Origin of the sequence: Herbaspirillum sp. NPDC101397 (genome assembly GCF_044767325.1) — a bacterium.
Classification (GTDB): domain Bacteria; phylum Pseudomonadota; class Gammaproteobacteria; order Burkholderiales; family Burkholderiaceae_D; genus Herbaspirillum.
The window spans coordinates 284,574-399,916 of sequence record NZ_JBIWNS010000002.1; the positions used below are offsets into that span (position 1 = coordinate 284,574).

Here is a 115,343-nt window from a genome sequence, read left to right on the forward strand (position 1 = left end):
TCGCCGACGATTTCGCTCAGGCTGAGCGCCGCCCTGCCGGCGCCGACGTTGAAGACTTCGGTGAGCGCGTCGAGCTGGATCTCGGAGAGAACCTTCGCCTTCATGCATTCCTCGCGAAATGGCCGAGCGCCTGGGCGATAGATTTTTCCGTCACCGGCTTGGCGACGAACAAGGCGCCCAATTGCTGTGCGCGCGATTGGGCGGCTTCCTGGATATTGGCCGAGAAAATCACCACGCGCAGTTGCGGATGTTTGGCGAGGATGATTTCGGCGGCGTCGGTGCCGAGCATGCCCGGCATGTTGATGTCCATCGTGCAGTAATCGGGCAGGTCGCGCTCGACCGCGCCGATTGCCTCGTCGCCGCTGGCTGCCTCCTGCACACTCCATTCAGGATAGGCGGCGAGGATGTGCGCCTTGATGACCATGCGCGAGACTTTACTGTCGTCGACGATCAGGACTTTCTTTGGAGTGGGGATGGCGGACATGTCGGCATTCATGGATAAAGTTGTCTTTTTTTCTACATTCTACTATTTTTGAATCGAATATTTTCAAGTGTTACAGAAACGGAGACAAAATCAACGTCGATTTTTTTCACGAAATCTTGCCTTAAAACAATGACTTGCCGTAAATCATCTGCGCCATTGTCGGCATCCCGTCTGTGACGCGGCTCTTCACGCATTCACATGAGAAAGGAAACCCTCGGCCTTGCTTGAAATGTGGGTGCTGACCAGCCTCCCATCCGCCCCTTGCCGCCACAATGCGCTTCCTGGCGTTGATGGAAGAACGCCTCGCAGCTCATCGCCCGGCATCAGGATTGATCGCCTTCGAGAACCGCCACAAGCGGAGCATGCAGACTGCTACGTATAACTACGTAATAAGGGTTAGGTAGAATGCGCGACATGAACTTACGTCACAAGATCATTTTCCTCGCCATCGTGCCGCTAGCGCTGGCCTTGTCCGCGATTGCGCTGGTGGTGCGCCACCAGGCGGTGACGCTCGGCCAGCAGCAACGCGCATCGGTACAGGCCGCCTATCTGGCGAGCAAGGATGCCGAGCTCAAGCACTACGTCGATCTCGCCACGCGCGCGATTGCGCACCTGTATGAATCAGGCCGCAGCGATGCCGCCGTGCAGGAAGAAGCCAAGCGGATTCTCGAGCGCCTGGATTTCAGCGACGACGGTTATTTTTACGTCTATGACCAGCACGGCAAGAACCTGGTCCATCCGCGCCAGCCCGAGCTGGTCGGCAGCGAGATGTGGGACTGGCGCGACGCCAGCGGCAGCCCGACCATCCAGCTGCTGATCGCGCGCGCCAACGAGGGCGGCGGCTATGTCCGCTACCTGTGGGAGAAGCCGTCCAGCCGTACGGTCGCGCCCAAGCTCGGCTATGTGGTGGCGATACCGAACTGGGGCTGGGTGGTCGGCACCGGCATCTACCTCGACGACGTTGATGCCGCGCTGGAAAAGATCGACACCCAGGTCTCCGGCCATATCCACGAGACCATGCTGCTGATCGCCGGCATTGCGATCCTGAGCGCGCTGGTGGTGGCGCTGTCGGGTCTGCTGCTCAACGTCAGCGAACATCGCGTCGCCGACGCCAAGCTCAAGCAACTGGCGCAGCGCGTGGTGCGCTCGCAGGAAGAGGAACGTGCGCGGCTATCGCGCGACCTGCATGACGGCATCAGCCAGTGGCTGGTGTCGATCAAGCTGCAGATCGAAGCGGCCGTGATCCGATTGTCCGGCACCCCCGACCAGGCTGCGGCCGCCAAACTCAGCGTCGAACGCACCGCCACCCAGATCACTGACGTGCTGGCCGAAGTGCGCCGCATTTCACACGACTTGCGCCCCGCCATCCTCGACGATCTGGGCTTGGCCGCCGCGCTGGAACATCTGTGCCAGGAATGGAGCAGCACCGCATCAACACCGATCGCTTTCCATGCAGGCACCCAGGTCGACACCTTGTCAGGCGGCGCCAATACCGTGCTGTTCCGCATCGCGCAGGAAGCGCTGACCAATATCGCGCGCCACGCCCAGGCCACGCAGATCGACATGCAGCTGCACGCCGACGCCGGCCACGTCACGCTGGAGATCGGCGACAACGGCATCGGCTTCAACCTCGACCAGATCGACGACCATCCCAAGCGCGGCATCGGCCTGCGCAACATGGTCGAGCGCCTGGAAGCCGTGGGAGGCAGCTTCTCACTGCGCTCATCGTCGGAAGGCACGGTCGTGACCGCCCGCATTCCCCACTCAACCGCACCGGTATATCCCTATGTCTGAGTCCGCATCCGCCCCCCGTGTTACCCGCATCATGCTGGTCGACGATCATCCGCTGGTGCGTGACGGTTTGCGCGCGCGACTGGAGACTGCCGCAAACCTGCATGTGGTGGCGGAAGCCGGCGGCGCCGACGAAGCGCTGAAACTGGCGACGCTGCATGAAATCGACCTGGTGCTGATGGACATCAACATGCGCGGCATGAACGGTATCGACCTGACGGCCGAATTCCACGCGCGCTTTCCGGAGATCGCGGTGCTGATCCTGAGCATGCACGACAAGAGCGAATACGTGATGCAGTCGATCCAGGCCGGCGCGCGCGGCTATGTACTCAAGGACGCGCCGGGCCAGGACATTATCCGGGCCATCGAGACGGTGATATCGGGAGGAATCTATTACAGCGCCGCGCTGGCCAGGAAGCTGTCGCAGCCGCTGGCGGCGGGCGACCTGCTGACCTCGCGCGAGCGCCAGGTGCTGCAGCACATCGCCAACGGTGAATCGAACAAGCAGATCGCGCGTGACTTGGACCTGAGTGTGCGCACGGTGGAAACACATCGCCTGAACATCAAACGCAAGCTCGGCATCGATGGCCAGGCGGAGCTGATCAAATTTGCGGTGGAACAGCGCTACGAGTAAAGAGAAATCGGCAGAAAAATCAGAACAATAAAATCAAGCGCACGGATGAAAGCCGTGCGTTTTTTGTTTTTACAGCTTCAGCGTCAGCACTTCGCCGAACGCAATCGCATGTGCATTGACTGCTGCATGCTCGGCCATCTTGGTGACCGCCAGACCGAGTGCGCGCGCCTGCAACAGGCGGATCGTGCCGGCGTGGCAGACCACGATGGCCTGGCTCTGCCCGCGCTGCTGCAGATCGCTGCAAAAAGCGTCGACGCGTTGCGCCACGTTGAGGACATTCTCTCCGCCGCCAGGACGATAGCCGACCACATCACTGGCCCAGGCATCGATTTCCGCTCGCGGCAAATCATCCCAGGCGCGCTGCTCCCAAGTGCCGAAATGCATTTCCATCAGGCGCGGATCGTAGCGCACCGGACCCGCATTGAGCGCCGTGGCCAGCGGTTCGGCCAAGAAGACGCAGCGTTGCAGTGGACTCGAGTACACCGGCACGTGCGGCGGCAGTGCAGGTTTGACCTGCTCAAGCACCTTGACGCATTCTTCTTCGGTCACGGCCAGGTCGCTGCTGCCGTAGCAAAGGCCTTTATCGATAACGGGTTGGGGATGGCGGATGAGATGCAGCAACATGGTCGACCTTTCTGTTTATGTAGGTAAAGCCGGCGACATTGACGCTGCGGCCAGCAGGCCCAGGTAGATCGCGACTTCACTGAATTGTTGAACGGCGCCGAGGCAGTCGCCGGTATAGCCGCCGATGCGGCGCTGAAATTTTCGCGCGAGGAACCAGGCAGCTGCGGCGCCGAGCAACATGGCCGGCAGCAACGCCTGCAGCACCAGCCACCCTGCTGCGACACACACGACCAGCGGCAGCGCGGCGGTAATCGCGGCGACGGCAAATTCGCCATTGCTCATGTTTTGCGCCAGCGGCTTGACCTTGCCCTCTTCGCGCACATACGGCATGCGCCAGATCAGTGCTGCGGCGAAGCAGCGCGACAAGGGATGCGCAATCAGCAAAGCAGGCATCACCTGCAGGACGGGCAGCGACGCCAGGCCGACGATCTTGGTCGCCAGCAGCAGCACGATACCGATCACGCCGTACGCGCCGACGCGCGAGTCACGCATGATCTCAAGCACACGCGACGCTTGCATGCCGCCGCCAAAACCATCGCAGACGTCGGCAAAACCGTCTTCATGGAACGCGCCCGTGAGGTAAATTCCGGCTGCGGTCGACAACAACACCGCCACCACTTGCGGCAGCCACAGCGCCGTCAGCCAGTAGACGGCGGCGCATGCCAGCGAAACAAGGATCCCGATCGCCGGGAAGTAACGCGCTGCATGCTGCAACCAGGCAGCGTCGAAACCGACCCAGCCCGGCGCCGGCAGGCGTGTGAAAAATTGCAGCGCCGTGAAGAACAGCTGCAGCTGATAGCGCAAGCCGGTGGCGGGTGTCGGCGTGGGCGCGGCAGCCATATCAGGCGCTCTTCTCACTGACCTGCGCAGAGGAAAACGTCGCCATCTGCGCCAGGAAGTTGACCGCTGCATGCAGCAACGGCAAGGCCAGGGCGCTGCCGGTGCCTTCACCCAGCCGCAGATCGAGTTGCATCAGCGGCCGTGCGTCGAGATGTTGCAACATGCGACGGTGGCCATGTTCGTCGGAACAATGCGAGAACAGGCAATAGTCGAGGATGTCCGGCTGCAGTTTTGCCGCCACCAGCAAGGCCGAGGTCACGATGAAACCGTCGATCAGCAACACCATGCGGCGCTCCGCAGCCTCGAGCATGGCGCCGGCGATCATGGCGATTTCAAAACCGCCGAAGGTACGCAATATGTCCAACGGATCCTCGACGCCGGCATGCAGCGCGACCGCCTGCTCGATCACCTGCTGCTTGTGGCGGATGCCATCGGCGGCCAGGCCGGTGCCGGCACCGACGCATTCTGCGACGGCGATGCCGGTGATCTTGTGCATGATGGCCGCAGCCGCAGTGGTGTTGCCGATGCCCATTTCGCCGAAACCGAGGACATCCACCGACATCGCCGCTACCAGGTCCATGCCGTGCTGCAGCGCTTGTTCGCACTGTGCCGCACTCATGGCCGGCTCTTTCGCGAAGTTGCGCGTACCGGGCCCCAGCTTGCGCGAGATCAGCCCTTCGCGCTCACCGAACTCATGGTTCACTCCGGCATCGACGATGTGCAGCGCGCAATCGTTCTGGCGCGCAAACACGTTGATTGCGGCACCTTGCTGTAGGAAATTTTCCACCATCTGCCAGGTCACGCTTTGCGGATAGGCCGAAATGTTTTCCGCCACCACGCCATGGTCGGCCGCAAACACCACGACGGCGGTACGGTCGATGCGCGGCGTGTGCGATTGCTGGATGAGGCCGATGCGGTGCGCGACGAACTCCAGCACGCCGAGGCTGCCGTGCGGCTTGGTCTTGTTGTCGATCGCTGCTTGCAAGGCCGAAGCCAGCGCAGCGTCTTGCGTAGGAGCTAACTGTGGAATGCGCATAGCAGGATCACGATGCCGCGACCGGAAAGTGGGAACAGGTTTGAAAGGACGTCAGTATAAGAGATAGCGGCGTTCTGCGAGCAAATGTGCCGCGATGAAGTCCCGATCTTTACATTTCGATGTGCCTGGGCACATTCAATTGCGTTTAATTGCGGTCATCGGATATCACCAGTCGGAAACACGACAGGACGCCCGTCATTCAGGATATTGGCGTCCGTGATCCATTGCTGGTGGTGCGCACGGTCCTCGTAGGAACTGATGCATTGCACGCGCGCGCCCTCGGGCACGTCGATGGCGACCTTGCCAACCATGGCGATGCCGGCCTCGGTCCATTCCAGAGATTCGCCGGGCACCATGCCGCGCCGGATCACTTTGCCCTTGAGCAAGATGCGATAACCCAGCCGCAGGCGATATTTGTCCATCGATTTTGCCGTCCACAGGCCCAGGCTGGCGCTGGTGCCGATGAGGGTCGAACCCGCGAACACCTGCACCGGCGTCTGCGCAATCACTTCCAGCCGGCTCTTGCCTTGCGCCATGCCTTCCAGTCCATAGTCATGGCATAACTCCTCGACGGTATCGTAAGGCAGCTCGCCGCCTTTAAGGATCCAGTCGCTTTCCGGCTGCGGCAGAAATTTCTCGCGACTGCCGCCGTTGATTTCCAGCCCGACCAGTCGATGGGATTGCGCCGTCATTTCCGGCACCAGCAGGAGCGGATCCGATACCAGCACTTCGCCGCCGTCGCCGGGCGCCATGCGCAGGATGCCGTGGCCGTCGAGCTGGCAGCCCTGCGGCGACAACAGGCCCCCGATCAGTTGCTCCACGCTCATCGATGAGGACGAGATATCCCACTGCCCGGCCTGGATGGCGCCGGCACGATAGGGTTCGGGAATCAATATACTGGGAGAAACGTCGAGGAAAATCCGCGCCGAGACGACGTTGAAACGACCGTCTTCATATTTCGCCAGGTAATACAGGCAAGCGCTGTGATAGGCCTTGCGCCAACCGGCAATCAACTCGAAAAACGCGTCGATCTTGCGTAAAGAGGATTCTTTCATGGAATCGCCATTGGTGATGGTTCACTTCCCCCGCCCGCACCGGCGCTGTCGATACGTCGACATTCTTGAACACGACAGCTTCCGGTGCAATATCCGGCGCTCCTGGACATTGCCTGTTTTTGCTTGTACTTTGCAGCCTGTTGCATGCGCGAACCGCAGCGGCATGGCCGTCCGGTCGCTTATCCATTGTAGACAGATTACGGAGAATGGCAAAAATGCCGCTCGTCATCTGCATGCAGGACAAACGGCATTTCGTTTCTACTTGCGGCGACCTGGCTCCAGGCGCCGCAGCTGACAATTTATTTGGCCAGCGCCTTGATGAGGGCGGCAGTCAGATCTTCGATGACGAACTTCGCCACATAACCGTCGGCGCCGATGTTCTTGACGTGATCTTCGTTAGCCGAGCCGGACAGCGATGAGTGAATCACCACCGGGATGATTTTGAGACCGTCGTCGCGCTTGATGTTGCGCGTGAGCGTAAAGCCGTCCATCTCCGGCATTTCCAGGTCGGTCAGCACCATCGCCACGCGATCGGTGATGGGCACGCCCTGGGACTTGGTTTCCTTGTAGATGTCCTGCAGCTTTTCCCAGGCTTCCTTGCCGGTCTTGCACATCACAAATGGCAGACCGAGCGCCTTGAGACCGCTCTCAACCAGCGAACGGGCGACCTTGGAATCGTCCGCCGCGAGGATGACTGAACCCGGCTTGAGTTTGATATGTTCCAGACCGGTCATGTCCATGTCGCGCTCGGTCGGCATGATTTCATGCAGGATCTGTTCGACGTCGAGCACCTGTGCAAGACGGCTGCTGCTGACGTCGTCGTCGAGGCGCGCGATGCTGGTGACGAAGTTGCCTCCGGCCTTGGATTCGGCCGACAAGACCTGGCTCCATTCCAGCCGCACGATTTCATCGACCGACTCCACCGCAAACGCTTGTGTGCTGCGCGCGTACTCGGTGACCAGCAGGATGTTGAGGCCGCTCTTGGGCACACAGCCGACTACTGCCGGCAAATCGATCACGGAAATGATCTGGCCGCGGATGTTGACCATGCCGAGCAGCGGCGAACGCGTACCGGCGGCCTTGGTGATCTCCTGCATCGGGACGATTTCGCGAATCTTGAATACATTGATGCCGAACAGCTCGGAACGAACACCGTACGGGTCCGTGCCCAGGCGGAACAGCAGCAGTTCGAACTTGTTGGAACTCGTGAGATTGGTTCTCTCGTCGATTTCTTTTTGAAATGCATCCATTTCCCTATCCCCCGTTTGTTATGAACCACCCTCGTCGACCGGAATACCAATGTAGAGTGTAATTGCTTAAAAAACAATTACATCCAACGAAATGCGACATAAAAGTAACGATGCGCTGATGATGCCTGCACTGTGCGGGTGCAGCACGGTGCAGATGCAGCAGGGCGTGGGACCGGAAGATGAAATGGGGTAACTATGGACGGCAGGAAAAAAGCGAGCCAAAAATGAGCCGGAAAAGAAAAAAGGAAGCTCATTGCTGAGCTTCCTTTTTAATTTGGAGCGGGAGAAGAGGCTCGAACTCTCGACCTATACCTTGGCAAGGTATCGCTCTACCAACTGAGCTACTCCCGCATGGAGTGTTTGGAGGCGGGGGTCGGGATCGAACCGGCGTAAACGGCTTTGCAGGCCGCTGCATAACCACTTTGCTACCCCGCCAGGGGACACTGAAACTGCTGTCAATTGCGATGTATTGTCAACCGGCTTCCGAGGAAGTTGTTCCGACTGATGGCCAAACTCTCACAATGAAAAAAGGAAGCGTTTTGCGCTTCCTTTAGTAATTCTGGAGCGGGAGAAGAGGCTCGAACTCTCGACCTATACCTTGGCAAGGTATCGCTCTACCAACTGAGCTACTCCCGCATCAACAACAGAACGCTATTATAGAGCTTCCATAGGAGAAGTCAAGCGCCACTTTTACTTTCCTGCACTTTTTTAATGAGCGGCCAGGCCTTGCGCAGGTAGTAAAGCATCGACCAAACCGTCAGCACCGCAGCGATCAGCAACAGCCAGTGGCCCCACTCACGTGTGTCGATGATGCCGAACAGATCCGAGTAGAACAGCAACATCGGAATGGCGATCATCTGCGCGGTGGTTTTGATTTTCCCGAGCGAACTGACTGCCACCGATTTGGAGGCGCCGAGTTGCGCCATCCATTCGCGCAGCGCGGAAATGGCGATCTCGCGACCGATGATGATGAAGGCCGTGATGGGATGCACACGGTCCAGATGCACCAGCACCAGCAGCGCGCCGGTGACCATGAGCTTGTCGGCTACAGGGTCGAGGAAGGCACCAAAGGCGGAGGTCTGGTTCCAGCGCCGGGCGAGGAAGCCGTCGAACCAGTCGGTGGCGGCGGCGACGACAAATATGGCGGTCGACGCCACGCCTTGTTCGAAGCGCGACAGGCCGAGTTCAGGCACATAAAACACGCCGACCACCAGCGGAATCAGGGCGACACGCAACCAGGTGAGCAAGATGGGGAAATTGAATGGCATACGTTTATTTGTTGTCGTCGACGGGTGCGCGGATTGAAATTTACCGAGATAGTATCAGAGCCGCCTCTTAAAACCTGTTACTGGCGGAAATGACGCGCCCGCATCGCACTTGCAGGCGAAGCAAAAGAAATCAATAGTTCAATGCAATTGGCGATAGATTTCTTCGGCCAACGTGTGAGAGATCCCCTCCACCGAGGCCAATTCGTCAATGCTCGCATCAGCCACGCCGCGCAAGCCGCCGAAGCGCGCCAGCAATTTTTGCCGACGCTTGGCGCCGATGCCTTCGATCTCTTCCAGCCGCGAAGTCTGGCGCGCCTTGGCGCGCTTGGCGCGCATGCCGGTGATGGCGAAGCGGTGCGCTTCGTCGCGGATTTGCGCGATCAGCATCAGCGCTGCGGACTCCTTGCCGAGTTCTTGCGGCGCGCGGCCGTCGACGAAGACCAATGTCTCAAGGCCGACCTTGCGCCCTTCCCCTTTCGCCACGCCCACGATGAGGCTGATGTCGAGACCGAGTTCGGTAAAGACCTGGCGCGCGATTTCGACCTGGCCCTTGCCGCCGTCGATCAGCACGATGTCGGGCATGGTGCCGTCGCCGTTGGCGACTTTTTCATAACGGCGCGTGAGCACCTGGCGCATCGCCGCGTAATCGTCGCCAGGCGTGATGTCGTTGATGTTGTAACGGCGGTATTCGCCGTTCTGCATGGCGTGGTGATGGAACACTACGCACGAAGCCTGGGTCGCTTCGCCTTGCGTGTGGCTGATGTCGAAACACTCCACACGCAGGGCTTCAATATCTTCCACTTCTGTGCCGAGCGCTTCCACCAGGGCGCGTGTACGCGCCTGCTGCGAGCCCTGCTCGGACAACAAGCGCGCCAGCGCGATCTCGCCGCCCTTGTGCGCCATCTCCAGCCATTGGCGGCGCTGGCCCTGCGGCTGCAGCGTGAGCGTGATGCGGTGGCCGCATTGCTCCATCAGCGCCAGCATCAACGCAGGGTCGTCGAACTCGGTATTGACGATCAGGTTGCCGGGAATGAATTTCTCGATGTAGTGCTGGGCGATGAAGGCCTTCAGCACTTCGGCCTCGATCGACTCTTCACCGTCGGGAATCGCGCCGTCGACATGCGTCGGGAAATACGCGCGGTCGCCCAGGTGGCGGCCGCCGCGCACCATCGCCAGGTTGACGCAGGCGCGGCCGCCCTGCACGATCACGGCGATGATGTCGATGTCGGCGTCGCCGCCGGTTTCCATGGTCTGCTGATGCAGCACGCTGGAGAGCGAGGTGATCTGGTTACGCACCGCCGCGGCCTGTTCGAACTTGAGCTCGCCGGCGTAGGCGTGCATTTTTTTTTCCAGCACGTCGAGCACTTCGCTCTGGCGGCCGCGCAGGAATTTGGAGGCATTCTCGACGTCGAGCGCATAGTCTTCGGTGCTGATCAGCTTCACGCACGGGCCGCTGCAACGATGGATCTGATGCAGCAGGCAAGGACGGGTACGGTTGGCGTAGACCGTGTCTTCGCAGGTGCGCAGCAGGAACACCTTCTGCAGGATCTGGATTGATTCCTTGACTGCCCAGGCATTCGGAAACGGACCGAAATACTGGTTCTTCTTGTCCACTGCGCCGCGGTAGTAGGCCATGCGCGGATAAGCATGGCCGGTGATCTTCAGGTACGGATAGGACTTGTCGTCGCGGAACAGGATGTTGAAGCGCGGCCGCAGCGTCTTGATCAGGTTGTTTTCCAGCAGCAGCGCTTCGGCTTCGCTGCGCGTCACGGTCGTCTCGAGTCGCGCGATCCGTTCAACCATCATGGCGATGCGCGGGCTGCTCAGCGTCTTCTGGAAATAACTCGACACACGTTTCTTGAGGTCGCGCGCCTTGCCGACGTAGAGCACGTTGTCTTCCGCATCGAAATAGCGATACACGCCGGGCAGGTGCGGCAGCTTGGCGACTGTCTCGAGGACGATCTCGCGCGGATCAGGCGGCGAAGGCGGCTGGATATCGGACATTGCTGTGGAGTCAGTCAATCACGCGAGCGTCTGCAGCAGCTTTTTCGCCGCGCGGAAGCGCTCATCCTGTTGCAGCGCATCCCATTCCGGCGCCGCGCCTTGCGGCACCAGTGCAGCGATGCGGGCAGCCGAGGCCGGAGATACCTCGACTCGCAAACCGCTCAGCAACTGATCGGCCTTGTCCGGTGAATTGCACATCAGCACCATGTCGCAGCCCGCCTGCAATGCAGCGTTTGCACCGTCGAGCGCACCGCCGGCAACGCTGGCGCCATGCATGCTGAGGTCGTCGCTGAAGATCACGCCCTGGAAGCCGAGGTCCTTGCGCAGGATGCCCAGCCACTTCTTCGAGAAACCGGCCGGATGCTTGTCCACCTTGGGATAAATCACGTGCGCCGGCATCACCGCAGTCAGGCTCATGCCGAGCCAGTCATAAGGCGAGGCGTCGTCGCCGAGGATGTCCTTGAGCGGGCGCTCGTCCACCGGCAGGTCGACGTGCGAATCGGCCGTGACGTAACCATGGCCGGGGAAATGCTTGCCGCAATTGGCCATGCCGGCCAGCGCAAGGCCATGGTTGAGGCTCTTGGCCAGCAGTGTGACGACGCGCGGATCGCGATGGAAAGAACGCGTGCCGATCACCGACGAGCCGCCGAAATCGAGGTCCAGCACCGGCGTAAACGATAAATCGACGCCGCAGGCGCGCAGCTCGGACGCCAGCACATAGCCGGCGGCAGTGGCCAGCTTGGTCGCCTGCAGCACGTCGCGGTCCCACAATTCGCCGAGCGTGCGCATAGCCGGCAGATGCGTGAAGCCATCAGTGCGGAAGCGCTGCACGCGACCGCCTTCGTGGTCGACGGCGATCAGCACGCCGGGACGTGCGGCATGGATGCCCTGCGTCAGCGTCACCAGCTGCTTGCGATTTTCATAATTGCGCGCGAACAGGATCACGCCGCCGGTCAGCGGATGCTGAATACGGCGGATATCTTCCGCCGTGAGCGTGGTGCCGACCACGTCGAGCATGACGGGACCAAGCGGTTGGCGTGATGGACGTTGTTGAATGGATGCTTGCGCCTGACCTGCTGCCTTCATGTTTTCTCCGCGATGACAAATGCGACCGCATAGTCCACCTCGTCGGTGATCGAGACTTGCGCGGTCAATCCTTTTTCTTCCATCCAGGCCTTGAGTGCCCCGCTGCAGACCACGACCGGCTTGCCGCTCGGCGCGTTGAGCGTCTGCATCGACCGCCACGTCATCGGCATGCGCATGCCCAGGCCGATCGCCTTGGAAAACGCCTCCTTGGCAGCGAAACGCGTGGCCAGGAAACTGATGCCGCGCGCTTCGACCTTGGCCTTGCGGCTCAGGTACTTGACCATTTCTTCCGGGCCGAGAATCTTTTCAGCGAAGCGGTCGCCGCGCCGCGCAAGCGTCGCCCTGAGGCGTGAAATCTGCAGGATATCGGTGCCGATGCCGTAGATCATGATCCGATTTTTCCGGCCGCATCGAGACGCGCCTTGAGCATGATCGCCTTCATGTCGCTGACCGCCTTGTGCCAGCCCACAAACACGGCGTGCGCGACGATGGCGTGGCCGATGTTGAGTTCGGCGATATCGGGAATCGCGGCGATGGCTTGCACGTTGGTGTAATGCAGGCCGTGACCGGCATTGACCTTGAGGCCGCGACGAATGCCTTCGCGCACGCTTGCGCGCACGCGCTCCAGTTCCTTCTCCATCTCGGTCTGGTCATGCGCTTCGGCGTAACGGCCGGTATGCAATTCGATCACCGGTGCGCCGGTTTCGGCGGCAGCCTTGATTTGCTCGTCGTCAGGATCGATGAACAGGCTGACGCGAATGCCTTCGGCCTGCAATTGCTTCACGGCGGCCTGCACTTGGGCGAAATGGGTGACGACGTCGAGGCCGCCTTCGGTGGTGATTTCAGTGCGTTTCTCGGGCACCAGGCAGGAATCCTGCGGCTTGATGCGGCAGGAAAAATCGATCATTTCGCTGGTCACCGCCGCTTCCAGATTCATGCGCGTGCGCAGCAGCGGACGGATCGCTTCGACGTCGGCGTCGCGGATGTGGCGACGGTCTTCGCGCAGATGCAGCGTGATCGCATCGGCGCCGGCCTCTTCCGCCTGCAACGCAGCCTGGATCGGATCGGGATACGTGGTGCCGCGCGCGTTGCGCAAAGTGGCGACGTGGTCGATATTGATGCCCAGCTCGATGGCGGGACCGACGGGATTCAGGAAGCTCATGGGATTATCGCGATGTACTTGGAGTAGATGAAGTGGACGACGCACGTGTTTCCTTGGCGTCATTCGCGTCGTTGGTATTGATGGCGGCGCCCTGCTTCCAGTGCCAGTTGAACACCAGCAGCGCCAGGCCGCCGGCGACCAGGCCCCAGAAGGCCGTGCCGATGCCGAACAGCGATACGCCTGAGGCAGTCACGAGGAAGGTGATCAGCGCCGCTTCGCGCTGCTTTTCATTGGCCATGGCTACCGTCAGGCCGTTGGCAATGGTGCCGAACAGCGCCAGGCCGGCGATCGCCATGATCAGTGCCTTGGGGAAAGCCGCAAACAAGGCCACCACGGTGGCGCCGGACACGCCGGCGATCAGGTAGAACACACCGGCGGCGACACTGGCCATGTAGCGCCGGGAGGGGTCTTCATGCGCTTCCTTGCCCATGCAGATGGCAGCGGTAATCGCGGCCAGGCAGATCGAGAAACAGCCGAACGGCGCCAACACCAGCGTGGTCAATCCGGTCCAGGTCATGAGCGGCGACACCGGCGTGTTGTAGCCGGAGGCGCGCATGATGGCCACGCCGGGCGCGTTCTGCGACGCCATGGTGACGACGAACAAGGGAATCCCGACGCCCAGCAGGCTGGTCAGCGTGAACTCGGGCATGACGAATTCAGGTGTGGCGAGAGCAAGGTGGAAGCTGTCGAATTTCAGCAGACCTTGCGTACCGGCGAAGGCGGTGCCGAGCGCCAGCACCAGGATGATGGCGTAGCGCGGCAACCAGCGCTTGCCGAACAGATAGGCTGCAAACATCAGCAGCACCAGACCGAATTCGAGCTTCATGGCGACGAACACGTCCATGCCGAAACGCGCCAGGATGCCGGCCAGCATGGCGGCGGCGATGGAAATGGGAATGCGGTTCATCGCCCGCGCGAACAGTCCGGTCACGCCGCAGATCGTCACCAGCGCAGCGGAGAACATAAACACGCCGATGACCTGCGGCATGCTCAGGCCGGCCAGGCCGGTGATCAGCAAGGCCGCACCGGGCGTCGACCAAGCGGTGACGACCGGGGTGCGGTAATACAGCGACAGGCCGATACAGGTCACGCCCATGCCCACGCCGAGCGCGAAAATCCACGAGCTGATCTGGCCGGGGGTGGCGCCGGCGGCAGCGGCGGCCTGGAAGATGATGGCGGCGGAACTGGTGAAACCGATCAGCACGGCGACAAAACCCGCCGCCACGCCAGACCAGGAAAAGTCTTTGAACACGTGAATTCCCGAACTCAGAGTTGCGACAGATCGATCAGAATCTGACGCGTGTTCAGTTGGGCGCCGCCGAGGTGGTGCGACAGCAGCGAGCGCATCAGCAACTTGCTTTGGCTCTGTGTGGTGGCGTCGCTGTAGTCTTCTTTTTCCATGTCGAGCAAAGTCTTGCCGGACACTTTCGGTCCGGTATCGGACAGCCGTGGAAAACGCACACCGTGCTCCGGATCGACAACGTAGGTGTCATCCGGAGCGACCGGCTTGCCATTGGTGACGCAGACGGTCCAGTCGCCGGCCACGCCGGTTTCCTTGAGCAGTGCGCGCTCGAACTTGCGCAGCACGATCGGCGCCGATTCGCCGTGCGCCAGTTGATTCAGCGTCGAGACGTAATGGTCGAACAGCGCCGGATGCGCATCCTCGCGCGCCAGCAATTTGACCAGCAATTCATTGATATAGAAGCCACACAGCAGGGCCGATTTTTCCAGCGGCAGCAGCCCGCCGACCCATTCGGCCGCCGTCAGCGTGCGCACTTCGGATTTGCCGCTCCAACTCACCGACAGCGGCTGGAAGGTCTGCAGCACGCCGCGCAGCTTGGAGTGCGGACGTTTGGCGCCCTTCGCGACCAAGGCCACACGACCGTGATCGCGCGAGAAGACGTCGACGATCAGGCTGGTTTCCTTGTAGGGATAGCTGTGCAGCACGAAACCGGGCTGGGCCTGGACGCGCGTGTCTTTTTCAGGGACCTTGGGACGGCGTGGAGCACTCGTTGCACGCGTGCTGCGCTTGGGTGCAGCGGAATTTTTGGCGTTGGCCAGCGCAGACTCGGCAGCCGCAGCGCTCAGGGCTTCGGCATCCAGTGTTTGAGTTTGACCAACAGCAGAATCAGCGATGATCGCAGCCATAGAGTATGTGTTTGCTATTCGTAGCCGTAGGCGCGCAATCCGGCTTCGTTATCAGCCCAGCCGGATTTGACCTTGACCCAGATTTCCAGATAGACCGGACCGCCGAACAGGCGCTCCATGTCCAGGCGCGCCTGCGTGGAAATTTCTTTCAGGCGCGCGCCCTTGTTGCCGATCACCATGGACTTGTGGCCGTCGCGTTCGACCAGGATGGCGGCGAATACGCGGCGCAGGTTGCCTTCCTGTTCAAACTTCTCGATCAGGACGGTACTGGTGTATGGCAGTTCTTCACCGACAAAACGGAACACCTTCTCACGCACGATTTCCGACGCCAGGAATTTTTCACTGCGATCGGTGATGTCGTCTTCGTCGAACATCGGCGGATTGACCGGCAGCAGCTTGCGAATTTCATCCTGCAGGGCATCCAGCTGGAAACGCTGCTTGGCCGACACCGGCACCACAGAGGCGAAATTGTGCTGCGATGCGACTTCCTGCGCAAACGGCATCAGCACCGATTTATCCTTGCTGCGGTCGGACTTGTTCATCACCAGGATGCACGGCACGTTGGCCGGCAACAGCGCCATGACCTGCTTGTCAGCCGGTCCGAACGTGCCCGCTTCGATCACGTACAAAATCACATCGGCGGCAGTCAGTGTGGAGGTGACGGTGCGGTTCAGGGTCTTGTTCAGGGCGTTGCTGTGACGCGTCTGAAAACCCGGCGTATCGACGTAGACAAACTGTGTGTTGTTTATCGTCTGGATGCCGGTGATGCGGTGACGCGTGGTCTGAGCCTTGCGCGACGTAATACTGACTTTGGCGCCGATCAGTGCATTCATCAAGGTCGATTTGCCGACGTTCGGACGGCCGACAATGGCAATGTAACCGCATCGATAATCGGTCGAGGCGTCAGGCGAAGCGTCGGAAGGGGCGTTAAATTCTGTCATGCAGTTTTGCTTTGTGTTACTGAAGGCGCCGGAGCTGCGGGCACCTCGGTGCGGGAATCGTTCAGATCGGCGGTGGCCGTCTGGGCCTTGCTGTCGCTTTTTCCGTCGGTCGTTTTGGGTTCGGCTTTGTGGTCTGCTTTGGGATCGGCGGCTTTTGCCTCTGCCTTGCTTTCCGCTTTCAGATCAGCCTTGGCGTCGCTTTTGGCGGCCTTGACGACCACCGGTTTCTCCAACTTTTCCGGCTTGGCGGCAGGCGCCTCGGCAGCCAGCGGCAATTCTTCGTTGGGTGCATCCGGCTGAATCGTGGCTATCCCGGCCAGCTTGAGTTGCGTGGTGCGCGCACGCGGTTTGCGCGTTGCGGCGGGAGTCTTGACCAGGGCGGCCTGTACTGCTTCCAACGCCAATTTGGCGGCCGCCTGCTCGCCCGCGCGACGACTGCCGCCGGTGCCGAAGACCTGGATTTCCAGCTTGGGCACCAGACATTCGATTTCGAACTCCTGGTTGTGCGCCGCGCCGTGCGTGGCCACCACATTGTATTGCGGCAGCGGGATTTTCTTGCCCTGCAGATATTCCTGCAGCAGCGTTTTGGCATCTTTGCCGAGCGTCTTCGGATCGACGGTGTCGAGAATCGGGATGTACAGCGAGCGAATCACATCGCGTGCGGCATCGAAACCGGCGTCGAGGAAAATCGCGCCGAACAGCGCTTCCAGCGTGTCGGCCAGGATCGACGGACGGCGGAAACCACCCGACTTCAGCTCACCTTCGCCGAGCCTGAGGAACTGCGACAGGTCGAGGCGCTGGGCGATTTCGTACAGCGATTGCTGCTTGACGAGGTTGGCGCGCAGACGCGACAAGTCTCCCTCGTCGATTTTGTTGTAACGGTCGAAAAGGAGTGAGGCGACGACGCAGTTGAGGATAGAGTCGCCGAGGAATTCGAGGCGTTCGTTATGCAAGCTGCTATGGCTACGATGCGTCAAGGCCTGCTGCAGTAATGTAGCGTCCTTGAAGTTGTGCCCTAGCCGATTTTGCAATACTAATGGATCCATTTATTCATCCGTCGCTTAGAGATGCGAACCTGGCTGCGCTGTCCTGCCGCCTTTCGCATACCTCCCAGGCCATCCGGCCCGTTACCTGCAACCTGCCGTCGTCACTACGAAATACGCCGGCAGGCTGGCTGTTGGATTTTCCTGGAACAGAGAAAAACACCGGGAAAATACCGTGTTCCGCCTCCGAAGAATTAATGCCTGACAGCAACTTAATGAAAACTGCCGATACGCTTCAAATTACCCAGATTCATCCAGACAAAAAATGCTTTTCCGACAATGTTCTGATCCGGCACAAAGCCCCAATAGCGGCTGTCCAGGCTGTTGTCGCGGTTATCGCCCATCATGAAGTACTGGCCGGCGGGCACGGTGCAGGCAAAGCCTTCCGTGTTGTAGCTGCACAGCTCATGCTGAGGAAAAGCGTCCGGATTCGGTACGAAATTGGGGGCGCGCTCATCCGTCAGTATCTTGTGGCCGACGCCGGTCAGGTCTTCCTGCCACTGCTTATAGTACGTCAGATTCTCATCATCCAGATAATCTGGCAATGGCTTGTAAGAAACTTCTTTACCATTTACGGTTAGGTGCTTGTTTTTATAGACAATTTTATCACCAGGCACGCCTACAACGCGCTTGATGTAGTCAACCGTCGTATCCTTCGGATATTTGAACACCATCACGTCGCCGCGCTGCGGATCGTTGATGCTGATGATCTTTTTATTCACGATCGGCAGGCGGATGCCGTAGGTATATTTGTTCACCAGGATCAGATCGCCGACGAGCAAGGTCGGCACCATCGAGCTTGATGGAATCTTGAATGGCTCATACAGGAACGAGCGCAAGAAAAACACCAGCGCGATGACCGGGAAGAAGCTGCCCGAATATTCGATCCAGGTCGGCTGACGCAACAGGTCGGCCTCGATCTTGGCGCGACTGGAGGTATCGCTCTTGACGCCGTCGCTGGCGTTCTTGGCGATGCGCGCATCGAACTCGGCCAATGCGGCGTCGGCCTTCGCACGTCGCTGCTTGGACCAGAAATAGGTATCCAGGAACCAGATGACGCCTGTCAGCACCATCAACACAAACAGAATCAATGCGAAATTGCCTAAGAGAGCCTGCAGGTTCATTTGTCGTCCACTTGTAAGATTGCCAGGAATGCTTCCTGTGGAATTTCCACCGAGCCGACCTGTTTCATGCGCTTCTTGCCGGCCTTCTGCTTCTCGAGCAGCTTGCGCTTGCGGCTGATGTCGCCGCCGTAGCATTTGGCCAGCACGTTCTTGCGCAACGCCTTGACGTTTTCACGCGAGATGATGGTCGCGCCGATGGCCGCCTGGATCGCCACGTCGAACATCTGGCGCGGGATCAGTTCACGCATCTTGGCCGCCACGGCACGGCCGCGGAACTGGCTGTTGGCACGGTGCACGATGATGGCCAGGGCATCGACCTTTTCGCTGTTGATCAGCATATCGACTTTGACCACGTCGGCCGAACGGTATTCCTTGAACTCGTAGTCCATCGACGCGTAACCGCGCGAGGTCGACTTCAGGCGATCGAAGAAGTCGAGCACGATTTCGGCCATCGGCATTTCGTAGGTCAGTTGCACCTGCTTGCCGTGATAGCTCATGTTGGTCTGCACGCCGCGCTTTTGCGTACACAGCGTGATGACCGAGCCGACGTATTCCTGCGGCATGTACAGATTGACCGTGACGATAGGTTCGCGCACTTCTTCGATCCGGGACGGTTCCGGCATCTTCGACGGATTGTCGACCATCAGGATGGTGCCTTCGCCATCGCGCAGCACGACTTCGTACACCACCGTCGGTGCGGTCGTGATGAGGTCCATGTCGAACTCGCGCTCGAGACGTTCCTGCACGATTTCCATGTGCAGCAAACCGAGGAAGCCGCAGCGGAAGCCGAAGCCCAGCGCTTGCGAAACTTCCGGTTCGTATTGCAGGGCGGCGTCGTTGAGCTTCAGTTTTTCGAGCGAGTCGCGCAGTGCGTCGTATTGATTCGCCTCGACCGGGAACAGGCCGGCAAACACTTGCGGCTGCACTTCCTTGAAGCCCGGCAGCGGCTCGGCGGCCTTGTTCGCAGCCAAGGTGACGGTGTCGCCGACCTTGGCCGCCTTCAATTCCTTGATGCCGGCGATAATGAAGCCGACCTGCCCTGCCGACAGCGTTTCGCGCGATTGCGACTTGGGCGTGAAGACGCCGATGCTTTCAGTCAGGTGAGTCGACTCGGTCGCCATCAGGAAGATTTTTTCCTTCGGACGCAAGGTGCCGTTGACAATGCGCACCAGCATGACCACGCCGACGTAATTGTCGAACCAGGAATCGATGATCAGCGCCTGCAGCGGTGCATCCGGATCACCCTTCGGCGCCGGCACTTTGGCGATCATCGCTTCGATGACGTCTTCCACGCCCAGGCCGGTTTTGGCCGAACACGGCGTGGCGTCGGAGGCATCGATGCCGATGACTTCTTCGATCTCGCTCTTGGCGTTGTCGGGGTCGGCCGATGGCAAGTCGATCTTGTTCAGTACGGGGACCACTTCCACGCCCAGCTCCAGCGCCGTGTAGCAATTGGCCACGGTCTGCGCTTCCACACCTTGCGATGCGTCGACGACCAGCAGCGCACCTTCGCATGCCGACAGCGAGCGGCTGACTTCATAGCTGAAGTCGACGTGGCCCGGCGTATCGATCAGGTTGAGGTTGTAGATCTGGCCGTCCCGCGCCTTGTAATGCAACGCTGCGGTTTGCGCCTTGATCGTGATGCCGCGCTCGCGCTCGATGTCCATCGAGTCGAGCACCTGAGCTTCCATCTCGCGGTTGGAAAGGCCGCCGCACAACTGGATGATGCGATCGGCGAGCGTGGATTTGCCATGGTCAATATGGGCAATGATCGAAAAATTACGGATATTGTTCATTAAATTGCAGAAAACGATGAAAAAAGGCGCTCCAGAATGGGAGCGTCTCCCAATTGAGCGCCTTTACAACAGCTTTTGTTCAACCCGTCATTCTACCGGATTTCAGAGGGTAAAACCCGAATAAGCCATTGACGGCTTGCGGTCCGGAGCGATTCTGTGGCCTTGCGATTGCCAAGCCGGTGAAATATCGAATCAATTACTTTAAAGCAAGAATTTTTCAACGCCCGCGACATCCAGAAAATAATGGCACAGCTGCACTGGAGGCTGTCCTTGCCGTTGTCCCACGAGCACCGGTACAAGCTCGTCGTAGCGCTGCACCAGCGCTTCGTCGGCGTCAACGTCGATGATCTCCACGGTGAATTCATGCACCGGGCGGAATTTTTCCAGCGCGAGCAGCATGTCCTCGCACAAATGGCAGTAGGAACGGGAATACAGGATGAAATGGGCAGAGGACATCGGACGTTCCGGTTCAGTCGCGAAGATCACAAAACAAAGGCTGCAACCCGTGGGTATGCAGCCTTCATGCTGAAAGAATGACGCGGGCGCGGGCTTGCGCCCGGCATTCTCAGTTGCCGCTGGCGCTTGGACGCAGAGGCACGAACTGTGACGAGTCGCCGCGACGCACCAGCACTGCCGCGCGCTTCTTCGGATCCAGCTTGGCCACCAGGCCGTTGAATTGCTTGGCGTCCTTGATATCGACGTCGTTCAGGCGCTGGACCACGTCACCGGCTCGCAACCCGGCTGCTGCCGCCACGCCGACTGCAGATTCCACCAGCACGCCGCTGTCGACCTTGAGTTCTTTTTTCTGCGCATCAGTCAGATCGCTGACCACCAGGCCCAGGGAATTCGGCGTGACTTCCTGCTTCGGCTTCTTCTCTTCCGCCTTGGCCGGCTTGTCGGCTTCGATCTCCACCACGGTCACGGCGATATCACGGGCACTGCCCTTGCGCCAGATGTTGACCGTCGCACGCGAACCCGGCTTGGTGCCGCCGACCATGCGGGGCAGATCGCTCGGCCTCTCAATGGCGGTGCCATTGAATTTCAGGATGATGTCGCCGGCTTCCAGGCCGCCCTTTTCTGCCGGGCCACCTGGCTCAATACGCTGCACCAGGGCACCTTGCGCCTTGGCCAGACCCAGCGATTCGGCCACATCCTTGGTCACTTCACCGATTTGGACACCGATACGACCGCGCGTCACGCGACCGGAAGCCTTCAGCTGATCGGACACGCGCAGCGCTTCATCGATGGGCACTGCAAAAGAGATGCCCATGAAGCCGCCGGAACGACTGTAAATCTGTGAATTGATGCCGATCACTTCGCCCTTCAGGTTGATCAGCGGGCCACCCGAATTACCGGGATTGACCGCGACGTCAGTCTGAATCAGCGGCAGGTAATCGCCGGTGTCGCGCGCCTTGGCGGAAATGATGCCGGCGGTCACGGTGTTTTCCAGGCCGAACGGCGAGCCGATCGCCAGCACCCATTCACCGGCGCGGATCTTGTCCGAGTCGCCGATCACCAGGCGCGGCAGGCTGTTGCCGTCAATCTTGAGCAACGCCACATCGGTGCGTGTGTCGGAACCGATGATCTTGGCCTTGAACTCGCGCTTGTCGGTCAGGGTTACGTAGACGTCGCTGGCGCCTTCAACCACGTGGGCGTTGGTCATGATGTAACCGTCTGCCGAAATGATGAAACCGGAACCGACGCCGCGCGGCACTTCTTCCTGCTGAGCGCTGCCGCCCTTGCGGTTAGGATTGGGACGCGGTGTGTTTGGCGTATTGGGTTGCTGCTGGCGCGGCATCGGCACGCCGAAGAAGCGACGGAAAAATTCCTGCATCTCTTCGTCGTCGGCACCGGCTTGCGGCTGGCCGGTCTTGACGCGTTCGGTAGTCCGGATGTTGACCACGCCCGGACCGGTGCGATCGACGATATCCGCGAAGTCAGGCAGGCCGGCGACGGCAGGCGCTGCGACTGCGGCACTCAAACCAGTCAGCGCCGGCGCCAAGGCGAGAGCGGAAGCGCTTAGCAGCGACGACAACAAGATTTTCTTGGCGGGAATCATCATTGGTATTTTTCGTATTATTTGGATTTGAATTCTATGGAATTCGACACTTGCCGAATCGCCGGACCCGGCACTTCACCGACCACGGTGAGCCAGTAATCGCCTTGACGGCGGCCCACGATATTCATTGCGCCCTGCTGCATGGAGCCTTCGGTACGGCTCTGCGAACCCGGCTCGATAAATACGGAAATCGCCGCCAACCCGTCTGAAAACACGATCTGCGACACTTCGCGCTGTGTCGTCACGCCATGCTGCGTTGCGGACGCGCCGGTATTTTGCGTATCGGAAATGAGGCGTTTGACTTCCTGGATCTTCTTGAACCCCGGCGGCGGCGTGACCGACCAGCCCGACAGGTTGACCTGGCTCATGACCGAATTTTCGATGTGCCAGCCATTGGTGTTGGTGATGCTCGGCTTGACGCGGTTGTGGTCGATATTGCCGATTTCGATCTGGGTAAAGGAAATCTGCTCCACCACATCGTTCTTGGCGTCAAAAGTCTGCGCACGCAACAGCAAGCCGGTCGCCTTGTCGGCCCATAGCTTGTAGCCGTAACGCAATTTATCCTTGGGCTCCAGGATCACTGCCTGGCAATCGTGACCGGCGACGCGGCCGGTCTCACCCATTTTGACGCTGTAGTAATCCACCAGGTCGGTGGGATTGGCTGCAAGGATGGCGGGGAAGACGTCGCGCGTGACCCGCTTTTCGATCAGGACGGTTTTCGCCTCGGGAACGTAACAGGCCACATCGTCATTGTTGCGGATATATTCACGCGGCTTGCCATCGAGGACTTCCAATTTCTCGATTTCGTTTTTGCCGGACAAAATGTGGGTGATGCGCGAAGTGCGCATCTGATTGGACTGCTGGTAGACGAACGTACCTGAATAGTTGAGCCGCTGCGCTGCGGATTGTATTTTTTTTAGTAAGACCTGCGCATCCTGATTGTTGTTTACTTTTGTCGGCAATGCATTCTCCGCCTGGGCGGAGAATGCTACAAATGCCGAAATAAAAAGAACGACCCGGAGCAAACCTTGTGTCTGCCGCATATTATTTATCTGAGTCAATTGCGAAAGCCGCCGAACGGGCGTATTGGGCCGAACTGTACATCGAAGGCGAGAAGCGCTGATGCGCCAGCAGATAGTCGTCGATACGCGCATCGCGTGCGACTTCACCCTGTTGCGCCAGACTGTTAATCGACGCCACACCTTGCGGTACGGACGACGTTGCAGCCACAGTCGTGATCGCCGACGGCACAGTGGCCGTCGCTGCCGTCGACACAACCGGCGCCGGAGCGCTGGCCAATGTCGTCGACTGCTGCTGTCCCGTCACCAGGACAACCGCGACAATCGCTGCCGCTGCAGCAGCGCCCGGCATCACGAAACGGCGCACGAAACGCTTGCGCGCCGGCACCAGCGACACGACATTCGAAGCCGTCGCGTCATTCACCGCCACCGGAACGATGATCTGTTCGGCAGTGGTGGTCATCAACTGTGGGGCGATGATCGTCGGTTCGGCGTCAAGGCGCGCACTCATTTTGGCGGCAAAGCCGTCGCTGAGCGAAAACGCCATTTCCTCCGAACGCATGACATCGCCGATCTGATGGTACAGATCCCACGTCACCTGCTCTTCCGGCTGGCGTAAAACGGCGAGAGCCATGCTGACATGTGCGTCAACCAGCTCGCCGTCGGCCAATGCCGAAATTTTTTCTCTGCTAATTTCTTTGGTATCCATAAGTAGTCACCCGGCCACAAAATTTCAGTTCCATCACCCGCTCTTATTTTTATGTCTTTTACTGACGTCTACGACGTCATATAACGCATAACTCCCGTGCTTCAAGTACAGCTTACAAATACAGCTTACAAATGCAGCTTAAAAACAGCCTACCAGCGCTTGTCCAGCGCCGTTCCAAGCAGCGGCCGCAGCTTTTCCGCGATCGCCTCGCGCGCCCGGAAAATCCGGCTGCGCACCGTACCGATGGGGCAACCCATGGCGTCGGCGATCTCGTCGTAGCTCAAACCCTCTATTTCGCGCAGGGTAATCGCGGTCCGCAATTCTTCGGGCAAGGCTTCCATCGCAACGTTGACCGTTTGGGCAATCTGCTTGGTCGCCAGCATCGACTCGGGAGTATTGATGTCTCTTAGGTGCTCTCCGTCGTCAAAAGTTTCAGCCTCTTCTGCATCTGCTTCAGTTGACGTCGGCGCCCTTCTGCCCATGGTCACAAGGTAGTTCTTGGCCGTGTTGATACCGATCCGGTACAACCAGGTATAGAACGCCGAATCGCCACGGAATTGCGGCAGCGCGCGGTAAGCCTTGATGAAAGCTTCCTGCACGACATCTTCCGCTTCCGCCTGATCGCGCACCAGGCGCGATACGAGCCGCATCAGTTTCCGTTGATATTTGGCAACTAATAGCTCGAACGCCTTCTTATCGCCACGCTGTACACGCTCGACAAGCAGTTGATCAATTTCGCGTTCCGTCGTCAAATCCAGTTTCCTTGTTTTTTTATCATTTCTGCGCAAACCGAACCATTGATCCATTTCGAAGCAATAAATTCAGTAAGCGTACTATCTTTTCGATTTTTTTGTAGAGGGCATGCCATCAGGCGTCGTTATTATGACTTGCAACCCATCGACAAGCCACTTGCAGCGCCCGAAAAGTTTCTTGGGGAACAGAGTCGGGCAATACCGGAATAGTCCGGACCCGGCCATTTTCCAGCCTTAACCGCAACAACAGCAGGTTCGGCCAGACGGTTGATCCGGCCAGCAACTGCGCCAGTCCCCCGCTCATGACTTGCGAACCTGGTTTGACGCGCACCACCGCGTGATGCTCGACCAGCCGGATCTGCCCGGTGCCGGAAATATGCAACCAAACCGTCTTGCGGTTCTTCAGCACCAGCCAGAACACAAGGATTGCCGCGACGATACATGCCCCGGCAAGCGACATCCTGAACACGAAAGACAATTGCCCGACCAGGGCGAAAGCAAAAATAACGCCGATGAGGGCAACAGCGACAGCCGCAGCCGCCATCATGATCAAAAGCAGACGGGAAGGTTTGATATCCGCAGAGACTGCTATCGACATAGGAATGGAGGGGGAGTGGAAAAGCAAAACCCGGCTTTCTTTCGAAAGCCGGGCCAGGTTCTTATACCTTGCCGAACACCAAAGTGCCGTTGGTGCCGCCGAATCCGAACGAATTCTTGACGGCGATATCGATCTTCATGTCGCGCGCCTGGTTGGCGCAGTAGTCAAGATCGCACTCCGGATCCTGATTGAAGATGTTGATCGTCGGAGGAGAGATCTGATTGTGCAATGCCAGCACGGTGAACACCGATTCCAGCCCGCCCGCACCGCCCAAAAGATGGCCGGTCATGGACTTGGTGGAATTGACGACCATCTTGTAAGCATGCTCGCCGAAGGCAGCCTTGATTGCATCGGTTTCATTCTTGTCGCCCAGAGGCGTGGATGTACCGTGTGCGTTCAGATACTGGACTTCGTCAGCATTTACGCCGGCATCGCGCAAGGCCGACACCACGCAACGGCGCGGGCCGTCCAGGCTCGGAGCAGTCATGTGGTAAGCGTCGCCGCTCATGCCAAAACCCAGCACTTCTGCATAGATCTTGGCGCCGCGCGCCTTGGCGTGCTCGTACTCTTCCAGCACCATGACGCCTGCGCCTTCACCCAGCACGAAACCGTCGCGATCCTTGTCCCATGGACGGGACGCAGTCGCCGGATCGTCGTTGCGGGTAGACAGCGCGCGCGCCGAAGCGAAGCCGCCGATACCCAGCGGCGAAACGCTGGACTCGGCGCCGCCGGCAATCATCACGTCGGCATCGCCGTACTGAATCATGCGGCTGGCGGAGCCGATGCAATGCAAACCTGTCGTGCAAGCTGTCACGATGGCCAGATTAGGGCCCTTCAGACCGTACTTGATGGACAAGTTGCCGGAAATCATATTGATGATCGAAGCCGGGATGAAGAACGGGCTGATGCGGCGCGGGCCGCGATTGGTCAGCTCTTCATGGGTCTGCTCGATCAGCGGCAAGCCACCGATACCGGAACCGATGATGACGCCGATACGCTCGGCGTTTTCATCGGTGACTACCAGGCCGCTGTCCTGAAAGGCCTGCATGCCCGCCGCCATGCCGAAATGGATAAACGTATCCATGTGGCGCGCTTCTTTGGCGGGGATGTAATCTTCGATGTTGAAGCCCTTCACTTCTCCCGCAAAATGCGTAGAAAAAGGAGTGGCGTCAAACTTGGTGATGGTGGCAATGCCCGACTTACCTTCCTTGACTGCGCCCCACGCGTCGGCAATCGAATTGCCAACGGGTGAAATGCAACCGAGACCGGTAATGACTACACGACGTTCACGTGAGCGGCTCAAGCAATTCTCCTAGAGTCGTTCAAAACCAGCTTAGGCCTTGACGTGTGCCTTGGCGTAATCGATCGCCTGTTGCACGGTTGTAATCTTTTCAGCTTGTTCGTCAGGGATTTCCATTTCGAACTCATCTTCCAGCGCCATGACCAGTTCGACTGTGTCGAGCGAGTCAGCGCCCAGATCGTCCACGAACGACGATTCTGTCTTGATGTCTGCTTCTGCGACGCCCAGTTGTTCAGCGACGATCTTTTTAACGCGTTGTTCGATATCGGACATAAATGCCTCCAGTGGATAGGTTACAAAAGTGCGCGCATTTTATCAGGTTTGCACGCTAAAAATTTACTTTTAAGTATTCTCGACAAGAATAAGTAAGTTGCTGCGATCTGCGTCCAAAGACGCTTAATTCATGTACATGCCGCCATTGACATGCAAGGTCGTGCCGGTAATGTAGGCCGCTTGCGGCGATGCCAGGAATGCCACCGCCGCTGCGATGTCCTCCGGGGCACCCAGGCGACCCAGTGGAATCTGCTGCAGCAAGGCGGCGGTCTGCTGCTCGCCCAGCACCTTGGTCATGTCGGTATCGATGAAACCCGGCGCGATGCAGTTGACGGTAATGTTGCGGCTGCCGATTTCACGCGCCAGCGCACGGCTCATGCCTGCCACCCCGGCCTTCGCCGCAGCGTAGTTCATTTGTCCCGAGTTGCCCGCCGAACCGACCACCGACGTGATGTTGATGATACGGCCGTTGCGCGCCTTCATCATGCCGCGCAAGACTGCACGCGACAGACGTCCGACCGCGGTCAGGTTGGTCGCAATGACATTATCCCACTCTTCGTCTTTCATGCGCATGGCCAGTTGGTCTTGCGTGATGCCGGCATTGTTGACCAGGATCGAGAGACCGCCGAATTCTTTTTGCACGTCGTCAATGACGGCGATGCAGGCAGCGGCGTCATTGACGTTGAGGACCACGCCCTTGCCGCAACCAGGCTGCGCCTGCTCGAGGTATTCGCTGATGGCCGCAGCGCCGGCGGCCGAGGTTGCCGTGCCGACGACTTTCGCGCCCTGGCGCACCAGCTCCAGCGCAATGGCGCGTCCGATGCCGCGGGAAGCGCCGGTCACCAGCGCGATTTGATTTTGCAAATTTTGGGAATTTTGTTCACTCACTTGAGCAGCTCCAGTACTTTGTCCAGGGACACCTGATCAACGATTGCCTCGCCGACCAGATCTCCGTTGATACGCTTGGTCAAACCGGCCAATACCTTGCCGGGACCGCATTCGACCACGTGGGTGATGCCTTCCGTCGACATCTTTTGCACGGTCTCGACCCAACGCACGGCGCTGGCCGCCTGACGCACCAGCGCATCCTTGATGCCGGCAGGATCGTTGACGATGGCGACGTCGACATTGTTGATCAGCGGAATCTGCGGCGCCGAGAACGGCACACCGGCGAGGTATTCCTGCAGACGATCCGAGGCCGGCTTGAGCAGCGACGAATGGAACGGCGCCGAAACCGGCAACACCAGCGCGCGCTTGGCGCCCTTGGTCTTGGCGATTTCGCAGGCGCGCTCAACTGCGGCCTTGCTGCCGGCGATCACTACTTGCGCCGGTGAATTGTAATTGACGGCTTCGACCACGTCGCCCTGCGCAGCTTCGGCGCAGGCGGCGCGCACGTCATCGTCCGACAGGCCGAGGATCGCCGCCATGCCGCCCTGCCCGACCGGCACGGCTTCCTGCATGGCTTGCGCACGGAAACGCACCAGCGGCACGGCGTCCTTGAACGCGATCACACCGGCCGCCACGAGAGCGGAATATTCGCCCAGGCTGTGGCCGGCGACCAGCGCCGGGGCCTTGCCGCCGGCAGCGAGCCAGGCGCGGTAGAACGCCACCGCCGCAGTCAGCATGACTGGCTGGGTATTGGTGGTCAGGTCGAGATCCTCTTTCGGACCTTCGGCGATCAGCTTGCCGAGATCGAATTGCAGCGCGTCGGAAGCTTCCGCAACGGTCGCTTTGACCACTTCATTGTCGGCAAATCCATTCAGCATTCCGATGGCCTGGGAACCTTGGCCCGGAAAAACAAAAGCAAATGTTGTCATGCTCTATTTTGTCGTTGAAAAATCAGTTCAAAGCCGGCTGCAGCCGGCTTACATGCGCGCCAGCACGGCGCCCCAGGTGAAACCGCCGCCGACGCCTTCCATCATGACGTTCTGGCCCGGCTTGACGCGACCGTCGCGCACCGCCTGGTCCAACGCAAGCGGAATCGAGGCGGCCGATGTGTTGCCGTGCTCGTCGACGGTCACCACCATTTTTTCCAGCGGCAGGCCGAGTTTCTTGGCCGTGCCCTGCATGATGCGAATATTGGCCTGATGCGGAATCAGCCAGTCGATTTCTTTCGCATCCACCTTGGCGATCTCCAGCACTTCACGCGCCACCTTGTCCAACACCGACACCGCCAGCTTGAACACTGCAGGGCCGTCCATGTACAGATAGGCATTGCCGGCGACTGCGCCGTCATTGACGTTGCCCGGCACGCACAGGATGTGGCCGTGGCTGCCATCGGCATGCAATTTCGCCGCGAGAATACCGGGCTCTTTTGACGCCGTCATGACGATCGCGCCGGCGCCGTCGCCGAACAGCACGCAGGTGGTGCGGTCTTCAAAATTCAGGATGCGCGAAAACACTTCCGCGCCGATCACCAGCACGTTCTTGTGCATGCCGGTCTTGATGAAGCTGTCCGCCACCGACATCGCGTACACGAAGCCGCTGCATACCGCCTGCACGTCCATCGCAGCGCCGCCGTTATTGATGCCCAGCTTGCGCTGCACGACACAAGCCGTGCTTGGAAAACCGCCTAGATGGTCCGGCGTCGATGTCGCCAGGATAATCAGGTCGATGTCATTGGCTTGCAAACCGGCTGCTTCCAGCGCACGCTGCGAGGCCGCCACGGCGAGGTCGCTCGAGAGCACGTCGGCTTCGGCGTAGTGGCGCGCGGAAATGCCGCTACGCGAAAAAATCCATTCGTCGGAAGTCTCGATGCCCTTCTTTGCAAGCTCCTGCGCCAACTCGTCGTTGGTCACGCGCTTGGGTGGCAGGTAACTGCCGGTGCCGACAATTTTGCTATAAAGAGTCATACCGTTTTCTGTTCTGTTAGATCGGTTGATGGTGTGATTGCATTAACGCGCTCGACTGCACCTTCCGCCTGTGGAATCAGCTCGGCGATAGTGGTCGTGATGCGCGACAGCACGTCATATTTGGCTGCATCGTAGGCACGTTGAATTGCCCATTCAAAAGCATACGCATCGGCGCCGCCATGGCTCTTGAACACCAGGCCGCGCAAGCCGAGCAGGCTGGCGCCATTGTAGCGGGATGGATTGAGACGACGCGACAGCGCCTTGATGGCGCCGTAAGCAATCAGGGCGCCGAGCTTATTGAAGAAGCCTTTTTTGAATTCCGTAGTGAGCACGATCTTGACGAAACGCCCCAGGCCTTCGGAGGCCTTCAGCGTGACGTTGCCGACAAAGCCGTCGCACACCACGATGTCGGTGGTGCCTTCGAAGATATCATTGCCTTCGACGTTGCCGTAGAAATTGATCAGACCTTTTTCGTGATCCGCATGGAGCAACTCGGCAGTCTGCTTGACCACTTCATTGCCCTTGATTTCTTCTTCGCCGACGTTGAGCAGACCGACCGTAGGGCGCGGCTTGCCTTCCATGGCCGACACCAGCGCAGAACCCATCAGCGCGAACTGATGCAAATGCTGCGGCTCGCAATCGACGTTGGCGCCGAGGTCGAGCATGTAGGTCGGACCGTCCTTCTGATTGGGGAGAATCGTGCAGATCGCCGGACGATCAACGCCCGGGATAGTTTTCAGCACGTAACGCGAGACCGCCATCAGCGCACCGGTATTGCCGGCGGAAACAGCCGCGCTGGCCTGCCCTTCCTTGACCAGGTTGACCGCGACGCGCATGGACGAATCCTTCTTGCGGCGCAGGGCAACCTCGATCGAGTCGTCCATGGTGACGACTTCGGCGGCGTGCTGAACGTGTATGCGTGAAATATCGCCTTGCTTGTGCTTGCGCAAAGCGGCGCGCAGCGCTTCTTCCTGGCCGACCAATATCAACTCGGCGTCAGGCTCGCGCTGCAAAAACGAAATGGCGGCTGGGATAGTGACTGAAGGGCCGTGATCGCCGCCCATGCAGTCAATGGAAATTTTGATGGTCATTGTTTTGATTCAGAGCCTTGCCAACCCGCATTATGGGGCAGATTTGGCGCGATTCAAAATGACGCGCTAAGCTGAAGCAGCATATAAAAAGCGGCGCCAATTGAAAAATTCATTGCGCCGCATTTTGCCTTAACAGCAATTTCCGATTACTCGTCGTTCTTGGTCTTCAGGACCTTGCGACCACGGTAGAAACCATTCGGGCTGATGTGGTGACGCAGATGCGTTTCACCAGTTGTCGGCTCGACTGCCAGCGGTGGCGCTGTCAGGAAATCGTGTGCACGATGCATACCGCGCTTCGATGGGGTCTTTTTGTTTTGCTGAACAGCCATGATAACTCCTGAATCTTAAGTTCTAAAATTTTAACATATCCGGCCAGCAAACTCACTGCCCAACCGAGAATCCTTACATCCGGCAGAAACATCCCGCCACCTTCTTTTACTGCTTCAAATTCTTCAATACCGAAAACGGCGATACCTTCTCGGTCGCTGCCGCCCCCGACTCCGCCATCGCTTGCGCAGGACAGACATCGTGCTTGGGCGCTACCGGCAAGGCAAGCAAAGCCTCATCCTCAACCAGATAACTGACGTTGAACTCGGCCTCGCCGACAATCACGTCAATTGATTCGTCGTCGAGCACTTCTTCGATGGCGTCGGCTGATTCTTCATCCTTGGCCAATACCAGCACCGACTCGGACGACAGTTCGAAAGACATCGCAGTCAGGCATCGCTGGCACACCAGGTTGACCTGGCCGGAGACGGAAAGCTTCAATTGCGGGTGACCGAGCTTGTCGGCACCGCCGCTCAGCGCCCATTCAATGACGCCGGCACGATCGACCGTTTCGCTCGCCAGGCGCGCCATATCGGCCACCGCGAGTTCGCCTTCGGCCTGCTCTTTGAGCCGACTAAATTGAAATGCGTCGATCACAAAAGCACTCATGGCGAAAGCTGAATCCGGAAAACCTGCGATAATAACAGCGTTTTCCCTTATTCGTCAAAGTGTTAGCGTATTTTTCGCCAACGCCGCCACCTTGCTGTCGCATAATGCCCAAAACCCTCCCCCTGCCCCGCCTCATCCTGGCCTCCAGCTCGATCTACCGGCGCGAGCTGTTGTCTCGTTTGCAATTGCCTTTTGAGGTCATTGCGCCCGACATCGACGAAACCCCCGCAGCAGGCGAAAGCCCGGAAAGCACCGCCCTGCGCCTGGCCCGTCAGAAAGGCGACGCGATCGCGCAACACCATCCTGACGCGCTGATCATCAGCTCGGACCAGGTCGCTACGCTGGACGGCGAACAGATCGGCAAACCCGGCAACCATGCCAATGCCTTGCAGCAACTCCTCAAGATGCGCGGCCGCCGCGTGATTTTCCATACGGCGCTGTGCCTGTCGGATCACCGTCGCCCCGAAGCCCCAGTCATTCAGATCGAGAATATCCAGACCTTCGTCACTTTCCGCGATCTGCCGGATGCCGAGCTGGACGCCTACCTGCGCATCGAACAGCCTTACGATTGCGCCGGCAGCGCCAAGAACGAGGGACTTGGGATCGCCATCCTGGAAAGGATCGACAGCACCGATCCTACCGCCCTGACCGGATTGCCGATGATCGCGCTGACCGGCATGCTGCGCAAGGCAGGCATGCCGTTTTTTGGCGCTACCGCCGCCGACTCCGGCGTTATTTGAACGTAATCAGGTCGCCGCGGCTCAGCGTGACCTTCTTGTCGGCCAACGGCGTGTTGGCCGCATTGATGAAGCCCGGCTGGTTCAGCAACTGGTAGCGCGCCAGCACGGTATTGATCGGGGCCGGGCTCGAGATGCCGTCTTCCGCCACCACCACCGTGAAACCGCGCGTGTTGGCATGGAACGAGGTGTACATCACGGCGCCGTTGGCGGCACTACCGACGATCACCAGCGTCTCCGCTTTCTTTTGCTTCAACAATTCTTCCAGATTGGTGCCCGTGAATTTATTGGCGCGCGTCGACACCACCGGCTCACCGGCCTGTGGCGCCACTTGAGCGAGGGTCAGCGGGGGTCCGGAAGGGCTGACGGTCGTCGAGTACAGCACCGGCACATTCGCCGCACGCGCCTTGGCGATCAACGCAGCAACAGCCGGCACAGTGTTCATGCAGGCCGGGTTCGGCTGGCAGACGGCCGTGTTGATGTCGAGCACCAGCAAGGCGGTGCTCGCAGCCGGCAAGCTCACTTGTGCCGGCACTGGAATTTCCGGAATGCTATTGGCGGTGGTCGCGGCCGGCATCGAGCCGCAGGCGGTCAAGGCGGCCAGCAGCAAGGCGGAAACAGCGGTACAGGCGATTCGTTTCTGGATCATGGTCTCTACTCCGTTGGTTGTGATGCATGGCGCATGCAGATGCAGAGTTCGCCTAGGACTTGCGACGCGGATATCCCTCGGCGGTAATGCGTATCCAGACCGCGTTCTTCTCCTGCTCGGTCATGAACACCCAGTGCGCGACTTCCGACACGGTGCGACCGCAACCGCGGCAAACATCGTCAAAAGTGGTGGAACAAACGGCAACACAAGGGGTATCGGGGCGTTCAGGGGGAGTCTGGGACATGGATATCTTTACAAGGACTGCATGGGGCTTGCCGACATCTTACCAAGAAGCGCGAAACCATTCCCGGCACAAAATCTCAGGACAAAAAAAAGCCCGCGAACCGGAGGTTGCGGGCTGAATCCAATCTTCTTAAGGAGGAGAATTGGAGGAGACAGGTGTAACTATAGCGATCCGGCCTCCCCTCGTCTGCTTTATTGTTCCAATAGCAGATATTCACAAAACCAATAACTCATCCTTCAGGTCTGCACCGACACCGCGGGCGCCACGGGCGCCATTGACACCGTGGGCTTGGGCGGCTTGTCCTTGCGCTCACACGCCGTACTCAGCACGGCAAAGGCAACGACGGCAATCAGAACGGCATGGCGCATGGCGATCTCCTGTTTCGGTCTTGCGTGGACTCCCGATATTTAGACGCCGTCCGCCCGAATGGTTCGTCGGCCTACGAAGCCACTGCACGCAAGCCACCGCGCGCACGCGACAAATTGTTCACGTACAACGCCGCCACCATGTCCGATTGCGTCACCATGCCCACCAATCGGCGCTCGTCGTCAATCACCGGAATCTGATGCACGCCCTCGTCCGCCATCAGCGGCACCAGTTGCACAATCGGAAGGTGCATCGAGGCCGTCTTCACCTGCTTGCCCATGATCTGCCCTACCACTTCCGGCTTGATGGAGTGCGTATGCGGCGTGCGGCGCAGCAAGAAACGCAACTTGTCGCCGAGCTTTTCATACTCATCGGTGCCGGCATGCAGCAGGAAATCCGTCTTGGTCACGATGCCGATCACGCGGCGCGCACGATCCACCACCGGCAACGCCTGCAGACGATGCGCCCGCATCTGCCGCCAGGCCTCGGCCAGCTCGGTGGAGAACTCCACCGCCACCACATCGCCGGACATGATGTCGGCGCACACGGTCTCACCAAAACGGCGCCGGTAGGCCTCCATCTCGGTTTGCTGGAGGATTTCCTCAAGGTCGTCGCGGCTGATGTCGAGCACCTGGTTGTAACGGCGCAGCACAGCATCCAGATCGTCATGCGTAAAACCCAGCCGCGCACTCGGCGCGACGTCGTGGGTCTGGTGCACATTGTTGCGATGCTCGCTCTGCTGCGCGTGCGGATAACGGCGGCGCGTGGCATTGTTGAAAAACAGCGCCATCGCCAGCAGTAAAAAAGAATTGAGCAGCACCGGCGACAATACGAAACCGTAGCCCATCGCATGCACCGCCGGCCCGCCCAGCACTGCTGTCAGCGCCACCGCACCGCTGGGTGGATGGATGCAGCGCAGTGCGAACATGCAGGCGATCGCCAGCGCAATCGCCAGCGCCGCCGCCAGCGCCGGCTCGCCGATCAGCTTGCCGCAAGTGACTCCCACCAGCGCCGCCACGAGATTGCCGCCGATGATCGACCACGGCTGCGCCAGCGGGCTGGACGGCACCGCAAACAGCAACACGGCCGAGGCTCCCATCGGCGCGATCAGCCAGATGGTCGCGGCGTTGTGCGGCAGGATCAGGTAGCTCAGCAAACCCGTCAGCAGGATCCCGAACAGTGCCCCGACGCTGGCGCGCATGCGCTCGAAGCGATCCACTGCCGTTTTTTGCGGAATGAAACTTCTCAGCCATTGCAGGATAGAATCGCGCATGCCCCAACCCATTTCGGAATAACGTCAAACCGCAATTACATCACAAGATGATATATCTTGCTGTTTGCCGGTTTACCTTTCTCCGTTTACCGGCTTATTTATCCGCTTATTTGCAGCATCCGACCTTCGCCAATGAAAACACCCTCACGCCTGCAAAAAGACGACTTCGAAGCACTTTCGGAATTTCGCTATCAGTTACGCCGCTTTATCCGCTTCAGCGAAGACGCCGCGCAAAGCGAAGGGCTGACGCCGCTGCAATACCTGCTGATGCTGCATATCAAGGGATTTCCGGGACGCGACTGGGCCAGCATCAGCGAACTCGCCGAACGCCTGCAGTCGCAGCACCATGGGGTGGTGGCGCTGGTGACGCGCTGTGAAAAAGCGGGATTGGTGACGCGCACCCAGGACGACAAAGACAAGCGCCTGGTCCAGGTGCGCCTGACGGAGACCGGCGAACAATACCTGCATCGCCTGGCGCAACTGCATCGCAACGAATTGCATTCGCTGTCGAGCGTGTTTCAGGTCTCGCACATCTCGGCGTTCAACGACCGCGACTGAAGACCCGGCAAAGAATCAGCCGGCCCGCTCGACGCAGTTGCGGCCTTTGTGCTTGGCGGCGTAGAGCGCCTCGTCGGCCTGCCGGATCAACTGATCGAGGCTTTCTCCTGCGCTCAGTGCGCTGACGCCGAAGCTGGCGGTAATGCCGAGCTCGCGACCATCGTCGAGCGTAAATGCCTGGCCCGCCAGCATCACGCGCAATTTTTCAGCCACTGCCACGCCCTGCTCCAGATCCGCCTCAGGTAACAAGATAATGAATTCCTCTCCGCCATAGCGGGCAAACACATCCATCTTGCGCAATAGTTGCGAGATCTTTTGCACGGCATTGCGCAGGATGTTGTCGCCGGCGAGGTGGCCGTAATTATCGTTGAAGCGCTTGAAGTGATCGATGTCGAGCAGGATCAGCGCCAGATTGCGCCCGTAGCGCTGTGCAATCGCCAGCTGCTGCTCGCTGTGCGCGAAGAAGGCGCGGCGATTCAGCACGCCGGTCAGAAAATCGGTATTGGACGACAGTTGCAACTGCTCGATCAGTGTTTCGCGCTCACCGGCCAGGCTGATACGCTCCAGGCTGCGCGCCTTGAGCACGTGCAGCGCACGCAGCATGTCGCCAATCTCGTCCTGATGGTGCGCCTGCGGGATCGGCGCATCGTGGTTTCCCTCAGCCAGGCCGACCACCAGTTGCGTCGCCTTCAGCACCGGCTGCAGCACGCGCTGGCGCACGAGGTAGAGCAACACGAAAAAGAACAGGAAAGCAAACAGCGTCATCGTGATCGCACCTACCAGCAGATTGAACGCCTGGCGATGACGGATTTCGGCCTCGCGGATCAGATCCGCCAGAATCACGTCGCGCAGCCGCAGGATCGATCCCATCGGCGGCACGTAACGCGCCGCCAATTCGGCCGTGTTGACCTCGTACGAACCGGACAACAGGCCGGTCTGCAGCAAACCGTCGAGGAACGGAAAACCCTGCCCGAAATATTGCGTGTCGAGGTCCGACAGCGCCGCACGGAACGCCGCGTTGTCCTTGTAGGCACGCATCTGGATATCGAGCAAGGTGCGCAACTGCTCGATGCGGCCGTAGAGCTTGCCGATTTCGATCACTTCGCTTTTGGTCAGCGGACGCTGCATGATGACCGGCGCGGTAAATTTGGAACCGACCTGGCCGGCGTATTCGCGCAGGCTGGCAGCCACGCGCATGCCGGTCAGGCCGTCCAGCACCTCGGGATCGGCCTGGATGGCGATGCTCGACAAATCCGCCACCGAAGACACCATCATGGGAATCAGAGCAACCATGCCGTCGACCGCTTCGCTGATATCGCGCGACGAACGCTGCCACTTGACCAGCCCGACCTGCTGGTCGACCCGGTCGCGCGCCGGGCCGAGCGCCTGGCGTACCGTTTCTATCTTGCGGATTGCCGGTGCATAGCGGACATCAGCCTCCTGGCGCAAGCTCTCGAGCACGCGAAACAGCGCTTCATCGCTATCGCGCCGCGCTGCATCCAACCGCTTGCGCAATGCGGGCAAGGCATTGCTGTCGCCGCCCATGAGAGCATTCGACGGCCCGCGCTCGATCGAGACTTTTTCCATCGCCAGCAAGGTCAGTTGCACCACGCGCACGGCCTCGACGCTGCGCGCGCCGCGGCGGTAGGCATCCCACTCGATCAGCACGATGCGCGCGGCCAGCACGGAAAACAGCAGCATCAGCGCGACGGAGACAAGCCAGAACAGGCGGTTCAGCGACATCGATACACCCCGGATGCCCGTCGCAATTCAGCCGGGCACATTAATTATTATCAAAAATACAATGAAACCGGCCATTATAGTTCAGCGGACCAGAATTGCTTGATTTTTAGGCAGGCGCTCCCAACGCAAAGCGGAGAGGAAAGCTGGATGCAAACAGGAAACAATAATGCAAGCGGATAGCAAAACGCCCGCATGACGCGGGCGTTTTTACTTTGATGCTTGATTCTGGCGGAGAGGGTGGGATTCGAACCCACGGTACGGGAAACCGTACGCCTGATTTCGAGTCAGGTACATTCGACCACTCTGCCACCTCTCCGGTTAACTTAGTCGAATTGCTTACCCTAGGGCAGCAAAGCGAAAGATTATAGCAGAACCAATTTGAAGATGGAAAGATCCTTGCGGATAAATCTTCAAATATTTTCCCGGCCCGGCTGTCGAAAATAATTTACACATCATCATCTTGTCATAAATCTTCTCTACGATCAGATGTTGCCCGGCGCTTGTGCGCTCACTACACGCGATCTCTTCATTTCTATGGTTGGACCTACTGGACCTGACATGGCCCCATTTGCCTCACACGATTTCGACCACCATGTTCCGCCCTTGCCTGCCGGCCCGGGCGAGCCAGGCCCTGTCCAGTTGGCGGCCGAACAACAGGAGTCACAACAGAACTCGCAATTGCTGTCGCATCTGCACGAAATCATCGCCCAGCGCAGCCTGACGGCGTTGTTCCAGCCCATCATCCGCATGCGCAGCGGCGAGATCGTCGGCTATGAAGGCCTGATTCGCGGCCCTTCCAACAGCCCGCTGCATTCGCCGCTGAATCTGTTCAAGGTGGCGCGCGCCAACAAACTGTCGGTGCAGGTCGAACACCTGTGCCGCCATATCGTCATGGCGCAATTCGCGCAGTCCGGCCTGCCGGGAAACCTGTTCCTCAACGTCAGCCCGGGCGCGCTGGTGCAACCCGAGGCGATCCAGGGTGAAACCCTGCGCCATCTGGAAAAACTCGGCATCAATCCGCAGCGCATCATCATCGAACTGACCGAAAACGAGCCGACCTACGATTACGAGCTGCTGCGCAATGCAGCGATGCACTACCGCGACATGGGCTTCCAGATCGCCATCGACGACCTTGGCGAGGGTTTCTCCAGCCTGCGCCTGTGGTCCGAGCTGCAGCCGGAATACGTCAAGGTCGACATGCACTTCATCCAGGGCATCAACAACGACCCGATGAAATTGCAGTTCGTGCGCTCGATCCAGGAGATCGCCGAGAAGTCCGGCTCCATCGTCATCGCCGAAGGCATCGAAACCCAGGCCGAACTGCTGACCATTCGCGACCTCGGCATCGCCTGCGGCCAGGGTTATCACATCGCCCGCCCGCACGCCAATCCGAAGACCGTGGTCGGCGACGATATCAGCAAGATCCTGCGTCGCGACAAAGTACCGCTGGCCACACAAAAATACGGCCCGACGAAAAAGAGCGCCACCGTCTTCAAACTGCTGCGCGAAAGCCAGTATGTCGCGCCCGATGTGTCCAACGACGAGGTCTACCACCTGTTCGTCAACGATCCGCAATTGCAGGCGCTGCCGGTGGTCAGCAACGGCATCCCGGTCGGCCTGATCAATCGCTACAGCATGGTGGAGCGCTTCGCCCGCCTGTATGGCCGCGAGCTCTACGGCAAGAAGTCCTGCACCTTCTTCATGGACCCCAACCCGCTGCTGACCGAGCAGGACACCAGCTTGCAAGACCTCAGCCACATCCTGGTACAGGCCGAATCCCATCACTTGTCAAACGGTTTCATCATTGTCGACCAGGGCCAGTACGTCGGCATGGGCACCGGCCATGACCTGCTGCGTGAAATCACACAAATGCAGATCGAAGCGGCGCGCTACGCCAACCCGCTGACGCAGTTGCCGGGAAACGTGCCGATCAACGAGCACATCGAGTTCCTGCTGCAAAGCGGCGTCGAGTTTTGCATCTGCTACTGCGACCTCGACAATTTCAAACCCTTCAACGATGTCTACGGCTATCGCAAGGGCGACGACATGATCCAGCTGACCGGCCGCACGCTGAGCCAGTTCTGCGACACGCAACTGGACTTCATCGGCCACATCGGCGGCGACGACTTCCTGATCATGTTCCAGAGCGAAGACTGGGAGCATCGCTGCAAAGCCATGCTGGAAGCGTTTGCGGTCGCTTCGCAGACCTTTTACTACGTCGAGGACAAGGAGCGTGGCGGCTACTACAGCGAAGACCGCCAGGGTGACCGGGTGCTGCATCCGTTAGTGAGCCTTTCGCTGGGCGCGGTCAAGATCGAACCCTCGCAATACTCCTCTCCGCACCAGATCGCCTCGGCCGCGACCAAGGCCAAGAAGCAGGCCAAGAAGACGCCGGGCAACAGCCTGTTCATCGAGCGGCGCGTGCCGGCGACTTTCTCATGGGCAATGTAAACGATCCCAAATAGCTGCGCGCCCCTCATTGGACGGCGCATGAAAAATGGCTGATGCCCCTGCGGACATCAGCCATTTTTCATTGTGCAGCGTGGAATGCCTGGATTGCGTGGATTACGGCGCCAGTTTTTCCAGTCCGCCCATGTACGGACGCAATACCTCTGGAATCGTCACGCTGCCGTCAGCCTGCTGGCCGTTCTCAAGCACCGCCACCAGTGTGCGGCCGACCGCCAGGCCCGAGCCGTTGAGCGTATGCACCAGTTCCGGCTTGCCTTGAGGATTGCGGAAACGCGCCTGCATGCGACGCGCCTGGAAGGCTTCGCAGTTCGACACCGACGAGATTTCACGATAGGTGTTCTGCGCCGGCAGCCAGACTTCGATGTCGAAGGTCTTGGCCGCGCCAAAGCCCATGTCGCCGGTGCACAGTGTAATGACGCGATAAGGCAGGCCCAGCTTCTTGAGAATGTTTTCGGCGTGACCGAGCATCTCGTCCAGCGCTTCGTAGGACTTTTCCGGATGCACGATCTGGACCATCTCGACCTTGTCGAACTGATGCTGGCGGATCATGCCGCGCGTGTCGCGGCCATAGCTGCCGGCTTCCGAACGGAAGCACGGGGAATGCGCAGTCATCTTCAGCGGCAGCGTGTCGCCGGCCACAATCTCGTCGCGCACCAGGTTGGTCAGCGGCACTTCGGCGGTAGGGATCAGGTACAGCGCAGCGTTGTCACTGGAGTCGCCTTCCTGGCCGCCCTTCTTGGCCGCGAACAGGTCGGCTTCGAACTTCGGCAACTGGCCGGTGCCGCGCAGCGAATCGGCGTTGACGATGTAAGGGGTGTAGCACTCGGTGTAGCCGTGCTCGAGTGTGTGCGTGTCGAGCATGAATTGCGCGAGCGCACGATGCAGGCGGGCGATGCCGCCCTTCATGACGGCGAAGCGCGAGCCGGTAAGCTTGGTGGCGACATCGAAGTCGAGGCCGAGCGCGGCGCCGACGTCGACGTGATCCTTGACTTCAAAATCGAAGGTGCGCGGCGTGCCGACCTTGCGCAGTTCGACATTGCCGCTTTCATCGGCGCCGGCCGGCACGGATTCGTGCGGCAGGTTCGGCAGCGTCAGCAGGAAATCGCTCAATTGCACCTGCACTTCTTCCAGGCGTGTGGCGGATGCCTTGAGTTCATCGCCGATGCCGGACACTTCCGCCATCACGGCCGAGGCGTCTTCGCCCTTGCCCTTGAGCATGCCGACCTGCTTGGACAGGCTGTTGCGCTTGCCCTGCAATTCCTCGGTACGGGTCTGGATCTGCTTGCGCTCGCCTTCGAGCGCATTGAAAGCGGCGACATCAAGCTGGAATTTGCGCGCTGCCAGACGGGCAGCGACATTGTCGATGTCTTTACGAAGAAGTTGGATGTCGATCATGGAGTACCAGATAAGTAAATACGAAGTAAATGCGATGAATGCGATAAACCGAGATTGTACCAAGGACATTGACCATCCTCGCGGGCGGCCGGCTGAATGCGCGAAAAATAGCCTCGCTTGCGTTACCATTGCCGCCAACATTCAGGACCATTACAGGAACCCGCCATGTCCGACAAACCCTCCCAGCCGCCTTTGATCGCCTACCTGATCGGCTTCGCCCTGTCCGCCTGCTGCGCCATCTGGGCCGGCTCACAATTCGCCCTGACCGGCTCGAGCATCGGCTACGGCGTGCTGACCGGGCTGGCCTTCGGCGCCATGTTCGCCTTCGGGCAACGCGTCAAGAACCGTCTGTTCCCGACGCCGGAATCGACCAAATGGAAGATCAATGCCGGCCCCAGCGCCGCCGACCTGCGTCCGGCCAAGCGCGCGGCGGCGCGCGCCAAACCGGTGACGGTGACGTTCGACGATGAATTCATCAAGACCGCCCGCGCCGGCGCCGAACTGGAAAGCATCGCCTGGCAAGACGTCGAGCGCATCGTCATCACCATCGGCGACGATTTCCTGCCGATGCCCTATTGGATGATCGCCACCGCCAAGGGCGGCATCCGCCTGCCCAACGACACGCCGGGGCTGGAAGGCCTGATGGAGGAGTTCAAGGCGAAGCTGCCGGGCTACGACAACGACGCCACCTATGCCGCGGTGATCGCGGCCATGGGAGCGATGGAAGGTGTGTTCGAAGTGTGGAAGAAGACCGCGTGAACAAGCCGGCGCATTGCCGCCCGGCCCGGCATTACTCTTTGTTGTTCTTCTTGTACTCGCGATCAAGCTCGCGCAGATGCGCCATCTTGTCGCCGATCTTGGCCTCGAGTCCGCGCGGCACCGGCTGGTACCAATGCGGATCGGGAATGCCGTCAGGCAGGTAAGTCTCGCCGGCGGCATAGCCTTCCGGTTCATCATGGGCATAGCGATACAGCTTGCCGTAACCCAGTTGCTTCATAAGCTTGGTCGGCGCATTGCGCAGGTGCTCCGGCACGCCGCGCGACTTGTCTTTCGCGACGAAGGCGCGGGCCTGGTTGTAGGCCATGTAGCCGGCATTGCTCTTGGCCGCAATCGCCAGATAAATCACCGCCTGCGCCAAGGCCAGTTCGCCCTCCGGCGAACCGAGGCGCTCATACGTGGCGGCGGCGTCGTTGGCGATCGTCATGGCGCGCGGATCGGCCAGGCCGATGTCTTCCCACGCCATGCGCACAATGCGGCGCGCCAGGTAACGCGGATCGGTGCCGCCGTCGAGCATGCGCGTGAGCCAGTACAAGGCGCCGTCGGGACTGGAGCCGCGCACTGATTTATGCAGCGCTGAAATCTGGTCGTAGAAAGCGTCGCCGCCCTTGTCGAAGCGACGCAGCGCATCACCCAGGCATTCGGCCAGCAGTTCCGTGCCAACCATGGCAACATTCTTCGCCTGTGCTGCACGCGCCACGATTTCCAGGTTGTTGAGCAGCTTGCGCCCGTCGCCGTCGGCGCTGGCGATCAGCATTTCCTTGGCTTCCGGTTCGAATTGCAGGCCGTCAAGTTCATCGCGGCAAGCGCGGTCGATCAGCGCGCCGAGGTCTTCTTCCGTCAGCGATTTGAGCACGTACACGGCCGCGCGCGAGAGCAGCGCGCCGTTGACTTCGAACGAGGGATTTTCCGTCGTCGCGCCGATGAAGGTAAACAGGCCGCTTTCCACATGCGGCAAGAAAGCGTCCTGCTGGCTCTTGTTGAAGCGATGCACTTCATCGACGAACAGGATGGTGCGGCGACCGGAATTGGCGCGGATCACTTCGGCGCGCTCGACTGCTTCGCGGATGTCCTTGACGCCCGACAGCACCGCCGACAGCGCGATGAATTCGGCATTGAAACTGTCCGCCATGATGCGCGCCAGCGTGGTCTTGCCTACGCCCGGCGGCCCCCACAGGATCATCGAATGCGGCTCGCCCGATTCGAACGCCACGCGCAGCGGCTTGCCCGCGCCGAGCAGGTGCTGCTGGCCGATGACATCGTCAAAGGAGTGCGGGCGAAGACGTTCGGCTAACGGCGCGGAATTCATGGAGCGGTCAAATTGGGGAATTAAAATGGATGCCAGTCTAACCGATCCGGCAGCGGGTTATCGGGCCGGATGCTAGAATCCTGCCGGCTTGCGGGTGCGGAACAGTGTTGGTCCGGTTTGCCGCTTGTCATTTTGCCTACTTCTTCGGCGCGCCACGGCGCGTTTCAGCCCATGCCTTTTGTCGTCACCGATTCCTGCATCGCCTGCAAATATACCGACTGCGTCAGCGTCTGTCCCATGGATTGTTTTGTCGAAGGCCCGAACTTCCTGGCCATCGATCCGGACGGCTGCATCGATTGCTCGATGTGCGTGCCGGAATGCCCGGTCGGCGCCATCTACAATGAAATCGACCTGCCCGAAGGCCTGCGCCATTTCACCGAACTGAACGCCAAGCTGGCCAAGCACCCCGGCTGGAAACCAATCACCCAGGCCCAGGCGCCAATGCCCGACCACGCTAAATGGCGCGAGGTCGAAGGCAAGATCGACATGCTCAAGACGTCGATCTGACCTTGCCGTTACATCCGGTTATTGATTGAAGACGTCGGCGCCCTTGGGCACGACGAAGGTGAAGCTGGTCGCTTTCAACGGTGGATTCTTCTCGAAGTTGGTGAACGACAGCAGCGAGGTCTGACCGAACGAATCACGCAATTCCATCGCGTGCGGCACGCCGTCCTTCAAGGCGATGCCGATGCGGTCAAAGGTCGTGTCCTTGGTCTTGGGCGTGGCTTCCAGCCATTCCATGCCGTCCTTGGTGCCGCCTTCTTTCAGCGTGAAATTCTTTTCCAGATCGTTGCTGCCGAACAGGATCGCAGCCGGCGATGAGCCGAGCGCGTTGCCCAGCTTCTTGGTGGTGACCTGATTCAGGTCCTTGTCGTAGATGAACAGCTTGTCGCCATCGGCCTGCAAGACTTGCTCATACGGCTTCTGGTAAGTCCAGATGAATTTGCCCGGACGCGAAAACACAAACGTGCCGCTCGAGGTGTTCGATACCTTGGCGGTGCCGCTGTCTATCTTGACCAGGCGCTGCACGAACTCGCCCTTGGCCGATTGCGTCGACGCCACGAACTGCTTGAACTGCTCCAGTGCGCTGGCCGTAGCCTGTGCGGAAAACAAGGCCGCGCTCAGACCGATCGCAGCAACGGCGACATGCCATTTGTTCAGAAGAGGTGATGCCTGTATTTTTATTTGCATGGTATGCGTCTTTACTCCGTGGTATTTCCTGCCGGCACGAGGATTTCCCGGTTGCCGTTCGATTGCATCGTCGACACCAGACCGCTTTGCTCCATCTGCTCCAGCAGACGCGCGGCGCGGTTGTAGCCGATGCGCAAGTGACGCTGCACCAGTGAAATCGAGGCCCGGCGGTTTTTCAGCACGACCGCGACGGCCTGATCATACAGTTCGTCGCCTTCAGTACCGCCCGCAGCGCCGCCGCCGATTGCACCGTCGGCATCGTCGGCAACGCCTCCTTCTAGGATGCCCTCGATGTAATTCGGTTCCCCCTGCTCTTTCAGGTGATCCACCACGCGATGGACTTCTTCATCGGAAACGAAGGCGCCGTGCACGCGGATCGGCAAGCCGGTGCCCGGCGGCATGTAGAGCATGTCGCCCATGCCGAGCAGCGCTTCCGCGCCCATCTGGTCGAGAATCGTGCGCGAGTCGATCTTGCTGCTGACCTGGAAGGCGATGCGGGTCGGCACGTTGGCCTTGATCAGGCCGGTGATGACGTCGACCGAAGGCCGCTGAGTCGCCAGGATCAGATGGATGCCGGCGGCGCGCGCCTTCTGTGCGATACGCGCGATCAGTTCTTCCACCTTCTTGCCGACCACCATCATCAGGTCGGCCAGCTCGTCGATGATGATGACGATGGTTTCGAGCTGTTCCAGCGGCTCCGGCGCGTCCGGGGTCAGGCTGAACGGATTCGGTATCTTTTCGCCGCGCTTGTCGGCGTCGATGATCTTCTGGTTGTAGCCGGCCAGGTTGCGCACGCCCAGTTTGGACATGCGCTTGTAGCGGCGCTCCATCTCGGCCACGGCCCAGTTCAGCGCATGGCCGGCCTGACGCATGTCGGTCACGACCGGCGCCAGCAAGTGCGGGATGCCTTCATAAATGGAGAGCTCCAGCATCTTCGGATCGATCAGGATCAGGCGCACCTGCTTCGGCGTCGACTTGTACAGCAGCGACAGGATGGTGGCGTTGATGCCGACCGACTTACCCGAACCCGTCGTACCGGCGACCAGCAAGTGCGGCATCTTGGCGAGGTCGGCCACCACCGGATTGCCGGCGATGTCTTTGCCGAGCGCGATGGTCAGGCTGGAATGGCTGTCGTTGTAGACCTTGGAGCTGAGAATCTCGGTCAGGCGCACGATCTGGCGCTTGGGATTGGGTAGCTCCAGGCCCATGTAATTCTTGCCCTGGATGACTTCCACCACACGGATCGAGGTCAGCGACAGCGAGCGTGCGAGGTCGCGCGCCAGGCCGACGATCTGGCTACCCTTGACGCCGGTGGCCGGTTCGATTTCGTAGCGCGTAATGACCGGGCCGGGATAAGCGGCGACTACTTTGACTTCGACGCCGAAGTCGGACAGCTTCTTCTCGATCAGGCGGCTGGTGAACTCCAGCGTTTCGACAGAAACCGTCTGCTGCGCCGGCGGCGCTTCGTCCAGCAGCGACAACGGCGGCAGGCTGGAATCGATGTCCTGAAACAGGCTGGTCTGGCGCTCCTTCTCGATGCGCTCCGACTTCGGCACCGCCACCACTTGTGGCTCGATGCGGATCGGCGGCGCTTCGTCGATCTTGGCGCGTTCCTGCACCACCACTTCTTCGCGCTTGACGGCGGCGACGTGGCCGACCTTGCGATCTTCGCGCGCCGAATAGAAATTGCGGATCCAGAAAATACCGTCTTCAATCGCGCCGCCAATGCGTTCAACCGCAGCCAGCCACGAGACGTGGAAGAACAGGCTGAAGCCCAGTCCGAACAGCAGCAGCAGCAACAGCGTGGCGCCGGTGAAACCGAGCGAGGTCTGTGCCGCGCTGCCGATCATTTCGCCCAGCACGCCGCCCGGCGCGCGCGGCATCGGCGCCTTCATGGTGTACATGCGCATGTATTCGATGCCGAGGCTGCCGGCCAGCAGGAACACGAAACCGATGGCACGGATCAGGCCTTCCTGATGGTGCTCGGGTTCGGTCTCTTTCTGCATCAGGAAGCGATTGGCCAGGTGCCGATAGCTGCGCCAGATGGAATGGCCCAGCAGCACGCACCACCACCAGGTCGACATGCCGAAGATGTACAGCATCAGGTCAGCCACCCAGGCGCCGACGCGGCCGCCCCAGTTATGCAGGTGCGGCACGGAATTAGCCACCGACCAACCCGGGTCACTGCGCGAGTAGGTCAGCAGGATCAAGGACAAATACACCAGCAAGGTCGCCATGGCCAACCAGCGGGCTTCGTACAGGAGGCGCACCAGCCGGCTCGGCAGCTGCGGAGTTTCGGCGGCTTTGGTGTTGCGGGTATAGGCTTGGCTGGTCTTGGTCATAAATCTTTATCTGGCGCGCCTTGGGGGCGCATTTAACTCAGGCGACATTGTAACGGCGATTGCCGGGCAGAAAACCGGGGTATGGAAATCGGCAGAGAATCAGGGCAAATCGCAGGGCGGACGGCCCTATTGATGGAATAGCGTAATTCCATCGGACCGGTCTGGCGCTTCGTCTATAATCTTAACCGTTTTGCAGCGCAATATAGGATAAACGGCAACATAAGCCGCAGTCTTCCGGCATCGCAGCCGGTCATCCTCGCGCCCGCATTGAAATCCGGCAGTCCGGCATCATTTTAATGACATGCCGCTGCGCCCCACTTCTGTTCAGTTCATTAAGAGTATTTTATGACCACGCCCAAACACGCCAAGGTTTTGATTCTCGGTTCCGGCCCCGCCGGCTACAGCGCTGCCGTCTACGCAGCACGCGCCAACCTCAATCCGGTGCTGATCACCGGCGTCGAGCAAGGCGGCCAGCTGATGACCACCACCGACGTCGAAAACTGGCCCGGCGATCCGATGGGCGTGCAAGGACCGGAACTGATGCAACGCCTGTTGAAACACGCCGAGCGTTTCAATACGGAAATCATTTTTGATCACATCCACACCACCAAGTTGTCGGAACGGCCATTCCGCCTGATCGGCGACTCCGGCGAATACACTTGCGACGCGCTGATCATCGCCACCGGCGCGTCGGCGCAATATCTCGGTCTGCCTTCCGAAGAAGCCTTCATGGGCAAAGGCGTGTCCGCCTGCGCCACCTGCGACGGCTTTTTCTATCGCGGCAAGGAAGTCGCCGTGGTCGGCGGCGGCAACACCGCGGTCGAAGAAGCGCTGTATCTGTCCAACATCGCCAGCAAGGTCACCATCATCCATCGCCGCGACAAGTTCCGCGCCGAACCTATCCTGATCGACCGCCTGCTGCACAAGGTTACCGAAGGCAAGATCGAGATCAAGTGGCATCACACGCTGGAAGAAGTCGTCGGCGATGAAAGCGGCGTCACCGGCATCAAGATCAAGTCGACCCAGGACGGCAGCGTCACGCCGATCACACTGCACGGCCTGTTCATCGCCATCGGCCACAAGCCGAACACCGGCATCTTCGAAGGCCAGCTTGACATGCAGAACGGCTACATCAAGACCCGCACCGGCCTGGAAGGCTTCGCCACCGCCACCAGCATCAACGGCGTGTTCGCCGCCGGCGACGTGCAGGACCATATTTACCGCCAGGCCATCACCAGCGCCGGCACCGGCTGCATGGCCGCGCTGGACTCCCAGCGCTATCTGGAAGGCTTGGAGTAACTAGCTCAGCTCGTCATCCTCAGCCCTCCCTCTTCATCGCGGGAGGGCTTTTTCAATTCTCACCGGTGCGCGAATCATGGCGACTATCAAGGATTTTTCGGCGCTCAAGTCATTGCGCAAGGATCTCAAGGCGCAGGAAGAAGCGCGCCTCGCCGCCGAACGCCAGCGCGTGGAAGATGAAAAGCGCCTGCGCGCCGAAGCCGACATTTTCCGCAGCAGCATCGGCAAGATAGCGCCGCTGCGCAGCAACGAAAAAGCCGCCCTGTTCCCGCCGCAACCCTTGCCGATCGCGCGCCACCACATCGCCGACGAACAGGCGGCGCTGATGGAATCGCTGTCCGACGAATTCACCTTCGACACCCTGCTCGACACCGACGAAAACCTCAGCTTCGCGCGTCCCGGCGTGGGCAGCGACGTGCTCAGCAAATTGCGGCGCGGCCATTGGGCAATCCAGAACCAGCTCGACCTGCACGGCCTGCGCCGCGACGAAGCGCGCGAAGCGCTGGGCGAATTCCTGCGTCAGGCGCGCCGGCGCGGCCAGCGCTGCGTGCGCATCATCCACGGCAAGGGACTGGGCTCGGTCAACAAGGAGCCCGTGCTGAAACAGAAGGTGCGCAACTGGCTGGCGCAGAAGGACGAAGTCATCGCCTTTTGCCAGGCGCAGCCGGCCGACGGCGGGTCAGGTGCACTGATCGTACTGCTGCAATCGAGCGCGCCGGCCAACCGCTAGAACCTCTAGCGAATTTTCAGTATCTCGGCCAGCCAGTCGACAAACACGCGCACACGCGGCGACAGATGCCGGTTGTGCGAATACACGATCGCCACCGGCAACGGCGGCGGTTTGAATTCCGGCAGCACTTCTTCGATCACGCCCTGCGCCAGCAAGTCCTCGGCGCCCAGCAAAGGCGCCTGCACCAATCCCAGTCCCGCCAGGCAGCACGCCATGTAGGCCTCGGAACTCGCCACCGACACCTGGCCGCGCAACTTCAGGGTTTTCAGCTCGCCGTTCTGCATGTATTCCCACGGCAGCTCGCGGCCGGTGCGGCTGGAAAAATAATTGATCATCACGTGCTGCTCCAGCTCCGCCAGCGTGCGCGGACGGCCGTGGCGATCGAGGTAGGCCCTGGAGGCGCAAGTGATCTGCTCCATCGCGCCGATGCTGCGCGCAATCAGCGTCGAATCGCTGAGGATGCCGACGCGCACCACGCAGTCGACGCCTTCGCCGATCAGGTCGACGAAGCGGTCGCTGGCATTGAGCTTGACCCGGATGTCGGGATAGCGCGCGAAGAACTCCGGCAGGCGCGGAATCACGCTCTTGTGCGCCAGCCGCTCGGGCAGGTCGACACGCACCACGCCTTGCGGCTGCTCGTGGTCGAACAGGTTTTCGACATCCTGGAATTCCGCCAGCAAGCGCTGGCAACGTTCAAGGTAAGCCGCGCCGTCATCGGTCAGCGTGACCTTGCGCGTGGTCCGCTGCAGCAGGCGCACGCCGACGCGCTTCTCCACCGCCTGGATGGCGTTGGTCACGGTCGCCGCCGGCAAGCCCATCTGCTCCGCAGTCTTGCTGAAGCTGCCCAGTTCGGCGACGCGCACGAATACTTCCATTGCCTGAAGACGGTCCATGATAATTATTGATATTCGAATAAAGAAATCATTTTAACGCTATTTATTCGAAATTAAATAAGTTCGACAATACCCTCCATGCGCCGAAGAACGACCGCTGTCGCCTCCGTTCCGGCTGGCATCCCTACTTTTCACCTGGAAGGAATCATCATGGAACATCGCACACTCGGCCGCAGCGGCCTCTCCTCCTCAGCCCTCGGGCTCGGCTGCATGGGCATGTCGGATCTGTACGGCCCGGCCGATGAACAAACCGGCATAGCTACCATCCACGCCGCGCTGGACGCCGGTGTAACGCTGCTCGACACCGGCGACTTCTACGGCATGGGTCACAATGAAATGCTGATCCGGGACGCCTTGCGCACGATCGGCAGCGGCAGTCGCGACAAGGTCCAGCTGAGCGTGAAATTCGGCGCCATGCGCGACGCCGGCGGCAACTGGATCGGCATGGACAACCGCCCGGCGGCGGTGAAGAATTTCCTGGCCTATACGCTGCGTCGTCTCGGCGCCGACCATATCGACATCTATCGCCCGGCGCGCCTCGATCCGTCCGTGCCGATCGAAGACACCGTCGGCGCCATCGCCGAAGAAATCAAAGCCGGCCGCGTACGTCACATCGGCTTGTCGGAAGTCGGCGCGGACACCTTGCGCCGTGCTCACGCCGTGCATCCGATCACAGATTTGCAGATCGAATATTCGCTGATCTCGCGCGGCATCGAAAAGGACATCCTGCCGACCTGCCGCGAACTGGGCATCGGCATCACGGCCTACGGCGTGCTGTCGCGCGGCCTCATCAGCGGTCATTGGGATCCGTCGCGCAAGCTGGCGGCGAACGACTTCCGCAGTCACAGTCCGCGCTTCTCGGCCGACAACCTGGCGCATAATCTGGCGCTGATCGACGTGCTGCGCAGCATCGCCGCCGACAAAGAGGCTACACCGGCTCAGGTCGCGATCGCCTGGGTGCTGGCGCAAGGCAGCGACATCGTGCCATTGGTCGGCGCACGTCGCCCGGAACGCCTTGCGGAGTCGCTGGGCGCACTCAAGCTGGTGCTGACGCGCCAGGATCTGGCGCGTATCGAAGAAGCCATTCCAGCCAATGCTGCGGCGGGCGAACGTTATGCCGCGCATTCGATGGCGCACTTGGACAGCGAGAAATAGACGGAAGCAGCGATGCCCGCGCCGGTCAGAACAAGTTGAACTGGCCGGACGGCGAGGCGCGCGCCGGTCGCGCGGGCGCCACGAATTGCGACGCATCAAGCATGTCGAACCAGCCGCGCTCATGCATGCCGCTGCGCTGCACGGCTTTTTCAAAACGCTGGCGTATCAGCTCGGCCCACACGCCTTCGCCGCGCATGCGCGTGGCGAAATCTGAATCGTTGTCCTTGCCGCCACGCATCTCCCGGATGCGGTTCATGACACGGTTGGCCCGTTCGGGAAAGTAGGTCTGCAGCCATTGCTGGAACAGCGGATTGACTTCCCACGGCAAGCGCAGCACGGTGTAGCCGGCACGCCTCGCGCCGGCCTCTGCAGCCGCCGCGATGATGTCCTCCAGTTCGGGCTCGTTGATGAAGGGAATCACCGGCGCAACGCTGACACTGACCGGAATGCCTGCTTCGGCCAACGTGCGGATCACCCGCAGACGGCGCGTCGGCGTGGCCGCGCGCGGCTCCAGCTTGCGCGCCAGCGCCGGGTCTAGCGTGGCGATGGTGACGGCGGCGATCACCTGCCGCCGTTCAGCCATCGGCGCGAGGATGTCGATGTCGCGTTCGACCAGCGAGGACTTGGTGATCAGCGCAGCCGGATGCCGGCAATCGCTGAGTATCTGCAATACGCGCCGCGTGATCTGCAGCTCGCGCTCGCAGGGCTGGTAGGCATCGGTGTTGATGCCCACGGTGATCGTCTCGGGCACATAGGACGGCTTCGCCAATTCGCGCAGGAGCAATTCCGGGGCATTGGTCTTGGCGAAAATCCTGCTCTCGAAGTCCAGTCCCGGCGACAAGCCCAGGTAAGCGTGTGTGGGACGTGCAAAGCAGTACACGCAGCCATGTTCGCAACCGCGATACGGATTGAGCGACGCATTGAACGGCAGGTCGGGCGACTTGTTGCGGCTGATGATGGTTTTGGCGGTTTCTTCGGTGATGATGGTGCGCACGGTTGCCGGTTCGTCTTCTGCGCCATTTTCTGATTCAGGCACCCCCCAGCCGTCGTCGAAGCCGACGCGCTGCTCCACCTCATAGCGCCCCTGTATGTTGCTGACCGCGCCACGGCCCTTGCGCGCATCGAACACCCGCGTGAAAGTCTCGCCTTCGCTCTCGCGTACTTGCGTGATTTGCAACGGGACTTTGCGGTAGCCGGACTTGCTCATGGGGTCATCGCCTTGCATTGGAATACTGTATATATAAACAGTATTTTAAACCAAATACAGCGATGTTCGTAAAGACCGGACAAGCCAGTGAATCGACGGCTTCAGTTCATGAAGCGCGCATCCTTGGTCATGGTCGCAATGTCCACGTACATCGATCCCTGGTGATTGGTGGCGGAGAAATTGACGACATAGCCGCCGCCGTCGTAGTTGCGCGCATTGATGCTTTCGAGCGCACGGATCAGGCGCTCGCGCGTCAGATTACGCCCTGCCCGCTTCAAGCCTTCAACCAGCACGCGTGCCGCAATGTAGCCTTCCAGGCTGGTGACGGTGAATTCCTCGTAGCCTGACTCAGCCATGCGCTTGCGGTATTCGGCAACGAGCGGCATCGAAATGCGCCAGGGCAGCGGCACCACTTGCGTGACCAGAATGCCGTGCGCCAGCTCGCCCAGTTCGCTGGCCAGCTGCTTGTTGCCGACGAAGGACACGGCAAAGAACTGCCCGAGGAAGCCGCGGTTGCGCAAGCTGCGTACGATGCGGGCGTTGATCTGGGAGTCGGCATGGACCAGCATGACGACATCGGCCTGCACGCTCAGTGTCTTGTCGATCAGGGGCTCGAGGTTGACGCCGCCATGGTTGATGCCGATGCTGGTCAGCTCGATGGCTTCGCGGCGGGCGCGACTATCGACGTCCTGCTTGATCATCACGCCATATTGGTCTTGCTGATACAGCAGCGCCAGCTTGCGTATGCCGAGCCAGTTCATGTTGCGCAGGAAGTAAGCGTATTCGTCCGCATAACTCGCACGGATCGAAAACAGATGTCGATCGAACGATGCATGGAGCGCACCGCCGGTGAACGGCGCAAAGAAAGGCACGCCCGCACGCGATGCGATCTGCAGGCCGGCCTGGCTGGTCGGCCATCCGACGAATCCGAACAGCGCAAACACGCCGTCACGCTCAATCAATTGACGCGTGTTATAGGCGGCGAGGGATGCAGAATATTGGTCGTCGCGGGTACGCAGCTCAATGCGTCTGCCATGCACACCGCCTTGCTGGTTGATCTTGTCGAAGTAGACTTTGGCGCCGATCAACACCTGGCGCGCGTATTGCGCAGTGGGCCCCGACATGCCGGCCGATTGTCCGAGCAGGATGCGGGTATCGGAGACGCCGGGGTCGGCGTCGGCATGTGCGGGGGAGAACAAGCACGTTAACAAAAAGATCGGAAAAATTCGAAACAACCATCGAAGCTGCTCCGACATGCGATCTCCCCTTCACGGTGTTATACCGCTTCCGCTCCTGTCTCGCCGGTGCGGATGCGAATGACCTGTTCGACTTCCTGCACAAAAATCTTGCCGTCGCCGATCTTGCCGGTGCGCGCCGCCTTGATGATGGCGTCGACCACCGGTTCCACCACGCTGTTGTCGACCACGACTTCGATCTTCACCTTGGGCAGGAAATCGACAACGTATTCAGCGCCGCGATACAGCTCGGTATGGCCCTTCTGACGGCCGAAACCCTTGACTTCGGTAACGGTCAGTCCGGTGACGCCGACTTCGGCCAGCGACTCGCGCACTTCGTCCAACTTGAACGGTTTGATGATAGCAGTGACTTGCTTCATGGCTATTCCCTCCTTATAAAATGTCGCAGAAAATCGAATTAAATCAATAAAAGTTTTTACAGAACACTCTTAATTATGTGCGCTGAACAACGTAATGTTATTCGCGGAATCTTGACGTAATCGGATATCGCCAGTCGCGGCCGAAAGCCCTGTGGGTGACCCGGATACCCACCGGCGCCTGGCGCCGCTTGTACTCGTTGATCTTGATCAGGCGCGTGATGCGTTCGATATCTTCCTTCTGGTAACCGGCCCGCTCGATCTCGACGATGCCGAGATTTTCTTCCATGTACATCTGCATGATGGCGTCGAGGACTTCATACGGCGGCAGCGAATCCTGGTCCTTCTGGTCGGGCCGCAGTTCGGCCGACGGTGCGCGTGTCAGGATGCGTTCGGGAATGACTTCGGAAATGCTGTTGCGGTAAGCGCACAAACGATAGACCAGCGTCTTGGCGATGTCCTTGATCACGGCGAAGCCGCCGGCCATGTCGCCGTACAGCGTGCAGTAGCCCACCGCCATTTCGCTCTTGTTGCCGGTAGTCAGGACGATGGAACCGTACTTGTTGGACAGCGCCATGAGCAGCGTGCCGCGAATGCGGGCCTGGATGTTTTCTTCGGTGGTGTCTTCCTTGAGTCCCTTGAACTCTTCGGACAAGGTGCTGCGGAAGGCCGAGAAACAATCGTTGATCGAAATCTCGTCGTAGCGCACCTTGATGCGCTCGACCATGTCGCGCGAGTCGATCCAGGAAATGTCTGCCGTATAAGGCGACGGCATCATGATCGCGCGCACCTTGTCGGCGCCCAGCGCATCGACCGCGACGGCCAGCGTCAGCGCCGAATCGACGCCGCCTGACAAGCCGATCAGCACGCTCGGGAAACCGTTCTTGCCGACGTAATCGCGCACGCCCAGCACCAGCGCCTGGTACACCTGCGCTTCAATCGACAGCGCCGGCGCCATCTGTGGATTGCGGATCTGCACACCGTCGAATTCGATGACCTGCAAATCTTCCTGCGCATGCGCCAGGCTGGCGACCAGTTCGCCGGCGATATCCATGGCGAAGGAATTGCCGTCGAAAATCAGTTCATCCTGGCCGCCCACCAGATTGGCGAACACCAGCGGCATGCCTTGTTTGGTCACATTGTCGCGCATCACGTCGAGGCGCAGCGACTGCTTGTTCATGTGGTACGGCGAACCGTTCAGGATCAGCAGTACCTGTGCGCCGGCCTCTTTGGCGCGGGCAGGCGCGCGCGGGAACCAGGTGTCCTCGCAGATGTTGATGCCGAATTTCGTGCCTTTGACGTCGAACACCAGCGGCGTGCCGTCGGGCGTGAAGTAGCGCTTCTCGTCAAACACGCTGTCGTTGGGCAGCTCCAGCTTGTGATAGCTGCCGGAGATTTTGCCGTTGAGCAGAACCGATGCTGCGTTGAAGCGCGCACCATCCTTGAGCACCGGATGGCCGACGACGACGTGCACGTCTTTCAACCCGGCCAGCTCGGCCGTGAGCGCTTGCAACGCTTCGTCGGTTTTTGCGTAGAATGCCTGACGCAGCAACAGGTCTTCAGGAGGATAGCCTACCAGCGACAATTCCGGCGTGAGGACGATGTCCGCACCCTGTGCTGCGGCACGGCGAGCGAATTCGACGATTTTGTTGCGATTGCCCGAGATATCTCCAACGGTGCTGTTGATCTGGGCGATGGCGACTTTGACTGACATGATGGCGACAAGTAAGAAATGACGGTAAGAAAATGACGAAGAGTACGGACGCAACACCTGTGCCGGGGAGCTGCACGCAGTGAACGCAGAGTCTCATTATCGCACGCGAATCATTTCTTCTCTGGCAGAAGTTGGCCAGCCGGCATGGGATGCGCTGCTTGCCGCCCAGGCCGACGCCACGCCGTTTTTGTCCTACGCTTTCCTGCATGCGCTGCATGAAAGCGGCTCCGCCGCCAAGGACACCGGCTGGGAGCCGCAATACCTGACACTGTGGCAAGGTGATGACCTGAAGGCGGCATTGCCGCTCTACCTGAAATATCACTCCTACGGCGAGTACGTGTTCGACTGGGCCTGGGCCGAGGCTTATGAACGTCACGGCCTGCCCTATTACCCCAAGCTGCTGGCGGCGATTCCGTTCACGCCGGTCAGCGGCGCTCGCCTCCTCGCGGTGGACGAGGCCGCACGCCAGGCGCTGGTGCGGGCCTTGCAGGAACTCCAGGAAGCCGCACAGACCTCCTCCACCCATGTGCTCTACCCTCCCGCAGCAGAGGCGCAGACGCTGGCAGAGGCCGGCTTCATGCTGCGCAGCGGCGTACAGTTCCATTGGCACAACGAAGGCTATCGCGACTTCGCCGAGTTCCTCACCACGCTGGAACGCAAGAAACGCAAGAACATCCTGGCCGAGCGGCGCAAGGTGGGCGACGCCGGCGTGACGTTCCGCCATCTGCGCGGTCACGAAGCCGGCGAAGCCGACTGGCGTTTTTTCCACCGCTGTTACCGCCACACTTATGCGGCACACCATTCGACGCCTTATCTGAACCTCGACTTTTTCCTGCGCATCGCCGCCGGGATGCCGCAGCATCTGCTGCTGACAGTGGCCCATCGCGACGGCAAACCGGTCGCCTCGTCGTTAGTGGTCTATGACGAAGACGCACTATACGGACGCTACTGGGGTGCGCTGGAAGACATCCCCTGCCTGCATTTCGAAACGGCTTACTACCAGCCGCTGGAATTCTGCATCGACAACAAGATCGCGTGGTTTGAAGGCGGCGCCCAGGGCGAGCACAAGATGGCGCGCGGCTTCCTGCCGCAGAAAACCTGGTCGGCGCACTGGCTGGCGCATCCCTCGTTTGCCGATGCGGTGGAACGCTTCCTCGAACGCGAAGGCGGCGGCATCGACGATTACCTGAGCGAACTCAACGAACGCAACCCGTTTCGAGATCCGACTCGCGATCCGACATGACTGCGACCGGCACAAAAAAAGCGCACCCGCGGGTGCGCTTTTTTATCGGCAATGCCTGGACTGCAGATTACTTGGCTTGCTGCTTCTTGAAGGCTTCGACGCCGGCGAGGATTTCCGCCTTGGCCGATTCCGGACCTTCCCAGCCGTCGATCTTGACCCATTTGCCCTTTTCCAGGTCCTTGTAGTGCTCGAAGAAATGCTGGATCTGCTTCAGGCGCAGTTCGTTCATGTCTTCCGGCTTTTGCCAATGCGTGTAGATCGACAGGACCTTGTCGACCGGCACCGCCAGCAGCTTGGCGTCAACGCCCGACTCGTCGGTCATCTTCAGCACGCCGATGGGACGGCAACGCACCACCACGCCGGGGAACAGCGGGAACGGGGTAATCACCAGCACGTCGACCGGGTCGCCGTCTTCGGACAGCGTTTGCGGGATGTAACCGTAGTTGCACGGATAGTGCATCGCGGTGCCCATGAAACGGTCGACGAAAATAGCGCCGCTATCCTTGTCCACTTCATACTTGATCGGATCGGCGTTCATCGGGATCTCGATGATCACATTGAAGTCGTTGGGCAGGTCGCGGCCGGACGGGACGTTATTCAGGCTCATGGTGCTTTCTCGTAAAGAAATGAAGGGATGGGAAACCCGAGATTATAACGGCATTCAGGCCGCCAATCTGCATCTGCGCCGAATCAGCGCGCACTTGAAATCAGGCAATAAAAAAGCCGCCGGGTCGTTACAGCGACACGGCGGCTCTTTCTTGTTCGTCAGAAAACTAGCGGATGGCCGTCGCCAGCGCGCATTGCTTGTAGTGCGCGGCAGCCTGTTCGTGCTGGTCGAGCGCGTCATGCAACTGCGCGAGGCTGAGGTGCGATTCGCGCACGGTGCGCGGCTCAAGCGCATCGGACAGGGCTTGCTCCAGATGGCGCTGGGCCTTGCCCCACAGCTTCTGGCGCAGGCAGAACATGCCCAACGTCAGCGCCAGTTCGGCATCAGTCGGACGTTTCGCCAGCCATGCCTCGCAGCGTTCGATCTGCGCCAGCAGCGCCGGCGAGCCGGCTTCGGCCGTCGAATCACGGTAAGCGCGGATCAGGCGGTCATCCCAATCGGCTGCCAGTGCGCGCTCCAGCAGCGTGCGCGCTTCGTCGTGCAGGCTGCGGCTGCTGAAGGCCTGAGCGGCGCGCGCGGCGATATAAGGTTTCAGGCGATCGGCGTTAGGCACTTCGGCCCACAAGCGACGGATCGACTCGGCGTCGTGCGAGCGATCCGACAGCAGAGCGTCATAGGCCATTTCACGCAGGCGATTGGACAAGGCCGGATGCAGCGCATTGCGCTTGTCCAGCGTTTGCACCAGGCGCAGCACTTCTGGCCAGTTCTTGGCTTGCTGGTTGGCCTTGAGCGCCCATTGCAGCGCCTGGATGTGACGCGTGCCGTTGGCGTTGAGCTCTTCGACAGTATCGAGGGCGGCCTTGAACTGGTGATCGTCGACCAGCAATTCCAGCGTCGTCATAAGGCGCGCGGCCTTGAGTCCATTGTCGCCGTCGGTGCTGGCCAGCCAGATGTCGCGCCGATCGGTCTGGCGCATGCGGTGCGCGGCACGCGCGCCGACCAGCGCGGCGATGCCGGCGTTGTCGGGCAGTTCGGCAGCGCGCGTGGCGGCTTTTTCAGCGTGACCGAAACGGCCTTCGAAGAAAGCCTTGATCGAATCACGCAAAGCCTTGTTGCCGTCGTTTTCACGCTTCTGGCGGCGATAGGCGATCACGCGGCCGGGCAGCTTTTGGGTCAGGCGCACGGCGCGGATCAGCACGTACAGCGCGATGAACAGCACCACCACCGCGGCCAGGAAGAAGTTGAGCGACAAATCGACGCGGTACGGCGGATAGAACAGCACGACGTTGCCGGGATTGAAGCGCGCCAGTACCGCCAGGCCGATGGCGGAAGCAAACAGGGTCAGGAGCCAGAGAAGAATTCGCATATTTCTGTCGTCTTAATTAACGGCGGCCTTTGTAGTTGCGCACCGCGTTGATGCTTTCGCTGAGCGTCGGCATCTGGATCGACAGGTTGCTGCCCTGGACTTGCTTCAACATGGCCTGCGTAGTCTGCACTTGCTTGGCGCGGGTGTCGAAGTACTTGGCGATGGTGTCTTGTGCTGCGGCCAGGTCGTTGCGGAACGCGAACTCGTTGCGCGACAGCAGCGCCAGGCGAGCATTGAGCAGGCGCAGCTTGAGGTTTTCACGGGCATAGTAAGCCTGGGTCGGCGACAGCAGCAAGGCGTCCGGCGTGTCGACGCTGCGGATGCGCACCAGCTGCTTCAGCTCGGTCCACATTTCGGCGCTGAAGCTTTGCCACTTTTCCTGGGCGTCAGCCAGCCAGTCGGACGCCGGAACTGCAGATGCGGCAGCCGGCTGCTCCTTGCCGTTCGACTTGGCGGCAGCTTTGGGGGCGGCGCGCGCGGGTTGTTTCTTCGGTTCCGTCACCGACACCACCGGTTTTTCGTCCGACAGCAACGGCATGCTGTCGATCTGGCCGATGACGCTGTCGAGGCGTACGGCGATACCGGGCACGTCGACGGTCGGTAAGGCCTTCAGGCGATCCTGGTCGCGCGCAATGGCGCGGCGGATGGCGATGAATTGCGGCTTGTCGGAGCGCGACAGGCTCTTGTCGGCGTTCTGCAAGGCGATCAGCGCACCCTGCACGTTGCCGGCCAGTTCCAGCTGCTGGCTGGCGGTCGACAGCACTTCTTCGATTTCCGACAGTGCCCAGTCATCGCGATTCTTGGAGAGATCCTGGTAGAGCTGTTCGAGCGCCAGTTGCTGGCTTTGCGACTCGGCCTGCTTGCTGTCGAGCACGCTGACCTTGGCTTGCAATTCCTTGGTGCTTTCCTGGACGGTCTTGAGTACGCCCTTGACCTCGGTGTTGGCGACGTCGCCGGTTTGCAGGCGACGCGCGACTTCTTCGCGCAGGCCGCGGATTTCGCTATGCGACACCCACCACTGCGCCACCAGCACGATGGCGAGAATCACCACCAGCAAGGTCAGCAGCCGCAGGCGCTTTTTCAGCACGCCGTTGTCCGAAGGTGTAAAGGAAGGGAGCACCATGCTCGCCTGCAGTCCGGGATCCGCTTTCGGGTCCGGCTGGTTCTGGTCGGGGGAGGATTGCAGTTCGTTCATGCAGGGGATTGTAACGCGGCAATCAGGCGTTCGTCCCCTGATCCGGTCATGGTCACATGGGAGAAACCCAGCGAGTGCGCTGTTTCAGCGATCCGCTGGTGCGAAACGATGATTTCATTGCGTTGTAGTTTTACCACACAGTCCTGTCCCAGCGCCTCGGCGGTGACTTGCAGCAGGTTGCGCAAGGCCTCGGAACTGGTGACCACCCATTCGCTGCCGGCGTCGATCAGGCTGCGCAGATGCACTGCCTTTTCAGCGTCGATTTTCGGCAGCAGGCGTTGATACGCGGTCACGTGCTCGACTTCCACTTGGCTGGCGCGCAGCATGTCCGTCAGAAAATCGCGTCCGGCCTGGCCGCGCACAATCAACACGCGTTTGCCGCGCAGCGCGTCGAGATTGAATGATTTGAACAATTCCTCGGAATCCATGCGCTCGCTGTTGCGCGGCGCGTGGATGGTGGCGTGGGATTCGTCGACCCCGTGGCGCTGCAAGGCCAGCCGGCTGCCTTCGCCGACGATGCCGATGGCGACATTCCCCGGCCACGACGGAATGAACTGGAAGGCGGCATCGATGGCGTTGGGACTGACGAACACCACCAGCGCAAACCGCTCCAGCGCGGACAGCACGCGTTGCAGTTCGGCGCTGTCGGCCACCGGTGCGATTTCCAGCAAGGGGAAAATCACCGGCATGCGGCCGATCGCCGTGACTTGCGTGGCGAACGCGTCGGCCTGCGCCAAGGGACGCGTGATGACTACGGGCCTGGCAGCGAGCTCCTTCACGGCGTCCCCTTCAGTTCAGAGAGTAACGAGGGATGAATGGACGGGCAAATTCGGCGCTGAATCATTCCGCTGCATCGGCCTCGGCCTTGCATGCCGCCAGGATCGCTTCGGCGCCCTGCACCTGCAGCAAGTCGGCAACCTGTCTGCCGAGCGCGGCCGGCGCATCAGCCGGACCTTCGGCTTCGGCGGCCGCGACCTGCTTGCCGTCCGGTGTCGCCACCAGAGCGCGCATGCGCATGCGATCGCCGTCTATCGTGGCGAAAGCCGCCAGCGGAATCTGGCAGCTGCCGCCGAAGGTGCGCGACAGCGTACGCTCGGCCGTCACTGCACGATCGGTAGCGAGATGGTTGATTGGCGCCAGCACGCGTTGCAAATCGGTGCGGTCGGCCAGGATCTCAATCGCCATCGCGCCCTGCCCGGGCGCCGGCAGGCTTTGTTCCGGCGCGATGGCGGAGCGGATGCGCGACTCCAGACCAAGGCGTTTCAGGCCGGCCACGGCAAGAATGATGGCGGCATAGTCGCCACGATCCAGTTTGCCCAGGCGCGTATCGAGATTGCCGCGCAGGGGCTTGATGACCAGATGCGGATAGCGCGCGGCGATCAGCGCCTGGCGGCGCAGGCTGCTGGTGCCGACCACGGCGCCGTGCGGCAAGTCGTCCAGTCCGGCATAGTCATTGGAGACGAATGCATCGCGCGGATCTTCGCGTTCCAGAATGGCGCCCAGCACAAAACCTTCCGGCAACTCCATCGGCACGTCCTTGAGCGAATGCACCGCAAAATCGGCGCGTCCCTCGGCCATGGCGACTTCCAGTTCCTTCACGAACAGTCCCTTGCCGCCGACCTTGGACAGGGTGCGATCGAGGATCTGGTCGCCGCGCGTGGTCATTCCGAGAATAGTTATGCTGCACTGCGGATATAATGCAGCCAACCGGTCGCGCACGTGTTCGGCTTGCCACATGGCGAGACGGCTTTCACGTGAAGCGATGACCAGACTGGAGGGAGGAAATTCTTTCAAGACGGTTCTTCCGGTAGTCGCCGAGTCATCTGTGAAGATGCCCGGCGCATAAAAATATAAAAAAAGTGAGGCAATCAAGTGAGCAGATTCTAGCACGCAGCATCACTGACAGTTCGACCAGCACGCCCGACTTTCTCCTCTGAAAACCGTAGCAATTGTTGATCATGGCAACTAAACCAAAAACCCAAACCCCTGCTCGTTCTGCCCCTGTCCGTTCCGATAAACCTGCTGAAAAGCCTGCCGAAAAACGCGCTGGCAAAACCGCTACCGACAAAGACGCTCCGCTGAAAGAAGACATCCGTCTGCTCGGTCGTCTGCTGGGCGAGGTGCTGCGCCACCAGGAAGGCGACGCCGTCTTCGAAGTGGTCGAGACCATACGCCAGACCGCCGTGCGCTTCCGCCGCGAATCCGACGCCAAGGCCGGCGCCGAACTCGACAAGCTGCTCAAGAAGCTGACGCGCGACCAGACTAATTCGGTGGTGCGCGCGTTCTCTTACTTCTCGCACCTGGCCAACATCGCTGAAGACCAGCACCACAACCGCCGCCGCCGCGCCCACTTGCTGGCCGGCTCGGCGCCGCAACCGAGCAGCGTGGCCTATGCGCTGTCGCGTCTGGACAATGCCGGCGTGTCGGGCAACACCGTGCGCAATTTCCTCTCCGAATCGCTGATCTCGCCGGTGCTGACCGCCCACCCGACTGAAGTGCAGCGCAAGAGCATCCTCGACGCCGAGCGCGAAATCGCCCGCCTGCTGGCGCTGCGCGACCAGCCGCTGACGCCCAAGGAATTGCGCGACAACACCGAACTGCTGCGTGCGCGCATCGCCACGCTGTGGCAGACCCGCATGCTGCGCTATACCAAGCTGACAGTCGCCGACGAAATCGAAAATGCGCTGTCCTATTACCGCATCACCTTCCTGCGTGAACTGCCGGCGCTGTACGACGACATCGAAGAAGAAATCAACGCGCAGTTTCCGTCGCGCTTACGTGCCAAAACCAGTGCCCGCACCACGCCGGCGGAACTGCCGCCCTTCGTGCAGATGGGCAGCTGGATCGGCGGCGACCGCGACGGCAATCCCAACGTCAACGCCGGCACCATGCAGCGCGCGCTGCAACGCCAGTCGAGCACGATCTTCGACTTCTACCTCGACGAAGTCCACGCGCTCGGCGCCGAACTGTCGATCTCGACCTTGATGGTCGACGCCAGCGCCGCACTGCTGGCGTTGGCCGACGCTTCGCCGGACAACTCAAATCATCGCGCCGACGAGCCTTACCGCCGCGCACTGATCGGCGTGTACGCGCGCCTGGCGGCAACCGCCCGTCATCTCGGCGTGGTCAACATCCTGCGCCAGGAAGTCGGCGCCGCCGCGCATTACGCCGGACCGGAAGAATGCATCGCCGAACTGCAGGTGCTGGTCGACTCGCTCAATGCCAACCACGGCAGCGCGCTGGTCAAGCCGCGCCTGGCGGTGCTGAAGCGTTCGATTGAAATCTTCGGCTTCCATCTCGCCACACTGGACATGCGCCAAAGCTCCGACGTGCACGAGCGCGTACTGGGCGAACTGTTCGCCAGCGCGCAAGTAGAGCCTTCGTATGCCGGCCTCTCCGAAGAAAAGAAAATCGCCCTGCTGCTGGCCGAACTGGCCAAGCCGCGCCTGCTGTATTCGCCCTACCTGACGTATTCGGACGAAACCAATTCCGAGCTGACCATCCTGCGCACGGCCCGTGAAATCCGCCAGCGCTACGGCGCGCGCGCGATCCGCAACTACATCATCTCGCACACCGAAACTGCGTCCGATTTGCTGGAAGTCCTGTTGCTGCAAAAGGAAACCGGCCTTCTGCACGCCGACGCCAAGGATCCGTCGAAGCTGTCCGAACTTGAGCTGATGGTGATCCCGCTGTTCGAGACCATTCCCGACCTGCGCTGTGCTGCCGACATCATGGAGCAATGGCTGTCATTCCCATTGGTGGCGCCGCTGATCGCCAAGCAAGGCAAGCTGCAGGAAGTGATGCTGGGCTACTCCGACTCCAACAAGGACGGCGGTTTCCTGACCTCAAACTGGGAACTGTACAAGTCGGAAAACCGCCTGGTGGAATTGTTCAACCGCGCCGGCGTCAAGCTGCGCCTGTTCCACGGCCGCGGCGGCACTGTCGGTCGCGGCGGCGGACCGAGCTACCAGGCCATCCTGGCGCAACCGCCGGGCACGGTCAACGGCCAGATCCGCCTGACCGAGCAAGGTGAAATCATCGCCTCCAAGTTCTCCAATCCGGAGATCGGCCGCCGTAACCTCGAACTGCTGGTCGCGGCGACGCTGGAAGCCAGCCTGATGCCGGAAACCACCGACGCCAAGGAAACCCGCAAGCTGGCCGAGTTCGAACGCGTCATGGGCGACCTGTCCGATCGCGCCTACCAGGCCTATCGCAACCTGGTCTACGAGACCCCGGGCTTCACCGACTACTTCTTCGCCGCCACGCCGATCGCCGAAATCGCCGAACTCAACATCGGTTCGCGTCCGGCTTCACGCAAGTCGACACGCCGCATCGAAGACCTGCGCGCGATTCCATGGGGCTTCTCGTGGGGCCAGTGCCGCCTGCTGTTCCCGGGCTGGTACGGCTTCGGCAGCGCAGTGTCGGAATGGCTGCAGGAAGGCGGCAGCAAGGAGCAATCCAAGCGTCTTGCCACGCTGCGCGCGATGTACAAGGAGTGGCCGTTCTTCGCCGCGCTGCTGTCGAACATGGACATGGTGCTGTCCAAGACCGACCTCGCCGTGGCGTCGCGCTACGCCGGACTGGTCGCCGACCGCAAGCTGCGCAACGCGATCTTCGGCCGCATCGTGGGCGAGCATGAGCGCACCAGCCAACTGCTCGGCTCGATCACCGGCAACAAGGACCGCCTGGCCGGCAATCCTTTGCTGGCGCGTTCGATCAAGAACCGCTTCGCCTATCTCGATCCGCTGAATCACTTGCAGGTCGAGCTCATCAAGCGCCATCGCTCCACGGCAGCGTCGGGCAAGAAGGTCGAGGAACGCGTACAGCGCGGCATCCACCTGACCATCAACGGCATCGCCGCCGGCCTGCGCAATACGGGCTGATGTCCCGCCTCGCTCCCTGACGCCGCATCCGGCTTCAGGGAGCGATTTGTCCCTCAGGAAAATCACGATAGCAAGTTTCGGAGTGCGGCGGCATCATTCGTTGGACAAGATGAGCGCCCCTCATTGTTGCCGGAAGTGTCATGAAACCAGTCGATCTGCTCCGCCTGCTAGCGCTGTCCGCCATCTGGGGCGCCAGCTTCCTGTTCATGCGCATCGCCGTGCCGGAAATGGGTGCGCTCAATACCGCATTCTTCCGGGTGCTGTTCGGCGCGGCCGGTTTGCTGCTGTTGCTGGCGGTCTTGCGCGTAAAATGGCGTTTTGAGGGCAAGCTACGCGCCACGATGTTGCTGGGCGCCATCAATTCAGGCTTGCCGTTCGTGCTGTTCAGCTTCGCCGCCACAGTATTGCCGGCCGGGTACTCCGCCATCCTCAACGGGACTGCTCCCTTGATGGGCGTGGTCATCGGGGCGTTATTTTTTGGCGATAAGCTGACGTCGCGAAAAGTGGGCGGCGTCATCCTCGGCCTGGCCGGCGTTGCAGTCCTGACAAGGACCGGGCCGGTAGAGTTCGACACGGCGACCGTTTTAGGTGCGCTGGCCTGCCTGCTGGCGACCAGTTGCTATGGTTTGGCAAGTTTCCTGACCAAGCGCTGGATCAGTGATCGCGGCGGTCTGGACAGCAAGCTGGTGGCATGCGGCAGCCAGTTGGGCGCCGTCGCGCTGCTGTTGCCGTTCTTTGCCGTCATGGCAGCCATGGAGGACGGCCCCGCCGCCCCGCTGCATGCCGGTATTGGTACGTGGATTGCTTTATTGGCTTTGGGTTTTGTGTGTTCGGCGCTGGCTTACATTTTATTTTTCCGATTAATTGCCGATATAGGTCCTGTTAAGTCGTTAACCGTTACCTTCCTGATTCCGTTGTTCGGCGTCTTGTGGGGGTGGCTGTTCTTGCAGGAACAATTATCGTGGGCGTATGCCGCCGGCGGCGCACTGATCGGAATGGCGCTGCTGCTGGTGTTGATGCCCGCGCGCGCTGGCTCAAAACAAAAGATTGACGGCAAAACCTCGGCAAGCTGACCTCATGCAGGCCGGCGCCGGGGTTGCCAATACAACAAGGGGAAGTTCATGGGTACCTGGGGTAAAACCATCGCGTCGCTCTGCCTCGCAGGGCTGTGCGGACACGTTGCCGCCGCCGCGCCGAAAGAGACCGTCAAGTCATTGCCGCCGTTGCGCACCGAACGCGTCGCGCTGACCAGCGTCGACACGCCGGGCGGCAAGGCGACCGCCTTGTTCGGCTTTTGGTTCAAAGGCAAAAGCAAATCCGACAAGCGGCCGACCATCATCGCCCTGCACGGTTGCGGCGGCCTCTACAGCAGCGTCAACAAGGAAAAAATCGAATTCACGCCGCGCCACATCGCCATGGCGCGCGCGCTGACCGATGCCGGCTACAACGTGCTGTTCCCCGACAGCTTCACGCCGCGCGGCCGCCGCTCGATCTGCCAGGAAAGCCTGCAGCAGCGCGAAGCCAGCAGCGCCAACCGCCGCCTCGATGTGCAAGTCGCCTTGCGCTGGCTGGCCACGCAGGACGACGTCGACTATTCCCGTATCGGCATGGTCGGCTGGTCGCACGGCGCCACCACCATTCTGTCGGCGCTGAACCTGGCGCAGACCGACGTCGCCGTACGCAAGGTGCAGCCCAAAGCAGCGGTGGCGTTCTATCCGACCTGCACGGCCTTTTCCAGGAACCGCACGCCTTACAAGCCGGCTGCCCCGATGCTGATCCTGATGGGTGAAAACGACGACTGGACGCCGCCGGAAGCCTGCGAATCGCTCGAAAAGAAAATGCAGGACAGCGACACGCCGATCACGCTGCGCCTCTATCCCGACACCTATCATGACTTCGACGCGCCGGGCATGCCGATACATGTGCGCATGGACATTCCGGGCGTAGGCAAGCCCGGCGTAGGCGTCACCAGCGGCGGCAACGCCGATGCGCGCACCGAGGCCTATCGCGAGATGCTGAAATTCCTGAAAGAAAAGCTGGACTGACGACGGCAGGCTGATCATGAAGCGGACGAGGCGCTGGCCCGTCCGCTTTTTTATTGGGCGCGTCCGAAGTGCATCCCGGCAGGGAACTTCGCCGCTGCGGTGCTGTTAAACAAGCAACAAGCATCGCTGACAAGGAAAACACATGCTGAAAATGACGCCCATGAGCACCGCCGACTTCGAACGCTTCCGCGCAAGCTCGGCCGCCGATTATGTGGAGCAGTGCCGCCTGACCGGCCTGCCCTCCCTGGCCGCCAGCCAGGCCGGGACGCTCGCCGGCCTCGACGCGCTGCTGCCGCAGGGTCCGGCGACGCCGGGGCATTACCTGATGCTGTTGCAGGAGCAGGAACACGGCGCCACCGTGGGAATGATGTGGTTCGGCGAGGTCAGCAACGACGATGCCACGTCGGCCTTTCTGTACGATCTCTGGATAGCGCCGGCCTGGCGACGACGCGGTTTTGCGGCGGCGGCGCTGGCGCTGCTGGCGGAAGAAGCGCGGCTGCGCGGTCTCGACAGCCTGAACCTGAACGTATTCGCCCACAACACCGCGGCGCAGGCGCTCTACCGCAAGGCGGGGTTCGTCGCCAGTGAAATCACGATGGTCAGGGAATTGTAGGACCGGCGCTACACAAATTGCCGGATTGCAGGACCACGCACAAAAAATTACGGCCGACAATGTCGGCCGTAATTCCTTGAACTCATTTCGTCAGGAAATTTTCAGGAAATCAGTTCTTCCATCCCTGCACCCAACTCGGCCAGCGGCGGCAGATCGTCGAGCAGCACGCCCGGCTTCACGCCCAGCTTGGCGGCAACGTCGTCCGGGAAGGTCGATTCCATTTCCTCACGGGAATAGCCATTCTCTTCCGCACGCGCACGCCAGGCGGCGATATGGATCACGGCGGCGATTTTATTGAACGGCTCGGCTTCCAGCGGGCTCGGGAACGCAGCAATGGCTTCCGAGAACTCCTCCGGGAAGCGCCAGCGCTTGGCCAGCTCCGCACCGACGTCGGAGAAGTCATAGCCGAACGACGTATGCTCGACGTCCAGGCGGCGCGCGTCGATCGTGCTGGCGATCTTGTCGATCTGACGGGTCTGTTCAGGCATGGCCGCATGCATGACGAGCTGGCCGATGGCGTGCATCAGGCCGACGGTAAACGCCAGGTCGGAATTGAGGCCCTGCTTCTTCGCCAGCCATTTGGCGACGATCGCGGTATGCAAACTGTAGCGCCAGAACAACTTGAGGTCCACGCCGGACATGGACTTGAAGCTGCCGGTGAGGCCGGTGCTGACCACCAGTGTGCGCACGGTCATGAAGCCCAGCATCAGCACGGCGTCGTCGACGGTGCCGATGCTGCGCGAGACGTGGTAGTAGGACGAATTCGCCAGGCGCAGCAGCTTGGCGCTCAAGACCTGGTCGGCGCTCAGCTTCTTGGCGATGTCCTCAATCGAGACATTGTCGTTATTGAAGCTCTCGATGACTTCCTGCACTACTTTGGGAATGCTGGGCAATGCGGCTTGCTGCTGAAACAGTGCTTCAAAATTCATGAGACCTCTCCCCGGACGAGTCCAAATACAGCAAATTCGAATAGTTTGGATTTACAAAACAGCCTTTTGAGTATCTTAAAGATTTGCCAAGAGTGCAATGGTTTTTGTGCCATGAATCGTCGCAATCGGCATCCATACCACGCAGAAAATTCCCTATTGACTCCGCCTGCAAACAGGTGCGGCGTGGCTCAAATGTCATCGACTTGCTATAATCGCGCATTCTCTGGGATCCCCACTATGACTGCACAATTATCGAAAAAAGGCGAAGCCTGGTCGGCTCGCTTTTCCGAACCCGTTTCCGATCTGGTGAAACGTTACACCGCTTCTGTCTTTTTCGACAATCGCCTGGCGCAATTCGACATCCAGGGCTCGCTTGCCCACGCTGAAATGCTGGCGCACCAGCAGATTATCAGCGCGCAAGACTACGCCGACATCCAGCGCGGCATGGCGCAGATCAAGGGTGAAATCGACGGCGGCCAGTTCGAATGGCTGCTCGACCTCGAAGACGTCCACCTGAATATCGAAAAGCGCCTGACCGAGCTGGTCGGCGACGCCGGCAAGCGCCTGCATACCGGCCGCTCGCGCAACGACCAGGTCGCCACCGACATCCGTCTGTACATGCGCGCCGCCATCGACGACATCAGCGGCCTGCTGCGCGACCTGCGCTCGGCCCTGGTGGATCTGGCCGAACAGCATGCCGACACCATCCTGCCGGGCTTCACCCACATGCAAGTGGCGCAACCGATCACCTTCGGCCACCACGTGCTGGCTTACGTTGAAATGTTCGGCCGCGACGCCGAGCGCATGGCTGATGCCCGCAAGCGCGTCAACCGCCTGCCGCTGGGCGCCGCTGCGCTGGCCGGCACCACTTTCCCGATCGACCGCCTGCGCGTAGCCAAGACGCTGGGCTTCGACGATGTCTGCCGCAACTCGCTGGACGCCGTTTCCGACCGCGACTTCGCGATTGAATTCTGTGCCGCCGCTGCGCTGGTCATGACCCACATCTCGCGCATGTCGGAAGAACTGGTGATCTGGATGAGCCCGCGCGTCGGCTTCATCGACATCGCCGACCGCTTCTGCACCGGTTCGTCGATCATGCCGCAAAAGAAAAATCCCGATGTGCCTGAACTGGCGCGCGGCAAGACCGGTCGCGTCAACGGCCACCTGATCGCGCTGCTGACCCTGATGAAAGGCCAGCCGCTGGCCTACAACAAGGACAACCAGGAAGACAAGGAGCCCCTGTTCGATACCGTCGACACGCTGACCGACACGCTGCGCATTTTCGCCGACATGGCGAGCGGCATCACCGTCAAGCCTGACGCCATGCGCGCCGCTGCCTTGCAGGGTTACGCCACCGCCACCGACCTGGCCGACTATCTGGTCAAGAAGGGCCTGCCGTTCCGCGACGCCCACGAAGCCGTCGCTCACGCGGTGCGTACCTGCGTCGACCGCAACTGCGATCTGTCGGACCTGACGCTGGACGAGTTGCGCGTGTATTCGCCATTGATCGACAACGACATCTTCGGCGTTCTGACGCTCGAAGGCTCGGTGGCCGCACGCGACCACATCGGCGGCACGGCGCCTAACCAGGTGCGCCTGGCGATTGCAGAATTGCGCAAGTCGCTGTAACGAATAAAGAAATACCAGCGGCATCCGAACCGCCAACGCGACCCGGATCCCGTTGTACTGAGTCTGTACCAAAAGTAGCAGTGCGAGGTAATCAGCAGGACCGGCCCGTCTCCGGACAGGCCAGCATCACATCTGTCATCAGCAGCACCTCCGCTTCGGCGGAGCCAACAGACGGTTGCGCGACAACTTACCAGGTTGCAGTGCAGCAGTGTGTTTAAACCGGTTTACGGTATTCTTGACCGGTTGTATCCCAAAGGCTGCACGACGGCCTAAAGAGGATGGAGCAAAATAGGGAGTCCCACCAAAGATTCCTGCGTCGGTTACCCCCGGCTAATATTTCGCGTCATCCTCTATAAGAATATCTAACTAAGGAGAGAACTCGATGCGATTCAACATGCTTAAAACTGCTTTAAAGACCTTGCCTGCGCTGATGATCGGCGTGACCATGGCAAATGCCGCGCTGGCCGCCGACGTCAAGCTCGGCCTCGCCGCTGCGCTGACCGGCCCTGCCGCCAAATACGGCGTCGCCATCAAGAACGGCTTCACGCTGGCCGCTGACGAAGTCAACGCCAAGGGCGGTGTCAACGGCAATAAACTGGTTCTGATTGCAGAAGACGAACAAGGCAAGAAAGAAGAAGCCATCAACGTCTTCAAGAAACTGATTTTCCAGGACAAGGTCCTGATGGTCTTCGGCCCGACCCTGTCCAACTCGGCATTCGCTGCTGACCCGATCGCCAACGCCGCCAAGGTCGTCGCTTTCGGCACCAGCAATACCGCCGACGGCATCACTGCCATGGGCCCGTTCACCTTCCGCAACTCCGTCATGGAAGCCGACGTGCTGCCAGTGACAGTCAAGGCTGCCGTCAAGCATTTCGGCATCAAGAAGGTCGCCGTGATCTACGGTAACGACGATGCGTTCACCAAATCCGGTTACGACGTCTTCAAGGCCACGCTGGAACAGCAAAAGATCCCGGTCACCACGACTGAAGCGTATGCCAAGGGCGACGTCGACTTCAAGGCGCAACTGACCAAGATCAAGGCCGGCAATCCCGACGCCATCGTCTGCTCCTGCCTGGCTGAAGAAGCTGCCAACATCATTCTGCAAACCCGCACCCTGGGCATGAAGCAGCCGTTCATCGGCGGCAACGGCCTGAACTCGCCGAAGCTGTTTGAAATCGCCAAGGACGCCGGCGACAACACGCTGATGGGCAGCCCATGGTCGTCGGAAAACCTGACCCCGGCCAACAAGGCGTTCATCGCCGCGTACAAGGCCAAGTTCGGTTCCGATCCTGACCAGTTCTCCGCACAAGCCTACGACGCGCTGTATGTTGTGGTCGAAGCGCTCAAGAACGTCAAGCTGTCGGGCGCCCTGGACAAGGACCGCGACGCTCTGCGTGTTGCCCTGCCCGCCGTCAAGATCGACGGCGCGACCGGCAAGTTCGCCTTCCGCGCTGCGCCTGCCGTCGCCGGCAAGCAAGTCGGTTTCGATGCTCAGCAAGAAGCCGTCGTCAGCATCGCCAAGGGCGGCAAGTTCACACTGCTGAAGTAATCTTCGGTCGAACTGCGACGCGCACAAAGACTCCGGTATTTTTTACCGGAGTCTTTTTGTTACATCGCTTGCCCTGCTTCACAAGCTTCACCAAGCTTCACCAATCGCGAAAAAGAACAGGCTAGCCAAAAGCCGCTTTTCTGATGTAACGAGGGATACATCGCCAGCCTGCCAGTTTGCCCGGATGTGCAACTGACGGATGAGACAGGCGTACCTCATCAATCTATTCGCAGGCTCTATGTTAGAACAACAACTTATCAACGCCCTTTCACTGGGCAGCGTCTACGCGCTCTTTGCGCTGGGCTTCACGCTGGTGTTCGGCGTGCTCGGCGTCATCAATCTGTCGCATGGCGCGATCTTCATGTTGGGCAGCTATGCCGCCCTGCTGCTGGTCGAAAAAATGGCGCTGCCGCTGTGGCTGGCCATGCTCGCTGCGATGGTCGCCACCGGACTGATCGGCCTGATCGTCGACATCCTGGTGCTCAAGCCGCTGCGCAAGCGCAATGCTCCCCACCTGATTCCCATGATCGCCACCATCGGTGTGGCGATCATGCTGACCAATCTCGCGCAAGGCCTGTTCGGCGCCGAGAACAAGCGCTTCCCGATCGGCACCATTCCGGAAGACAGCGTCACCATCGGCAACCTGCACGTCACCGCCGTGCAGGTCGGCATCGTCGTCATCGCCTTCGTGCTGATGATCGTGCTGCTGGCCGTGATGCGCCGCACGCAACTGGGCCGCGCACTGCGCGCCATTGCCGAGTCGCCGAAAGCGGCTTACCTGCTGGGCATCAACGTCGAAGGCCTGTTCTACCTGACCTCGTTCGCAGCGGCAGCCCTCGGCGGCGCAGCAGGCGTGCTGGTCGGCCTGTCGTTCAACGCCATCTCGCCGTTCATGGGTCAGCCGATGCTGCACAAGGGCATCGCCGTCATCATCCTGGGCGGCATGGGCGACATTCGCGGCGCCATGATCGGCGGCCTGTTCCTCGGCTTTGCCGAGGTGCTCACGGTGGCATACATCTCGAGCGACTTCCGCGATGCGGTGGCGTTCGGTCTGCTGTTTTTGATTTTGTTGGTCAAGCCTTCAGGCATGTTCGGCAAAGTGCTGGAAAGAAAGGCTTAATCCCATGACTATGATGGAATGGTGGGATGGATTCTGGGCGACGTACAACACCGTCATCTTCAGCGTCGGCGTCAACGCCATGCTGGCCCTGTCAATCTACGTCACGCTGTCGTGCGGCCTGCTGTCGCTGGCCAACGCAGCGTTCATGGGGATCGGCGCTTACGTCGCGTCCCTGATTACCATGCAGGCGGGTCTGCCCTTCCCGGTCGCGCTTGCGGCCGGCGGCATCCTGCCGGCGCTGGTGGCGCTGGTGATCGGTATTCCGACGCTGCGCCTGTCCGGCGTCTACCTCGCGATGGCCACCCTGGGCTTCGGCGAAGTGGTGCGCGTGGTGGTGCTGAACATGGAAATCACCGGCGGCCCGATGGGCCTGAACGGCGTTCCGCCGGTCACCGAGTGGTGGCACATCGTGCTGCTGCTGGGCATTACCGTGTACTTCCTCGCCCGCGTACGCCGCTCCAAGATCGGTCGTGCGTTTGAAGCGATCAAGGAAGACGAAGTCGCCGCCCGTCTGATGGGCGTCAACGTGGCCGGCTACAAGCTGCTGGCCTTCGTCATCGGCGCAGCGATTGCCGGTGTTGCCGGCGCGCTCAATGCGCACTACACCTTCACGATCGGCCCCAACAACTACGGTTTCGAGAACGCCGTGGATATCCTGACCATGGCCGTGTTCGGCGGCACCAGCAACCTGATCGGCCCGATGATCGGCTCGACCATTCTCTCGCTGCTGCCGGAAGTGCTACGCCATTTCAAGGACTTCCGCCTGGCCGCCAACGGCCTGATCCTGATCCTGGTCGTGCTGTATCTGCCGAAGGGCATCTGGGATCCGCGTCGCATTCGCGCGTTCATGCAACGCCGTAACAGCAACAACTCTGCAAGCAAGAAGGTGAACTGATGCTTTTACAATTCAACCAGATCAGTAAAAACTTCGGCGGTTTGCAGGTCCTGCAAGGCGTCCAGTTCCACGTGCCCGAAGGCGGCATTTTCGGTCTGATCGGCCCCAACGGCGCCGGCAAGACCACCGTATTCAACCTGATCACCGGCCTGCTGCGCGCCTCTTCCGGCAACATTGTGTTCAACGGCCAGGACATCGGCAACGTCGCTCCGCACAAGATCACCGAACGCGGCATCGCGCGCACCTTCCAGAACATTCGCGTGTTCAAGGAAATGACGCTGCTTGAGAACGTCGTAGTCGGCATGCATGACCACCTCGACTACGGTTTCGGCGGCCTGCTGCTGAACCTCGGTTCGTTCCGCAAGATCGAGAAGGAAGCCCGCGAACGCGCGCTCGAGCTGCTGTCCTGGGTACGCCTGGATCACAAGGCCGAGATGCTGGCCGACAGCCTCTCCTACGGCGAACAGCGCAAGCTGGAATTCGCCCGCGCGCTGGCGACCAAGCCCAAGCTGCTGCTGCTGGACGAACCGGTGGCCGGCATGAACCCGGCCGAAAAGACCGAGCTCATGGCTGAAATCATCAACATCAAGCAACGCGGTTTCTCGATCTTCATGATCGAGCACGACATGCGTTTCGTGATGGGCCTGTGCGACCGCGTCGCCGTGCTCAACTTCGGCAAGATCATCGCCGAAGGCACACCGGATGAGATCAAGAACAATCAGGAAGTGATCGAGGCCTACCTCGGCAAGGAAGAAGAATGAGCCAGACCCAGACTGCCCCCAACGTTATTCTGCAAGTCCAGGACCTGGCGGTTTCCTACGGCCACATCGAAGCCGTCAAAGGCATCAGCCTGACCCTGAACGAAGGCGAGATCACCGCGCTGGTCGGCGCCAACGGCGCCGGCAAGAGCACCTCCCTGCTGGCCATCTCCGGCCTCGTCAAGGCAACGCGCGGCAAGGTGATTTTCAACGATGAAGACATCACGCAACAATCGCCCCACCGCATCGTCGGCAGCGGCGTGGTGCAAGTCGCTGAAGGCCGCGCCACCCTGACCACCCTGACCATCGAAGAAAACCTCTCGCTGGGCGCCTACACGCGCAAGGACAAGGCTGCGGTGGCCGGCGACCTGGAGTGGGTCTATTCGCTGTTCCCGGTCCTGAAGCAACGCGCCAAGGGCCTGGCCGGCAACCTCTCCGGCGGCGAACAGCAGATGCTCGCCATCGGTCGTGCGTTGATGGCCAAACCGAAGGTCTTGTTGCTCGACGAACCGTCGATGGGTCTTGCTCCGCTGATCATCCAGGAAATCTTCCGCATCGTGAAAGAGATCAACAAGACCGGCATGACGGTCCTGCTGGTCGAACAGAACGTGCGCCAGGCGCTGCGCATCGCGCAACGCGGCTACGTGCTCGAAACCGGCAAGATCGTGCTGGAAGACACCGGCGCCAACCTGCTGCACAACCCGAAAGTGGTCGAAGCCTATCTGGGCGGCTGATCGCTTCGCGTTTGTCCTCCTCAAGAACAGCGGCCTGACGGTCGCTGTTTTTGTTTGTGCCGGCAGGATGCTTTACCATCGTGCGTTATTGCCTCCATTCATTGCCTTCACAAATCAACTTAGTCCCTCCATGCCGACTTTCGACTCTTCCCTCGTCTGGTTCCGCCGCGACCTGCGCATCAGCGATCACGCAGCGCTGTACTACGCGCTCAAGCAAAGCAAGCAAGTACATTGCGTGTTTGTCTACGACCGCGACATCCTCGACGCGCTGCTGGCCGACGGCCTGCAAGTCGATCGCCGCATCGATTTCATCATGGCGTCCATCGCCGAACTGGACGCGGCCTTAAGCGCAGCCGGCGGCGCACTGATCGTACGCCACGCCTCGGCGCAGCAGGACATCCCGACGCTGGCGGCGGAGCTCGGCGTCGACGCCGTCTTCACCAACGACGATTACGAACCGCAGGCGATCAAGCGCGATGCCGCCGTCAGGAAGCAGCTCGAGAAAGACGGCCGCCAGTTACTGAGCTACAAGGACCAGGTCATCTTTGAAAAAGACGAAGTGCTGTCGCTGGCCGGTCGCCCCTTCTCGGTCTTCACGCCCTACAAAAATGCATGGATGAACAAGCTGTCCGGCCCCGGCGGCGACTTCTATCTCAAGCCTTACCCGGTAGACGCCTACTTCGCGCAACTGGCGCCGCCGTCGAAGACGCATCACAAGGCCCTGCCGACGCTGGAGCAACTCGGCTTTGCCCCCAGCAACCTGAAGGACTTGCGCATCCCGACCGGCATGTCCGGGGCGGAGCAATTGCTGGAAGACTTCCTGCCGCGCCTGGGCAAGTATGGCGACACGCGCGACTTCCCTGCCGTCAAGGGACCTTCCTACCTGTCGGTGCATCTGCGCTTCGGCACCATCTCGATCCGCACGCTGGCGCGTGCCGCCGTCGACGCCATGCGCATCGGCGAGGGTCGTCGCGGTGCGCCGGTGTGGCTGTCGGAACTGGTTTGGCGCGACTTTTACTTCATGATCCTGTTCCATCATCCGCGCGTGACGGAGCGCTCCTTCAAGGCTGACTATGACGCGATCCAGTGGGAAGGCGGCAAGCATGCGCGCGACATGTTTGCAAAGTGGTGCGAGGGCCGCACCGGCTATCCGCTGGTCGACGCCGCCATGCTGCAGCTGAACCAGACCGGCTACATGCACAATCGCCTGCGCATGGTGACGGCGAGTTTCCTGACCAAGGACCTGGGGATCGACTGGCGCTGGGGCGAGAAGTATTTCGCCGATCTGCTCAATGATTTCGATCTGTCGGCCAACAATGGAGGGTGGCAGTGGGCTTCGTCTTCGGGCTGTGATGCGCAACCTTATTTCCGTATTTTCAATCCGATAACGCAGTCGGAGAAGTTTGATGCTGAGGGCAAGTTCATCCGGCGCTATTTGCCGCAGCTGGCCGGTTTACCGGACAAGCATATTCATGCGCCGTGGCTGTGTCCGGCGGATTTGTTGAAGTCTGCGGGGGTGACGTTGGGGAAGGATTTTCCTGAGCCCATGGTGGATCACGCTGAGGCGAGGAAGAGGACGTTATTGCGGTATGCGGTGGTGAAGAAGGATTTGGGGGAAGAGGACTGATTTTTTTCTCGTGTTTTGCTCCAACTTCGTTTTCATCCGTAATTAATTCGGTTATTTCTTTGATAAACCCTTTGCCGGGGTTGCCTCGCTTGGTTGTGCGATGAAAGAAAAATCGAAACAGCAACCGGTACGGCCATCTGTCGAAACAACCACAAAGAAAAGAGCAGTCGAAGCTGCAATGCCGATCAGTTGAGCTCAATCACCTTCGATTTTTGAAGCGAAAAGAGTCGTAAAAATAAGGGGCGCCGCCGCGAATAACTTCGCAGCGGCGCTTTTTTGTTTTAAGCGATCGGCATTAGGGTTTGCCGGGAATTTTTATGTGATTAACATATCAATTCGACAACTGGAAGCTGAGGGGCGCGCATGCTGCACGACGGAATCGAAGTAACTGATCTGAACGCGATTTGGTGGATTGAAGAAAATCAGCGAATAAAAGCGTTACCCATCATTCGTAAGCATGATTTCATCACTTTAGGTTCAAAAACCAAGAATGGCGGCGTAGTTCATACAGCTACCTCAGGCCGAACCATTAATGGCATTTCGGTGGCATTGGTTGGCGATGAAGTGCGCTATCCGAATGGGGAAATTGCCACCATCACCTCAGGTGCGGGCGCTGCATCGATATATGACGGAAAGTGCCTTGCCGTTGAGGGTAGCCATGTCAGCAATGGCGACGTAATCGAAACCAGTGACCAGAAAGGTTACGGCATCGTTATTCGCGCAGGCATGCCACCCATCCCTGGTTTCCTCGAAGAGGGATACGTACCGCCTCCCTTGAAAGCCTCCCTGACATGAAGCGCTTCTACATTTTCGAAGGTGACAAGACCTCATCCGGTGGGACGCCGATAGCGTCGCAAGACCACTCTACCTGGCATGGTCGCAAGTACATCATGCTTAACGATAAGGTCTACTGCCCAGCGTGCAAGAAGATCGGCACGGTCGTTGGACAAGGCGCGCGTCTGAATGACAACTGGATGGGAAAACGTCCAGCCCTCAATGACGATATATGTGTCTGTGGTTGTAGGCCAGCGCCAAAACTGATTGCCTATCAGGACAATGATTGGCAGATGATGACGGCAGAAGAAATGGCTGTCCAAGGCTTCGGCACAATTCAAAACGCTGCAACGCCAGCAAATATTGGAGAGAGATTTGACCTACATTTCCAGATTCGCGGGGATAAGACGGATAAACCGATTGCGAATATTCCCTACAAAATCAGCCTGGAAGACGGTCAAGAAATCGTCGGCACGACCGATGCCAGCGGCTTTACCCAGCTGGTCAGCAATGATGTTGAACTTATCGCAAAAATAGAGGCTCCTTATTATGGCAACAGCAGCACAACACAGATTGACCCCTGTCTCGGACACGACGCCTGTCATTGTTAGAATTCCTGAAAGGGAATTGAGCGGTGCGCAGTGGGTGAGTCGTTTTCCTGGAAGCCGTAGTACAAACGATCTAGTAGATTCGTTTAAAAATAATGTGATTGCCTTCAAGTCAGCAATTGAAGCTGCTGGCGGACTTGTAAGTATCAATGCGACTTTTCGGCCAAAAGAGCGCGCATATCTAATGCACTGGTGTTGGTTGATTGCCAATAAAAAACATGCTCCTCAAAGAATCCCTGAAATGGCCGGAGTTTCTATTGAATGGGATCATGGCGATGATGAGGCGTCAATTGCTGCGGCAGAGCAAATGATGGGTGCTTATGGAATAAAAACGTTAAGAATCGCGCCAGCATTAGAGGGAATGCATACTAGGAAAGAGGCCATTGACATGAACATCTCATGGAACAAGGATTTAGAGATAAAGAAAGAAGATGGCACTACAAAAAAAATTACAACTCTACCTAGGGATGGAATGAACGCAGATTTGCATGAAATTGGGAAAGAGTATGGTGTAATAAAATTTTACATGGGGGCTGTTGACAAGCCACATTGGTCTACGAATGGACAATGAAAAATGAAAAGTATTGCTGCGTTTTTTATTTTAATTCAGATTTTGTCCAATGCTTTCGCTGTCGATATATTTTCTTCAGACATTAGAAAATTTATAGACAATGCTGAAGCATGTATGCATTTTTCTGGTGAAGATGGATATAACAAAGAGAGGCAGGAAGAAATAGATCGAGCAGTTGAAAAATATTGTTCATTGGCTAAAAAGGAGAGAATTTTTTTGAAAAAAAAATATAAAGACCAAGAGGAAATTCAAAAAAAGCTGGATGAATATCAAGATGTTGATGATTTCATTTTTTGACGATGATTACCATTAAGATTGCGACCTGTGCCGAAAATTTTTAGTTTTGTATTTTTAATACTTGCATTTTCTTCTGTAAGGGCTGAATCAATAGTGCGTATTGGGCACTACGAACTGCGAGGGGCATTTGTATTTGATACGCAAACAAAACTGACATGGGCGTTGCAGTGTCGGCCAAAAATGGGCGTCGACAGGTAAATGCAAAGGAAGTCCAAAAGGGTACACATTCAACGCTGCGCAAAGACTCTCTAATACTAAATGGCGAGTACCAACAAAGAGCGAACTGGACTCTCTCTTTTTCCCGTCCGGTTCACTCGTAAAAATTGATACAAGGGTGTTTCCAATGAGTAGCAATAGGAACCAGCTTTATTGGTCGAATGAACAAATTGACGATTCAAGCGCTTGGTACGCTGATTTCAATACGGGCTCTACTGATAGATATTATGGAGATTATGATTTTTTGAACGAGAAGTTCTTTGTACGACTTGTAAAAAATTGAACTCAGAAAGTCGTATAAGGTGTGTTGATGTCGTAAGCAGATCGTAGCCTATGACCCGAGATGGCCAGTCTGAGGACATCGTGGTCGGCCTATCACGCTCCAAATCAAGCGCTCACAAGGCAAGCTGCCAGCCAGCACAGCATTTTCAACGACTACGACTGGTTTCGCTGCTCAATGAAAAACGGCCCGGGCGAAAATTTGACCGGGCCGTGAAATACCTCAACGCTATTCCGTGCGGATACTCAAAAAAGACTTTAACTGAACGGCATTACAGCCGAAGCTGCCCTTTTCATCACACAACAAAACCAATCAAACAAACTTACCGATACGACCAACCACAGCCTCCCTCACCGACCCGCTGGTAATAAACGAATGCGCCACCTGGATATCGTTATGGAACCAGCGATCCCCCTCCAGGCAAGCCGGAATCTGCTTGCGGATCTCTTCATACGCCGCCTGCGTGCCTTCACCCAGCACGAAGTCCTTGAGCAACTCTTCCGTCATGGTCAGCCCCTGCGCCGCCAGCAGCATCTCCACGCCGACGATGTACTGCGTGTTGGCGACAACCGTGGCCGCCTTGCGCGCGCACCAGGTCGAGTTGGAGACGTGGTCTTCGCTGTTGCCCTTGGACGGAATGCTGTCGACGCTGCCCGGCATGGACAAAGTACGATTTTCCATGACCAGTGAACTCATCGAGCATTGCACCACCGGGTAACCGGTATTGACGCCGCGCACGCCGCTCATCAGGTTGCGCGGCAAGCCCCACGACAAGGTCGGATCGATCAGGCGGGCGATGCGGCGTTCGCAGATGCTGCCCAGATCGGTGATCGTCATGGCGAGCAAGTCCATCGCCTGCGCCAGGTACTGGCCGTGGAAGTTACCGCCGGAGATGATCTCGAAGCCGCCGCCTTCCTTGTCAAAAATCAGCGGATTGTCGGTGGCGGAGTTGATTTCCTTGTCGACGATGGTGTCGATGTAATCCAGCGCATCGAACACCGGGCCGTAGACCTGCGGCGCACAGCGCAACGAGTAGACGTCCTGGATCCGCGACGAGTACGGAATGTCGGTGCGGCGCGATTCGTCCGGCAGTTGCACCGAGCGTGCCTCATGCGTGGTGCGGGTCGAGCCTTTGAGCAGCGTGCGGATGACGGCGGCGGTCTTGATCTGGCCGGCGTGCGGACGCGCTTGCTGGATGCGGGCGTCGAAGGCGGACATTTCGGCGCGCATGGCTTCCAGCGTGAGACCGAGCGAGAGGCAAGCGTCGGTCAGCAGGTTGCGAGAATCGTGCGCGGCCAGCACGGCGACCGCCAGCGAGGCGGTGCAACCGTTGATGAGGGCCGAGGCATCCTTGGCTTTCAAGTCGAACTTGACCGGGCCGATGCCGGCCTTGGCGATGGCTTCCGGTGCGCTCATGCGCTTGCCCTGGTACATCACTTCGGCTTCGTCGAAACCGACGATGGCGGCAGCCAGGTAGGCCAGCGGGGCCAGGTCGCCGGAGGCGCCGACCGAGCCCTTTTGCGGCATGATCGGATGGATGCCGGCATTGACGAAGTCCAGCAGGCGATCGACCACTTCCACGCGCGGTGCCGAGTAATTGCTGGCGAAGGCGTTGGCGCGCAGCAGCATGGTAGCGCGGCTGACTTCTTCGGAGAACGGTTCGCCGATGCCGGCGCTGTGAGCCTTGATCAGCTGGGTCTGGAACAGCTCGATATGCTCGACCTTGATGCGGGTGTCCTTGAGCAGGCCGACGCCGGTGTTGAAGCTGTACATCATGGGCGCTTCGTCGTGCATCCAGGTCGACTCGATGAAGTCGCGGCTTTGCTTGAGGGCGGCGCGCGAGGACTCGGCGAGCGCGACCTTGGGGTACACGCCGTTGGTACCGCGCGAAACGCTGACGACTTGCGCGGCGTTGAGGTTGAAACCGTCGATGGTGATGGTGGTCATGAATATTCCTTGAATTTCTCTGTCGATTTCTCTGTCGGTCGGATTACTTCGCGCCCGCTTCGAACCAGGCGCCGATCAGCGCGCGCTCTTCGTCGGTCATGTGTGTCATGTTGGCCAGCGGCATGTCCTTGGTCTGGACCGCGCGCTGGTACACCTTGGCGGCGTGCTGGCGGATCAGTTCCGGCGTTTGCAGCATCATGCCGGCCGGCGCCGTCGCGAAACCCGCCTGCGTCGGCTGTGCGGAGTGGCAGCTGGCGCAACGCTGGGTGATGACTTCCTGCACGCGGGCAAAGTCTACGCCGCTTGCCGCAGCAGCGACAGGTACAGTTGCGCTGCTATCTGCGGCCCCGCCTGTTGCAGCGGCCGGTGAAACTACCGGTACAGCGGCGACCTTCGGCAGCGGCTTAGGCGCAATCGCGATCGCCACGCCCAGCAACAACACGCAACCGGCAATCGGGAAACCGATCGAGACCTTGCCGGCATGGCGCAGGTTGAAGAAGTGGCGGATCAGCACGCCCGCGGCCATGATCGCGGCCAGCACCAGCCAGCTGTACGCGTGGGTATAGGTCATCGCGTAATGATTGCTGATCATGATGAACAGGATCGGCAGCGTGAAGTAGTTGTTGTGCACGCTGCGCTGCTTGCCCTTCTTGCCGTAGATCGGATCGGGCGACTTGCCTTCCTTCATGGCTTCCACCAGCTTGCGTTGACCCGGGATGATCACCATCAGCACGTTGCCGACCATGATCGTGCCGATCATCGCACCGACGTGGATGTAGGCGGCGCGACCGCTCAGCAGATGCGTCAGCACATAGGCCACGGCGACGATGAAGACGAACATGACCGAGCCGAGCAGGCCTTCGCGTTTGCCCAGCGGCGATTTGCACAGCAGGTCGTAGACGATCCAGCCGAGCACCAGGGTGCCGAGGCCGACGCCGACCGATTGCAGGCCAGACAGATCGGCAACCGACTTGTCGACCATCATGGCCGAGGCGTTGAAGTAATAGACGATGAACAGCATCGCGAAGCCGCTGATCCAGGTGGCGTAGGCTTCCCATTTGAACCAGTGCAGTTCTTCCGGCAGTTCGGAAGGCGCGACCAGGTACTTCTGCGGGTTATAGAAACCGCCGCCGTGCACGGCCCACAGCTCGCCGGACACGCCCTTCTTGGCCAAATCGCTGCCCGGCTTCGGAGGACGGATGGAGTTGTCCAGCCAGACGAAATAGAACGAGGCGCCGATCCACGCAATCCCGGTGATCAGATGCAACCAGCGCACCAGCAGATTGAGCCACTCGACGCCATACGATACGAACAATGCTTCCATGTCTTCCCCACGTTTGTTCCTCACCTGCCACTGCGGGCGCTTCAGGTGAGCGAGGCCGGGCCTCAGATCACAAAACGGTCGATCCGGAAGGATGCGCGAACATCTTCCCGGATAAATAAGAGGACTTGCGCAGAACGTCTCCTGCTCCTGCGTAAATCTTCGTTACCTGCTGCCGCGACGACCTCGGTGGCGATTGCCACCCATTATTTTTTAACAATATTTTTTCTCAGCCGCCGCCTGCGCACACGGAAGGAGCGACTGGGATGCTGGAACGATAAACGTGTTGGCTCTTTAAAACATTGCCAACATCTTATATTTGACATACGCATATTCATATACAACAATGATCAGGTTATGTGGGAAGCTCTATACGCAAAAAAATATAACCAGAGACTTTTCATAACATCAACAACGTGCGGCCACCCTCCACGGGTAAGAAGGCAGTCCAGCGCGCCCTGCGCAGACGCCCGCCTCGCTTTACCAGTTACCCGGAGACAATCATGTCCAGGCTGCCAGACCATCTCGATATCCACCTGATCCGCATTCTTTATCTGTTGCTGTGCGAAAAGAACGTCTCGCGCGTCGCCCTCAAGCTCAACCAGCCGCAGCCGTCGATCTCGGCCTCGCTGCGCAAGCTGCGCGAGCTCACCGGCGATCCGCTGCTGGTGCGCGGCGCGCGCGGCATGGTGCCGACCCAGCACGGCGAAAGCCTGTTGAAACCGGCCAAGCGCATCCTTGATGAAACCGAGCGCCTGTTCGTGCCCAAGACGGCTTTCGTGCCGCAGGAAGAAGCACGTACCTTCCACATTGCCGCGCCGGATTACATGAACACGCCCTTCTTCACCGAAGTCATCGCACGCCTGCGCCGCGAATCGCCCAAGAGCCACATCGTGATCCACGCGCTCGGCCCGGAAACCGATTACGTGCGCCTGCTGTCGGACGGCGAACTCGACCTCGTCATCGCCAACTGGGACGAGCCGCCGCCGCACTTGCACCTGTCCAAGCTGTTCGACGATCCCATCGTCTGCCTGATGCGCTCCGACTGTGCCTACGCCAAGCGCACCGCCAAGGACGCCATGACCATCGAGGATTACCTGACCCTGCCGCACGCGGCGCCGTCGCAGATCCTGCCCGGCTATCACGGCACCATCGACACCTTCCTCGAGAAGCAGAACCTGCATCGCAACGTCGTGGTGGAGTCGGCGCACTTCCGCATGCTGCCGTACATGGTGGCGCAAACCGACCTGGTGCTGAGCGCCGGCCAGCAGTTCGCCAGCTTCTACGAAAAGACCTTGTCGCTGAAGAGTTACAGCGTGCCGATCAAGTTTCCACCGCTGCGTTTTTACCAGCTGTGGCATGAGCGCGTGCATCAGGCGACCGAGCACAAATGGCTGCGCGCGCAGGTCAGCGCTGCGGCGAAGATGCTTGTAAATTAAGGCTTCCAGGCAACATTGGCATCACGCTGCTTATATCCACATTCAGAAAACGAGTATTGGCTGATCTATATATTGGACTGAGTGATTTACTTTAGTATCGGCCCACAAGCCTGTACGGAGGATCCTGCTCAGAATCTGCACCCTTCTGCAAGGACTTGACGAGAGGCCGCAGCAAACCGCATCCAGCATCCGGCTTGCAACGGCCTCCATATAAAAACTTGGAGACAGCCATGACAACCCAGACCCATCCGGTGGACGAAAGACTGCCGATACTCAAACTCGCCGCGCTGGGCATGCAACACGTACTCGTGATGTATGCCGGCGCCATCGCAGTACCGCTCATCGTCGGCGGTGCCCTAAACCTGCCAAAATCCGAAATCGCTTACCTGATCAGCGCCGACCTGTTCTGCTGCGGCCTGGTCACCATCATTCAAAGCCTCGGCATCTGGAAGTTCGGCATCCGTATGCCGGTCATGATGGGCGTCACCTTCGCCGCCGTCGGACCGATGGTCGCCATGGCCAACAATCCTTCGCTGGGCATCCTGCACATCTACGGGGCCGTCATCGCGTCAGGGATATTCTGCATCCTAGCGTCGCCCTACATGAGCAAGCTCATGCGCTACTTCCCGCCGGTGGTCACCGGCACCGTCATCACGGTGATCGGCGTCTCGCTGATGGGGGTCGGCATCAACTGGGCGGCCGGTGGCCAGCCCATCATCGGCAAACTGGTCGATGGCGTCTTCGTCAAGATTCCCAACCCCGACTACGGCTCGCCGCTGAGCCTGGCGATTGCCGCCGTGGTCCTCGTCTCCATCCTGCTCATCACCAAATATGTGAAAGGCTTCATCGCCAACATCTCGGTGCTGATGGGCATGATCGTCGGTTTCGTCATCGCCTTGTCGCTCGGCAAGATCAACTTTGACGGTCTCGGGGCGACCGACTGGTTCGCGATGATCAAGCCATTCCACTACGGCTGGCCGCAATTCGACGTCGGCTCCATCATCAGCATGTGTCTGGTCATGATCGTCACCATGATCGAATCGACCGGCATGTTCATGGCGCTGGGCGACATCGTCGAGAAGAAGGTCGACGACAAGACGCTGGCGCGCGGCCTGCGCGTGGACGGCCTGGGCACGGTCATCGGCGGTGTCTTCAATACCTTCCCGTACACCTCGTTCTCGCAGAACGTCGGCCTGGTTGGCGTCACCGGCATCCGCAGCCGCTATGTCTGCGTCGCGGCGGGCGTGATCCTGGCGGCGTTCGGCCTGTTCCCCAAAATGGCGCACGTGGCCGCCTCGATCCCGCAATTCGTGCTGGGAGGCGCCGGCATCGTCATGTTCGGCATGGTGGCCGCGACCGGGATCAAGATCCTGGCCAAGGTCGACTTCAACACCAACCGCAACAACTTGTTCATCGTCGCCATCAGCATCGGCGTGGGCATGATCCCGATCGTGGCGCCGACCTTCTTCGACAAGATGCCGGGCTTCTTGTCCACTATCTTCCATAGTGGCATATTGCTTGCATCCACCATGGCGGTCGTGCTGAACGTGTTCTTCAACGGCCGCGGCAGTGATGAAGAAGTCGCCAACTATGCGTTGGCGGCGGCACAGAGTTCCGATCATTAGCACTTGAAGTACGACAGGACGGGGGCGCCGTCCTGTCGAAGCAACCAGCAACTATTCGAATTTATTGGCACTTACCGGCAACAGCTATCACGATGACCACACTAGAACAATTGAACGGCAGCGCCGCCCGCGACGTACCGGCTTTCGTCAACGCCTTGCACGGGATCTACGAGCATTCGCCGTGGATTCCCGAACGCGCAGCGAAACTCGGCCCCTTCGCCAACATCACGGCCCTCAAGCAGGCGCTGCAAGGCGTGGTCACCAGCGCCGAGCGCGCAGAACAACTCGGCCTGATCCGCGCCCACCCGGAACTCGCAGGCAAGGCCGCCATCGCCGGCGAACTGACCGCCGAGTCCACCGGCGAGCAGGCCAAGGCCGGCCTCAACCTGTGCACGCCGGAAGAATTCGCCACGCTGCAAAAGCTCAACGGCGACTACAACGCCAAGTTCGGCTTCCCCTTCATCCTCGCGGTCAAGGGCGCCACCGGCAAGGGCCTGACGCGCCAGCAGATCATCACCACCTTCACGCGCCGCCTGCGCAACCAGCCCGAAGACGAACTGCGCGAAGCGCTGCGCCAGATCGGCCGCATTGCGGAAATGCGCATTAACGACCTGCTCGGCTACACCCCGGCCATCGGCGCCACCATCATGGAATGGGCCGAAGAAATCGGCGCCTGGAGCGAAGACGACGGCGCGCTGACCTGCACCTACATGACCGACGCGCACCGCCGCACCGCCGACCAGATCGCCCACTGGATGCGTGAAGCCGGCATGCACGCGCACATCGACGCGGTCGGCAACGTAGTCGGCCGCTACCTCTCGACCGACCCGCAGGCCAAGACCCTGATGACCGGCTCGCACTACGACACGGTGCGCAACGGCGGCAAATACGACGGCCGCGAAGGCATCCTGCTGCCGATCGCCATCGTCAAGCATTTGCATGAAAAAGGCGAGACGCTGCCCTTCCATTTCGAGATCATCGGTTTTTCGGAAGAAGAAGGCGTGCGCTTCAAGAGCACCTTCCTGGGCAGCAACGCCATCATCGGCCAGTTCGACCTCAACCTGCTCAATCTCACCGACCGAGACGGCGTCAGCATGCGCGACGTGCTCACGCAAGCCGGCCACGACGTCACCGCGATTCCGAAGATCGCACGCGACCCTTCCGACCTGCTCGGCTACGTCGAAGTCCACATCGAGCAAGGCCCGGTCCTGCTCAACCGCGACCTCCCGGTCGGGATCGTCACCTCGATCGCCGGCAGCTCGCGCTACCTGGTCAACCTCAAAGGCGTCGCCAGCCACGCCGGCACCACGCCGATGAACATGCGCAAGGACGCTGCTGCCGCTGCAGCAGAAATCATCCTCTACGTCGAGCAGCGTTGCGGCGACGACCAGCACGCCTCGCTGGTCGGCACGGTAGGCCAGCTGCAAGTCCCGAACGGCTCCACCAACGTCATCCCCGGCGCGTGCGTGTTGTCGCTCGACATCCGCGCCGCCCGCGACGACGTACGCGATGCCGCAGTGGCAGACGTGCTCAAGAAAATCGAAGAAATCAGCCAACGCCGCAGCGTCGACGTCACCATCGAAAAGACTGTCTCCGCCCCGGCCGCGCCCTGCGCGCACTGGCTCATGAACCAACTCGCCGCCGCCACTGAACGCGCCGGCGTCAAACCGTTTGAACTGGCATCCGGCGCAGGCCACGACGCCATGACCATCGCAAAAATGACCGACGTCGCCATGCTGTTCACACGCTGCGGCAACGGCGGCATCAGCCACAATCCGCTGGAGACGATGACGGCGGATGACGCGGAAGTGTCAGCGCAAATCCTGCTGGATTTCTTGCGGAATTTTAAGGCGAAGGTTTAGAAAGCAAGCAGCCTAGCAGCACGATGCCGAAGGCGAGCCCTCCAAGGCAATGCGAAGCGAGCCGAAAAAAGAATTTCGCTTATGAGTCGCCGTTGGTGACGCGCACAAATCGGAAAAAGAAGGGAAACTTGTCTGAGCGCAGCGAGTTTGTTTCCCTTCCCGATTTGAGCACGGCGCCAACGGGTACCCCGAAGGGGCGGCGAATCGTTGCGTTGGAGCAGTGCTCCAACCCTTTCTTTGCTTACTTTCTTTGCTTACTTTCTTTGGCGAAGCAAAGAAAGTAAGCGGCTGCCGGGCCGCCCCCGGCAACCACGGTCGTCCGAAGAGCGAACAGCATCGGCAACCAACACACGCAACAAGAAAAGAAACAATCAACAAAGCCAGGCAAAGCGTTAATAGGGTTTAAAAGGGACTCCACTATCACCGGCGCCGAATCAACACCACCATCAAACAAAACCCAGTGAGTCCCAAATGACCAAAACCCTATTGATCAAAAACGCCACCGTCGTAGTAACAATGAACGACACCAGAGAAGAAATCAAAAACGGCGCCCTCTTCATCCGCAACAACATCATCGAACAAGTAGGCCAAACCTCAGACCTCCCCCAAACCGCCGACGAGGTAATCGACGCAACCAACCACGTGGTACTGCCCGGCCTGATCAACACCCACCACCACATGTACCAAAGTCTCACGCGCGTGATCCCCGCCGCGCAAGACGGCGAACTGTTCAACTGGCTCACCAACCTCTACCCCATCTGGGCCGGCCTGACACCGGAAATGATCAAGGTCTCCACGCTCACCGCGATGGCCGAACTGATCCTCTCCGGCTGCACCACCAGCAGCGACCACCTCTACATCTACCCGAACAAGACCCGCCTCGACGACAGCATCGAAGCCGCGCAGGAGATCGGCATGCGCTTCCACGGCGCGCGCGGCGCGATGAGCGTCGGCCAGTCCAAAGGCGGCCTGCCGCCGGACCGCGTGGTCGAGGACGAGAACGACATCCTGCGCGATACGCAGCGCCTGATCGAGACCTACCACGACCACAGCCGCCACGCCATGCAACGCATCGTGGTCGCACCCTGTTCGCCATTCTCGGTCTCGCGCGACCTCATGCGCGAAGCCGCCAACATGGCGCGCAGCTACAAGGTCTCGCTGCACACCCACCTCGCCGAAAACGTCAACGACATCGCCTACAGCCGCGAAAAATTCAACATGACGCCGGCCGAATACGCCGAAGACTGCGGCTGGGTCGGCCACGACGTTTGGCACGCGCACTGCGTCCAGCTCGACGACCACGGCATAGCCCTGTTCGCACGCACCGGCACCGGCGTGGCGCACTGCCCCTGTTCCAACATGCGCCTGGCCTCCGGCATCGCCCCGATTCGCAAGATGATCGATGCCGGCGTGCCGGTCGGCCTCGGCGTCGACGGCAGCGCCTCCAACGACGGCGCGCACATGCTGGGCGAAGTGCGCCAGGCCATGCTGCTGCAACGCGTCGGCTTCGGCCCGGACGCGATGACCGCACGGCAGGCGCTGGAAATCGCCACCCTCGGCGGCGCCAAGGTATTGAACCGCGACGACATCGGCGCACTGAAGCCGGGCATGTCGGCCGACGTGGTGATGTTCAAGCTGGATCAGATCGGTTTCGCCGGTGCGCTGCACGATCCGGTCGCAGCTCTCGTGTTCTGCACGCCGGCCAACGTGTCTTGCAGCGTCATCAACGGTCGCGTGATCGTGCGTGACGGCCAATGCACAACAATCGATCTCGGATCCGTCATCGAGCGTCATAACACGCTGGCATATGAACTGGCCGATGCAGCAAACTGACATGCAGTAAGCAGCAAGCACCACTAATCAAAAACAAAAAAAAACGACATTCCGGCCCGCTCCACCCGAGCAGCCCGGAATGTTTTGCTATGCGCCGTCGACATAATTGCACGGTGGAAATGCTTAGAACACTGGCATGAGAATTGCCTTTTAGGTAACGCCACACATGACTGGCGCAATGTTTCGCAGTCCACTGAACAGCAAAGGTATCCCCATGAAAATCGCCAACATGAAAATCGGCCAACGCCTGGCCATCGGCTTCGGCATCGTGATCGTCCTGCTGGTCGCCATCACGGCGCTCAGCAATATTCAGCTGGGCCGCCTCAACGACGGCATCAACCTGATCACTAAGGACCGCTACCCCAAGACCGTGCTGGCCAACACCATCCAAATCCAGGTCAACAAGATCGCCCTCGATATCCGCGACATCATGCTGACCAGCGATGCCGACAAGATCAAATTCCTGGTCGGCGACGCCACCGCCGCCGACAAGAAGATGAATGAAAGTCTCGCGCAAATGCAAACGATTGCAAAGACCGATGAAGACAAGCGTTACGTCAAGGATGCAATGACCGCGCGCGACGCGTATCTGCCCGTGCGCGACGGCCTCATGAAGCTGGCGCTGGCTGGTCAGGTCGATGAAGCCAAGGCTTACCTGCCGCAACAGTTCATGCCGCTGCAGATCAAATACTTCATCGCGCTCGACGCCATGTTCGACTACCAGGGCGGCCTGATGGACGCTGCCGGCGACAAGGCCAGCAGCGAATCCGGCAGCGCCCGCATGATCATCAACACGCTCGCAGCCATCACCCTGCTGCTCTCCGCAATGGTCGCCTGGCTGGTCTCGCGCAGCATCACACGCCCGCTGACCGAAGCAGTCGACGTCGCCCGCCGCGTCGCCGACGGCGATCTCACGACGAAAGTCGAAGTCAAATCCACCGACGAAACCGGCCAGCTCATGTCCGCACTGCAGACCATGAACGGCAACCTCTACAACATCGTCAGCCAGGTCCGGCAAGGCACCGACACCATCGCCACCGCGTCGAGTGAAATCGCCACCGGCAACATGGACCTGTCGGCACGCACCGAGCAGCAAGCCGGCTCGCTGGAAGAAACCGCCTCGGCCATGGAAGAACTCACCTCCACCGTCCGCCAAAACGCCGACAACGCGCGCCAGGCCAACCAGCTCGCCGTATCCGCATCAAGCGTCGCCGTCGACGGCGGCACCGTGGTCGGCAAGGTGGTCGACACCATGAGCTCGATCAACGATTCCTCGCGCAAGATCGTCGACATCATCGGCGTGATCGACGGCATCGCGTTCCAGACCAATATCCTTGCCTTGAACGCCGCAGTCGAAGCAGCCCGCGCGGGCGAACAAGGTCGCGGCTTTGCGGTAGTCGCCAGCGAAGTGCGCAGCCTGGCCCAGCGCAGCGCCGCCGCCGCGAAGGAAATCAAAATTCTCATCGACGACTCCGTTGCCAAGGTCGACACCGGCAGCAAGCTGGTGGAACAAGCCGGCACCACCATGACCGAAGTCGTCGCCAGCGTAAAACGAGTAACGGATATCGTCGGCGAAATCAGCGCCGCCAGCCAGGAGCAAAGCCAGGGCATCGACGAAGTCGGCCGCGCCATCACCAACATCGACGAGACCACGCAGCAAAACGCCGCGCTGGTGGAACAGTCGGCCGCCGCCGCGCAATCGCTGCAGGACCAGGCGGCCAAGCTGATGCAGCTGGTCAGCGTGTTCAAGCTGGACCAGCAGATGACGAAAACTGCGGCAACAGCGGGCACATCCACAGCTGTCCTGAAGAAAGCGACCGTCAACATCACGCCGAAACCGGCGCAGTTGAAACAAGCGCCGAAGCCTGCATCGACACCAGCGCTTGCATCGTCTTCCAAACCCGCTCCAATTGGGGCTGGCAAGGACGACGACTGGGAACAGTTCTGAAAGACGATTGAAGGTAGCAAGCTTGTGCATCGAATTTCACCATTGCCCCTGACGAATCGCTGACAAACAATAATGCAGTGACAATGATTTGCAGGGATACGAAAAAACGGCGCTTCCAGGCGCCGTTTTTTTATTTTTTATATGCCACTTTTCTTTACTTTGATTTACTATTTCTCCACTAAAAATGAGCGAATTGGTTACGCGCCAAATTCGCTGTCAAGCTACCAAAAAAATATCTACATGCTTGTAACGGGGAAATATCAAGGTCGAAAAAACTCACCTCGTTTTTCTCTCGCCCTCACCCCATCCTTCCCGGTATCTCTGAAACTTTACCGCCGCGGCCATGCCTTGCGAGCGATTTTCTACCTGTGCGTTTTCTCGCGTCTGAATGCGACGACCGCTTGTGCCATGGTCCGTCTCGGAAACCATTAGTCATGTCAAAGAAAATCAAAGTCGGCGAGGTATATCTCAGCATCTCCGCAACGACAAATACAGCGATAAACCTCACGCCCGACACGCGCGAACTCACGGCAGAAAAGCCCGAGACGCCTGAACCGCTTGAAACGCCACCATACATCTATCGTCCCAATGACCCGTTTCAGGCCGGGATTGACGAGGCGCGTGCGATCAGCAGCATCAGCCACTCACACAAAGGATGGGTCAAGAAAACCTGGTTTTTACTTTTTGTTGTCGGGCCGCTGCTGTTGATCGAATTGCGCGCGCTTTCTCTCGCGATATCTCCCGGCGAAGACACTGTGAAGACATTCTTGCTCGTCAATCTGATGCTGTTTCCACCATGGCTTTGCTACTACCAGATCTGGCGCAAGAGAGTGAGAAAAAGTTAGCGCAGATTGCTCACCTCCTCACGATTCACATATTTACCGTTCCATTTTCAGCACCACGTTTCACCAACTAAAAAGGAAGATTCATGAAGAAATTGTTTGCCTGCGCCGTCGTCGTAAGCAGCCTTGTTGGCTGTGCATCGGTACCAATGGGGGATCCACAGAAAGACGCCGCATTGAAAACATTCAAAGCGCCGGAAGACAAGTCCGGCGTCTACATCTATCGTAACGAAGCCTTGGGTACTGCAATACGCATGGATGTAGCTATTGATGGCGAAGCAATCGGCCAGACAGCGCCAAAAACTTATTTTTACAAAGAACTTCCACCTGGCAAACATGTGATCACGTCCAAGACGGAGAATGTAGATACGCTTGAAATTGAAACCAAGCCAGGCGTGCTGAGCTACGTATGGCAGGAAGTCAAACTGGGTATCCTCTCTGCGCGCAGCAAGCTGCATCTGGTCAGTGAAGAAGAAGGCAAGAAGGGTGTTCTGGAAACCAAGTTGGCCGAAAGCAAATAAGCAAGTAGCCGTGTATGGCTACAACTCCCCTGTTGGCAAACGGAGGAGCCATGCAATAGAACTACCCCAACTTTCATCGGCGCCCATGAACACATCTCAACTAAGAAAATTCTGCGATGCCCTACCCGCAGCAACATCCCGCCTCGCGCTGCCGCCATCCAATATCCTGGTGTACTCGGTCGGTGAAAAAAACTTCGCCTGGTTCAAAACCAGCGATCCGGAAAAATGGCGCTTCAGCTTCCGCGTCAGCCCCGATCGCTTCATCGAACTGACCGACATGCCGGGCATCAAGCCGGCCCGCTATATGGCGCGCTTTCATTGGGTGACGATTGTGGATGTGCGTAGCATGCCGGCGGATTATCTGAAAGAGCTGGTGCGGTGGTCGTATGAGAAGGCCTTGGGAAGCTTGAGTGGAAAGCAGCGAAAAGCCTTGCTCGCTCTCCCGTAACGTCCTGTAAAAAGCCAATTGATCATTGAATACCAGTCCTTCATTCGGAATTAACAAGCATCAAAAAGAACCAAAAGATCTGCTTTTGCTCTTCCTCACAACTGCCTCATCAGAAAAAGAAAGGTATTGCCGTGTTCTCCAGATTATTTTCCTTTGCCATTCTCATGGTCGTCGCTCTGTTATCCGGCTGTGCCACTCCGGTTGACATGGCGTTTTCCAAAGATCAGACAACGCCCGTAGCAGCCGACAAGACTGTCTTCCTGATGACCGCAACGATCAAGAACACCTACTTCACGTCGCACCAGCCGAAAATGCTTGCAACCATGATCGAGAAATCCGGCGCCACCAGCGCAGCCGACCGTCTCAATTTCAGACCAGACAAGCTGAGCAAAATTGAGTCCGACACAGTAGATGGCAGTACCTATCTGATCCGCATGGAACTTGATAAAGGTGAATACGTTGTGCGGGGATTCAGTTGCATGAGCAGCAGATTTCCGATTCACGGATTCTATTTCGCACCGATTCACGCCAAGCTGATTTCCAGCGCTCCCGGCGTCTATTACCTCGGCCATGTCGACGCTAGTGTGCGTGCACGCAAGGACAACGAATTCCGCGCAGGTCCTGTGATTCCGCTGATCGATCAGGCGGTGGCAGGCGCCTCGGGTGGCACGTTTGAGGTCGCGATTTCAGATCAATGGGCGAAAGACGAAAGTCAGTTCAAAAGCAAATTTCCAGCCCTTCAATCTGCTGATATTCAAATGGCGATCTTGCCCGAGTTTGACAGAAAGGGCGCGCAGCAATGGTGGGAAGATCACTGATCCTGCCAGCATCTGATTAAAAATGTCTGCGCCGACGCCCACTTGATTCGACAACGCAGCGTCCGGCCAGAATCTATAGATGAAATTAAGAAGGGGGATACATGTCTTTCATCAAACGACGCCTGCTCGCCATCATCACTCCATTGATTCTGCTCTCCGGCTGCGCCGGAACAAATTTTGTCAGGCAAGACCTGTCTACCCTAAATCTGGGCACTACAACAGAAGCCGAGATTCAGAAGAAAATGGGAGTGCCTAATCGCAAGGGAGAGATATTAAAAAACAATGAAATGGTGCAATCGTCGACATATGCCTATGCAACCGTTGGCGGACAACCACAAAATTTCGGCGTTGTTCCGGCCCGATCCCAAGCGTTTTTCTTCCATAAGGGAATTTTGATCGGCAGTAATTTCAGTAGTTCTTTCAAAGTAGACGGTACTGATTTTTCTTCCAATAAAGTCACCGCCATCGAAAAAGGAAAAACCACCAAGGCAGAAGTAAAATCCTTGCTTGGAGAACCCGGCGGCACTTACATTGCACCTCTCACGGTAAGCCCTGCGGAACAGGCTTTCGTCTATCAATATACGCAGGTAAAGTCTGGCTTCCTGAAGCCGACCATCTACACGCAATTGCTTGTCGTCTCGTTTGATCCGCAAGACGTCGTATGCAATGTAGAGTATTCAACCTCGGGAAGCAGAGAATAGTTCTCCCTACAGCATCACCTCGCCGCAGGCCTGAATGGCCTGTCGGCTTGTCTATTCCTCGTTCTGCTGACAAATTTCGGCACGATTATTCTCTACGAAAAATATGACAATTCAACGCCTGTTGCAATTCTCAACGCTGGCTCTCCTTTACTTTGGTATGAAAGCTGCAGTTTCACAGCAACTTCCGCTCACGCCCGTTGAGTTCGCCCAAATGGCAGCAGAGCGAATGCACAAAGAATTGCCTAATGTCGACTTTAAAGTCGTGGGGCATCTGGAACTTGATGGCAAAGATGCCAGCGGAAAAAGCATCGGGAACATGTATCTTGACCGCGTGTTCTCCTTCTGCCTACGCAATGCATCCAATTGCGATGCCGGCCTGAGCCAGTACGCAAAAGGCATTGCCGAGACCGTCAAGGAGCGGAATCGTCCTGTAACCCAAGCCATGCTCCGCATTGCCATTCGTCCCGAAGAATATTTGGAACAATTACGTAAGCAGCCAGGCTTCGGCAATCAAAAAATCTATACACGTCCTGTTGCACCAGGCTTAGTCGCCATACCGGTGGTCGATTTCACTAGGACAACTCGATTTGTCATTGACAAAGATCTTGAAGAATTGGGAGTCGACGAAGAAAATCTATTCAAAATAGCAGCGCAAAATCTTCGCGACACGACTAAGCCTCTGACAGCTGTTTCCTTGACTCCGAGCGCCAACTCACTGGGACAAATCCGCGATGAAGAATACGCGTCAAGCCGACTCTTTTTTCATTCGGACTGGAAAAATCTGGCTGCAAGCATGCACAATCAATTGATTGTCATCGCGCCAACCCCAAATGCACTGCTTTATGGCGATGGATCTCTTCCGGGCACTGCTGACGCATTACGAACCTTGGGAGGACGCGTTGCGAGTAGCTCCACCAAGCCTCTTTCCATGCAACTTCTACGCTGGACTGACGACGGATGGGAAATTTACAAACGATAAATGACCATCGTCATTTATATTGACGTCCTGACTATCCCCACACCTCCGCCAACCTCAACAAATTAGTACTCCCCGGCTGCCCAAACGGCATGCCGGCGGTGATGGCGATCTGATCGCCCTTCTTCGCAAATCCTTCCTTCAATGCCGTCTGGCATGCTGCGCTGACCATTTCGCTTTCGTTGTGGATCTGGTCGCTGATCGTTGAATGCACGCCCCACACCAAGGCCAGCTTGCGCGCGGTCGAAATCTTCGGCGTGATGCTCAGGATCGGCGCCATCGGGCGTTCGCGGGCGGCGCGCAGGCTGGTGTGGCCGGAGCTGGTGTAGGTCACGGTGGCGGTGGCGCCGACGATGCGGGTGACGTCGCGCAAGGCGGAGCAGATCGCGTCGGAGCTGTTGGACTCCGGCGTCTCTTGCTGGGCGTCGAGCATGTTGCGGTAGAGCGGGTCGCGTTCGACTTCGCTGATGACGCGGTCCATCATGGCGACGGCTTGCAGCGGGTAGCTGCCGTTAGCTGATTCGGCCGACAGCATGACGGCGTCGGAACCGTCGTAGATGGCGCTGGCGACGTCGGAGACTTCGGCGCGGGTCGGCACGGGACTCGTGATCATCGACTCTAGCATCTGGGTGGCGATGACGATGGGCCGGCCGTGCTGGCGGCAGACGCGCAGGATGCGCTTTTGCGTGCCGGGCACGCGCTCGGGCGGCAGCTCGACGCCAAGGTCGCCGCGCGCCACCATGATGGCGTCGGAGGCCTGGACGATTTCATCGAGGCGGTCGAGTGCCGCGGGCTTTTCCAGTTTGGACAGGACGGCGGCGCGGCCGTTGATCAGGGCGCGCGCTTCGTGCACGTCTTCGGGACGCTGGACGAAGGACAGCGCGATCCAGTCGACGCCGAGTTCCAGTGCGAAGGCCAGGTCGCGTTTGTCTTTTTCAGTCAATGCGGGAATCGGCAACACGGCGTCGGGCACGTTGACGCCCTTGCGGTCGGACAAGGCGCCGCCATTGATGACCCTGGTGCGGATGCGTTGGCCGTCGCTGTCGAGCACCTGCAGGCGCAGCTTGCCGTCGTCGAGCAGCAGCGACTGGCCGGCGGCGATGACTTCGAACAATTCTGCATGCGGCAGGCAGACGCGGGTGTTGTCACCGGGCGTGGTGTCGCGGTCGAGGATGAACTCCTGCCCTGCTTCCAGCTGGACCTTGCCGTCGGCGAATTGGCCGACGCGCAGCTTGGGGCCTTGCAGGTCGGCGAGGATGGCGATCGGGCGGCCGACTTCACGCTCGACGGCGCGCACGATCTCGAAACGCGCGTGATGGTCGGCGTGGGTGCCGTGGCTAAAGTTGAAGCGGAACACATCGGCTCCGGCTTCGAACAGCGCCTTGATCATCTCTTTGGTGGCGCTGGCGGGGCCGAGTGTGGCTACGATTTTTGCCTGGCGTTGACGTCGCATGGACGGTCTCCTTGGTGTTGTTGGTATGGGCGGCGTGCGCCGGGACGACGAAATTTTTACAGGATCAGGATGGCGCGGAAATCGTTGACGTTGGTTCTGGTCGGGCCGCTGACGACGAGGTCGCCGAGCGCGCTGAAGAAACCGTAGCCGTCGTTGTTCTCCAGCAGCGCTTTCGGATTGAGGCCGAGCTCTTCGGCGCGCTTCATCGAGTCGGGTTGATAGATGGCCCCCGCGTTGTCTTCGGAGCCGTCGATGCCGTCGGTGTCGCAGGCGATCGCATGCATGCCGGGTGCGCCGTTCAGTGCATTGGCAAGGCTGAGCAGGAATTCCGCATTGCGTCCGCCGCGACCAGTGCCGCGCACGGTGACGGTAGTTTCGCCGCCGGAGATCAGCACGCAGGGTTTCTTGAACGGCTGGTCGTAGTGGGCGATCTGTTTTGCAATCGCCGCATGTGCCAGGCCGATGTCGCGCGCTTCGCCTTCCATGTCGTCGGACAGGATGTAGGGCGTGACGCCGGCGGCGCGTGCGGCGGTTGCCGCTGCCTGCAGGGCTTGCTGGGCGGTGGCAATCACGTGGTGTTCATTTGCTTTCAGGCGTTCATCACCGGGCTTGGGGGTTTCGCCGATGCCGGATTCGAGGTGCGCTTGCACCGATGGTGGGATGTCGATCTTGTATTTGCGCAGCACCGCGAGTGCCTCGGCGCAGGTGGTGGCGTCGGGCAGTGTCGGACCGCTGGCGATGATGCCGGGATCGTCGCCGGGAATGTCGGAGATCATCAGCGTCACCACGCGGGCGGGCGCGCAGGCCAGGGCGAGGCGGCCGCCTTTGATGGCGGAGAGGTGTTTGCGGACGCAGTTCATTTCGAAGATGTTGGCGCCGCTTTTGAGCAGGGCTTTGTTGATGGCCTGCTTTTGTTCGAGGGTGATGCCTTCTGCTGGCAAGGCAAGCAAGGCGGAGCCGCCGCCGGAGATCAGGCAGAGGACGAGGTCATCCTTGGTGAGGCCGTTGACCATCTCGAGCATGCGGGAGGCGGCTTTTCTGCCGGCTTCGTCGGGGACGGGGTGGGAGGCTTCGACGACTTCGATTTGTCGGCAGTCGGCGCCGTGGCCGTATCGCGTGACCACCAATCCGGATAGCTTGCCGGGCCAGTGCTGTTCTACTGTTTTGGCCATGGCTGCTGCGCCTTTGCCTGCGCCTATGACGATGGTGCGACCAGTTTTTGGCGGTTCGGGCAGGAAGGATGGGAGGGATTTTTCTGCGCTTACTGCGGAGACGGCGGCGGTGTAGAGGTCGAGGAGGAATTGGCGAGGCGATTGCATTGTTTTGGTCCTTTTGTTCCGACTTGATATTTGTTGTTGCAGATACTTTTCTTGCTTCGGACAACCCTGCCGGGGGTAGCCCGGCTGCTACTCACTTTCTTTGCTTCGCCAAAGAAAGTAAGCAAAGAAAGGCGACCGCGGTTCGCAGCCCCCTTCGGGGGTTCCCGGCGTCGGCAGGCACAAATCGGGAGGGGAAATAAACTCGCTGCGCTCAGACAAATTTCCCCTCTTTATCCGATTTGCACCTGCCGCCACCGGCTACTCGCAAGCGGACTTCCAGACTGGCTCGCTTCGCATCGCCAGGGGACAGAGATCATGTGACGGCCGCAGTTCTTCACTATCGCTCTAAAAAGACGAAAGAATGAGAATCACGATGCCGCAGGCGAGTAACCCAAGGCAATGCGAAGCGAGCCGAAGAAGAATTCCGCTTATGAGTCGCCGTTGATGACGTGCTCAAATCGGATAAAGAAGGGAAACTTGTCTGAGCGCAGCGAGTTTGTTTCCCTTCCCGATTTGAGTGCGGCGCCAACGGGCACCCCGCGCAGCGGGGCGGCGAATCGTTGCGTTGGAGCAGTGCTCCAACCCTTTCTTTGCTTACTTTCTTTGGCGAAGCAAAGAAAGTGAGCGGCTGCCGGGCCGCCCCCGGCAACCACGGTCGTCCGAAGAAAGAAAACATTCAGCAACCAGCCGGCAAGTCGAAACAGAAAACCCGATCAGCCCTTGGCAATCTCATGATTCGACATCAACTCAATCGCCCGGCACAACGCCGAGTGATCCAACCCGCTCATCCCATTAGCCGCACAAGCATTCATCAACTCCTGAGTAGCAGCGGTATTAGGCAAGCTGACACCCAAAGCCTTCGCCCCTTGCAACGCCAGATTCAAATCCTTCTGATGCAGTTCAATCCGGAACCCGGGATTGAAAGTCCGCTTCACCATCCGCTCGCCATGCACCTCTAAAATACGCGACGAAGCAAACCCGCCCATCAACGCCTGCCGCACCCGCGCAGGATCCGCACCCGCCTTGGAAGCAAACAACAACGCCTCAGCCACTGCCTGAATATTCAATGCAACAATGATCTGGTTCGCCACCTTGGTGGTCTGACCGTCGCCGTTGCCGCCGACCAGCGTGATGTTCTTGCCCATCAGTTCGAACAGCGGCTTGACGTCGTTGAACGCCGACTCGTTGCCGCCGACCATGATGGTCAGCGACGCCGCCTTGGCGCCGACTTCGCCGCCGGAGACCGGCGCGTCCAGGTATTCGCAACCGAGTGCATTGATCTTTTGCGCGAAGCCCTTGGTCGCGATCGGCGAGATCGAGCTCATGTCGACCACGATCTTGCCGGCGGAAAGACCTTCGGCGACGCCGCCTTTGCTGAACAGCACCGCTTCCACGTGCGGGGTGTCCGGCACCATCACGATGATGATGTCCGCGCGCTTGGCGACTTCTGCGCCCGATGTGCAGACGGTGGCGCCGCCTTCGATCAGCGCTGCGGGTGGATTTTTCTGGTCATGCAGGTAGAGCTTGTGACCGCCCTTTTGCAGGTTTTCCGCCATGGGCGAACCCATGATGCCCAATCCGATGAATCCGACTTTTGCCATGATGTGTCTCCTCTGAGATGAATAAATGAATGCGTTTCAAACGACGATCAAAGACCGTGCGCAGCGCGCCAGCCAAGGCCCTCAACCGAGCCGGCCTTGGGCTTGTACTCGCAACCGATCCAGCCCTGATAGCCGATCTCGTCCAGGTAGCTGAACAGGAAGCGGTAGTTGATCTCGCCCGTACCGGGCTCGAAGCGGCCAGGGTTGTCTGCCAGTTGCACGTGGCGGATCAGCGAGAGATTGGCCTTGATGGTGTTGGCCAGTTCGCCTTCCATGCGCTGCATGTGATAGATGTCGTACTGGATGAACAGGTTGTTGGAACCGGTAGCGGCGATCAGTTCAGCCGCCTGCTTCGTGGTGTTGAGGAAAAAGCCGGGGATGTCGAAATAGTTGATCGGTTCGATCAGCAAGGCGATACCTTCGCCTTGCAGCTTGTCGGCAGCGAACTTCAGATTGGCGACCAGCGTCTCGCGCGCGGCGGCGGCGCTGACGCCTTGCGGCTGGATGCCGACCAGGCAGTTCAGTTGCCTGACGCCGAGGATTTTCGCGTAGCGGATCGCTTCGTCGACGCCCTGGCGGAATTCACTGACGCGATCCGGATGACAAGCGATGCCGCGCTCGCCGGCTTCCCAGTTGCCTGCGGGCAGATTGTGCAGGACCAGTTCCAGCTCGTTCTTGCGCAATTGTTCGGCGATCTGCGCCGGTTCGAAGGCGTACGGGAACAGGAATTCCACGGCCTTGAAGTTGGCTTGCGCAGCAGCGCGGAAACGCTCGATGAACGGCAGCTCGGTGAAGAGCATGGTCAGGTTGGCGGCGAGTTTGGTCATGTCTGGGTGTCCTTGGTAGTCGTGGCGCTTGCCGGTTCAGGCCGGGGTTAAAACCGACACCGCGGTCCCGGCAAATACCTGGACGCGGTGGCGTACAACAATGTGCGATGGCGGTCGCCCGCTCGGCACATGGGGGCATGTGCCGGCAAGCTGATGTAGTTGTCCGCCCGTCGCTGTCTCCTCTGATCTTCCTAATCTTCCTGATCAGTCCAGCAGGCTGATTGCCGTCGGCGCATGTTCGCGCTTGGTGGCCAGCTCTTCGAACTCGTTGATGGCGTTGATCTCGGTGCCCATCGCGATATTGGTGACACGTTCGAGGATGATTTCCACCACCACTGGCACGCGGTACTCGGCCATCCAGCGCTGCGCGACGGCGAAGGCGTCCTGGATTTCGTTCGGGTTGGTGACGCGGATCGCCTTGCAGCCCAGGCCTTCCACCACGGCGACGTGGTCGACGCCGTAGCCATTGAGTTCTGGCGCGTTGATGTTCTCGAACGCCAGCTGTACGCAGTAGTCCATCTCGAAGCCGCGTTGCGCCTGGCGGATCAGGCCAAGGTAGGAGTTGTTCACCACCACGTGCAGGTATGGCAGGTTGAACTGCGCGCCGACGGCGAGTTCTTCGATCATGAACTGGAAGTCGTAGTCGCCCGAGATCGCCACCACCTTGCGTTGCGGATCGGCGGCGCACACGCCCAGCGCGGCCGAAATCGTCCAGCCCAGCGGACCGGCCTGGCCGCAGTTGATCCAGTGGCGATCCTTGTAGACGTGCAGGAATTGCGCCGCGGCGATCTGCGACAGGCCGATGGTGCTGACGTAGCAGGTGTCGCGACCGAAGGCGCGGTTCATTTCTTCATAGACGCGTTGCGGCTTGATCGGCACTTCGTCGAAGTGGGTGCGGCGATGCAGGGTGCGCTTGCGCTCCTGGCAGTCAGCCAGCCATGCCGAACGGTCGGGCAGCTTGCCGGCGGCTTTCAGTTCTTTGGCGACTTCGATGAACAGCTTCAACGCGGCCTTGGCGTCGGAGACGATGCCGTAGTCCGGACCGAACACGCGGCCGATCTGGGTCGGTTCGATGTCGACGTGGACGAAGGTACGGTCCTTGGTGAAAACTTCGATGGAGCCGGTGTGGCGATTGGCCCAGCGGTTGCCGATACCGAGCACGAAGTCGGACGCCAGCATGGTGGCGTTGCCGTAGCGGTGGCTGGTTTGCAGACCGACCATGCCGGCCATTTGCGGGTGATCGTCGGGGATCGCGCCCCAGGCCATCAGGGTCGGGATGACCGGCACACCGGTGAGTTCGGCGAACTCGACCGCCAGTTCGGCCGCGTCGGCATTGACCACGCCGCCGCCGATGGTCAGCAACGGACGCTCGGACTGATTCAGCATGGTCAGCGCTTTTTCGATCTGGGCGCGGGTGGCAGACGGACGGTAAACCGGCAGCGGCTCGTAGGTGTCAGGGTCGAATTCGATCTCGGCCATTTGTACGTCGAACGGCAAGTCGATCAGCACCGGGCCGGGACGGCCCGAGCGCATCAGGTGGAAGGCCTGCTGGAACACGCGCGGCACCAGCGCCGGTTCGCGCACGGTGACGGCCCACTTGGTGACCGGCTTGGCGATCGATTCGATATCGACGGCCTGGAAGTCTTCTTTATACAAACGTGCACGCGGCGCCTGGCCGGTGATGCACAGGATGGGAATCGAATCGGCTTGGGCGGAATACAGGCCGGTGATCATGTCGGTGCCGGCCGGACCGGAGGTGCCGATGCAGATACCGATATTGCCGGCCTTGGCGCGGGTGTAGCCCTCGGCCATGTGCGATGCGCCTTCGACGTGGCGCGCCAGAACGTGCTTGATGCCGCCATGGCGTTTCAGCGCCGAGTAGAATGGATTGATCGCTGCGCCGGGCACGCCGAAGGCTTGCAGGCAGCCCTCTTTTTCCAGCACATATACCGCTGCGTCTACTGCCTTCATCTTTGCCATGTTGCCTCCTGAGTTATGGATATGCCGGAAGCAACGACGATGCCCCTCGACCGATGAGATGCATCCTATAACCAACAATATTGTTTGATAAGACCAGTAAATATCTGTTTATTCCGTACTAAAAATATGGAAACATAGTAAAAGTATTGAATAAGGAGGATTTATGGACAAACTCAAACAGATCGAAGCGTTCGTGTCCGTGGTCGAAAAAGGCAGCCTGGCCGCCGCCGCGCTGGAAGAAAACATCACCCCGGTCATGCTTGGGCGGCGCATCGACGCGCTCGAAAAGCGCCTCGGCACCAAGCTCATGCATCGCACCACGCGGCATCTGACGCTGACGGAACAAGGCAGCGTCTTCCTCGACCATTGCCGCAAACTGCTGGGCGATATCGAGGTGGCGGAAAAGAGCATCGCCGAAGGCCGCCACAAGGCCACCGGCCATCTGGTCGTCTCCACGCCGGCGGCGTATGGACGGCTGCATGTGGCGCCGCATGCGCCGGCTTTCCTGGCCAATCATCCGGAGGTGCAGATCTCGTTCAACCTGACCGACCGCGTGGTGGACCTGGTGCGGGAAGGCTACGACCTGGGCATCCGCATCGGCGGCGCGATCGAGCCCAGCTTTGTGGCGGTCAAGCTGGCCAGCAACCGCCGCGTGGTGTGCGCCGCGCCGGAGTACCTGCACCGCAACGGCATTCCCAAGACGCTCGACGATCTGGCGCAACACAATTGCCTCGCCTTCAACCTGCAGGGCGGGCAGCAGCGCGGCTGGTATTTCCAGCAGAACGGCAAGCCGGTGATCATCCGCGCACAGGGCAACCTGGATTGCAACGACGGCGAGCTGCTGCACCGTTGGGCCAGCGAAGGACTTGGGCTGGCGTGGCGCTCGACCTGGGAAATCCAGTCGCAACTGGCCTCGGGCGAGCTGATCACGGTGCTGGACGAATACGCCCTGCCCCATTACGACATCATGGCCGTCTACCCGCAACAACGGCATCTGCCGGCGAAGACGCGCTTTTTCATCGATTACCTGAAGGAGGTGTATTCGCAGCCGGATTACTGGACCCGATCCTGAATCGCCTTAATTCCATACTTTCGGAAGTGGAATGGTCACCGTCGGCATGATGCCAGACAGACAATATTCGATTTCCGCATAGCCATATACCCATAGCCTTATAGTTGATATTCCCCATGCGTTACTTTTTCACCAAATATTTCAACGACATTACATACGCTGCAATCAATCTGCTTGAAGCCGGTTTACGTGCTTGGAGCGTGGAAATGAAAGCGGCGCAACACAAGATACAAATCAGAACGCCCATTTTTTGCGGACCTGAGAAATCTGCAAGTTTTCTGGCGTATAAAAAAGAATCGCGCACTGTAATCACTGCGTAAACGGAGACAATTCTCATGACTTTTCTGGACAAGTTTTTCAAACTCAGCGACAACGGCACGACCGTCCGTACCGAGCTGCTGGCCGGTCTCACGACCTTCCTGACGATGGCCTACATCATTTTCGTCAACCCATCCATACTCGGGGATGCGGGCATGCCGAAGGATTCCGTCTTCGTTGCCACCTGCGTGGCGGCGGCCATCGGCACCCTGATCATGGGCCTGTATGCCAATTACCCGATCGGCCTGGCGCCGGGCATGGGTCTCAACGCGTACTTCGCCTACGCCGTGGTCAAGGGCATGGGCTTCCCGTGGCAGGCTGCGCTGGGCGCTGTGTTCATCTCGGGCTGCCTGTTCCTGCTGGTGAGCCTGTTCCGCATCCGCGAGCTGATCATCAACGCGATTCCGCATTCACTGCGCACGGCGATACCGGCGGGGATAGGACTGTTCCTCGCGCTGATCTCGCTCAAAAACGCCGGCATCGTCGCTGCCAGCCCTGCCACCTTCGTCACCATGGGTGACTTGCATCAGGTCGCGCCGGTACTAGCCATCATCGGCTTCCTGGTGATCGTCGCGCTGGACCAGCTGAAGATCCGCGGCGCGCTGCTGATCGGCATCCTGAGCGTGACAGTGCTGAGCTTCATCTTCGGCGGCAATCATTTCAACGGCGTGTTCTCCATGCCGCCATCGATCTCGCCGACGCTGTTCCAGCTCGATCTCAAGGGCGCGATTTCGATGGGCCTGCTGAACGTGGTGCTGGTGTTCTTCCTGGTGGAATTGTTCGACGCCACCGGCACGCTGATGGGCGTGGCGCAACGCGCCGGACTGGTCAAGAACGGCAAGATCGAGCGTATCAACAAGGCCTTGCTGGCTGACAGCGGTGCGATCGTCGCCGGTTCGCTGCTTGGCACTTCGAGCACCACTGCCTATATTGAAAGTGCGGCCGGCGTACAAGCGGGCGGACGCACCGGTCTGACGGCGGTGGCGGTTGCCGCGCTGTTCCTGCTGGCGCTGTTCATTGCGCCGCTGGCGGGCGTAGTGCCGGCCTATGCAACGGCGCCGGCGCTGTTCTTCGTGGCGTGCCTGATGCTGCGCGAACTGGCCGACATCGACTGGAACGACACCACCGAGTGCGTGCCGGCCGTGATCACCGCACTGGTCATGCCGTTCACCTATTCGATCGCCAACGGCCTGGCGCTGGGCTTTATCAGCTACGCCGCGCTGAAGCTGCTGACCGGTCGCGTCAAGGACGTGTCGGCGGTGATCTGGGTGATCGCGGCGATCTTCCTGTTCAAGATGATTTACCTGGGCGGTTGATTGCCTGCAGCATGAACTGACGGAATGCCGGCGTCGCTCTTCGGGGGACGCCGGCAGCAAGACAGAAGGATTTTCCAGAGAGCGAACCACCCCAACAATCTGCCGCAACAATCGGCTGCGGCAAATAGGTTTTCTCTCTAAAAGGTCCCGGCACAGATCTTGATTCACTGTTTCTTCGATAGCCATTTTTATATAGCAAAGCACACCATGTCCGAACCGATTCGCTTCTATTTCCGCGGCGAGACCCATCAAATCGATGGACTGCCCAATACACGCACCGTTTTGCAGCATTTGCGCGAAGACCTGCATTGCACCGGCACCAAAGAGGGTTGCGCGGAAGGCGATTGCGGCGCCTGCACGGTGGTCGTGGGCGAGCTGCGCGGCAACGAGCTGGAACTGAAAACGGTCAACTCCTGCATCCAGTTCGTGCCGACGCTGGACGGCAAGGCGCTGTTCACCGTGGAAGACCTGAAGCAGCGCGACGGCTGCCTGCACCCTGCCCAGCAGGCGATGGTGGAATGCCACGGCTCCCAATGCGGCTTCTGCACACCGGGCTTCGTGATGTCGCTGTGGGGCCTGTATCTCAAGCATGAACAGGACAGCGTCACACCGACTACGCGGGAAATCGACGACGCCCTGTCCGGCAACCTGTGCCGCTGCACCGGCTATCGTCCGATCATCGACGCCGCGCGCCGCATGGGCGAATTGCCGAAGGTGAGCTTCGACCGCGCACCGGTGATCGACGCCCTGCGCGCGATCCGGCGCGATGAACCGTTGAGCGTCACGCATGCCGGCCAGACCTTCCACGCGCCGCGCACGCTGGCGCAACTGGCGACATTGCGCAACGACTTGCCGAAGGCGCGCATCCTGGCCGGCTCGACCGACGTCGGCCTGTGGGTGACCAAGCACATGCGCGATCTGGGCGACATCATCTACATCGGCCAGGTGGAAGAACTCCGCCACATCGTCCAGCAGGACGAGGACGGCTGGCTGGAAATCGGCGCCGGCGTCACGCTGGAAAAAGCCTACGCAGCCTTGACCGAACAATATCCGGATGAGCTGTCCGAAATGTGGCAACGCTTCGCCTCGCTGCCGGTGCGCAACGCCGGCACGCTCGGGGGCAACGTCGCCAACGGCTCGCCGATCGGCGACTCGATGCCCTGGCTGATCGCGCTCGGCACCGAGATCGTGCTGTACGGCGTCGACGGTCAACGTGTCATGCCGCTGGAAGATTTTTATATCGCGTACCAGAAGTCGGCGATCCTGCCCAATGAGTTCGTCCAGGCCGTGCGCGTGCCGTTGCCGCGCAAGGACATCGCCTTCCGCGTGTACAAGCTGACCAAGCGTTTCGACCAGGACATCTCGGCGGTATGCGCCGCGTTTGCGTTCCGCCTTGAAGGCGGCAAGGTGATCGACGCCCGTATGGCTTACGGCGGCATGGCGGCCACCCCCAAGCGCGCCGCGCAGGCCGAGGCCGCGCTCAACGGCAAGGAGTGGAACGAGGCCAATGTCAAAGCAGCAATGCTTGCGCTGGCGCAAGATTACGCACCGCTTTCTGACATGCGCGCGTCTTCGGCGTATCGTATGAGAACCGCACAAAACCTCTTGTACCGCTACTGGCTGGAGACGCGCGCCGACGCGCCGTTGCCGGCTGCCTCCGTGAGCGCGTTTGTGCACGGTAAAAAAGCGATTCCGATTGTTCCAGTTACCCGGATTGCTTAGGAAGGAAACGCAATGAACAAGCAAACTGAAGAATTCATGTCTATCAAATCCTCCAAGGCACCTTGGACCGAGGTCGGCAAACCGCATCCGCACGAGTCCGCCATCCTGCACGTGACCGGCGAAGCCACTTACACCGACGACATCGTCGAGCTGCAAGGCACGCTGCATGCCGCGCTCGGCCTGTCGAGCAAGGCGCATGCAAAATTGCGTGCTATCGATCTGAGCAAGGTAAAAGCCTCGGTGGGCGTGGTCGCGGTCTACACTGCCGCCGACATTCCCGGCGAAAACCAATGCGGCGCCATCATCAAGGATGATCCCGTGCTGGCGGAAGACCTGGTGCAGTACGTCGGCCAACCGATCTTCGTGGTCATTGCCGATAGCCACGACAACGCCCGCCGCGCTGCGCGCCAGGCCGTGATCGACTACGAAGAACTGCCGGCCGTGCTGACGCCGCGCGCCGCGCATGCAGCCGAATCCTATGTGCTGCCGCCGATGCACCTGACCCGCGGCAATCCGTCGGAAGCCTTCAACACGGCGCCGCACAAGCTCACGGGCAAGTTCGACGTCGGCGGCCAGGAACAGTTTTACCTGGAAGGCCAGATCTCGTACGCCATCCCCAAAGAAGGCCGCGGCATGCACGTGTATTGCTCGACCCAGCATCCGAGCGAAATGCAGCATCACATTGCCGAAGTGCTGCATGTCGCTTCGCATGACGTGCTGGTCGAATGCCGTCGCATGGGCGGCGGCTTCGGCGGCAAGGAATCGCAATCGGCCTTGTGGGCTTGCGCCGCTGCCGTGGCTGCGGTGCGCCTGCGCCGTCCGATCAAGCTGCGCGCCGATCGCGACGACGACATGATCGTGACAGGCAAGCGCCATTGCTTCGCCTACGACTATGAAATCGGCTACGACGACAACGGCCGCATCGTCGCCGCCAAGATCGACATGGTCTCGCGCGCCGGCTTCTCGGCCGACTTGTCGGGTCCGGTCGCCACGCGCGCGGTATGCCACTTCGACAATGCCTACTATCTGTCGGACGTGGAAATCCATGCCATGTGCGGCAAGACCAACACGCAATCGAATACCGCCTTCCGCGGCTTCGGCGGCCCGCAAGGCGCCATCGCCATCGAATACATCGTCGACGAAATCGCCCGCAATCTCGGCAAGGATGCGCTGGAAGTGCGCCGCGCCAACTTCTACGGCAGCAGCGACGCCGACGGTCCGGATGCGCGCAACACCACGCACTACGGCCAGAAGGTGGAAGACAACGTGATCGCCGCGCTGGTCAGCGAACTGGAGCGCACCAGCGAGTACCAGGAACGCCGCGAGGCCATCCAGGCCTTCAATGCCGAGAACACCATCCTCAAACGCGGCCTGGCGCTGACGCCGGTCAAGTTCGGCATCTCGTTCAACGTGCCGCATCTGAACCAGGCCGGCTCGCTGGTGCACGTCTATACCGACGGTTCGGTGCTGGTCAATCACGGCGGCACGGAAATGGGCCAGGGCCTCAACACCAAGGTTGCGCAAGTCGTGGCCAACGCACTCGGCCTGCCGCTGGAGCAGGTACGCTGCACCGCCACCGACACCAGCAAGATCGCCAACACCTCGGCTACCGCCGCCTCGACCGGCAGCGACCTGAACGGCAAGGCGGCGCAGGATGCGGCCTTGCAGATCCGCGCGCGACTGGCGCAGGTCGCAGCGGAACGCTTCAACGCCGACGTCAGCGAAGTGCGCTTCGCCGACGGCATGGTCTCGACCGGCGCGCAATCGGTGGCCTTTGAAGAACTGGTGATGCAGGCTTACCTCAAGCGCGTGCAATTGTGGTCGGACGGTTTCTACTCGACGCCGAAGGTGCACTGGAATTCCAAGACCATGAACGGCCATCCGTTCTTTTACTTCGCCTATGGCGCGGCGGTAGCCGAGGTCGTGATCGACACGCTGACCGGTGAATGGCGCCTGATCCGTGCGGACTCTCTCTATGACGCCGGCGAAAGCCTGAACCCGGCCATCGACATCGGCCAGGTCGAAGGTGGTTTCATCCAGGGCATGGGCTGGCTGACCACGGAAGAGCTGTGGTGGAACAAGGACGGCAAGCTAATGACGCATGCGCCGTCGACGTACAAGATTCCGGCGGTGTCGGATTGCCCCACAGACTTCCGCACGCAGTTGTTCAAGAACAGCAATGTCTCGGATACCATCCACCGCTCCAAGGCCACCGGCGAGCCGCCGCTGCTGCTGCCGTTCTCGGTGTTCCTGGCGATCCGCGATGCGGTGTCGGCGGTGGGTGAACATCGCGTCAATCCGCCGCTGCGCGCGCCAGCGACCAGCGAGGCGATTCTGGATGCGATTGATGCGGTGAAGGCTGCACAGATCACTCAGTAGTACGCATTGTCAACTTCACAGGGGAATTCATGACCAACTGGCTTGCCGCACTCAAGGACTTGCACAGCATCGCCATCCCGGCAGTGCTGGTCACGGTGGCGACCATCCAGGGGTCGACGCCGCGCGAGGCGGGTGCGCGCATGGTGTTTACGGCCGACGGCCAGTACGACACCATCGGCGGCGGTCATCTGGAATGGCGCGCAGCGCAGATCGCGCGCGACATGTTGGCGGCGGATGCGACGGTGTTTGCCGGCATCCGCAAATTCGAACGCATCGCACTGGGACCGAGCCTCGGCCAATGCTGCGGCGGCGTGGTGTTCCTGGCGTTTGAACGTATTGAGCCGCACGTCGATACCCGTGCAGGGTCGATGCTGATCGAACTCGAACAGCACTGGCGCAACGGTGTCGACGTCTGGCGCGCAGTCGCGCTGGAATCGGACGATCCGACGCTGCTGTACGAACTGGAAGGCGAAGCCTGCGACCTCAGCGCGCCCGACAACGGACTGGACGCTGAACAATTCCGTCATGCCGGCAACACCCATGTCACGCAAGACCGCTACGGCCGCCGCTGGCTGCTCGACCGCTGCCGCGCGCATCAGCCGCAAGTGGTGCTGTTCGGCGCTGGTCATGTCGGCACGGCCATCGTGCGCGTGCTGGCGACGTTGCCCTGCCGCGTGCTGTGGGTCGATGAACGCGAAGACATGTTCCCGGCCGACCTGCCGATGCAGGTCACGGTGGAAGCCACCGACGTACCGAACGCCGTGGTGGACATGGCCGAGCCGGGCGCCTACTTCCTCGTGATGACGCACAGCCACGCGCTGGACCAGCAGCTGAGCGAACGTATCCTCAAGCGCGCCGACATCGGCTGGTATGGCCTGATCGGTTCGCAGACCAAGCGCAAGCAATTCGAGCATCGTCTGCTCGATCGCGGCATCACGCAGGAACAACTGAACAAGATGACCTGCCCGATCGGCATTCCGGGCATCTACGGCAAGGAACCCGCCAGCATCGCGCTGGCGGTGGTGGCGCAGTTGCTGCAATTATGGGAGCTGCAGGCGCTGAGGGTGGTGAAAGCGCAGCAGCCGTCGCAGTCTGACCGGACCGACACATTCAAGGCGAGACCGCCCACGCACATGCTGGACGGCCGGAGCTAAGGACAACCGGACCGTCGCCTCCGCAGCATCTGTTCCAGCACACCATCTCATACCAGTATCATTCGGTTGTTCGCAGTTGCGCCTTCACGTCACGCGCAGCACGCAGCCGAATAGCCAGATTAAGGATTACCCATGACTTCCCACGTGCAAGCCTATCGCGCCAGCCTGCTCCATTTCCGCAACGATCCCGCCTTCGACGAACGCGCCACGCAATGGCACAGCGACGGCCTGCTGATCGTCGCCGACGGCAAGATCGTCGCCGCCGGCGATTACGGCAAGCTGTCCGCCACCCTGCCCGCCGACTGCGTACCGCTCGACTATCGCGGCAAGATCATCACGCCCGGCTTCATCGACACCCACGTTCACTATCCGCAGACCGACATCATCGGCTCGCCCGCACCGGGCCTGTTGCCATGGCTGAATACCTATACCTTCCCGGCCGAACGCCGTTTCGAGAGCGGCGAACACGCCAGTGAAGTGGCCGACTTCTTCCTGGCCGAACTGCTGCGCAACGGCACCACCACGGCCGCCGTGTATTGCACCGTGCATCCGCAATCGGTCGATGCCTTCTTCAGCCGCAGCAGCGAACTGAACCTGCGCATGGTGGCCGGCAAGTGCCTGATGGATCGCAACGCGCCGGACTTCCTGCGCGACACCGCCGAAAGCGGCGCGCGCGAGAGCGAAGAGCTGATCCAGCGCTGGCACAACAAGGGCCGCCAGCACTACGCCATCACGGTGCGCTTTGCGCCGACCTCGACACCGCAACAGCTGAAGCTGGCCGGCGAACTCGCGACGCAATATCCGGACACCTACATCCAGACCCACGTCGCCGAAAACACCGATGAAGTGAAATGGGTGAAGGAGCTGTTCCCCGACGCCCGCAGCTATCTCGACGTCTACGACCAGTACGGCCTGATGCGCGAGCGCGCGCTGTATGCTCACTGCATCTGGCTGGACGACGCGGACCGCGCGCGCATGGCGGCGACGCAATCGGTGGCCACCGTCTGCCCGACCTCCAACCTGTTCCTCGGCAGTGGTTTGTTCGACTTCGCCAACGCCGACAAGCTGCGCATGCCTGTGTCTTTAGCCACCGACGTCGGCGGCGGCACCAGCTTCTCGATGCTGCAAACGATGAACGAGCTGTACAAGGTCGGTCGCATGGCCGGCACCCACCTGTCCGCGCAACGCATGTTCTACCTGGCGACGCTGGGCGGTGCGCGCGCCTTGCAGCTGGAAGGCAAGATCGGCAACTTTGCCGCCGGCTGCGACGCCGACTTCGTCGTGCTCGATCCGAAATGCACGCCGCTGCTGGCACGGCGCAGCGCCACCACGGAGAGTCTGGAAGAACAACTGTTTGCCCTGGCGATCCTGGCCGATGACCGCGCGATTGCCGCGACGTATTCGGCGGGGGCTTGCGTGCATACGCGCTAAGACGGCTATCTGATTTTTTGAGGAGTTTGGGGCGGGCCGTGCAAACGGTTCGCCCTTTTTTCATCTCGCTGCGTCCACCGGACGTGGAACCGGCGCATTGATTGTTTGTCAACTGGCAGTCGCGACAGAACCGTCCTGGCACCGCCTTGTAGTTCGGCTATGTAGTTCAGCCTCGTGGGCGGCCCCCGCACGCGGTAAAATGGCAGATCGCCAGAATTCCCGAAAACCTTCGCAAGACGACGCCATTCTCGTGTAATCCTTGAAGCGGCGGCGGCAATTGACTGAATGACCAAACACTTGAAATCCACCGTTGAATCCGATCCCGGCAGCGCCGGCGGCGAGAAGCACACTCCCATGATGGTCCAGTACCTGCGCATCAAGGCGGAGTATCCGACCACGCTGGTGTTCTATCGCATGGGCGACTTCTACGAACTGTTCTTCGACGACGCCGAAAAAGCGTCGCGCCTGATGGGCATCACGCTGACCCAGCGCGGCTCGTCCAACGGCTCGCCGATCAAGATGGCGGGGATTCCCTTCCACTCCGTCGACCAGTATCTGGTCAAGCTGATCAAGCTGGGCGAATCGGTGGCGATCTGCGAACAGATCGGCGACCCGGCCACCAGCAAGGGTCCGGTCGAACGCAAGGTGGTGCGCGTGATCACGCCCGGCACGCTGACCGACTCCGACCTGCTGCCCGAAAAATCCGAACGTCCGCTGCTGGCCGTCAACGTCGCCGCCAGCAAGCAACGCAAGACCATCACCGTCGGCCTGGCCTGGCTGTCGATGGCCAGCGGCGCCTTGAAACTGATGGAATTCAGCGCCGAGCCGGCCGTGCTGGAAGCGCGCCTGAAGCAGGAGCTGGAGCGCATCTCGCCGGCCGAAACGCTGATCGGCGACAGTGAGGAAGCCGCCTATTCGCACATCCTCAGCGGCAAGCCGACCACGGTGCCGGACTGGCATTTCGACCAGCCGAGCGGCCAGAAGGCTTTGCTCGATCAATTGTCGGTAGCTACGTTGAACGGCTTCGGTGCGGAAGGCATGAGCGCCGCGATCGGCGCCGGTGGCGCGCTGCTGCGCTATGCGCAGTCGACCCAGGGCAAGGGCTTGCAGCATGTGCGCGCGCTGACCGTGGAATCGGAAAACGAATTCATCGGCCTCGACGCCTCCACCCGCCGCAACCTGGAACTGACCGAAACCATCCGTGCGCAAGACGCCAGCGCGCTGGCGCCGACACTGTTCTCGCTGCTCGACCATTGCCGCACGGCGATGGGTTCGCGCCTGCTGCGCCACTGGCTGCATCATGCGCGCCGCGATCAGAAAGTGGCCCGTGCGCGCCACGCCGCGATCAACGCGCTGATGCGTACCGACGCTTGCTCCGGTTTGTCGGCAACCCTGGCGGCGGTGCCGGACATCGAACGCATCACCACCCGCATCGCGCTGCTGTCGGCGCGTCCGCGCGACCTGGCAGGCCTGCGCGGCGGCTTGCAACAACTCGGTTCGCTGCGCAATTACGTGGCGATGTGCAGCCGCGACGCCGATGCGCCCTTGCTGCTGGATCTGCACGACGCGCTGGCGACGCCGACCGAATGCCTCGACCTGCTGGAACGTTCGATCATGCTGGAACCGGCCGCGATGGTGCGCGACGGCGGCGTGATTGCACGCGGCTTCGACGCCGACCTCGACGAGTTGCGCGGCCTGTCGGAAAACGCCGGCCAGTTCCTGATCGATCTCGAAACGCGCGAACGCGCCCGTACCGGCATCGCCAACCTGCGCGTCGAATACAACAAGGTGCACGGCTTCTACATCGAAGTCACGCACGGCCAGACCGACAAGGTGCCGGACGACTATCGCCGCCGCCAGACGCTCAAGAACGCCGAGCGCTACATCACGCCGGAACTGAAGGCCTTCGAAGACAAGGCCCTCTCGGCGCAGGAGCGTGCCTTGTCGCGCGAAAAATTCCTGTACGAACAATTGCTGCAAGACCTGTCGCCGCACATCGTGACGCTGCAGGCCATCGCCCACGCGCTGGCCCAGCTCGACACATTGGTGGCGCTGGCCGACCACGCCGCGCGCAACAACTGGTGCGCGCCGCAGCTGGTGACCGAGCCGACCATCGTGATCGAGCAAGGCCGCCACCCGGTGGTGGAAAACCAGATCGAACGCTTCATCGCCAACGACTGCGCCTTCACCGCCGAACGCAAGCTGCTGCTGATCACCGGCCCCAACATGGGCGGCAAATCGACCTTCATGCGCCAGGTGGCGCTGATCACGCTGCTGGCGTATGTCGGCAGCTTCGTGCCGGCCACCAGCGCGACGATCGGCCCGATCGACCGCATCTTCACGCGTATCGGCGCGGCCGACGATCTGGCCGGTGGCCGTTCCACCTTCATGGTGGAGATGACGGAGTCGGCCTCCATCCTCAACAACGCCACCGAGAATTCGCTGGTGCTGATGGATGAAGTGGGCCGCGGCACTTCGACCTTCGATGGTCTGGCGCTGGCCTGGGCGATCGCCAAGCACCTGATTGACGCCACGCGCAGCTTCACGCTGTTCGCTACCCACTATTTCGAACTGACGCAATTGCCGGAAGTGCATCCGACCGCTTCCAACGTGCACTTGTCGGCGGTCGAGCACAAGGACAGCATTGTGTTCCTGCATGCGGTGCAGGCCGGTCCGGCATCGCAAAGCTACGGCTTGCAGGTGGCGCAGCTGGCGGGCGTGCCGACGCCGGTGATCCGCGCTGCGCGCAAGCATCTGGCGGCGCTGGAAACGCAATCAGTCCAGACCACGCCGCAATTCGACCTGTTCAGCGCACCGGCGCGCGCCGACGAAGACGAGGTCCGCGTCACGTCTGCGGCGCAAGTCGATCCGGCGGCGCAAGCCGTGGCCGATGCCCTGGCCGATATCGACCCCGACGCCATGACGCCGCGCCAGGCGCTGGACGCCCTGTATCGCCTGAAGCAGTTGGGCGACGGCGCATGAAGCAACTGCTGTCTATCGTCCTGCTCGGCGC

The 115,343-nt window shown here is 59.9% G+C and carries 105 protein-coding genes, 4 tRNA genes and 1 pseudogene (2 of these 110 cut by a window edge); 47 read left to right on the top strand and 63 right to left on the bottom strand.

Annotation, left to right across the window (positions count from 1 at the left end; genetic code table 11):
* Together ACIROW_RS06070 and ACIROW_RS06075 are read right to left on the bottom strand one after the other, a co-directional pair.
* Positions 1-104, bottom strand: the 5' portion of a protein-coding gene (locus tag ACIROW_RS06070) for a chemotaxis protein CheX (protein ID WP_402273054.1). The gene continues 529 nt to the left of window position 1, outside the view; the window shows 104 of its 633 coding nt (coding positions 1-104); it begins with the start codon at positions 102-104; its stop codon lies beyond the left edge, outside the window.
* The gene (locus ACIROW_RS06075) at positions 101-484 is read right to left on the bottom strand and encodes a response regulator (RefSeq protein WP_402273057.1); all 384 of its coding nucleotides are present in this window, start codon (positions 482-484) and stop codon (positions 101-103) included. Before ACIROW_RS06075 ends, ACIROW_RS06070 begins: the two co-directional genes overlap by 4 nt.
* 414 nt (positions 485-898) lie before the next feature.
* Between ACIROW_RS06075 and ACIROW_RS06080 the strand changes: the two genes are divergently transcribed.
* On the top strand, positions 899-2,278 hold the full coding sequence (locus ACIROW_RS06080; RefSeq protein WP_402273059.1) for a cache domain-containing protein: 1,380 nt from the start codon (positions 899-901) through the stop codon (positions 2,276-2,278).
* Positions 2,271-2,909: a response regulator gene (locus ACIROW_RS06085; RefSeq protein WP_402273061.1), complete on the top strand. Its 639-nt coding sequence runs from the start codon at positions 2,271-2,273 to the stop codon at positions 2,907-2,909. Before ACIROW_RS06080 ends, ACIROW_RS06085 begins: the two co-directional genes overlap by 8 nt.
* Before the next feature lie 69 nt (positions 2,910-2,978).
* Here ACIROW_RS06085 and ACIROW_RS06090 read toward each other — a convergent pair whose 3' ends face one another.
* The 33 genes from ACIROW_RS06090 to ACIROW_RS06250 form a co-directional block, all read right to left on the bottom strand.
* On the bottom strand, positions 2,979-3,533 hold the full coding sequence (locus tag ACIROW_RS06090; protein ID WP_402273064.1) for a histidine phosphatase family protein: 555 nt from the start codon (positions 3,531-3,533) through the stop codon (positions 2,979-2,981).
* 15 nt (positions 3,534-3,548) lie between these two features.
* The gene (locus ACIROW_RS06095) at positions 3,549-4,373 is read right to left on the bottom strand and encodes an adenosylcobinamide-GDP ribazoletransferase (RefSeq protein WP_402273066.1); all 825 of its coding nucleotides are present in this window, start codon (positions 4,371-4,373) and stop codon (positions 3,549-3,551) included.
* Between the two features lies 1 nt (position 4,374).
* A complete protein-coding gene (gene cobT / locus ACIROW_RS06100) occupies positions 4,375-5,409 on the bottom strand; it encodes a nicotinate-nucleotide--dimethylbenzimidazole phosphoribosyltransferase (RefSeq protein ID WP_402273068.1) in 1,035 nt (344 codons plus the stop codon).
* A 155-nt stretch (positions 5,410-5,564) separates the two neighbouring features.
* Entirely contained in the window at positions 5,565-6,464 is a 900-nt protein-coding gene (locus tag ACIROW_RS06105) for a hypothetical protein (RefSeq protein WP_402273070.1), read from the bottom strand.
* Positions 6,465-6,763: 299 nt separating this feature from the next.
* Positions 6,764-7,714: a chemotaxis protein gene (locus ACIROW_RS06110; protein WP_402273072.1), complete on the bottom strand. Its 951-nt coding sequence runs from the start codon at positions 7,712-7,714 to the stop codon at positions 6,764-6,766.
* A 275-nt stretch (positions 7,715-7,989) separates the two neighbouring features.
* Positions 7,990-8,065 (bottom strand) — tRNA-Gly (locus ACIROW_RS06115).
* 10 nt (positions 8,066-8,075) lie between these two features.
* Positions 8,076-8,149, bottom strand: a tRNA-Cys gene (locus ACIROW_RS06120).
* Positions 8,150-8,274: 125 nt separating this feature from the next.
* Positions 8,275-8,350: transfer RNA gene (locus ACIROW_RS06125), tRNA-Gly, on the bottom strand.
* Between the two features lie 41 nt (positions 8,351-8,391).
* Positions 8,392-8,982 carry a CDP-diacylglycerol--glycerol-3-phosphate 3-phosphatidyltransferase gene (gene pgsA, locus ACIROW_RS06130; protein ID WP_116433523.1) on the bottom strand — a complete coding sequence of 197 codons (591 nt, stop codon included), beginning with the start codon at positions 8,980-8,982 and terminating at the stop codon, positions 8,392-8,394.
* Between the two features lie 138 nt (positions 8,983-9,120).
* Entirely contained in the window at positions 9,121-10,986 is a 1,866-nt protein-coding gene (gene uvrC / locus ACIROW_RS06135; RefSeq protein ID WP_402273075.1) for an excinuclease ABC subunit UvrC, read from the bottom strand.
* 18 nt (positions 10,987-11,004) lie between these two features.
* Positions 11,005-12,072 carry a beta-N-acetylhexosaminidase gene (nagZ, locus tag ACIROW_RS06140; protein WP_402273078.1) on the bottom strand — a complete coding sequence of 356 codons (1,068 nt, stop codon included), beginning with the start codon at positions 12,070-12,072 and terminating at the stop codon, positions 11,005-11,007.
* On the bottom strand, positions 12,069-12,461 hold the full coding sequence (acpS, locus tag ACIROW_RS06145) for a holo-ACP synthase (RefSeq protein WP_402273081.1): 393 nt from the start codon (positions 12,459-12,461) through the stop codon (positions 12,069-12,071). Before acpS ends, nagZ begins: the two co-directional genes overlap by 4 nt.
* Positions 12,458-13,234: a pyridoxine 5'-phosphate synthase gene (gene pdxJ, locus ACIROW_RS06150; protein ID WP_402273083.1), complete on the bottom strand. Its 777-nt coding sequence runs from the start codon at positions 13,232-13,234 to the stop codon at positions 12,458-12,460. Before pdxJ ends, acpS begins: the two co-directional genes overlap by 4 nt.
* Before the next feature lie 4 nt (positions 13,235-13,238).
* On the bottom strand, positions 13,239-14,486 hold the full coding sequence (locus ACIROW_RS06155; RefSeq protein ID WP_402273085.1) for a benzoate/H(+) symporter BenE family transporter: 1,248 nt from the start codon (positions 14,484-14,486) through the stop codon (positions 13,239-13,241).
* A gap of 14 nt (positions 14,487-14,500) precedes the next feature.
* The gene (recO, locus tag ACIROW_RS06160; protein WP_402273087.1) at positions 14,501-15,382 is read right to left on the bottom strand and encodes a DNA repair protein RecO; all 882 of its coding nucleotides are present in this window, start codon (positions 15,380-15,382) and stop codon (positions 14,501-14,503) included.
* A 14-nt stretch (positions 15,383-15,396) separates the two neighbouring features.
* Positions 15,397-16,323, bottom strand: a complete 927-nt coding sequence (gene era / locus ACIROW_RS06165; RefSeq protein WP_402273089.1) for a GTPase Era — start codon at positions 16,321-16,323, stop codon at positions 15,397-15,399.
* Positions 16,320-17,369, bottom strand: coding sequence for a ribonuclease III (gene rnc / locus ACIROW_RS06170; protein ID WP_402273091.1), 1,050 nt, complete (start codon positions 17,367-17,369; stop codon positions 16,320-16,322). The genes era and rnc overlap by 4 nt, the downstream gene beginning before the upstream one ends.
* 209 nt (positions 17,370-17,578) lie before the next feature.
* Positions 17,579-18,490 carry a signal peptidase I gene (gene lepB / locus ACIROW_RS06175; protein ID WP_116433532.1) on the bottom strand — a complete coding sequence of 304 codons (912 nt, stop codon included), beginning with the start codon at positions 18,488-18,490 and terminating at the stop codon, positions 17,579-17,581.
* Positions 18,487-20,286: a translation elongation factor 4 gene (lepA, locus tag ACIROW_RS06180; protein WP_402273093.1), complete on the bottom strand. Its 1,800-nt coding sequence runs from the start codon at positions 20,284-20,286 to the stop codon at positions 18,487-18,489. Before lepA ends, lepB begins: the two co-directional genes overlap by 4 nt.
* A gap of 201 nt (positions 20,287-20,487) precedes the next feature.
* Positions 20,488-20,742: a glutaredoxin family protein gene (locus tag ACIROW_RS06185; protein ID WP_402273095.1), complete on the bottom strand. Its 255-nt coding sequence runs from the start codon at positions 20,740-20,742 to the stop codon at positions 20,488-20,490.
* Positions 20,743-20,851: 109 nt separating this feature from the next.
* Positions 20,852-22,345: a DegQ family serine endoprotease gene (locus ACIROW_RS06190; protein ID WP_402273832.1), complete on the bottom strand. Its 1,494-nt coding sequence runs from the start codon at positions 22,343-22,345 to the stop codon at positions 20,852-20,854.
* A 17-nt stretch (positions 22,346-22,362) separates the two neighbouring features.
* The gene (locus ACIROW_RS06195; RefSeq protein WP_402273835.1) at positions 22,363-23,388 is read right to left on the bottom strand and encodes a MucB/RseB C-terminal domain-containing protein; all 1,026 of its coding nucleotides are present in this window, start codon (positions 23,386-23,388) and stop codon (positions 22,363-22,365) included.
* Between the two features lies 1 nt (position 23,389).
* Entirely contained in the window at positions 23,390-24,073 is a 684-nt protein-coding gene (locus tag ACIROW_RS06200) for a sigma-E factor negative regulatory protein (protein ID WP_402273096.1), read from the bottom strand.
* Positions 24,074-24,222: 149 nt separating this feature from the next.
* Positions 24,223-24,879 (bottom strand): RNA polymerase sigma factor RpoE, encoded by a 657-nt coding sequence (rpoE, locus tag ACIROW_RS06205; RefSeq protein ID WP_402273098.1) that lies wholly within the window; start codon positions 24,877-24,879, stop codon positions 24,223-24,225.
* Between the two features lie 61 nt (positions 24,880-24,940).
* Entirely contained in the window at positions 24,941-25,423 is a 483-nt protein-coding gene (locus ACIROW_RS06210) for a protein YgfX (protein ID WP_402273100.1), read from the bottom strand.
* A 61-nt stretch (positions 25,424-25,484) separates the two neighbouring features.
* Positions 25,485-26,726 (bottom strand): beta-ketoacyl-ACP synthase II, encoded by a 1,242-nt coding sequence (gene fabF / locus ACIROW_RS06215; protein ID WP_402273102.1) that lies wholly within the window; start codon positions 26,724-26,726, stop codon positions 25,485-25,487.
* A gap of 30 nt (positions 26,727-26,756) precedes the next feature.
* Positions 26,757-26,996 carry an acyl carrier protein gene (gene acpP, locus ACIROW_RS06220; protein ID WP_007881445.1) on the bottom strand — a complete coding sequence of 80 codons (240 nt, stop codon included), beginning with the start codon at positions 26,994-26,996 and terminating at the stop codon, positions 26,757-26,759.
* Between the two features lie 123 nt (positions 26,997-27,119).
* Positions 27,120-27,884: a 3-oxoacyl-ACP reductase FabG gene (fabG, locus tag ACIROW_RS06225; RefSeq protein WP_402273104.1), complete on the bottom strand. Its 765-nt coding sequence runs from the start codon at positions 27,882-27,884 to the stop codon at positions 27,120-27,122.
* Complete coding sequence (gene fabD, locus ACIROW_RS06230) at positions 27,881-28,813, bottom strand: ACP S-malonyltransferase (RefSeq protein ID WP_402273106.1); 933 nt, start codon at positions 28,811-28,813, stop codon at positions 27,881-27,883. Before fabD ends, fabG begins: the two co-directional genes overlap by 4 nt.
* A 48-nt stretch (positions 28,814-28,861) precedes the next feature.
* Complete coding sequence (locus tag ACIROW_RS06235; protein ID WP_402273109.1) at positions 28,862-29,848, bottom strand: beta-ketoacyl-ACP synthase III; 987 nt, start codon at positions 29,846-29,848, stop codon at positions 28,862-28,864.
* Positions 29,845-30,939 carry a phosphate acyltransferase PlsX gene (plsX, locus tag ACIROW_RS06240; protein ID WP_402273111.1) on the bottom strand — a complete coding sequence of 365 codons (1,095 nt, stop codon included), beginning with the start codon at positions 30,937-30,939 and terminating at the stop codon, positions 29,845-29,847. The genes ACIROW_RS06235 and plsX overlap by 4 nt, the downstream gene beginning before the upstream one ends.
* A 146-nt stretch (positions 30,940-31,085) precedes the next feature.
* Positions 31,086-31,268: a 50S ribosomal protein L32 gene (gene rpmF, locus ACIROW_RS06245; RefSeq protein WP_006463510.1), complete on the bottom strand. Its 183-nt coding sequence runs from the start codon at positions 31,266-31,268 to the stop codon at positions 31,086-31,088.
* Positions 31,269-31,374: 106 nt separating this feature from the next.
* Positions 31,375-31,875, bottom strand: a complete 501-nt coding sequence (locus tag ACIROW_RS06250; protein ID WP_402273113.1) for a YceD family protein — start codon at positions 31,873-31,875, stop codon at positions 31,375-31,377.
* A gap of 104 nt (positions 31,876-31,979) precedes the next feature.
* On the opposite strand from ACIROW_RS06250, the gene ACIROW_RS06255 reads away from it, so the two are divergent.
* On the top strand, positions 31,980-32,615 hold the full coding sequence (locus ACIROW_RS06255) for a Maf-like protein (RefSeq protein WP_402273115.1): 636 nt from the start codon (positions 31,980-31,982) through the stop codon (positions 32,613-32,615).
* Here ACIROW_RS06255 and ACIROW_RS06260 read toward each other — a convergent pair.
* From ACIROW_RS06260 to ACIROW_RS06275, 4 genes are all read right to left on the bottom strand, one after another.
* Positions 32,608-33,261: an isochorismatase family protein gene (locus ACIROW_RS06260; protein ID WP_402273117.1), complete on the bottom strand. Its 654-nt coding sequence runs from the start codon at positions 33,259-33,261 to the stop codon at positions 32,608-32,610. The genes ACIROW_RS06255 and ACIROW_RS06260 overlap by 8 nt on opposite strands.
* Before the next feature lie 52 nt (positions 33,262-33,313).
* Positions 33,314-33,505 (bottom strand): DUF1289 domain-containing protein, encoded by a 192-nt coding sequence (locus ACIROW_RS06265; RefSeq protein ID WP_402273119.1) that lies wholly within the window; start codon positions 33,503-33,505, stop codon positions 33,314-33,316.
* A gap of 236 nt (positions 33,506-33,741) precedes the next feature.
* On the bottom strand, positions 33,742-33,873 hold the full coding sequence (locus tag ACIROW_RS06270) for a hypothetical protein (RefSeq protein ID WP_402273122.1): 132 nt from the start codon (positions 33,871-33,873) through the stop codon (positions 33,742-33,744).
* A gap of 71 nt (positions 33,874-33,944) precedes the next feature.
* Complete coding sequence (locus ACIROW_RS06275; protein ID WP_402273124.1) at positions 33,945-35,144, bottom strand: HPP family protein; 1,200 nt, start codon at positions 35,142-35,144, stop codon at positions 33,945-33,947.
* Positions 35,145-35,276: 132 nt separating this feature from the next.
* On the opposite strand from ACIROW_RS06275, the gene ACIROW_RS06280 reads away from it, so the two are divergent.
* Positions 35,277-35,702, top strand: a complete 426-nt coding sequence (locus tag ACIROW_RS06280; RefSeq protein ID WP_402273126.1) for a MarR family winged helix-turn-helix transcriptional regulator — start codon at positions 35,277-35,279, stop codon at positions 35,700-35,702.
* Between the two features lie 15 nt (positions 35,703-35,717).
* Here the strand turns inward: ACIROW_RS06280 and ACIROW_RS06285 are convergent, their stop codons facing one another.
* Positions 35,718-37,445, bottom strand: a complete 1,728-nt coding sequence (locus ACIROW_RS06285; RefSeq protein ID WP_402273128.1) for a GGDEF domain-containing protein — start codon at positions 37,443-37,445, stop codon at positions 35,718-35,720.
* A gap of 226 nt (positions 37,446-37,671) precedes the next feature.
* Positions 37,672-37,761: transfer RNA gene (locus tag ACIROW_RS06290), tRNA-Ser, on the bottom strand.
* Between the two features lie 242 nt (positions 37,762-38,003).
* Between ACIROW_RS06290 and ACIROW_RS06295 the strand changes: the two genes are divergently transcribed.
* Positions 38,004-39,896: an EAL domain-containing protein gene (locus ACIROW_RS06295; protein ID WP_402273130.1), complete on the top strand. Its 1,893-nt coding sequence runs from the start codon at positions 38,004-38,006 to the stop codon at positions 39,894-39,896.
* Between the two features lie 114 nt (positions 39,897-40,010).
* On the opposite strand, the gene serS is transcribed toward ACIROW_RS06295, so the two are convergent.
* Positions 40,011-41,309 carry a serine--tRNA ligase gene (gene serS, locus ACIROW_RS06300; RefSeq protein WP_402273132.1) on the bottom strand — a complete coding sequence of 433 codons (1,299 nt, stop codon included), beginning with the start codon at positions 41,307-41,309 and terminating at the stop codon, positions 40,011-40,013.
* A 165-nt stretch (positions 41,310-41,474) separates the two neighbouring features.
* Between serS and ACIROW_RS06305 the strand changes: the two genes are divergently transcribed.
* Positions 41,475-42,068 carry a hypothetical protein gene (locus tag ACIROW_RS06305; RefSeq protein WP_402273134.1) on the top strand — a complete coding sequence of 198 codons (594 nt, stop codon included), beginning with the start codon at positions 41,475-41,477 and terminating at the stop codon, positions 42,066-42,068.
* A gap of 31 nt (positions 42,069-42,099) precedes the next feature.
* Here ACIROW_RS06305 and ACIROW_RS06310 read toward each other — a convergent pair whose 3' ends face one another.
* Positions 42,100-43,395, bottom strand: a complete 1,296-nt coding sequence (locus ACIROW_RS06310) for a replication-associated recombination protein A (RefSeq protein ID WP_402273136.1) — start codon at positions 43,393-43,395, stop codon at positions 42,100-42,102.
* A gap of 171 nt (positions 43,396-43,566) precedes the next feature.
* Between ACIROW_RS06310 and fdxA the strand changes: the two genes are divergently transcribed.
* On the top strand, positions 43,567-43,902 hold the full coding sequence (fdxA, locus tag ACIROW_RS06315; protein ID WP_402273139.1) for a ferredoxin FdxA: 336 nt from the start codon (positions 43,567-43,569) through the stop codon (positions 43,900-43,902).
* 18 nt (positions 43,903-43,920) lie between these two features.
* Here the strand turns inward: fdxA and lolA are convergent, their stop codons facing one another.
* Positions 43,921-44,586, bottom strand: a complete 666-nt coding sequence (lolA, locus tag ACIROW_RS06320; RefSeq protein ID WP_402273141.1) for an outer membrane lipoprotein chaperone LolA — start codon at positions 44,584-44,586, stop codon at positions 43,921-43,923.
* Positions 44,587-44,597: 11 nt separating this feature from the next.
* On the bottom strand, positions 44,598-46,928 hold the full coding sequence (locus ACIROW_RS06325; RefSeq protein ID WP_402273143.1) for a DNA translocase FtsK: 2,331 nt from the start codon (positions 46,926-46,928) through the stop codon (positions 44,598-44,600).
* 345 nt (positions 46,929-47,273) lie between these two features.
* On the opposite strand from ACIROW_RS06325, the gene trxB reads away from it, so the two are divergent.
* Positions 47,274-48,227, top strand: a complete 954-nt coding sequence (trxB, locus tag ACIROW_RS06330) for a thioredoxin-disulfide reductase (RefSeq protein ID WP_402273145.1) — start codon at positions 47,274-47,276, stop codon at positions 48,225-48,227.
* Between the two features lie 76 nt (positions 48,228-48,303).
* Positions 48,304-48,957, top strand: coding sequence for a Smr/MutS family protein (locus ACIROW_RS06335; protein WP_402273147.1), 654 nt, complete (start codon positions 48,304-48,306; stop codon positions 48,955-48,957).
* A 5-nt stretch (positions 48,958-48,962) separates the two neighbouring features.
* Here ACIROW_RS06335 and ACIROW_RS06340 read toward each other — a convergent pair whose 3' ends face one another.
* The gene (locus ACIROW_RS06340) at positions 48,963-49,850 is read right to left on the bottom strand and encodes a LysR family transcriptional regulator (protein WP_402273148.1); all 888 of its coding nucleotides are present in this window, start codon (positions 49,848-49,850) and stop codon (positions 48,963-48,965) included.
* A 150-nt stretch (positions 49,851-50,000) separates the two neighbouring features.
* Here ACIROW_RS06340 and ACIROW_RS06345 point away from each other — a divergent pair, with 150 nt between their 5' ends.
* Positions 50,001-51,005: an aldo/keto reductase gene (locus tag ACIROW_RS06345; RefSeq protein ID WP_402273150.1), complete on the top strand. Its 1,005-nt coding sequence runs from the start codon at positions 50,001-50,003 to the stop codon at positions 51,003-51,005.
* A gap of 25 nt (positions 51,006-51,030) precedes the next feature.
* Here ACIROW_RS06345 and ACIROW_RS06350 read toward each other — a convergent pair whose 3' ends face one another.
* From ACIROW_RS06350 to ACIROW_RS06365, 4 genes are all read right to left on the bottom strand, one after another.
* Complete coding sequence (locus ACIROW_RS06350) at positions 51,031-52,212, bottom strand: PA0069 family radical SAM protein (protein WP_402273152.1); 1,182 nt, start codon at positions 52,210-52,212, stop codon at positions 51,031-51,033.
* A 101-nt stretch (positions 52,213-52,313) separates the two neighbouring features.
* Positions 52,314-53,411: an ABC transporter substrate-binding protein gene (locus tag ACIROW_RS06355; RefSeq protein WP_402273154.1), complete on the bottom strand. Its 1,098-nt coding sequence runs from the start codon at positions 53,409-53,411 to the stop codon at positions 52,314-52,316.
* A gap of 77 nt (positions 53,412-53,488) precedes the next feature.
* Positions 53,489-53,827: a P-II family nitrogen regulator gene (locus ACIROW_RS06360; protein ID WP_007881397.1), complete on the bottom strand. Its 339-nt coding sequence runs from the start codon at positions 53,825-53,827 to the stop codon at positions 53,489-53,491.
* A 97-nt stretch (positions 53,828-53,924) separates the two neighbouring features.
* Entirely contained in the window at positions 53,925-55,538 is a 1,614-nt protein-coding gene (locus ACIROW_RS06365) for an NAD+ synthase (protein WP_402273157.1), read from the bottom strand.
* A gap of 79 nt (positions 55,539-55,617) precedes the next feature.
* Here ACIROW_RS06365 and ACIROW_RS06370 point away from each other — a divergent pair, with 79 nt between their 5' ends.
* Complete coding sequence (locus ACIROW_RS06370) at positions 55,618-56,781, top strand: GNAT family N-acetyltransferase (RefSeq protein ID WP_402273160.1); 1,164 nt, start codon at positions 55,618-55,620, stop codon at positions 56,779-56,781.
* A 67-nt stretch (positions 56,782-56,848) separates the two neighbouring features.
* On the opposite strand, the gene ppa is transcribed toward ACIROW_RS06370, so the two are convergent.
* The 5 genes from ppa to hemC all read right to left on the bottom strand — a co-directional run bounded on the left by ppa (position 56,849) and on the right by hemC (position 61,743).
* Positions 56,849-57,388, bottom strand: a complete 540-nt coding sequence (ppa, locus tag ACIROW_RS06375; RefSeq protein WP_402273163.1) for an inorganic diphosphatase — start codon at positions 57,386-57,388, stop codon at positions 56,849-56,851.
* Positions 57,389-57,554: 166 nt separating this feature from the next.
* Positions 57,555-58,754, bottom strand: a complete 1,200-nt coding sequence (locus ACIROW_RS06380; RefSeq protein WP_402273165.1) for a heme biosynthesis protein HemY — start codon at positions 58,752-58,754, stop codon at positions 57,555-57,557.
* Positions 58,755-58,770: 16 nt separating this feature from the next.
* A complete protein-coding gene (locus ACIROW_RS06385; protein ID WP_402273167.1) occupies positions 58,771-59,949 on the bottom strand; it encodes a uroporphyrinogen-III C-methyltransferase in 1,179 nt (392 codons plus the stop codon).
* Positions 59,946-60,728 (bottom strand): uroporphyrinogen-III synthase, encoded by a 783-nt coding sequence (locus ACIROW_RS06390; protein ID WP_402273169.1) that lies wholly within the window; start codon positions 60,726-60,728, stop codon positions 59,946-59,948. The genes ACIROW_RS06385 and ACIROW_RS06390 overlap by 4 nt, the downstream gene beginning before the upstream one ends.
* 61 nt (positions 60,729-60,789) lie before the next feature.
* Entirely contained in the window at positions 60,790-61,743 is a 954-nt protein-coding gene (gene hemC, locus ACIROW_RS06395; RefSeq protein ID WP_402273171.1) for a hydroxymethylbilane synthase, read from the bottom strand.
* 164 nt (positions 61,744-61,907) lie between these two features.
* On the opposite strand from hemC, the gene ppc reads away from it, so the two are divergent.
* The 4 genes from ppc to ACIROW_RS06415 all read left to right on the top strand — a co-directional run bounded on the left by ppc (position 61,908) and on the right by ACIROW_RS06415 (position 67,490).
* Entirely contained in the window at positions 61,908-64,832 is a 2,925-nt protein-coding gene (gene ppc / locus ACIROW_RS06400) for a phosphoenolpyruvate carboxylase (protein WP_402273173.1), read from the top strand.
* Positions 64,833-64,972: 140 nt separating this feature from the next.
* The gene (locus tag ACIROW_RS06405) at positions 64,973-65,905 is read left to right on the top strand and encodes a DMT family transporter (protein WP_402273175.1); all 933 of its coding nucleotides are present in this window, start codon (positions 64,973-64,975) and stop codon (positions 65,903-65,905) included.
* A gap of 48 nt (positions 65,906-65,953) precedes the next feature.
* On the top strand, positions 65,954-66,877 hold the full coding sequence (locus tag ACIROW_RS06410; RefSeq protein ID WP_402273177.1) for a dienelactone hydrolase family protein: 924 nt from the start codon (positions 65,954-65,956) through the stop codon (positions 66,875-66,877).
* A gap of 142 nt (positions 66,878-67,019) precedes the next feature.
* Positions 67,020-67,490 carry a GNAT family N-acetyltransferase gene (locus tag ACIROW_RS06415; protein WP_402273179.1) on the top strand — a complete coding sequence of 157 codons (471 nt, stop codon included), beginning with the start codon at positions 67,020-67,022 and terminating at the stop codon, positions 67,488-67,490.
* A gap of 101 nt (positions 67,491-67,591) precedes the next feature.
* Here ACIROW_RS06415 and ACIROW_RS06420 read toward each other — a convergent pair whose 3' ends face one another.
* On the bottom strand, positions 67,592-68,419 hold the full coding sequence (locus ACIROW_RS06420; protein ID WP_402273181.1) for an HDOD domain-containing protein: 828 nt from the start codon (positions 68,417-68,419) through the stop codon (positions 67,592-67,594).
* A 237-nt stretch (positions 68,420-68,656) separates the two neighbouring features.
* On the opposite strand from ACIROW_RS06420, the gene argH reads away from it, so the two are divergent.
* The 12 genes and pseudogenes from argH to ACIROW_RS06480 form a co-directional block, all read left to right on the top strand.
* A complete protein-coding gene (gene argH, locus ACIROW_RS06425; RefSeq protein WP_402273183.1) occupies positions 68,657-70,048 on the top strand; it encodes an argininosuccinate lyase in 1,392 nt (463 codons plus the stop codon).
* 382 nt (positions 70,049-70,430) lie between these two features.
* Positions 70,431-71,597 (top strand): ABC transporter substrate-binding protein, encoded by a 1,167-nt coding sequence (locus ACIROW_RS06430; RefSeq protein WP_402273185.1) that lies wholly within the window; start codon positions 70,431-70,433, stop codon positions 71,595-71,597.
* A gap of 238 nt (positions 71,598-71,835) precedes the next feature.
* The gene (locus ACIROW_RS06435) at positions 71,836-72,717 is read left to right on the top strand and encodes a branched-chain amino acid ABC transporter permease (protein WP_116433576.1); all 882 of its coding nucleotides are present in this window, start codon (positions 71,836-71,838) and stop codon (positions 72,715-72,717) included.
* A gap of 4 nt (positions 72,718-72,721) precedes the next feature.
* Positions 72,722-73,612, top strand: coding sequence for a branched-chain amino acid ABC transporter permease (locus ACIROW_RS06440; RefSeq protein ID WP_402273188.1), 891 nt, complete (start codon positions 72,722-72,724; stop codon positions 73,610-73,612).
* On the top strand, positions 73,612-74,373 hold the full coding sequence (locus tag ACIROW_RS06445) for an ABC transporter ATP-binding protein (RefSeq protein ID WP_402273191.1): 762 nt from the start codon (positions 73,612-73,614) through the stop codon (positions 74,371-74,373). Before ACIROW_RS06440 ends, ACIROW_RS06445 begins: the two co-directional genes overlap by 1 nt.
* A complete protein-coding gene (locus ACIROW_RS06450; protein ID WP_402273193.1) occupies positions 74,370-75,104 on the top strand; it encodes an ABC transporter ATP-binding protein in 735 nt (244 codons plus the stop codon). The genes ACIROW_RS06445 and ACIROW_RS06450 overlap by 4 nt, the downstream gene beginning before the upstream one ends.
* 130 nt (positions 75,105-75,234) lie before the next feature.
* The gene (locus ACIROW_RS06455; protein ID WP_402273195.1) at positions 75,235-76,731 is read left to right on the top strand and encodes a cryptochrome/photolyase family protein; all 1,497 of its coding nucleotides are present in this window, start codon (positions 75,235-75,237) and stop codon (positions 76,729-76,731) included.
* A 363-nt stretch (positions 76,732-77,094) separates the two neighbouring features.
* The gene (locus ACIROW_RS06460) at positions 77,095-77,526 is read left to right on the top strand and encodes a PAAR domain-containing protein (RefSeq protein WP_402273197.1); all 432 of its coding nucleotides are present in this window, start codon (positions 77,095-77,097) and stop codon (positions 77,524-77,526) included.
* Positions 77,523-78,116: a PAAR domain-containing protein gene (locus tag ACIROW_RS06465; RefSeq protein WP_402273199.1), complete on the top strand. Its 594-nt coding sequence runs from the start codon at positions 77,523-77,525 to the stop codon at positions 78,114-78,116. The genes ACIROW_RS06460 and ACIROW_RS06465 overlap by 4 nt, the downstream gene beginning before the upstream one ends.
* Positions 78,055-78,684, top strand: coding sequence for a hypothetical protein (locus tag ACIROW_RS06470; RefSeq protein ID WP_402273201.1), 630 nt, complete (start codon positions 78,055-78,057; stop codon positions 78,682-78,684). The genes ACIROW_RS06465 and ACIROW_RS06470 overlap by 62 nt, the downstream gene beginning before the upstream one ends.
* Before the next feature lie 3 nt (positions 78,685-78,687).
* Positions 78,688-78,981: a hypothetical protein gene (locus ACIROW_RS06475; RefSeq protein WP_402273203.1), complete on the top strand. Its 294-nt coding sequence runs from the start codon at positions 78,688-78,690 to the stop codon at positions 78,979-78,981.
* Positions 78,982-79,219: 238 nt separating this feature from the next.
* A pseudogene (locus ACIROW_RS06480) lies at positions 79,220-79,480 on the top strand (DUF1566 domain-containing protein); the annotation flags it as partial.
* A 309-nt stretch (positions 79,481-79,789) separates the two neighbouring features.
* On the opposite strand, the gene hutH reads toward ACIROW_RS06480, so the two are convergent.
* Together hutH and ACIROW_RS06490 are read right to left on the bottom strand one after the other, a co-directional pair.
* Positions 79,790-81,424 carry a histidine ammonia-lyase gene (gene hutH, locus ACIROW_RS06485; protein WP_402273205.1) on the bottom strand — a complete coding sequence of 545 codons (1,635 nt, stop codon included), beginning with the start codon at positions 81,422-81,424 and terminating at the stop codon, positions 79,790-79,792.
* 43 nt (positions 81,425-81,467) lie between these two features.
* On the bottom strand, positions 81,468-82,748 hold the full coding sequence (locus ACIROW_RS06490; RefSeq protein WP_402273208.1) for a urate hydroxylase PuuD: 1,281 nt from the start codon (positions 82,746-82,748) through the stop codon (positions 81,468-81,470).
* 500 nt (positions 82,749-83,248) lie between these two features.
* Between ACIROW_RS06490 and ACIROW_RS06495 the strand changes: the two genes are divergently transcribed.
* The 11 genes from ACIROW_RS06495 (at position 83,249) to ACIROW_RS06545 (ending at position 95,761) form a co-directional block, all read left to right on the top strand.
* Positions 83,249-84,184 (top strand): LysR substrate-binding domain-containing protein, encoded by a 936-nt coding sequence (locus ACIROW_RS06495; RefSeq protein ID WP_016833487.1) that lies wholly within the window; start codon positions 83,249-83,251, stop codon positions 84,182-84,184.
* 230 nt (positions 84,185-84,414) lie between these two features.
* A complete protein-coding gene (locus tag ACIROW_RS06500; protein ID WP_402273210.1) occupies positions 84,415-85,809 on the top strand; it encodes a nucleobase:cation symporter-2 family protein in 1,395 nt (464 codons plus the stop codon).
* 92 nt (positions 85,810-85,901) lie between these two features.
* Positions 85,902-87,671 (top strand): allantoate amidohydrolase, encoded by a 1,770-nt coding sequence (locus tag ACIROW_RS06505; RefSeq protein WP_402273212.1) that lies wholly within the window; start codon positions 85,902-85,904, stop codon positions 87,669-87,671.
* Between the two features lie 471 nt (positions 87,672-88,142).
* Positions 88,143-89,504, top strand: a complete 1,362-nt coding sequence (locus ACIROW_RS06510; protein WP_402273215.1) for an 8-oxoguanine deaminase — start codon at positions 88,143-88,145, stop codon at positions 89,502-89,504.
* 214 nt (positions 89,505-89,718) lie between these two features.
* A complete protein-coding gene (locus tag ACIROW_RS06515) occupies positions 89,719-91,452 on the top strand; it encodes a methyl-accepting chemotaxis protein (protein ID WP_402273218.1) in 1,734 nt (577 codons plus the stop codon).
* Between the two features lie 434 nt (positions 91,453-91,886).
* On the top strand, positions 91,887-92,297 hold the full coding sequence (locus ACIROW_RS06520; RefSeq protein WP_402273220.1) for a hypothetical protein: 411 nt from the start codon (positions 91,887-91,889) through the stop codon (positions 92,295-92,297).
* 83 nt (positions 92,298-92,380) lie between these two features.
* Complete coding sequence (locus tag ACIROW_RS06525) at positions 92,381-92,815, top strand: DUF2846 domain-containing protein (RefSeq protein WP_402273223.1); 435 nt, start codon at positions 92,381-92,383, stop codon at positions 92,813-92,815.
* An 85-nt stretch (positions 92,816-92,900) separates the two neighbouring features.
* Complete coding sequence (locus ACIROW_RS06530) at positions 92,901-93,263, top strand: MmcQ/YjbR family DNA-binding protein (protein WP_402273225.1); 363 nt, start codon at positions 92,901-92,903, stop codon at positions 93,261-93,263.
* A 131-nt stretch (positions 93,264-93,394) separates the two neighbouring features.
* The gene (locus ACIROW_RS06535; RefSeq protein ID WP_402273228.1) at positions 93,395-94,081 is read left to right on the top strand and encodes a hypothetical protein; all 687 of its coding nucleotides are present in this window, start codon (positions 93,395-93,397) and stop codon (positions 94,079-94,081) included.
* Positions 94,082-94,182: 101 nt separating this feature from the next.
* On the top strand, positions 94,183-94,782 hold the full coding sequence (locus ACIROW_RS06540) for a hypothetical protein (protein WP_402273231.1): 600 nt from the start codon (positions 94,183-94,185) through the stop codon (positions 94,780-94,782).
* 103 nt (positions 94,783-94,885) lie between these two features.
* A complete protein-coding gene (locus ACIROW_RS06545) occupies positions 94,886-95,761 on the top strand; it encodes a hypothetical protein (protein ID WP_402273233.1) in 876 nt (291 codons plus the stop codon).
* Positions 95,762-95,792: 31 nt separating this feature from the next.
* Here ACIROW_RS06545 and pyk read toward each other — a convergent pair whose 3' ends face one another.
* The 5 genes from pyk to gcl form a co-directional block, all read right to left on the bottom strand.
* Positions 95,793-97,211 carry a pyruvate kinase gene (gene pyk, locus ACIROW_RS06550; protein ID WP_402273235.1) on the bottom strand — a complete coding sequence of 473 codons (1,419 nt, stop codon included), beginning with the start codon at positions 97,209-97,211 and terminating at the stop codon, positions 95,793-95,795.
* A gap of 56 nt (positions 97,212-97,267) precedes the next feature.
* Positions 97,268-98,530, bottom strand: coding sequence for a glycerate kinase (locus ACIROW_RS06555; protein ID WP_402273237.1), 1,263 nt, complete (start codon positions 98,528-98,530; stop codon positions 97,268-97,270).
* A gap of 713 nt (positions 98,531-99,243) precedes the next feature.
* A complete protein-coding gene (glxR, locus tag ACIROW_RS06560; RefSeq protein ID WP_144969984.1) occupies positions 99,244-100,131 on the bottom strand; it encodes a 2-hydroxy-3-oxopropionate reductase in 888 nt (295 codons plus the stop codon).
* A gap of 47 nt (positions 100,132-100,178) precedes the next feature.
* On the bottom strand, positions 100,179-100,958 hold the full coding sequence (gene hyi / locus ACIROW_RS06565; RefSeq protein WP_402273239.1) for a hydroxypyruvate isomerase: 780 nt from the start codon (positions 100,956-100,958) through the stop codon (positions 100,179-100,181).
* Between the two features lie 204 nt (positions 100,959-101,162).
* Complete coding sequence (gene gcl / locus ACIROW_RS06570) at positions 101,163-102,938, bottom strand: glyoxylate carboligase (protein ID WP_402273241.1); 1,776 nt, start codon at positions 102,936-102,938, stop codon at positions 101,163-101,165.
* A 163-nt stretch (positions 102,939-103,101) separates the two neighbouring features.
* On the opposite strand from gcl, the gene ACIROW_RS06575 reads away from it, so the two are divergent.
* From ACIROW_RS06575 to ACIROW_RS06615, 9 genes are all read left to right on the top strand, one after another.
* Positions 103,102-104,010, top strand: coding sequence for a LysR family transcriptional regulator (locus tag ACIROW_RS06575; RefSeq protein ID WP_402273243.1), 909 nt, complete (start codon positions 103,102-103,104; stop codon positions 104,008-104,010).
* Positions 104,011-104,126: 116 nt separating this feature from the next.
* Complete coding sequence (locus ACIROW_RS06580) at positions 104,127-104,330, top strand: hypothetical protein (RefSeq protein WP_402273245.1); 204 nt, start codon at positions 104,127-104,129, stop codon at positions 104,328-104,330.
* 15 nt (positions 104,331-104,345) lie between these two features.
* Positions 104,346-105,644, top strand: a complete 1,299-nt coding sequence (locus ACIROW_RS06585; RefSeq protein ID WP_402273247.1) for an NCS2 family permease — start codon at positions 104,346-104,348, stop codon at positions 105,642-105,644.
* 207 nt (positions 105,645-105,851) lie between these two features.
* The gene (gene xdhA / locus ACIROW_RS06590) at positions 105,852-107,366 is read left to right on the top strand and encodes a xanthine dehydrogenase small subunit (protein WP_402273250.1); all 1,515 of its coding nucleotides are present in this window, start codon (positions 105,852-105,854) and stop codon (positions 107,364-107,366) included.
* Between the two features lie 12 nt (positions 107,367-107,378).
* Positions 107,379-109,745, top strand: a complete 2,367-nt coding sequence (gene xdhB / locus ACIROW_RS06595) for a xanthine dehydrogenase molybdopterin binding subunit (protein ID WP_402273252.1) — start codon at positions 107,379-107,381, stop codon at positions 109,743-109,745.
* Positions 109,746-109,774: 29 nt separating this feature from the next.
* Positions 109,775-110,899, top strand: coding sequence for a xanthine dehydrogenase accessory protein XdhC (gene xdhC / locus ACIROW_RS06600; RefSeq protein WP_402273255.1), 1,125 nt, complete (start codon positions 109,775-109,777; stop codon positions 110,897-110,899).
* Positions 110,900-111,031: 132 nt separating this feature from the next.
* Complete coding sequence (gene guaD / locus ACIROW_RS06605) at positions 111,032-112,330, top strand: guanine deaminase (protein WP_402273258.1); 1,299 nt, start codon at positions 111,032-111,034, stop codon at positions 112,328-112,330.
* A 285-nt stretch (positions 112,331-112,615) separates the two neighbouring features.
* Positions 112,616-115,312 (top strand): DNA mismatch repair protein MutS, encoded by a 2,697-nt coding sequence (mutS, locus tag ACIROW_RS06610; protein WP_402273261.1) that lies wholly within the window; start codon positions 112,616-112,618, stop codon positions 115,310-115,312.
* Positions 115,309-115,343 carry the 5' portion of a hypothetical protein gene (locus ACIROW_RS06615; RefSeq protein WP_402273263.1) on the top strand. 904 nt of this gene lie beyond the right edge of the window, so 35 of the gene's 939 nt are visible here — the first part of the coding sequence; the start codon lies at positions 115,309-115,311; the stop codon falls past the right edge of the window. The genes mutS and ACIROW_RS06615 overlap by 4 nt, the downstream gene beginning before the upstream one ends.

Coding starts and splice junctions, on each gene's coding strand:
- ACIROW_RS06075 (WP_402273057.1), bottom strand. CDS start 484: ATGTCCGCCATCCCCACTCCAAAGAAAGTCCTGATCGTCGACGACAGT.
- ACIROW_RS06080 (WP_402273059.1), top strand. CDS start 899: ATGAACTTACGTCACAAGATCATTTTCCTCGCCATCGTGCCGCTAGCG.
- ACIROW_RS06085 (WP_402273061.1), top strand. CDS start 2,271: ATGTCTGAGTCCGCATCCGCCCCCCGTGTTACCCGCATCATGCTGGTC.
- ACIROW_RS06090 (WP_402273064.1), bottom strand. CDS start 3,533: ATGTTGCTGCATCTCATCCGCCATCCCCAACCCGTTATCGATAAAGGC.
- ACIROW_RS06095 (WP_402273066.1), bottom strand. CDS start 4,373: ATGGCTGCCGCGCCCACGCCGACACCCGCCACCGGCTTGCGCTATCAG.
- cobT (WP_402273068.1), bottom strand. CDS start 5,409: ATGCGCATTCCACAGTTAGCTCCTACGCAAGACGCTGCGCTGGCTTCG.
- ACIROW_RS06105 (WP_402273070.1), bottom strand. CDS start 6,464: ATGAAAGAATCCTCTTTACGCAAGATCGACGCGTTTTTCGAGTTGATT.
- ACIROW_RS06110 (WP_402273072.1), bottom strand. CDS start 7,714: ATGGATGCATTTCAAAAAGAAATCGACGAGAGAACCAATCTCACGAGT.
- pgsA (WP_116433523.1), bottom strand. CDS start 8,982: ATGCCATTCAATTTCCCCATCTTGCTCACCTGGTTGCGTGTCGCCCTG.
- uvrC (WP_402273075.1), bottom strand. CDS start 10,986: ATGTCCGATATCCAGCCGCCTTCGCCGCCTGATCCGCGCGAGATCGTC.
- nagZ (WP_402273078.1), bottom strand. CDS start 12,072: ATGAAGGCAGCAGGTCAGGCGCAAGCATCCATTCAACAACGTCCATCA.
- acpS (WP_402273081.1), bottom strand. CDS start 12,461: ATGATCTACGGCATCGGCACCGATATCCTGCAGATTTCACGCCTCAGG.
- pdxJ (WP_402273083.1), bottom strand. CDS start 13,234: ATGAGCTTCCTGAATCCCGTCGGTCCCGCCATCGAGCTGGGCATCAAT.
- recO (WP_402273087.1), bottom strand. CDS start 15,382: ATGGCTGCGATCATCGCTGATTCTGCTGTTGGTCAAACTCAAACACTG.
- era (WP_402273089.1), bottom strand. CDS start 16,323: ATGACAGAATTTAACGCCCCTTCCGACGCTTCGCCTGACGCCTCGACC.
- rnc (WP_402273091.1), bottom strand. CDS start 17,369: ATGGATCCATTAGTATTGCAAAATCGGCTAGGGCACAACTTCAAGGAC.
- lepB (WP_116433532.1), bottom strand. CDS start 18,490: ATGAACCTGCAGGCTCTCTTAGGCAATTTCGCATTGATTCTGTTTGTG.
- lepA (WP_402273093.1), bottom strand. CDS start 20,286: ATGAACAATATCCGTAATTTTTCGATCATTGCCCATATTGACCATGGC.
- ACIROW_RS06185 (WP_402273095.1), bottom strand. CDS start 20,742: ATGTCCTCTGCCCATTTCATCCTGTATTCCCGTTCCTACTGCCATTTG.
- ACIROW_RS06190 (WP_402273832.1), bottom strand. CDS start 22,345: ATGATTCCCGCCAAGAAAATCTTGTTGTCGTCGCTGCTAAGCGCTTCC.
- ACIROW_RS06195 (WP_402273835.1), bottom strand. CDS start 23,388: ATGCGGCAGACACAAGGTTTGCTCCGGGTCGTTCTTTTTATTTCGGCA.
- ACIROW_RS06200 (WP_402273096.1), bottom strand. CDS start 24,073: ATGGATACCAAAGAAATTAGCAGAGAAAAAATTTCGGCATTGGCCGAC.
- rpoE (WP_402273098.1), bottom strand. CDS start 24,879: ATGGATCAATGGTTCGGTTTGCGCAGAAATGATAAAAAAACAAGGAAA.
- ACIROW_RS06210 (WP_402273100.1), bottom strand. CDS start 25,423: ATGTCGATAGCAGTCTCTGCGGATATCAAACCTTCCCGTCTGCTTTTG.
- acpP (WP_007881445.1), bottom strand. CDS start 26,996: ATGTCCGATATCGAACAACGCGTTAAAAAGATCGTCGCTGAACAACTG.
- fabD (WP_402273106.1), bottom strand. CDS start 28,813: ATGACAACATTTGCTTTTGTTTTTCCGGGCCAAGGTTCCCAGGCCATC.
- ACIROW_RS06235 (WP_402273109.1), bottom strand. CDS start 29,848: ATGACTCTTTATAGCAAAATTGTCGGCACCGGCAGTTACCTGCCACCC.
- plsX (WP_402273111.1), bottom strand. CDS start 30,939: ATGACCATCAAAATTTCCATTGACTGCATGGGCGGCGATCACGGCCCT.
- rpmF (WP_006463510.1), bottom strand. CDS start 31,268: ATGGCTGTTCAGCAAAACAAAAAGACCCCATCGAAGCGCGGTATGCAT.
- ACIROW_RS06250 (WP_402273113.1), bottom strand. CDS start 31,875: ATGAGTGCTTTTGTGATCGACGCATTTCAATTTAGTCGGCTCAAAGAG.
- ACIROW_RS06255 (WP_402273115.1), top strand. CDS start 31,980: ATGCCCAAAACCCTCCCCCTGCCCCGCCTCATCCTGGCCTCCAGCTCG.
- ACIROW_RS06260 (WP_402273117.1), bottom strand. CDS start 33,261: ATGATCCAGAAACGAATCGCCTGTACCGCTGTTTCCGCCTTGCTGCTG.
- ACIROW_RS06265 (WP_402273119.1), bottom strand. CDS start 33,505: ATGTCCCAGACTCCCCCTGAACGCCCCGATACCCCTTGTGTTGCCGTT.
- ACIROW_RS06270 (WP_402273122.1), bottom strand. CDS start 33,873: ATGCGCCATGCCGTTCTGATTGCCGTCGTTGCCTTTGCCGTGCTGAGT.
- ACIROW_RS06275 (WP_402273124.1), bottom strand. CDS start 35,144: ATGCGCGATTCTATCCTGCAATGGCTGAGAAGTTTCATTCCGCAAAAA.
- ACIROW_RS06280 (WP_402273126.1), top strand. CDS start 35,277: ATGAAAACACCCTCACGCCTGCAAAAAGACGACTTCGAAGCACTTTCG.
- ACIROW_RS06285 (WP_402273128.1), bottom strand. CDS start 37,445: ATGTCGCTGAACCGCCTGTTCTGGCTTGTCTCCGTCGCGCTGATGCTG.
- ACIROW_RS06295 (WP_402273130.1), top strand. CDS start 38,004: ATGGCCCCATTTGCCTCACACGATTTCGACCACCATGTTCCGCCCTTG.
- serS (WP_402273132.1), bottom strand. CDS start 41,309: ATGATCGACATCCAACTTCTTCGTAAAGACATCGACAATGTCGCTGCC.
- ACIROW_RS06305 (WP_402273134.1), top strand. CDS start 41,475: ATGTCCGACAAACCCTCCCAGCCGCCTTTGATCGCCTACCTGATCGGC.
- ACIROW_RS06310 (WP_402273136.1), bottom strand. CDS start 43,395: ATGAATTCCGCGCCGTTAGCCGAACGTCTTCGCCCGCACTCCTTTGAC.
- fdxA (WP_402273139.1), top strand. CDS start 43,567: ATGCCTTTTGTCGTCACCGATTCCTGCATCGCCTGCAAATATACCGAC.
- lolA (WP_402273141.1), bottom strand. CDS start 44,586: ATGCAAATAAAAATACAGGCATCACCTCTTCTGAACAAATGGCATGTC.
- ACIROW_RS06325 (WP_402273143.1), bottom strand. CDS start 46,928: ATGACCAAGACCAGCCAAGCCTATACCCGCAACACCAAAGCCGCCGAA.
- trxB (WP_402273145.1), top strand. CDS start 47,274: ATGACCACGCCCAAACACGCCAAGGTTTTGATTCTCGGTTCCGGCCCC.
- ACIROW_RS06335 (WP_402273147.1), top strand. CDS start 48,304: ATGGCGACTATCAAGGATTTTTCGGCGCTCAAGTCATTGCGCAAGGAT.
- ACIROW_RS06340 (WP_402273148.1), bottom strand. CDS start 49,850: ATGGACCGTCTTCAGGCAATGGAAGTATTCGTGCGCGTCGCCGAACTG.
- ACIROW_RS06345 (WP_402273150.1), top strand. CDS start 50,001: ATGGAACATCGCACACTCGGCCGCAGCGGCCTCTCCTCCTCAGCCCTC.
- ACIROW_RS06350 (WP_402273152.1), bottom strand. CDS start 52,212: ATGAGCAAGTCCGGCTACCGCAAAGTCCCGTTGCAAATCACGCAAGTA.
- ACIROW_RS06360 (WP_007881397.1), bottom strand. CDS start 53,827: ATGAAGCAAGTCACTGCTATCATCAAACCGTTCAAGTTGGACGAAGTG.
- ACIROW_RS06365 (WP_402273157.1), bottom strand. CDS start 55,538: ATGTCAGTCAAAGTCGCCATCGCCCAGATCAACAGCACCGTTGGAGAT.
- ppa (WP_402273163.1), bottom strand. CDS start 57,388: ATGAGCCTGAATAACGTCCCGTCCGGCCGCGACCTGCCCAACGACTTC.
- ACIROW_RS06380 (WP_402273165.1), bottom strand. CDS start 58,754: ATGCGAATTCTTCTCTGGCTCCTGACCCTGTTTGCTTCCGCCATCGGC.
- ACIROW_RS06385 (WP_402273167.1), bottom strand. CDS start 59,949: ATGAACGAACTGCAATCCTCCCCCGACCAGAACCAGCCGGACCCGAAA.
- ppc (WP_402273173.1), top strand. CDS start 61,908: ATGGCAACTAAACCAAAAACCCAAACCCCTGCTCGTTCTGCCCCTGTC.
- ACIROW_RS06405 (WP_402273175.1), top strand. CDS start 64,973: ATGAAACCAGTCGATCTGCTCCGCCTGCTAGCGCTGTCCGCCATCTGG.
- ACIROW_RS06410 (WP_402273177.1), top strand. CDS start 65,954: ATGGGTACCTGGGGTAAAACCATCGCGTCGCTCTGCCTCGCAGGGCTG.
- ACIROW_RS06415 (WP_402273179.1), top strand. CDS start 67,020: ATGCTGAAAATGACGCCCATGAGCACCGCCGACTTCGAACGCTTCCGC.
- ACIROW_RS06420 (WP_402273181.1), bottom strand. CDS start 68,419: ATGAATTTTGAAGCACTGTTTCAGCAGCAAGCCGCATTGCCCAGCATT.
- argH (WP_402273183.1), top strand. CDS start 68,657: ATGACTGCACAATTATCGAAAAAAGGCGAAGCCTGGTCGGCTCGCTTT.
- ACIROW_RS06430 (WP_402273185.1), top strand. CDS start 70,431: ATGCGATTCAACATGCTTAAAACTGCTTTAAAGACCTTGCCTGCGCTG.
- ACIROW_RS06435 (WP_116433576.1), top strand. CDS start 71,836: ATGTTAGAACAACAACTTATCAACGCCCTTTCACTGGGCAGCGTCTAC.
- ACIROW_RS06440 (WP_402273188.1), top strand. CDS start 72,722: ATGACTATGATGGAATGGTGGGATGGATTCTGGGCGACGTACAACACC.
- ACIROW_RS06445 (WP_402273191.1), top strand. CDS start 73,612: ATGCTTTTACAATTCAACCAGATCAGTAAAAACTTCGGCGGTTTGCAG.
- ACIROW_RS06450 (WP_402273193.1), top strand. CDS start 74,370: ATGAGCCAGACCCAGACTGCCCCCAACGTTATTCTGCAAGTCCAGGAC.
- ACIROW_RS06455 (WP_402273195.1), top strand. CDS start 75,235: ATGCCGACTTTCGACTCTTCCCTCGTCTGGTTCCGCCGCGACCTGCGC.
- ACIROW_RS06460 (WP_402273197.1), top strand. CDS start 77,095: ATGCTGCACGACGGAATCGAAGTAACTGATCTGAACGCGATTTGGTGG.
- ACIROW_RS06465 (WP_402273199.1), top strand. CDS start 77,523: ATGAAGCGCTTCTACATTTTCGAAGGTGACAAGACCTCATCCGGTGGG.
- ACIROW_RS06470 (WP_402273201.1), top strand. CDS start 78,055: ATGGCAACAGCAGCACAACACAGATTGACCCCTGTCTCGGACACGACG.
- ACIROW_RS06475 (WP_402273203.1), top strand. CDS start 78,688: ATGAAAAGTATTGCTGCGTTTTTTATTTTAATTCAGATTTTGTCCAAT.
- hutH (WP_402273205.1), bottom strand. CDS start 81,424: ATGACCACCATCACCATCGACGGTTTCAACCTCAACGCCGCGCAAGTC.
- ACIROW_RS06490 (WP_402273208.1), bottom strand. CDS start 82,748: ATGGAAGCATTGTTCGTATCGTATGGCGTCGAGTGGCTCAATCTGCTG.
- ACIROW_RS06495 (WP_016833487.1), top strand. CDS start 83,249: ATGTCCAGGCTGCCAGACCATCTCGATATCCACCTGATCCGCATTCTT.
- ACIROW_RS06500 (WP_402273210.1), top strand. CDS start 84,415: ATGACAACCCAGACCCATCCGGTGGACGAAAGACTGCCGATACTCAAA.
- ACIROW_RS06505 (WP_402273212.1), top strand. CDS start 85,902: ATGACCACACTAGAACAATTGAACGGCAGCGCCGCCCGCGACGTACCG.
- ACIROW_RS06510 (WP_402273215.1), top strand. CDS start 88,143: ATGACCAAAACCCTATTGATCAAAAACGCCACCGTCGTAGTAACAATG.
- ACIROW_RS06515 (WP_402273218.1), top strand. CDS start 89,719: ATGAAAATCGCCAACATGAAAATCGGCCAACGCCTGGCCATCGGCTTC.
- ACIROW_RS06520 (WP_402273220.1), top strand. CDS start 91,887: ATGTCAAAGAAAATCAAAGTCGGCGAGGTATATCTCAGCATCTCCGCA.
- ACIROW_RS06525 (WP_402273223.1), top strand. CDS start 92,381: ATGAAGAAATTGTTTGCCTGCGCCGTCGTCGTAAGCAGCCTTGTTGGC.
- ACIROW_RS06530 (WP_402273225.1), top strand. CDS start 92,901: ATGAACACATCTCAACTAAGAAAATTCTGCGATGCCCTACCCGCAGCA.
- ACIROW_RS06540 (WP_402273231.1), top strand. CDS start 94,183: ATGTCTTTCATCAAACGACGCCTGCTCGCCATCATCACTCCATTGATT.
- ACIROW_RS06545 (WP_402273233.1), top strand. CDS start 94,886: ATGACAATTCAACGCCTGTTGCAATTCTCAACGCTGGCTCTCCTTTAC.
- pyk (WP_402273235.1), bottom strand. CDS start 97,211: ATGCGACGTCAACGCCAGGCAAAAATCGTAGCCACACTCGGCCCCGCC.
- ACIROW_RS06555 (WP_402273237.1), bottom strand. CDS start 98,530: ATGCAATCGCCTCGCCAATTCCTCCTCGACCTCTACACCGCCGCCGTC.
- glxR (WP_144969984.1), bottom strand. CDS start 100,131: ATGGCAAAAGTCGGATTCATCGGATTGGGCATCATGGGTTCGCCCATG.
- hyi (WP_402273239.1), bottom strand. CDS start 100,958: ATGACCAAACTCGCCGCCAACCTGACCATGCTCTTCACCGAGCTGCCG.
- gcl (WP_402273241.1), bottom strand. CDS start 102,938: ATGGCAAAGATGAAGGCAGTAGACGCAGCGGTATATGTGCTGGAAAAA.
- ACIROW_RS06575 (WP_402273243.1), top strand. CDS start 103,102: ATGGACAAACTCAAACAGATCGAAGCGTTCGTGTCCGTGGTCGAAAAA.
- ACIROW_RS06580 (WP_402273245.1), top strand. CDS start 104,127: ATGCGTTACTTTTTCACCAAATATTTCAACGACATTACATACGCTGCA.
- ACIROW_RS06585 (WP_402273247.1), top strand. CDS start 104,346: ATGACTTTTCTGGACAAGTTTTTCAAACTCAGCGACAACGGCACGACC.
- xdhA (WP_402273250.1), top strand. CDS start 105,852: ATGTCCGAACCGATTCGCTTCTATTTCCGCGGCGAGACCCATCAAATC.
- xdhB (WP_402273252.1), top strand. CDS start 107,379: ATGAACAAGCAAACTGAAGAATTCATGTCTATCAAATCCTCCAAGGCA.
- xdhC (WP_402273255.1), top strand. CDS start 109,775: ATGACCAACTGGCTTGCCGCACTCAAGGACTTGCACAGCATCGCCATC.
- guaD (WP_402273258.1), top strand. CDS start 111,032: ATGACTTCCCACGTGCAAGCCTATCGCGCCAGCCTGCTCCATTTCCGC.
- mutS (WP_402273261.1), top strand. CDS start 112,616: ATGACCAAACACTTGAAATCCACCGTTGAATCCGATCCCGGCAGCGCC.